The organism is Clostridium sp. HCS.1, assembly GCF_047900555.1.
GTDB lineage: Bacteria > Bacillota > Clostridia > Clostridiales > Clostridiaceae > Clostridium.
In genome coordinates this window covers 3,480,172-3,577,500 of the sequence record NZ_CP170704.1, presented here as the reverse complement: position 1 = coordinate 3,577,500, position 97,329 = coordinate 3,480,172, and the positions used below count along the sequence as shown (strand labels likewise).

72 protein-coding genes, 5 tRNA genes and 8 rRNA genes (1 of these 85 only partly in view) are annotated in these 97,329 nt (G+C 30.8%); 76 read left to right on the top strand and 9 right to left on the bottom strand.

Annotated features, from left to right (window positions below; genetic code table 11):
* From ACFYH6_RS17160 to ACFYH6_RS17090, 15 genes are all read left to right on the top strand, one after another.
* Positions 1–2,603 (top strand): 23S ribosomal RNA (locus tag ACFYH6_RS17160) (it extends 303 nt beyond the left edge of the window).
* Between the two features lie 162 nt (positions 2,604–2,765).
* A 5S ribosomal RNA gene (gene rrf, locus ACFYH6_RS17155) occupies positions 2,766–2,882 on the top strand.
* A gap of 1,594 nt (positions 2,883–4,476) precedes the next feature.
* Positions 4,477–5,992: ribosomal RNA gene (locus ACFYH6_RS17150) — 16S ribosomal RNA — on the top strand.
* 244 nt (positions 5,993–6,236) lie between these two features.
* Positions 6,237–9,142, top strand: a 23S ribosomal RNA gene (locus tag ACFYH6_RS17145).
* Positions 9,143–9,294: 152 nt separating this feature from the next.
* Positions 9,295–9,411, top strand: a 5S ribosomal RNA gene (gene rrf, locus ACFYH6_RS17140).
* Together the 16S, 23S and 5S rRNA genes with 2 tRNA genes alongside form the textbook arrangement of a ribosomal RNA operon.
* Before the next feature lie 6 nt (positions 9,412–9,417).
* A tRNA-Ile gene (locus ACFYH6_RS17135) sits at positions 9,418–9,494 on the top strand.
* A 5-nt stretch (positions 9,495–9,499) separates the two neighbouring features.
* Positions 9,500–9,575: transfer RNA gene (locus ACFYH6_RS17130), tRNA-Ala, on the top strand.
* Between the two features lie 247 nt (positions 9,576–9,822).
* Positions 9,823–9,969, top strand: coding sequence for a hypothetical protein (locus ACFYH6_RS17125; RefSeq protein ID WP_316345604.1), 147 nt, complete (start codon positions 9,823–9,825; stop codon positions 9,967–9,969).
* Positions 9,970–10,108: 139 nt separating this feature from the next.
* Positions 10,109–10,552, top strand: a complete 444-nt coding sequence (locus ACFYH6_RS17120) for a hypothetical protein (protein WP_416180539.1) — start codon at positions 10,109–10,111, stop codon at positions 10,550–10,552.
* Positions 10,553–10,575: 23 nt separating this feature from the next.
* Positions 10,576–11,028, top strand: a complete 453-nt coding sequence (locus ACFYH6_RS17115; RefSeq protein ID WP_416180538.1) for a VanZ family protein — start codon at positions 10,576–10,578, stop codon at positions 11,026–11,028.
* Between the two features lie 356 nt (positions 11,029–11,384).
* The gene (locus ACFYH6_RS17110; protein ID WP_416180537.1) at positions 11,385–12,926 is read left to right on the top strand and encodes an AbgT family transporter; all 1,542 of its coding nucleotides are present in this window, start codon (positions 11,385–11,387) and stop codon (positions 12,924–12,926) included.
* 559 nt (positions 12,927–13,485) lie between these two features.
* The gene (gene fusA, locus ACFYH6_RS17105) at positions 13,486–15,561 is read left to right on the top strand and encodes an elongation factor G (RefSeq protein WP_416180536.1); all 2,076 of its coding nucleotides are present in this window, start codon (positions 13,486–13,488) and stop codon (positions 15,559–15,561) included.
* Between the two features lie 87 nt (positions 15,562–15,648).
* Positions 15,649–15,885: a hypothetical protein gene (locus ACFYH6_RS17100; RefSeq protein WP_316345218.1), complete on the top strand. Its 237-nt coding sequence runs from the start codon at positions 15,649–15,651 to the stop codon at positions 15,883–15,885.
* A gap of 126 nt (positions 15,886–16,011) precedes the next feature.
* Positions 16,012–17,250, top strand: a complete 1,239-nt coding sequence (locus ACFYH6_RS17095; RefSeq protein ID WP_416180535.1) for a competence/damage-inducible protein A — start codon at positions 16,012–16,014, stop codon at positions 17,248–17,250.
* A gap of 208 nt (positions 17,251–17,458) precedes the next feature.
* Complete coding sequence (locus tag ACFYH6_RS17090; RefSeq protein ID WP_316345216.1) at positions 17,459–18,388, top strand: type II CAAX endopeptidase family protein; 930 nt, start codon at positions 17,459–17,461, stop codon at positions 18,386–18,388.
* A 31-nt stretch (positions 18,389–18,419) separates the two neighbouring features.
* Here ACFYH6_RS17090 and ACFYH6_RS17085 read toward each other — a convergent pair whose 3' ends face one another.
* A complete protein-coding gene (locus tag ACFYH6_RS17085) occupies positions 18,420–18,851 on the bottom strand; it encodes a hypothetical protein (protein ID WP_316345215.1) in 432 nt (143 codons plus the stop codon).
* A 125-nt stretch (positions 18,852–18,976) separates the two neighbouring features.
* Here ACFYH6_RS17085 and ACFYH6_RS17080 point away from each other — a divergent pair.
* The 3 genes from ACFYH6_RS17080 (at position 18,977) to ACFYH6_RS17070 (ending at position 21,031) form a co-directional block, all read left to right on the top strand.
* Positions 18,977–19,052 (top strand) — tRNA-Phe (locus ACFYH6_RS17080).
* A gap of 253 nt (positions 19,053–19,305) precedes the next feature.
* Positions 19,306–19,497, top strand: coding sequence for a hypothetical protein (locus tag ACFYH6_RS17075; protein ID WP_316345636.1), 192 nt, complete (start codon positions 19,306–19,308; stop codon positions 19,495–19,497).
* 124 nt (positions 19,498–19,621) lie between these two features.
* A complete protein-coding gene (locus tag ACFYH6_RS17070; protein WP_416180560.1) occupies positions 19,622–21,031 on the top strand; it encodes an IS1182 family transposase in 1,410 nt (469 codons plus the stop codon).
* Positions 21,032–21,113: 82 nt separating this feature from the next.
* On the opposite strand, the gene ACFYH6_RS17065 is transcribed toward ACFYH6_RS17070, so the two are convergent.
* Complete coding sequence (locus ACFYH6_RS17065; RefSeq protein WP_416180563.1) at positions 21,114–21,791, bottom strand: uracil-DNA glycosylase; 678 nt, start codon at positions 21,789–21,791, stop codon at positions 21,114–21,116.
* A 446-nt stretch (positions 21,792–22,237) separates the two neighbouring features.
* Here ACFYH6_RS17065 and ACFYH6_RS17060 point away from each other — a divergent pair.
* From ACFYH6_RS17060 to ACFYH6_RS17045, 4 genes are all read left to right on the top strand, one after another.
* Positions 22,238–23,753, top strand: a 16S ribosomal RNA gene (locus ACFYH6_RS17060).
* 244 nt (positions 23,754–23,997) lie between these two features.
* Positions 23,998–26,903: ribosomal RNA gene (locus tag ACFYH6_RS17055) — 23S ribosomal RNA — on the top strand.
* Positions 26,904–27,011: 108 nt separating this feature from the next.
* Positions 27,012–27,128, top strand: a 5S ribosomal RNA gene (rrf, locus tag ACFYH6_RS17050).
* A gap of 7 nt (positions 27,129–27,135) precedes the next feature.
* Positions 27,136–27,211: transfer RNA gene (locus ACFYH6_RS17045), tRNA-Phe, on the top strand.
* 50 nt (positions 27,212–27,261) lie between these two features.
* Here the strand turns inward: ACFYH6_RS17045 and bcp are convergent.
* Entirely contained in the window at positions 27,262–27,711 is a 450-nt protein-coding gene (gene bcp / locus ACFYH6_RS17040; protein ID WP_416179770.1) for a thioredoxin-dependent thiol peroxidase, read from the bottom strand.
* 168 nt (positions 27,712–27,879) lie between these two features.
* On the opposite strand from bcp, the gene ACFYH6_RS17035 reads away from it, so the two are divergent.
* The gene (locus ACFYH6_RS17035; RefSeq protein WP_416179769.1) at positions 27,880–28,626 is read left to right on the top strand and encodes a peptidylprolyl isomerase; all 747 of its coding nucleotides are present in this window, start codon (positions 27,880–27,882) and stop codon (positions 28,624–28,626) included.
* A gap of 39 nt (positions 28,627–28,665) precedes the next feature.
* Here ACFYH6_RS17035 and ACFYH6_RS17030 read toward each other — a convergent pair whose 3' ends face one another.
* Both ACFYH6_RS17030 and ACFYH6_RS17025 read right to left on the bottom strand, forming a co-directional pair.
* Positions 28,666–29,307, bottom strand: coding sequence for an HAD family phosphatase (locus tag ACFYH6_RS17030; protein ID WP_316344569.1), 642 nt, complete (start codon positions 29,305–29,307; stop codon positions 28,666–28,668).
* Between the two features lie 300 nt (positions 29,308–29,607).
* Positions 29,608–29,683: transfer RNA gene (locus ACFYH6_RS17025), tRNA-Pro, on the bottom strand.
* 158 nt (positions 29,684–29,841) lie between these two features.
* Here ACFYH6_RS17025 and ACFYH6_RS17020 point away from each other — a divergent pair.
* From ACFYH6_RS17020 to rsmI, 4 genes are all read left to right on the top strand, one after another.
* The gene (locus tag ACFYH6_RS17020) at positions 29,842–30,147 is read left to right on the top strand and encodes a hypothetical protein (RefSeq protein ID WP_416179768.1); all 306 of its coding nucleotides are present in this window, start codon (positions 29,842–29,844) and stop codon (positions 30,145–30,147) included.
* A 238-nt stretch (positions 30,148–30,385) separates the two neighbouring features.
* On the top strand, positions 30,386–31,594 hold the full coding sequence (locus ACFYH6_RS17015) for an NlpC/P60 family protein (RefSeq protein ID WP_416179767.1): 1,209 nt from the start codon (positions 30,386–30,388) through the stop codon (positions 31,592–31,594).
* Between the two features lie 154 nt (positions 31,595–31,748).
* Positions 31,749–32,498 carry a tRNA1(Val) (adenine(37)-N6)-methyltransferase gene (locus ACFYH6_RS17010; protein WP_316344564.1) on the top strand — a complete coding sequence of 250 codons (750 nt, stop codon included), beginning with the start codon at positions 31,749–31,751 and terminating at the stop codon, positions 32,496–32,498.
* A gap of 1 nt (position 32,499) precedes the next feature.
* Positions 32,500–33,345: a 16S rRNA (cytidine(1402)-2'-O)-methyltransferase gene (gene rsmI, locus ACFYH6_RS17005; RefSeq protein ID WP_416179766.1), complete on the top strand. Its 846-nt coding sequence runs from the start codon at positions 32,500–32,502 to the stop codon at positions 33,343–33,345.
* Positions 33,346–33,398: 53 nt separating this feature from the next.
* Here the strand turns inward: rsmI and ACFYH6_RS17000 are convergent, their stop codons facing one another.
* Positions 33,399–33,638, bottom strand: a complete 240-nt coding sequence (locus ACFYH6_RS17000) for an AbrB/MazE/SpoVT family DNA-binding domain-containing protein (RefSeq protein ID WP_008676225.1) — start codon at positions 33,636–33,638, stop codon at positions 33,399–33,401.
* A 401-nt stretch (positions 33,639–34,039) separates the two neighbouring features.
* Here ACFYH6_RS17000 and ACFYH6_RS16995 point away from each other — a divergent pair, with 401 nt between their 5' ends.
* The 4 genes from ACFYH6_RS16995 to ACFYH6_RS16980 all read left to right on the top strand — a co-directional run bounded on the left by ACFYH6_RS16995 (position 34,040) and on the right by ACFYH6_RS16980 (position 37,965).
* Positions 34,040–34,630: a DUF1836 domain-containing protein gene (locus ACFYH6_RS16995; RefSeq protein WP_316344562.1), complete on the top strand. Its 591-nt coding sequence runs from the start codon at positions 34,040–34,042 to the stop codon at positions 34,628–34,630.
* Positions 34,631–34,681: 51 nt separating this feature from the next.
* Positions 34,682–34,825, top strand: coding sequence for a YvrJ family protein (locus ACFYH6_RS16990; RefSeq protein ID WP_316344561.1), 144 nt, complete (start codon positions 34,682–34,684; stop codon positions 34,823–34,825).
* 112 nt (positions 34,826–34,937) lie between these two features.
* A complete protein-coding gene (locus ACFYH6_RS16985) occupies positions 34,938–37,226 on the top strand; it encodes a helicase C-terminal domain-containing protein (RefSeq protein ID WP_416179765.1) in 2,289 nt (762 codons plus the stop codon).
* Between the two features lie 61 nt (positions 37,227–37,287).
* Positions 37,288–37,965, top strand: coding sequence for a cyclase family protein (locus ACFYH6_RS16980; RefSeq protein WP_316344558.1), 678 nt, complete (start codon positions 37,288–37,290; stop codon positions 37,963–37,965).
* 90 nt (positions 37,966–38,055) lie between these two features.
* Here the strand turns inward: ACFYH6_RS16980 and ACFYH6_RS16975 are convergent, their stop codons facing one another.
* On the bottom strand, positions 38,056–38,934 hold the full coding sequence (locus tag ACFYH6_RS16975; protein ID WP_416179764.1) for an aldose 1-epimerase family protein: 879 nt from the start codon (positions 38,932–38,934) through the stop codon (positions 38,056–38,058).
* Positions 38,935–39,085: 151 nt separating this feature from the next.
* On the opposite strand from ACFYH6_RS16975, the gene ACFYH6_RS16970 reads away from it, so the two are divergent.
* Both ACFYH6_RS16970 and ACFYH6_RS16965 read left to right on the top strand, forming a co-directional pair.
* Entirely contained in the window at positions 39,086–39,922 is an 837-nt protein-coding gene (locus ACFYH6_RS16970) for a YihY/virulence factor BrkB family protein (RefSeq protein WP_316345369.1), read from the top strand.
* Positions 39,923–40,124: 202 nt separating this feature from the next.
* Entirely contained in the window at positions 40,125–40,502 is a 378-nt protein-coding gene (locus ACFYH6_RS16965) for a single-stranded DNA-binding protein (RefSeq protein ID WP_316345370.1), read from the top strand.
* Positions 40,503–40,569: 67 nt separating this feature from the next.
* Here the strand turns inward: ACFYH6_RS16965 and ACFYH6_RS16960 are convergent, their stop codons facing one another.
* The gene (locus tag ACFYH6_RS16960) at positions 40,570–43,215 is read right to left on the bottom strand and encodes an FAD-dependent oxidoreductase (RefSeq protein ID WP_416179763.1); all 2,646 of its coding nucleotides are present in this window, start codon (positions 43,213–43,215) and stop codon (positions 40,570–40,572) included.
* A 454-nt stretch (positions 43,216–43,669) separates the two neighbouring features.
* On the opposite strand from ACFYH6_RS16960, the gene ACFYH6_RS16955 reads away from it, so the two are divergent.
* From ACFYH6_RS16955 to ACFYH6_RS16755, 41 genes are all read left to right on the top strand, one after another.
* Complete coding sequence (locus ACFYH6_RS16955) at positions 43,670–43,975, top strand: DUF6514 family protein (RefSeq protein WP_316342724.1); 306 nt, start codon at positions 43,670–43,672, stop codon at positions 43,973–43,975.
* A 52-nt stretch (positions 43,976–44,027) separates the two neighbouring features.
* Complete coding sequence (gene acpS, locus ACFYH6_RS16950) at positions 44,028–44,396, top strand: holo-ACP synthase (protein ID WP_316342725.1); 369 nt, start codon at positions 44,028–44,030, stop codon at positions 44,394–44,396.
* A complete protein-coding gene (locus tag ACFYH6_RS16945) occupies positions 44,396–45,886 on the top strand; it encodes an NAD(P)H-hydrate dehydratase (protein WP_416179762.1) in 1,491 nt (496 codons plus the stop codon). The genes acpS and ACFYH6_RS16945 overlap by 1 nt, the downstream gene beginning before the upstream one ends.
* A 60-nt stretch (positions 45,887–45,946) precedes the next feature.
* Positions 45,947–46,558, top strand: a complete 612-nt coding sequence (locus tag ACFYH6_RS16940; RefSeq protein ID WP_316342727.1) for a germination lipoprotein GerS-related protein — start codon at positions 45,947–45,949, stop codon at positions 46,556–46,558.
* A gap of 230 nt (positions 46,559–46,788) precedes the next feature.
* On the top strand, positions 46,789–47,031 hold the full coding sequence (locus ACFYH6_RS16935; protein WP_416179761.1) for a hypothetical protein: 243 nt from the start codon (positions 46,789–46,791) through the stop codon (positions 47,029–47,031).
* Between the two features lie 8 nt (positions 47,032–47,039).
* Positions 47,040–47,393: a type II toxin-antitoxin system PemK/MazF family toxin gene (locus tag ACFYH6_RS16930; RefSeq protein ID WP_291629143.1), complete on the top strand. Its 354-nt coding sequence runs from the start codon at positions 47,040–47,042 to the stop codon at positions 47,391–47,393.
* 249 nt (positions 47,394–47,642) lie between these two features.
* Positions 47,643–48,467, top strand: a complete 825-nt coding sequence (locus ACFYH6_RS16925; RefSeq protein ID WP_416179760.1) for a transketolase — start codon at positions 47,643–47,645, stop codon at positions 48,465–48,467.
* Positions 48,467–49,411: a transketolase family protein gene (locus ACFYH6_RS16920; protein WP_416179759.1), complete on the top strand. Its 945-nt coding sequence runs from the start codon at positions 48,467–48,469 to the stop codon at positions 49,409–49,411. Before ACFYH6_RS16925 ends, ACFYH6_RS16920 begins: the two co-directional genes overlap by 1 nt.
* 226 nt (positions 49,412–49,637) lie before the next feature.
* Entirely contained in the window at positions 49,638–50,483 is an 846-nt protein-coding gene (locus ACFYH6_RS16915) for a YitT family protein (RefSeq protein ID WP_316342731.1), read from the top strand.
* 42 nt (positions 50,484–50,525) lie between these two features.
* Positions 50,526–51,362, top strand: a complete 837-nt coding sequence (locus ACFYH6_RS16910; protein ID WP_316342732.1) for a YitT family protein — start codon at positions 50,526–50,528, stop codon at positions 51,360–51,362.
* 145 nt (positions 51,363–51,507) lie between these two features.
* A complete protein-coding gene (ftsE, locus tag ACFYH6_RS16905; protein ID WP_316342733.1) occupies positions 51,508–52,194 on the top strand; it encodes a cell division ATP-binding protein FtsE in 687 nt (228 codons plus the stop codon).
* A complete protein-coding gene (gene ftsX / locus ACFYH6_RS16900; RefSeq protein WP_316342734.1) occupies positions 52,184–53,074 on the top strand; it encodes a permease-like cell division protein FtsX in 891 nt (296 codons plus the stop codon). Before ftsE ends, ftsX begins: the two co-directional genes overlap by 11 nt.
* A gap of 108 nt (positions 53,075–53,182) precedes the next feature.
* Entirely contained in the window at positions 53,183–54,433 is a 1,251-nt protein-coding gene (locus ACFYH6_RS16895) for a S41 family peptidase (protein ID WP_416179758.1), read from the top strand.
* A gap of 11 nt (positions 54,434–54,444) precedes the next feature.
* Complete coding sequence (locus tag ACFYH6_RS16890; RefSeq protein WP_416179757.1) at positions 54,445–55,713, top strand: PDZ domain-containing protein; 1,269 nt, start codon at positions 54,445–54,447, stop codon at positions 55,711–55,713.
* A gap of 151 nt (positions 55,714–55,864) precedes the next feature.
* Positions 55,865–56,659 carry an alpha/beta hydrolase gene (locus ACFYH6_RS16885; RefSeq protein ID WP_416179756.1) on the top strand — a complete coding sequence of 265 codons (795 nt, stop codon included), beginning with the start codon at positions 55,865–55,867 and terminating at the stop codon, positions 56,657–56,659.
* Between the two features lie 197 nt (positions 56,660–56,856).
* A complete protein-coding gene (gene uvrB, locus ACFYH6_RS16880; RefSeq protein ID WP_416179755.1) occupies positions 56,857–58,830 on the top strand; it encodes an excinuclease ABC subunit UvrB in 1,974 nt (657 codons plus the stop codon).
* 188 nt (positions 58,831–59,018) lie between these two features.
* Complete coding sequence (locus ACFYH6_RS16875) at positions 59,019–59,918, top strand: radical SAM protein (protein ID WP_416179773.1); 900 nt, start codon at positions 59,019–59,021, stop codon at positions 59,916–59,918.
* A 324-nt stretch (positions 59,919–60,242) separates the two neighbouring features.
* Positions 60,243–60,725: a sigma-70 family RNA polymerase sigma factor gene (locus ACFYH6_RS16870; protein ID WP_416179754.1), complete on the top strand. Its 483-nt coding sequence runs from the start codon at positions 60,243–60,245 to the stop codon at positions 60,723–60,725.
* Positions 60,726–60,727: 2 nt separating this feature from the next.
* The gene (locus tag ACFYH6_RS16865) at positions 60,728–61,954 is read left to right on the top strand and encodes a DUF4179 domain-containing protein (protein ID WP_416179753.1); all 1,227 of its coding nucleotides are present in this window, start codon (positions 60,728–60,730) and stop codon (positions 61,952–61,954) included.
* Between the two features lie 153 nt (positions 61,955–62,107).
* Entirely contained in the window at positions 62,108–64,933 is a 2,826-nt protein-coding gene (uvrA, locus tag ACFYH6_RS16860; protein WP_416179752.1) for an excinuclease ABC subunit UvrA, read from the top strand.
* A 76-nt stretch (positions 64,934–65,009) separates the two neighbouring features.
* Positions 65,010–65,462, top strand: coding sequence for an FHA domain-containing protein (locus tag ACFYH6_RS16855; RefSeq protein WP_416179751.1), 453 nt, complete (start codon positions 65,010–65,012; stop codon positions 65,460–65,462).
* Between the two features lie 10 nt (positions 65,463–65,472).
* Positions 65,473–66,708: an FtsW/RodA/SpoVE family cell cycle protein gene (locus ACFYH6_RS16850; protein WP_316342743.1), complete on the top strand. Its 1,236-nt coding sequence runs from the start codon at positions 65,473–65,475 to the stop codon at positions 66,706–66,708.
* A 128-nt stretch (positions 66,709–66,836) separates the two neighbouring features.
* Entirely contained in the window at positions 66,837–68,786 is a 1,950-nt protein-coding gene (locus tag ACFYH6_RS16845) for a methyl-accepting chemotaxis protein (protein ID WP_416179750.1), read from the top strand.
* A 99-nt stretch (positions 68,787–68,885) separates the two neighbouring features.
* The gene (locus ACFYH6_RS16840) at positions 68,886–70,352 is read left to right on the top strand and encodes a peptidoglycan D,D-transpeptidase FtsI family protein (RefSeq protein ID WP_416179749.1); all 1,467 of its coding nucleotides are present in this window, start codon (positions 68,886–68,888) and stop codon (positions 70,350–70,352) included.
* Between the two features lie 237 nt (positions 70,353–70,589).
* Complete coding sequence (locus tag ACFYH6_RS16835) at positions 70,590–71,138, top strand: dTDP-4-dehydrorhamnose 3,5-epimerase family protein (RefSeq protein WP_416179748.1); 549 nt, start codon at positions 70,590–70,592, stop codon at positions 71,136–71,138.
* A gap of 325 nt (positions 71,139–71,463) precedes the next feature.
* Positions 71,464–73,335, top strand: coding sequence for an excinuclease ABC subunit UvrC (gene uvrC, locus ACFYH6_RS16830; RefSeq protein WP_416179747.1), 1,872 nt, complete (start codon positions 71,464–71,466; stop codon positions 73,333–73,335).
* Positions 73,336–73,512: 177 nt separating this feature from the next.
* Positions 73,513–74,433: a UDP-N-acetylmuramate dehydrogenase gene (gene murB, locus ACFYH6_RS16825; protein ID WP_316342748.1), complete on the top strand. Its 921-nt coding sequence runs from the start codon at positions 73,513–73,515 to the stop codon at positions 74,431–74,433.
* Positions 74,434–74,572: 139 nt separating this feature from the next.
* Positions 74,573–75,055 (top strand): LURP-one-related/scramblase family protein, encoded by a 483-nt coding sequence (locus tag ACFYH6_RS16820; protein WP_416179746.1) that lies wholly within the window; start codon positions 74,573–74,575, stop codon positions 75,053–75,055.
* A 29-nt stretch (positions 75,056–75,084) separates the two neighbouring features.
* A complete protein-coding gene (locus tag ACFYH6_RS16815; protein WP_416179745.1) occupies positions 75,085–75,876 on the top strand; it encodes a TIGR00266 family protein in 792 nt (263 codons plus the stop codon).
* 216 nt (positions 75,877–76,092) lie between these two features.
* Entirely contained in the window at positions 76,093–77,196 is a 1,104-nt protein-coding gene (gene hisC, locus ACFYH6_RS16810; protein WP_416179744.1) for a histidinol-phosphate transaminase, read from the top strand.
* A 177-nt stretch (positions 77,197–77,373) separates the two neighbouring features.
* On the top strand, positions 77,374–78,258 hold the full coding sequence (rapZ, locus tag ACFYH6_RS16805; RefSeq protein ID WP_316342752.1) for an RNase adapter RapZ: 885 nt from the start codon (positions 77,374–77,376) through the stop codon (positions 78,256–78,258).
* Positions 78,255–79,610 carry a YvcK family protein gene (locus tag ACFYH6_RS16800; protein WP_316342753.1) on the top strand — a complete coding sequence of 452 codons (1,356 nt, stop codon included), beginning with the start codon at positions 78,255–78,257 and terminating at the stop codon, positions 79,608–79,610. Before rapZ ends, ACFYH6_RS16800 begins: the two co-directional genes overlap by 4 nt.
* 151 nt (positions 79,611–79,761) lie before the next feature.
* Positions 79,762–81,009 carry a sensor histidine kinase gene (locus tag ACFYH6_RS16795; RefSeq protein ID WP_416179743.1) on the top strand — a complete coding sequence of 416 codons (1,248 nt, stop codon included), beginning with the start codon at positions 79,762–79,764 and terminating at the stop codon, positions 81,007–81,009.
* A gap of 92 nt (positions 81,010–81,101) precedes the next feature.
* A complete protein-coding gene (whiA, locus tag ACFYH6_RS16790) occupies positions 81,102–82,052 on the top strand; it encodes a DNA-binding protein WhiA (RefSeq protein WP_416179742.1) in 951 nt (316 codons plus the stop codon).
* Positions 82,053–82,226: 174 nt separating this feature from the next.
* A complete protein-coding gene (locus tag ACFYH6_RS16785; protein ID WP_416179741.1) occupies positions 82,227–85,781 on the top strand; it encodes a DNA polymerase III subunit alpha in 3,555 nt (1,184 codons plus the stop codon).
* 438 nt (positions 85,782–86,219) lie between these two features.
* Complete coding sequence (gene pfkA / locus ACFYH6_RS16780; protein ID WP_316345509.1) at positions 86,220–87,179, top strand: 6-phosphofructokinase; 960 nt, start codon at positions 86,220–86,222, stop codon at positions 87,177–87,179.
* A 95-nt stretch (positions 87,180–87,274) separates the two neighbouring features.
* Complete coding sequence (pyk, locus tag ACFYH6_RS16775; RefSeq protein WP_316345508.1) at positions 87,275–88,693, top strand: pyruvate kinase; 1,419 nt, start codon at positions 87,275–87,277, stop codon at positions 88,691–88,693.
* A gap of 637 nt (positions 88,694–89,330) precedes the next feature.
* A complete protein-coding gene (rlmD, locus tag ACFYH6_RS16770) occupies positions 89,331–90,698 on the top strand; it encodes a 23S rRNA (uracil(1939)-C(5))-methyltransferase RlmD (RefSeq protein WP_416179740.1) in 1,368 nt (455 codons plus the stop codon).
* 465 nt (positions 90,699–91,163) lie between these two features.
* Positions 91,164–91,799 (top strand): TetR/AcrR family transcriptional regulator, encoded by a 636-nt coding sequence (locus ACFYH6_RS16765; RefSeq protein WP_416179739.1) that lies wholly within the window; start codon positions 91,164–91,166, stop codon positions 91,797–91,799.
* Between the two features lie 27 nt (positions 91,800–91,826).
* The gene (locus ACFYH6_RS16760; protein ID WP_416179738.1) at positions 91,827–92,483 is read left to right on the top strand and encodes an alpha/beta fold hydrolase; all 657 of its coding nucleotides are present in this window, start codon (positions 91,827–91,829) and stop codon (positions 92,481–92,483) included.
* 84 nt (positions 92,484–92,567) lie between these two features.
* Positions 92,568–93,431, top strand: a complete 864-nt coding sequence (locus ACFYH6_RS16755) for an aminoglycoside 6-adenylyltransferase (protein WP_416179737.1) — start codon at positions 92,568–92,570, stop codon at positions 93,429–93,431.
* Between the two features lie 100 nt (positions 93,432–93,531).
* Here the strand turns inward: ACFYH6_RS16755 and ACFYH6_RS16750 are convergent, their stop codons facing one another.
* A complete protein-coding gene (locus ACFYH6_RS16750) occupies positions 93,532–94,131 on the bottom strand; it encodes a hypothetical protein (RefSeq protein ID WP_416179736.1) in 600 nt (199 codons plus the stop codon).
* 678 nt (positions 94,132–94,809) lie between these two features.
* Between ACFYH6_RS16750 and ACFYH6_RS16745 the strand changes: the two genes are divergently transcribed.
* Together ACFYH6_RS16745 and ACFYH6_RS16740 are read left to right on the top strand one after the other, a co-directional pair.
* Positions 94,810–95,202, top strand: a complete 393-nt coding sequence (locus ACFYH6_RS16745; protein ID WP_316345128.1) for a hemerythrin family protein — start codon at positions 94,810–94,812, stop codon at positions 95,200–95,202.
* A 647-nt stretch (positions 95,203–95,849) separates the two neighbouring features.
* Positions 95,850–97,199, top strand: a complete 1,350-nt coding sequence (locus ACFYH6_RS16740) for a radical SAM protein (RefSeq protein WP_416179735.1) — start codon at positions 95,850–95,852, stop codon at positions 97,197–97,199.
* Positions 97,200–97,329: the final 130 nt, after the last annotated feature.

Here is a 97,329-nt window from a genome sequence, read left to right as displayed (position 1 = left end):
ACATTAACGGAAAATTATAATTAATCGAACACAACTGGAAAGTTGGGCCACAGAGTGTAATAGCCACGTAAGTGAAAATTATAATAACCAAGTTCTGATCCAGAGTACCACGAGACACGTGAAACCTTGTGGGAAGCAGGGAGGACCACCTCCCAAGGCTAAATACTACCTGATGACCGATAGTGAAGAAGTACCGTGAGGGAAAGGTGAAAAGAACCCCGGGAGGGGAGTGAAATAGAACCTGAAACCGTGTGCCTACAACCGGTCAAAGCCCCTTATGAGGGTGATGACGTGCTTTTTGTAGAACGAGCCAACGAGTTACGGTATGTAGCAAGGTTAAGTACTTAAGGTACGGAGCCGAAGGGAAACCGAGTCTTAATAGGGCGACTAGTTGCATGCCGTAGACCCGAAACCGGGTGACCTATCCATGGCCAGGTTGAAGCGGGGGTAAAACCCCGTGGAGGACCGAACCACGTTGCTGTTGAAAAAGCATGGGATGAGCTGTGGATAGCGGAGAAATTCCAATCGAACTCGGAGATAGCTGGTTCTCCTCGAAATAGCTTTAGGGCTAGCGTCGGATATGAGTAATGGAGGTAGAGCACTGAATGGGCTAGGGGGCATATCGCTTACCGAACCTTATCAAACTCCGAATGCCATATACTATTAGTCCGGCAGTCAGACTACGAATGATAAGATCCGTGGTCAAAAGGGAAAAAGCCCAGATCGTCAGCTAAGGTCCCAAAGTGTAAGTTAAGTGGTAAAGGATGTGGGATTTCTAAGACAACTAGGATGTTGGCTTAGAAGCAGCCACTCATTTAAAGAGTGCGTAATAGCTCACTAGTCGAGAGATCCTGCGCCGAAAATGTCCGGGGCTCAAACTTACCACCGAAGCTACGGGCTCAAGATTACTTGAGCGGTAGAGGAGCGTCGTAATCGGGCTGAAGTCGTACCGTAAGGAGCGGTGGACTGATTACGAGTGAGAATGTTGGCATTAGTAGCGAGATGTAAGTGAGAATCTTACAGGCCGAAAATCTAAGGTTTCCTGGGGAAGGCTCGTCCGCCCAGGGTTAGTCGGGACCTAAGCCGAGGCCGAAAGGCGTAGGTGATGGACAATTGGTTGATATTCCAATACCACTATTATCGTTATTATCGATGGTGTGACGGAGAAGGATAGGATGTGCTAGCGATTGGAAATGCTAGTCTAAGCATTTAGGGAGTTAAGATAGGCAAATCCGTCTTAACAATCCTGAGGTGTGATGGGGAAGGCCATTTAGGCTGAAGTATCTGATTCCCTGCTTCCAAGAAAAGCATCTAGAAAGAGAAATAGTGCCCGTACCGCAAACCGACACAGGTAGATGAGGAGAGAATCCTAAGGCCATCGGAAGAATTGCAGTTAAGGAACTAGGCAAATTGACCCCGTAAGTTAGCGAGAAGGGGTGCCTGCGAGAGCAGGCCGCAGAGAATAGGCCCAAGCAACTGTTTAGCAAAAACACAGGTCTCTGCTAAAGCGTAAGCTGATGTATAGGGGCTGACGCCTGCCCGGTGCTGGAAGGTTAAGGGGAACACTTAGCGCAAGCGAAGGTGTGAACTTAAGCCCCAGTAAACGGCGGCCGTAACTATAACGGTCCTAAGGTAGCGAAATTCCTTGTCAGGTAAGTTCTGACCCGCACGAATGGCGTAATGACTTGGGCACTGTCTCAACTGCAAATCCGGCGAAGTTGTAGTGCGAGTGAAGATGCTCGCTACCCGCGATTGGACGGAAAGACCCCGTAGAGCTTTACTGTAGCTTAGCATTGAGTTCCGATATTGTCTGTACAGGATAGGTGGGAGACTGAGAAACTAGGGCGTCAGCCTTGGTGGAGTCAACCTTGGGATACCACCCTGATAGTATTGGGATTCTAACTGGACGCCATGAATCTGGTGACAGGACATTGTTAGGTGGGCAGTTTGACTGGGGCGGTCGCCTCCTAAAATGTAACGGAGGCGCCCAAAGGTTCCCTCAGAACGGTCGGAAATCGTTCGTAGAGTGCAAAGGCAGAAGGGAGCCTGACTGCGACACCCACAAGTGGAGCAGGGACGAAAGTCGGGCTTAGTGATCCGGTGGTACCTCGTGGGAGGGCCATCGCTCAACGGATAAAAGCTACCTCGGGGATAACAGGCTGATCTCCCCCAAGAGTCCACATCGACGGGGAGGTTTGGCACCTCGATGTCGGCTCGTCGCATCCTGGGGCTGTAGTAGGTCCCAAGGGTTGGGCTGTTCGCCCATTAAAGCGGCACGCGAGCTGGGTTCAGAACGTCGTGAGACAGTTCGGTCCCTATCCGTCGCGGGCGTAGGAAATTTGAGAGGAGCTGTCCTTAGTACGAGAGGACCGGGATGGACTGACCTCTGGTGCACCAGTTGTTCCGCCAGGAGCATGGCTGGGTAGCTAAGTCGGGAAGGGATAAACGCTGAAAGCATCTAAGCGTGAAGCCCCCCTCAAGATGAGATTTCCCATAGCATAAGCTAGTAAGACCCCTTGAAGAACACAAGGTTGATAGGTCAGAGGTGTAAGTGTGGTAACATATTTAGCTGACTGATACTAATAGGTCGAGGGCTTGACCAATAAAATAATGTTATTAATTCATGTGCAATCTTCAGAGAACACTCTGAAAAGGAAACTCACTAAGCAAAGCTTAGGAGTACAAGATTCTTAAAAAGGAATACAAATTGCTAAGGCAATTTGCATAAGTTCCGGTAACCAAATTAAAATTTGGACCGTCACTTATCTGGTGATGATGGCGTAGAGGAAACACTCCTTTCCATTCCGAACAGGAAAGTTAAGCTCTACAGCGCCGATGGTACTGCATGGGAGACTGTGTGGGAGAGTAGGACGTTGCCAGGTTATAAAAGACTTAAGATTTATCTTAAGTCTTTTTTGTTATTAAAATATTTTAATTAGCTAAATTACATAACATATATATTAAGATCAAAGTGACTTTTATTATTTTAAATATAGTGAAAAGAGTAAATATTAGTAAAAAGAGATTATAGCAATGATTTTAGCTTGAAGTCGGAGATGGAGAGTCTAAGTATTAATAAAAAATTGCAAATCAGGTGTCTCATTCTAAAAAAATATGAAATAATTACATTTACCTTAAGTAACTGTTCAAATTTTGCTATATATCAAAATATAAAATATATAGATAGATATAAATAAGAATATATACTACTTTATCTATAGATAATATAGATAAAATAGATTGTTGTAAAAAGATAAAGCCTAATAGTGAAAAATATGCTGATGTATTCTTGTAGTAATAGATGTTCTTTTAGAAGGTAAATAAATTTGTAATTACTAATACAATAGAGTATGTGCTTATTTATAGTTCAGCAAAGTAAAAAAATAAAAGATATAAGGGAGTCATAAAATCATATGAATGTTAAAGAAAATATGAAATAATAAGCAAGAAAAACATACAATATACTTTATGAAAATAATATAAATATTTAAGTATATATTATAATAATATCTCTAGTTATTAATAGATTAGTAAATAGTATCGCCTTATATAAAAAAATATGAATATATAAAGTACAATTTTAAAATTTTATGGGGTGGAGAGATGAATTTAAATGATATCTTTTTTGAATAAATTCTTATTTTGATATAAACAATGAGATTTGAGGTATAAGTATAGGTAGTGAATTTTTTTATCATAATAGATTAATTTTTATAAATTAAAAAGGTAAATAACTAGTTTTTTATTAAAAAAATACTAGGCAAATAATTATATAATAGTAAATGTGTCATATATACAAGAATTAGTAAATTATATAATAGGTAGAAAGGTAATAATTAAAAGTGGCATAATATATAAGAAATATGTAATAAAGAATAATGTTATAGTATAAAAATATATAATTTAAAATACTTGGATAAGTAGTTTAAATTTTATTACAAAAAAGAATAAAATAATAAATAATTATATTATAAATTCTAAAATATTTTAAAAATAAATACCTAATAATTTTATTGTTAGGTACTTATTAACTAATATATTAACAACAACTAATCCACATGTATCAATATATAAAAAACATAGAATAATGTACATAATTATATATAATAAGGAGAAAAATATAATATATTAAGAATTAGTTTTAAAGTGAAAGGGTATTAATATGATATTATGTAAATCGTTCCTTACAGAACAAGTTTTCAAGTCAGCAAAGTTGAATGAAAAAATTCAATAAAAAATATGTTGACAAGGAAATTTGAAAGTGATAAGATAAGGAAGTCGCTTGAGGGCGACGAAGAAAATGGTCTTTGAAAATTGAACAGAATATAAGTTAAGTATAAAGTAAACCAGCAATTCTTTTAAGTCTTAAGTGAGAATCTAAATTTTAATTTAGTAATTCGAACTTACAACGCTGAGAACAGGAAGCGTTGTTACATTGATTAAGACTCAAAGTAATTTGAGCAACAGATTAAACTTTTTATTGAGAGTTTGATCCTGGCTCAGGACGAACGCTGGCGGCGTGCCTAACACATGCAAGTCGAGCGAGGAGAGTTCCTTCGGGAACAAACCTAGCGGCGGACGGGTGAGTAACACGTGGGCAACCTGCCTTATAGAGGGGAATAGCCTTCCGAAAGGAAGATTAATACCGCATAACATTGCACTTTCGCATGAAAGAGTAATTAAAGGAGCAATCCGCTATAAGATGGGCCCGCGGCGCATTAGCTAGTTGGTGAGGTAACGGCTCACCAAGGCGACGATGCGTAGCCGACCTGAGAGGGTGATCGGCCACATTGGGACTGAGACACGGCCCAGACTCCTACGGGAGGCAGCAGTGGGGAATATTGCACAATGGGGGAAACCCTGATGCAGCAACGCCGCGTGAGTGATGAAGGTCTTCGGATCGTAAAGCTCTGTCTTCAGGGACGATAATGACGGTACCTGAGGAGGAAGCCACGGCTAACTACGTGCCAGCAGCCGCGGTAATACGTAGGTGGCGAGCGTTGTCCGGATTTACTGGGCGTAAAGGGAGCGTAGGCGGACTTTTAAGTGAGATGTGAAATACCCAGGCTCAACCTGGGGGCTGCATTTCAAACTGGAAGTCTAGAGTGCAGGAGAGGAGAGTGGAATTCCTAGTGTAGCGGTGAAATGCGTAGAGATTAGGAAGAACACCAGTGGCGAAGGCGACTCTCTGGACTGTAACTGACGCTGAGGCTCGAAAGCGTGGGGAGCAAACAGGATTAGATACCCTGGTAGTCCACGCCGTAAACGATGAATACTAGGTGTAGGGGTTGTCATGACCTCTGTGCCGCCGCTAACGCATTAAGTATTCCGCCTGGGGAGTACGGTCGCAAGATTAAAACTCAAAGGAATTGACGGGGGCCCGCACAAGCAGCGGAGCATGTGGTTTAATTCGAAGCAACGCGAAGAACCTTACCTAGACTTGACATCTCCTGCATTACTCTTAATCGAGGAAGTCCTTTCGGGGACAGGATGACAGGTGGTGCATGGTTGTCGTCAGCTCGTGTCGTGAGATGTTGGGTTAAGTCCCGCAACGAGCGCAACCCTTATTGTTAGTTGCTACCATTTAGTTGAGCACTCTAGCGAGACTGCCCGGGTTAACCGGGAGGAAGGTGGGGATGACGTCAAATCATCATGCCCCTTATGTCTAGGGCTACACACGTGCTACAATGGCAAGTACAAAGAGATGCGATACCGCGAGGTGGAGCTAAACTATAAAACTTGTCTCAGTTCGGATTGTAGGCTGAAACTCGCCTACATGAAGCTGGAGTTGCTAGTAATCGCGAATCAGAATGTCGCGGTGAATACGTTCCCGGGCCTTGTACACACCGCCCGTCACACCATGAGAGTTGGCAATACCCAAAGTTCGTGAGCTAACCCGTAAGGGAGGCAGCGACCTAAGGTAGGGTCAGCGATTGGGGTGAAGTCGTAACAAGGTAGCCGTAGGAGAACCTGCGGCTGGATCACCTCCTTTCTATGGAGAAATCTAGTAAGCATGGCGCTTATCTAGTATAACTTAGAAGATGGTTTATCTTAACTTCTGTTCAATTTTGAAGGACTAAGTTCTTCAAGCTTCTCTAAAGAGAAGTAGCCGACCATATCAAAATCATAGATTTTGGATGTCTGGCCATGTTCTTTGAAAATTGCACATGAATAAAAATAACAACAAGCCAAAAATATTCTTTGTGAATAACTTTGTAATAAATTACTTTTTAAAAGGTCAAGCTACAAAGGGCGCATGGTGAATGCCTTGGCATCAGGAGCCGATGAAGGACGTGATAAGCTGCGATAAGCTTCGGGTAGGCGCACATAGCCAGTGATCCGAAGATTTCCGAATGAGGGAACTCACATGGGAAACCCCATGTATCCTGTGATGAATAAATAGTTACAGGAAGGTAAACCTAGGGAACTGAAACATCTAAGTACCTAGAGGAAGAGAAAGAAAAATCGATTTTCTTAGTAGCGGCGAGCGAAAGGGAAAGAGCCCAAACCAGAGATTTATCTCTGGGGTTGCGGACAGAACATTAACGGAAAATTATAATTAATCGAACACAACTGGAAAGTTGGGCCACAGAGTGTAATAGCCACGTAAGTGAAAATTATAATAACCAAGTTCTGATCCAGAGTACCACGAGACACGTGAAACCTTGTGGGAAGCAGGGAGGACCACCTCCCAAGGCTAAATACTACCTGATGACCGATAGTGAAGAAGTACCGTGAGGGAAAGGTGAAAAGAACCCCGGGAGGGGAGTGAAATAGAACCTGAAACCGTGTGCCTACAACCGGTCAAAGCCCCTTATGAGGGTGATGACGTGCTTTTTGTAGAACGAGCCAACGAGTTACGGTATGTAGCAAGGTTAAGTACTTAAGGTACGGAGCCGAAGGGAAACCGAGTCTTAATAGGGCGACTAGTTGCATGCCGTAGACCCGAAACCGGGTGACCTATCCATGGCCAGGTTGAAGCGGGGGTAAAACCCCGTGGAGGACCGAACCACGTTGCTGTTGAAAAAGCATGGGATGAGCTGTGGATAGCGGAGAAATTCCAATCGAACTCGGAGATAGCTGGTTCTCCTCGAAATAGCTTTAGGGCTAGCGTCGGATATGAGTAATGGAGGTAGAGCACTGAATGGGCTAGGGGGCATATCGCTTACCGAACCTTATCAAACTCCGAATGCCATATACTATTAGTCCGGCAGTCAGACTACGAATGATAAGATCCGTGGTCAAAAGGGAAAAAGCCCAGATCGTCAGCTAAGGTCCCAAAGTGTAAGTTAAGTGGTAAAGGATGTGGGATTTCTAAGACAACTAGGATGTTGGCTTAGAAGCAGCCACTCATTTAAAGAGTGCGTAATAGCTCACTAGTCGAGAGATCCTGCGCCGAAAATGTCCGGGGCTCAAACTTACCACCGAAGCTACGGGCTCAAGATTACTTGAGCGGTAGAGGAGCGTCGTAATCGGGCTGAAGTCGTACCGTAAGGAGCGGTGGACTGATTACGAGTGAGAATGTTGGCATTAGTAGCGAGATGTAAGTGAGAATCTTACAGGCCGAAAATCTAAGGTTTCCTGGGGAAGGCTCGTCCGCCCAGGGTTAGTCGGGACCTAAGCCGAGGCCGAAAGGCGTAGGTGATGGACAATTGGTTGATATTCCAATACCACTATTATCGTTATTATCGATGGTGTGACGGAGAAGGATAGGATGTGCTAGCGATTGGAAATGCTAGTCTAAGCATTTAGGGAGTTAAGATAGGCAAATCCGTCTTAACAATCCTGAGGTGTGATGGGGAAGGCCATTTAGGCTGAAGTATCTGATTCCCTGCTTCCAAGAAAAGCATCTAGAGAGAGAAATAGTGCCCGTACCGCAAACCGACACAGGTAGATGAGGAGAGAATCCTAAGGCCATCGGAAGAATTGCAGTTAAGGAACTAGGCAAATTGACCCCGTAAGTTAGCGAGAAGGGGTGCCTGCGAGAGCAGGCCGCAGAGAATAGGCCCAAGCAACTGTTTAGCAAAAACACAGGTCTCTGCTAAAGCGTAAGCTGATGTATAGGGGCTGACGCCTGCCCGGTGCTGGAAGGTTAAGGGGAACACTTAGCGCAAGCGAAGGTGTGAACTTAAGCCCCAGTAAACGGCGGCCGTAACTATAACGGTCCTAAGGTAGCGAAATTCCTTGTCAGGTAAGTTCTGACCCGCACGAATGGCGTAATGACTTGGGCACTGTCTCAACTGCAAATCCGGCGAAGTTGTAGTGCGAGTGAAGATGCTCGCTACCCGCGATTGGACGGAAAGACCCCGTAGAGCTTTACTGTAGCTTAGCATTGAGTTCCGATATTGTCTGTACAGGATAGGTGGGAGACTGAGAAACTAGGGCGTCAGCCTTGGTGGAGTCAACCTTGGGATACCACCCTGATAGTATTGGGATTCTAACTGGACGCCATGAATCTGGTGACAGGACATTGTTAGGTGGGCAGTTTGACTGGGGCGGTCGCCTCCTAAAATGTAACGGAGGCGCCCAAAGGTTCCCTCAGAACGGTCGGAAATCGTTCGTAGAGTGCAAAGGCAGAAGGGAGCCTGACTGCGACACCCACAAGTGGAGCAGGGACGAAAGTCGGGCTTAGTGATCCGGTGGTACCTCGTGGGAGGGCCATCGCTCAACGGATAAAAGCTACCTCGGGGATAACAGGCTGATCTCCCCCAAGAGTCCACATCGACGGGGAGGTTTGGCACCTCGATGTCGGCTCGTCGCATCCTGGGGCTGTAGTAGGTCCCAAGGGTTGGGCTGTTCGCCCATTAAAGCGGCACGCGAGCTGGGTTCAGAACGTCGTGAGACAGTTCGGTCCCTATCCGTCGCGGGCGTAGGAAATTTGAGAGGAGCTGTCCTTAGTACGAGAGGACCGGGATGGACTGACCTCTGGTGCACCAGTTGTTCCGCCAGGAGCATGGCTGGGTAGCTAAGTCGGGAAGGGATAAACGCTGAAAGCATCTAAGCGTGAAGCCCCCCTCAAGATGAGATTTCCCATAGCATAAGCTAGTAAGACCCCTTGAAGAACACAAGGTTGATAGGTCAGAGGTGTAAGTGTGGTAACATATTTAGCTGACTGATACTAATAGGTCGAGGGCTTGACCAATAAATATTCAAGAATGAAACTCAACAAGTTGAGTAAATTCGAGAAACAAAATCAAAGATTTTGGCTCTCATTCATGTGCAATTTTCAGAGAATAAAGTTCTCTAAAAAAGTAGTTGACAGTATATTTGATTTACAATATAATGTTAATGTGATCTGGTGATGATGGCGTAGAGGAAACACTCCTTTCCATTCCGAACAGGAAAGTTAAGCTCTACAGCGCCGATGGTACTGCATGGGAGACTGTGTGGGAGAGTAGGACGTTGCCAGGTGAATAAGGATCTTTAGCTCAGTTGGTTAGAGCAACCGGCTCATAACCGGTCGGCCCGGGGTTCGAGTCCCTGAAGGTCCACCATATTTGGGGGTATAGCTCAGTTGGGAGAGCACTTGCCTTGCACGCAAGGGGTCAAGGGTTCGAATCCCTTTACCTCCACCAAGAAGTTATAGTAATATAACTTCTTTTTTTTATCTTATTATATTTCAAATTGATATTACATAAATTATGTTAATATATATTGATTTTAAGTGATAAATGTAACTATTTGTTGATAAAGAGAGAAAAAATTTAAAAATTGCCTAAATTTTTAAATAGGAATAGGATAAAAAATAATATATAATTAATATAAGAATAAATTAATTATTATCAAAGGTTAAGGTCTTATCCTTAGATGGGAAGTGTTTGTATGGGCAAAAGGGATGACTTAGAGCGAAAATTAGTAGATTTAAAGTTAGAAAAAAGGAAATTAGTATTATCAGGAAAGAATACGAATACATTAGATGAATTAATAAAAGAAATAGAAGAAAAGTTAAAAGAGCTAAATAACGAATAGGCAAATACTTAATAGATCTAAATAATAAGTTTAGGTCTATTTTACTTTATGTGTATTTAATATTTAAGAATAAATTATTAGAATACAGCATATTAAATTGTAAAGAAGTAATCTTTCTATTTAATGAGGGGGAGTAAAAATGATAAGAACTGTTGTGTGTATTAAGGATGGGTGCAGTGGTAATAGATTTAATTTAGAAAGTAAAGAAGATAGCTTAAATTTAGTTTGCTCTGAATGTAAATCTAGATATAATATAGATGTGAGCAAAAATGAATATATAATAATGCCTAATTGCTGTAGTTGTAATAATGATACTTTTAAAGTTTATAGGGATATAGAAAAAAATAATATATATATGCAATGCGCAAAATGTGGAGATACACCTGAAAAGGTGTATGTTGACTTAGATGGTGTACAAGTATCTTATGAAGCAAAACTTTTAAATGATATAAAGCAAATAATGACTTTGGTAGAGCAAAGAATATGCAATTTAGAAGTTAATGTTAAGGGTTTAGAAGGCAGTCAAAGTATATTGGAACAATCGCTTGCATATATAAATAGGTACTTAGTTGAAAAAAATTAACTATATAAACAGAAGGAGAGTTTATGGATAAACATAAAAAGAGGATAGCATGGGTTTTATTAATTGCGTGGATGATATTAATCTTTTTAATGTCACACCAACCAGGAGAAATTTCAAGTAGCCAAAGTGATTTATTATTAAAAGTATTTAGTCTTATTGGAATAGAATTAAATGATTATTTTGGAGAACTTGCAACATTTATAGTAAGAAAAGCAGCTCATTTTTCAGAGTATATGATCTTATTCTTTCTAGCATATAATGTTTCAATAAAATATACTAGAGAAAAACAAGTAAGGTTATATTTAATTATTTTTGTATTTCTTTATGCATGTACAGATGAATTTCATCAAAATTTTATACCAGGAAGAAATATGGCATTTAAGGATGTGCTAATAGATACTATAGGTGGAATTGTCGGATATATTATAATAACTATAATTGATAAATTTAAATTAAGAAAAGGTAAGGGCAGCTGATAGCTGTCCTTATATTTTTATAACTTATATATAAGTCACTTAAATGAAATTATTACAAAGCAATCTTGCATTAAACCCTCAGGAATGAATAATCAAGTATTTATTAAATAATAAAATGAAATATATAATGACTTATCTAAGATTATATATTTTCAAGATAGTTTCATTTTAATACAATATTGATAAAATAATATTAATTTTATTAATAAATTTTAATAAAATTAATAAGAAAACTTGAAAAAAGTTTAATATGATTATATAATGAGTTTGTATTTAATCTAAAATTATACAAATTTGAATTAAATAAATAATGAAATTTTAACATAATTTAATATTCAATTTGAGGGGGACAGAATATGAAAACAAAAGAAAAAAGCGTTAAAAGTAATACGGGGATTTTAGGGGCAATCGAAAGTATTGGTAATAAGTTACCTCACCCAGGTACTATTTTTGTAATATTGTGTGCCATTATTGTATTTGTATCTGCTATAATGGCAAAAATGGGTGTTTCTGTAACTTATACTGGGCTAGATAGAAGTACAATGGAAATAAAGGAGATGTCAGCAAAGGTAATTAGCCTTTTAACTCCAGATGGAATTAGATATATGTTTACTTCCGCAGTTAAGAATTTTACTAGTTTTGCTCCATTAGGGACAGTTTTAGTGGCATTACTTGGAGTTGGTGTTGCAGAAGGAACAGGACTTATAGGAACTTTACTAACAAAATTAGTTACAAGTACACCAAAAAGATTAATTACAGTTGTGGTAGTATTTTCAGGTGTTATGTCAAGTATAGCATCTGATGCAGGTTATGTTGTACTTGTTCCTCTTGGTGCTATAATTTTTCTAAGCTTTGGAAGGCATCCAATGGCAGGGTTAGCTGCAGCTTTTGCAGGAGTATCTGGTGGATATAGTGCCAACTTATTAGCAGGTCCAACAGATGCACTATTAGCTGGTATATCTACAGAAGGAGCTAAATTGTTTTCTTCAGATGCTTTTGTAGGACCAGCAGATAACTGGTACTTTATTATCGCTTCTACTTTGATAATAACTATAGTGGGTACTATAATAACTGAGAAAGTTGTAGAACCTAAGCTTGGTAAATATGATGGAGACGAAAAGGCAAATTTAAATGATATTACAGCAGAAGAAAAAAGAGGATTAAAGTTTGCTGGAATATCAATGATTATATTTATAATTTTACTTATTATTTCTTTACTTCCAAATGGAGTACTAAGAAATCCAGAGACTAATGAAATATTAAATTCTCCATTTATGGATTCTATAGTTATGATAATTTCTTTATTTTTCTTTATTCCAGGAGTTGCATATGGAATTGGATGTAAGAGTATAAAAAGCGATAAAGATGTGATTGCTTTAATGGCTAAAAGTATGGCAACAATGGGAGGATATATTGTATTAGTTTTCTTTGCAGCTCAATTTGTTCAGTATTTTAATTATACAAACATTGGAATTGTAATAGCTGTTAATGGAGCTAATTTCTTAGAAGGAATAGGATTTACAGGAATTCCTCTAATAATATCATTTGTATTGTTAACAGCATTTATAAACTTATTTATGGGATCCGCTTCAGCAAAGTGGGCTATAATGGCACCAGTTTTTATACCTATGTTAATGAAATTAGGAACATCACCTGCATTGGTACAAATGGCTTATAGAATAGGGGATTCAACAACAAACATTATTTCACCACTTATGAGTTACTTTGCATTAATTGTTGCTTTTGCAGAGAGATATGATAAAAAGTCAGGTGTAGGTACATTAATTACTACTATGGTACCTTATTCAATAGCCTTTTTAGTTTCTTGGACAATTTTACTTATAATATGGTATATGTTTGGATTACAATTGGGACCTGGTGTTGGGGTAACAATATAGATAATAATTGATTCTTAAATAAAGTATAAAGTTAATATAAGTATTTTAGAAATAGATATATTTTTAGGAGTTGTTTTTACAACTCCTTTTTCTTTGAGAAAAGTTAATCCTTAAAGTTTAATGTGATAATAATATTTCATAATTAGATATTATTTAGAATAAATAATATTAATACAGTATTAATATTATTTTTTTATAAATGAAGTAAAAGATATTTTTTAACTATAAAGATGATTAACAATTATAGAAGATGTTAAAAATTTAGATAGAAAATCTTAGAATACTTAATATAATCTTTCCAAATAAAAATATATAAGGTATATTCCACATACACTAATAAACTGAATATTCTGGAAATTTTATTAAATTTATGTTATTCTATAATTACCATAAAACTTTAGTTAAAAATTACTTAAGATACTTACTATAAGTACCAATAATTTAAAATTTATGTACAGAAGAATAAATACAATTAAAAAACGAATTAATTCAAAAACTAATTAGATTTTAAATGAAAGGCAGGTGGAATCATAATATTTAGTAAATATTATGATAGAGTATGAAAAGTTATACCATAGAAAACTTAAGGAATATTGGATTAATAGGACATGGAGGATCAGGAAAAACATCATTAATAGAAGCTTTACTATATCATACAGGTAATACTGATAGGTTAGGTAAAGTAGAAGATGGAACAACAGTTTCAGACTTTGATCCAGAAGAAAAAAAGAGAGGAATATCACTTTCAGCATCTATAGCACCTATAGAATTTAATAATACTAAAATTAATTTAGTAGATATACCTGGATACTTTGATTTTTCAGGAGAACTTATTCAAGGAATGAGAGCTGTTGATGTTGCAACAATAGTTGTGTCAGGAGTATCTGGAGTAAAGGTTGGAACAGAAAAGGCTTGGGATTATTGTAATAAGATAAAATTACCAAGAACATTTTTTATAAATAAATTAGATAGAGAAAATTCAAGTTATGATAGAACGTTAGCACAATTAAAAGAGAAATTTGGAATAAGCGTTGTTCCTGTACAATATCCTATCGGAGTAGAAGATGAATTTAAAGGAGTTATAAATGTAATTTCTAAAAAAGCTAGAATTCATGATTCGAAAACAAAAGAAATAATAGAAGTAGATGTACCAGAAGAATTATTAGATAAGATAGATGAATGTAAGAGAATGATAATGGAGGCAGTTGCTGAAACTAACGAAGAATTATTAGACAAATATTTTAGTGAGGGCGAATTAAGTGATCAAGAAATATATAATGGATTAATAGAAGGTTGTGCATCTGGGGATATAGCACCTGTAATGTGTGGTAGTGCATTAAAAGTTATAGGAATGAGATGTTTCCTTGAAGATGTTGTAGAATGTTTCCCATCACCTAAATATTCAATTCCGCAAAAAGCAATAAATGTTAAAGAAGATGAAGAGGTTTTCATAAATCTTGATGAAGATAAGCCATTTTCTGCATTAGTCTTTAAAACAATAGCAGACCCATTCGTTGGAAAGATTTCTTTGTTTAGAGTAATTACAGGAAAATTAAATAATGAAATAACAGTAGTTAATAGTAATAAAGATAAAACAGAAAAATTAGCAAATATATTTTTCATGAGAGGAAAAAATCAAATACCTACGAAAGAAGTAATTGCTGGAGATATAGCTGCAGTGGCAAAGCTACAATATACTGAAACCGGAGATACATTATGTGACATTAATAATAAAATCATATATGATAAGATGAATTTTCCAAAACCAAATATTTCAATGTCCGTTCTTCCAAAGTCAAAGGGAGATGAAGATAAAATATCAGCATCACTTCAAAAATTATTAGAAGAAGATCCAACTTTCACAGTAACAAGAGATACTGAAAATGCAGAAACTATAATTTCAGGAATTGGAGAAACTCACTTAGAAGTAATAGCTAGTAAACTGAAAAATAAATTTGGAGCAGAGGTTATTTTAAGAATACCAAAAGTTCCATATAGAGAAACAATAAAAGGTGTAGCTGATGTTCAAGGTAAACATAAAAAACAATCAGGTGGACATGGACAATATGGAGATGTAAAAATTAAATTTGAACCAAGAAAAGATGGAGAAATAGAATTAGAATTTGTTGATAATGTTGTTGGAGGCGTTGTTCCGAGAAACTTTATACCAGCAGTTGAAAAAGGTCTAAGAGAATGCATGGATAAGGGCGTTTTAGCAGGATATCCTGTAGTAAGTTTAAGAGCAACATTACATGATGGTTCATATCATCCAGTTGATTCTTCAGAAATGGCATTTAAAATGGCAACCTCTATTGCATTTAAAAAAGGACTAGAACAGGCAAAACCTATATTATTAGAACCAATAATGAAGGTAGAAATTTATGTTCCAGATGAATATATGGGAGACATTATAGGAGATATTAACAAGAGACGTGGAAGAGTTTTAGGAATGGAGCAAGATGGCAACCTTCAAAAAGTTAATGCTGAGGTTCCTTTAGCAGAAATGTTTAAATATACAACTGATTTAAGATCAATGACACAAGCTAGAGGCAGCTTTACAAGTGAATTCGAAAGATATGAAGAAGTCCCAGAAGCGGAATCTAAGAAAATAATTGAGGAAAATGCTAAAAATTAACTATTTGTAAAATGTATAAATAGCATCATATGTGAAAACATATTAATATTATATTAAAAACAAATGATGAAGCTTAGGAGGAACGCTATGCCAGATTATAGAATGAATATAAATGGGCATTTGGGACTTAGCGAATATAGTAACATATTCGATTATATGAGTGTTGTAGATACTAATGATAATTTTACTATAACTTTAGATAATTCAGAAATAGAAAATATAAATATTATCACATCCATGCTAAAGGATAGTAAATTCTCCATATTGAAAGAAGGAATTGAAAATGATGGTAAATACCATATAAATGTAAATAAGATAGAGTAATAAGGGAGCTAATCAAGTTAGAAATGTGACCATAATAATTTTTGTATGGTCACATTTTATGAGATTAGTTGCCTTTTCTCATTTTATGGTAAAATATTTAATATAAGATATATTCAGGAGGATAAAATGAAAGCAGAATTAATATCAATAGGAACAGAATTATTATTAGGAGACATAGTGAACACTAATGCACAATTTTTAGCTAAGGAGTTAGCTACTTTAGGAATAGATGTATATCATCAATGTGTAATAGGCGATAATGAGGAAAGGGTTTTAGCTGCATTCGAAGAAGCTTTTAAAAGATGTGATATAATAATTACAACAGGTGGATTAGGACCAACTCAAGATGATTTAACTAAGGAGTTAGGAGCAAAATACTTTAATAAAAAAATGATATTTCATGAGCCATCATTAGATTGGATAAGAAAATACTTAAATATTGAGGATGAAGAAATACTAGAAGCAAATAAAAAGCAAGCATATTTTCCAGAAGGTTCAGTTATTTTACCAAATGAAAAAGGAACTGCACCAGGAGCGATAATCTCTGATAATAATAAAACTTTGATAATTCTACCTGGACCGCCAAAGGAAATGAGAGCAATGTTTACCGATCATGTAGTAAAATATCTTTCTAACTTAACAGGAGAAATTATTAAATCAAAAACCTTAAGGATGTTTGGTATTGGAGAAAGCCTAATGGCGAAAAAAGTAAATAATATAATTCAAGAAAGTACTAATCCTACAGTTGCACCATATGCTAAAGATTATGAAGTTACTTTAAGGGTTACTGCTAAGGAGAAAAGTGAAGATAAATGTGATGAATTAATTAATTCAAAATGTAATGAAATAAAGTACATTCTTGAAGAATATATATATGGAGAAGGAGAAAAATCATTAGATACAGTTGTTGCTGAACTTTTATGTGAAAAAAAAATGAGTATTTCTACAGCTGAATCTTGTACTGGAGGAATGATTGCATCTACTTTAATAGCTTATCCAGGAATATCAAAAGTCTTTAAAGAAGGAGCTGTTACTTATTCTAATGAAGCGAAAATAAAATTACTTGGGGTTAAAAAAGAAACTATAAATAAATTTGGAGTGGTAAGTAAAGAAGTTGCTAAAGAAATGTCTGAAGGAATGGCAAAGATGGCGAATACAGATATTGCAATATCTACAACTGGGCTAGCTGGACCAGATGGTGGAACAGATGAGAAACCAGTAGGACTAGTTTACGTTGGATTATTTATAAAGGGCAAAACTATAGTTAAAAAATTAAACCTTACTGGAGATAGAGAGTCTATAAGGAAAAAAGCTACTATGAATGCATTAAATATATTAAGAAAAGAGTTAATAAGGAATTATTAAAATTAAATAATCCCCTTATGTTATTCAAAACAAATAGGGGATTATTTTTGTATATAAATAAAATGGGGGAGAGGCGATTAACTGTGGAAACTTTCTCGCTTCATTATAATTATTTACAATAAACGAAATTATTATACATATACTATGGGGCAAGAATATATTTTAATATATTAATTGAATATTATGGATGTATATAAAAGGAGAAATTATGAAAAAAGTTTTGAAAGCAAATATATATTTTTTAATTATACTTATTTTAGAAATATTGGGTCCATATGCTTTAAGACCAATTTATGCTGTTTTAGGCATAAGAGATTTAAGATTTATTTTATTATTTAATCATGTAATTTTATTTTTAGTTCCAGCAATAATATATTTATTGGTTACTAAATCTTCATTTAAAATTAAATTAAGATTAAATAAGCTACATTGGCAAGATACATTATTAATAATTTTATTGGCATTTATTGTTCAACCAGTTATGACATTTTTATCTTTAATATCTACCTTCTTTTTTAATAATGAAGTTGGCTCATTTATTTATGAGATATCATCAACTCCTTATGTATTATTATTGGGATTAGTAGCTTTATTACCATCAATAACAGAGGAAATTACATTAAGAGGTATTGTACTTTCAGGTTATGAAAATAAAAATAAATATGTAGCGGCAGCAATAACTGGTTTATTTTTTGGAATATTTCACTTAGATGCACAACAATTTTTATATGCTGCAGTGCTAGGGTTTATATTTTCCTTAGTAGTTAGAATTACCAATAGTATTTATGCGTCAATGATAATGCACTTTATAATTAATGGTACTTCTGTAACACTTGCTAAAATATCTAAAATAATTACAGAGAATTTACCAATGGCTATGGAAAATACTGAGTTTAGCCTTAAGAATATCAGTTCAGAAGAAAAACTTTTACTTTTAATAACCTATGGAGTTATTGCTATTATTTTTTCAATATTTGTGTTTTTGATAATTTATGCTTTAGAAAAGATTAAAGCTAAGAGAAGTTTAATAGAAGGAAATTCATTGATAGAAACAGATAAGAGTAAAGAAAGTATATTAAATATCCCATTTATTTTAATTATTGTAATATATATATTTTTTATGATAAGTACTATATAAAAAGGTTAGGAGGTAACATTCTCCTAACCTTTTAGTTTGTTTTATATATAGAAGAGGTACTAAAGAATATAGATATATCTTTAGAATTTACCCAACCCCTATTATTTATATTATTTTTATTTGGTATGTTTATATAAAACCATGTTTCATTATTAAATTCAGCACAATCTAAAATTCCTATTTCAGTATCATTATCTATACGTGCCAATATATTTGAAGATACAATTGGTGATATATATAAAATAGAGTTTGCTTTTAATGTACCTCCTTTATATTTAGGAACAGAGAATTTAACTAATAAATTCTCTGGGTCTCTTTTATGCTCACTATATTTATTTCTTATTATTGAATATTGATTTCTTGTAATGAACAACTGCTTTTTTAGTAATTCTATTTTTTTATTATAATAAAAATAAATAAAGACTATGCTTAAAATTAATAAAATAAATATTATATATCTCATAGTACACTCCGAATAATGTTATAGTTTAGTATATTTTATATTAATAATAAAAATAACTAAATATTATAAATATAGAATAAAATGTTGACATATAAGTAAAAATTTAATAAAATAAATATCGTTAAGGCTCGATAGCTCAGTCGGTAGAGCAGAGGACTGAAAATCCTCGTGTCCCTGGTTCGATTCCTGGTCGAGCCACCAGGTAAAGCTAACTATTAATTTAGTTAGCTTTTTTATTTTTATTAAATAAATTTAAGAGGAATACTATTAGTGGCATTTTATTATTAAAACTAAAAAATATAAAAGTTAAAAATAATACTTAGAGAGTAACAAGAATTATTTATAATGGACGGATATGAATTAATTATACATTAAGCATTATTTAAGAATTACTTAAGAAGTATCAATTATAATAGAAGAATAGAGCATATTTTTATAAATAAGAGGGGTGTTTATGTTGGAAAAGTTATTTTTATCAGAAAGAGATTATGATTATTTAGCAAAGAGCATAATTCTAGGTGTAGTAATAGGAATATTTATAGGAATATTTATTGATAATATAATATTAGCATTTTCTGCATGCACCGCTATTGGAATATTCTTTTCGTTTTTATATTTATTATATAAGAAATTTAAACATCTATAAAAAAAGGCACATATCTGTGCCTTTTTTTATTCAGACTGCTGACAAAGTGTCAGCAGTCTTTAATTTTATACAAATATGTAATATAATTTTAAATATATTAATTTATTACATAGAGGTTTTACTAATGATAAACAAAAGAAAAGAATCACAAAATCAAATGGAAGTGGTTATGCTAGAGCAATTAGTTCCGCAAGACCATTTATTAAGAAAAATTGACAAATACATAGATTTTTCATTTATTAGAGAATTAACTAATGATTTGTATTGTCATACAAATGGTCGACCAGCAGTTGATCCAGTAGTACTATTTAAGATGTTATTTATAGGATATCTTTACGGCATACGCTCCGAAAGGCAACTAGTTAAAGACATAGAAGTTAATTTAGCTTATAGATGGTTTTTAGGATATTCAATTACTGAGAAAATTCCAGATGCATCAACAATAAGTCAAAATAGAATTAGAAGATTTAAAGGTACTGATATTCCACAAAAAATATTTGATAATATAGTTCTTCAAGCTATGGGAAAAGGGCTAGTTGGTGGTAAGATTCTTTACTCTGACTCAACACATATAAAAGCTAATGCTAATAAGCGTAAGTTTGAAAAAGTTGAAGTACAAATAACGCCTAAAGAGTACATAGAACAACTAGATATTGATGTAAATTTAGATAGAGAAAATCATAATAAAAAACCTTTAAAACCAAGAAAAGAAAAACAAGAAACAAAGCAAATTAAGAAAAGTACCACAGATCCTGATAGTGGATATATGATGAGAGATAATAAACCAGAAGGATTCTTTTATTTAGATCATAGAACCGTAGATAGTAAAAATAATATTATTATGGATGTACATGTTACCCCTGGTAACGTCAGCGATAGCGACCCAATATTAAATAGAATAGATAGAATTGAAGAAGTATTTAGTATAAAGCCAAAATATCTTGGTTTAGATGCAGGATATTCAACTAACCCTATTTTCAAGGGGATTGTAGATAGAGATATAACACCAGTAGTTGCATATAGACGTTCTCCTCATAAAAAAGGAATGTACACCAAAAATAAATATATTTATAACTATGATAAAGATATCTATATTTGCCCTAATAATGTTGCACTAATATATAAAACTACGACTCGCGAAGGCTATAGAGAATATCGATGTTTTGAAGAAATATGTATGTGTTGTCCTCATAAAGATAGATGTCTTGGAGAAAAAGCTAAATATAAAATAATTAGACGACATGTTTGGGAAAATCATAAAGATGATAATAAGAACTTTCTTAGAACTGAGAAGGGAAAGGCAATTTACGATAGAAGAAAAGAAACAGTTGAGCGAAGCTTCGCAGATTCAAAAAATCTGCATGGGCTTCGCTATGCTCGCTTCCGCGGATGCGAAAAAGTGTCCGAGCAATGCCTACTAACTGCAGCAGTGCAGAATATGAAAAAGATAGCAACAAGACTATCTTTGCTATTTTTAGATTATATTCATATTATTTTTGATGATATTTTATATATAAGTTTTATCCACAATTAATAATATAAAAACCCTCTGTTTTTTAACAGGGGGTTTTTCAACAAGCTGTATAAAAAAAGGCACATATCTGTGCCTTTTTTTATTAAATATTTTCTATTTGCCAATTTATTGGAACTTTATTAACTGATTTTAAAAAGTCATTTGTTTTAGAAAATGGATGACTTCCAAAAAATCCTCTAAAAGCAGATAAAGGACTTGGATGAGGAGAAGTTATGACAAAATGTCTTTTATTTGTTATAAGTTTCCCTTTTGCTATAGAAGGATTTCCCCAAAGAATAAATACAATTGGATCTTCCTTATCATTAAGTAGTGATATTATTTTATCTGTAAAGTGTTCCCATCCCATATTTCTATGAGAATTTGCTTCATGGGCTCTGACTGTTAAAACCGTATTAAGAAGTAACACACCTTGTTTTGCCCAATTTTCTAAGTAACCATTATTTGGGATATAACAACCGAGATCATCATTAAGTTCTTTATATATATTAAGTAATGAAGGTGGAACTTTAACACCTTTACTTACAGAGAAAGCTAATCCATGAGCTTGATTAGGACCATGATATGGATCTTGACCAAGAATAACTACTTTAACATCTTTATAAGGAGTAAGCTTAAGAGCTGTGAAAATACTATTCTTATCAGGATAAATAGTTTTACTTTGATATTCGGATATTAAAAAAAGTCTAAGATTTTGATAGTATTCCTTTTGAAATTCTTCTTCTAATAAATCTTGCCAGTCATTATCTAATATTTTCTTCAAAAAAAATCACCTCTTTATTATTTGTATATATATTTTCTTCACAAATCCTCTATTTAATAATAGTATATTTATCTAATTTAGGCAAAAACGTTGCCTAGAATATCTATATAAGAAATTTAAATAAAAATAAAGAAATATAGAGAAATATAATTATAATTATGAATAAAATATATATTTATAGAAATAATAAAATTTGAAAGATGATATTATGTAAATCGTTCCTTACAGAACAAGCTTTCAAGTCAGCAAAGTTGAATGAAAAAATTCAATAAAAAATATGTTGACAAGGAAATTTGAAAGTGATAAGATAAGGAAGTCGCTTGAGGGCGACGAAGAAAATGGTCTTTGAAAATTGAACAGAATATAAGTTAAGTATAAAGTAAACCAGCAATTCTTTTAAGTCTTAAAATTAAGACTCAAAGTAATTTGAGCAACAGATTAAACTTTTTATTGAGAGTTTGATCCTGGCTCAGGACGAACGCTGGCGGCGTGCCTAACACATGCAAGTCGAGCGAGGAGAGTTCCTTCGGGAACAAACCTAGCGGCGGACGGGTGAGTAACACGTGGGCAACCTGCCTTATAGAGGGGAATAGCCTTCCGAAAGGAAGATTAATACCGCATAACATTGCACTTTCGCATGAAAGAGTAATTAAAGGAGCAATCCGCTATAAGATGGGCCCGCGGCGCATTAGCTAGTTGGTGAGGTAACGGCTCACCAAGGCGACGATGCGTAGCCGACCTGAGAGGGTGATCGGCCACATTGGGACTGAGACACGGCCCAGACTCCTACGGGAGGCAGCAGTGGGGAATATTGCACAATGGGGGAAACCCTGATGCAGCAACGCCGCGTGAGTGATGAAGGTCTTCGGATCGTAAAGCTCTGTCTTCAGGGACGATAATGACGGTACCTGAGGAGGAAGCCACGGCTAACTACGTGCCAGCAGCCGCGGTAATACGTAGGTGGCGAGCGTTGTCCGGATTTACTGGGCGTAAAGGGAGCGTAGGCGGACTTTTAAGTGAGATGTGAAATACCCAGGCTCAACCTGGGGGCTGCATTTCAAACTGGAAGTCTAGAGTGCAGGAGAGGAGAGTGGAATTCCTAGTGTAGCGGTGAAATGCGTAGAGATTAGGAAGAACACCAGTGGCGAAGGCGACTCTCTGGACTGTAACTGACGCTGAGGCTCGAAAGCGTGGGGAGCAAACAGGATTAGATACCCTGGTAGTCCACGCCGTAAACGATGAATACTAGGTGTAGGGGTTGTCATGACCTCTGTGCCGCCGCTAACGCATTAAGTATTCCGCCTGGGGAGTACGGTCGCAAGATTAAAACTCAAAGGAATTGACGGGGGCCCGCACAAGCAGCGGAGCATGTGGTTTAATTCGAAGCAACGCGAAGAACCTTACCTAGACTTGACATCTCCTGCATTACTCTTAATCGAGGAAGTCCTTTCGGGGACAGGATGACAGGTGGTGCATGGTTGTCGTCAGCTCGTGTCGTGAGATGTTGGGTTAAGTCCCGCAACGAGCGCAACCCTTATTGTTAGTTGCTACCATTTAGTTGAGCACTCTAGCGAGACTGCCCGGGTTAACCGGGAGGAAGGTGGGGATGACGTCAAATCATCATGCCCCTTATGTCTAGGGCTACACACGTGCTACAATGGCAAGTACAAAGAGATGCGATACCGCGAGGTGGAGCTAAACTATAAAACTTGTCTCAGTTCGGATTGTAGGCTGAAACTCGCCTACATGAAGCTGGAGTTGCTAGTAATCGCGAATCAGAATGTCGCGGTGAATACGTTCCCGGGCCTTGTACACACCGCCCGTCACACCATGAGAGTTGGCAATACCCAAAGTTCGTGAGCTAACCCGTAAGGGAGGCAGCGACCTAAGGTAGGGTCAGCGATTGGGGTGAAGTCGTAACAAGGTAGCCGTAGGAGAACCTGCGGCTGGATCACCTCCTTTCTATGGAGAAATCTAGTAAGCATGGCGCTTATCTAGTATAACTTAGAAGATGGTTTATCTTAACTTCTGTTCAATTTTGAAGGACTAAGTTCTTCAAGCTTCTCTAAAGAGAAGTAGCCGACCATATCAAAATCATAGATTTTGGATGTCTGGCCATGTTCTTTGAAAATTGCACATGAATAAAAATAACAACAAGCCAAAAATATTCTTTGTGAATAACTTTGTAATAAATTACTTTTTAAAAGGTCAAGCTACAAAGGGCGCATGGTGAATGCCTTGGCATCAGGAGCCGATGAAGGACGTGATAAGCTGCGATAAGCTTCGGGTAGGCGCACATAGCCAGTGATCCGAAGATTTCCGAATGAGGAAACTCACATGGGAAACCCCATGTATCCTGTAATGAATAAATAGTTACAGGAAGGTAAACCTAGGGAACTGAAACATCTAAGTACCTAGAGGAAGAGAAAGAAAAATCGATTTTCTTAGTAGCGGCGAGCGAAAGGGAAAGAGCCCAAACCAGAGATTTATCTCTGGGGTTGCGGACAGAACATTAACGGAAAATTATAATTAATCGAACACAACTGGAAAGTTGGGCCACAGAGTGTAATAGCCACGTAAGTGAAAATTATAATAACCAAGTTCTGATCCAGAGTACCACGAGACACGTGAAACCTTGTGGGAAGCAGGGAGGACCACCTCCCAAGGCTAAATACTACCTGATGACCGATAGTGAAGAAGTACCGTGAGGGAAAGGTGAAAAGAACCCCGGGAGGGGAGTGAAATAGAACCTGAAACCGTGTGCCTACAACCGGTCAAAGCCCCTTATGAGGGTGATGACGTGCTTTTTGTAGAACGAGCCAACGAGTTACGGTATGTAGCAAGGTTAAGTACTTAAGGTACGGAGCCGAAGGGAAACCGAGTCTTAATAGGGCGACTAGTTGCATGCCGTAGACCCGAAACCGGGTGACCTATCCATGGCCAGGTTGAAGCGGGGGTAAAACCCCGTGGAGGACCGAACCACGTTGCTGTTGAAAAAGCATGGGATGAGCTGTGGATAGCGGAGAAATTCCAATCGAACTCGGAGATAGCTGGTTCTCCTCGAAATAGCTTTAGGGCTAGCGTCGGATATGAGTAATGGAGGTAGAGCACTGAATGGGCTAGGGGGCATATCGCTTACCGAACCTTATCAAACTCCGAATGCCATATACTATTAGTCCGGCAGTCAGACTACGAATGATAAGATCCGTGGTCAAAAGGGAAAAAGCCCAGATCGTCAGCTAAGGTCCCAAAGTGTAAGTTAAGTGGTAAAGGATGTGGGATTTCTAAGACAACTAGGATGTTGGCTTAGAAGCAGCCACTCATTTAAAGAGTGCGTAATAGCTCACTAGTCGAGAGATCCTGCGCCGAAAATGTCCGGGGCTCAAACTTACCACCGAAGCTACGGGCTCAAGATTACTTGAGCGGTAGAGGAGCGTCGTAATCGGGCTGAAGTCGTACCGTAAGGAGCGGTGGACTGATTACGAGTGAGAATGTTGGCATTAGTAGCGAGATGTAAGTGAGAATCTTACAGGCCGAAAATCTAAGGTTTCCTGGGGAAGGCTCGTCCGCCCAGGGTTAGTCGGGACCTAAGCCGAGGCCGAAAGGCGTAGGTGATGGACAATTGGTTGATATTCCAATACCACTATTATCGTTATTATCGATGGTGTGACGGAGAAGGATAGGATGTGCTAGCGATTGGAAATGCTAGTCTAAGCATTTAGGGAGTTAAGATAGGCAAATCCGTCTTAACAATCCTGAGGTGTGATGGGGAAGGCCATTTAGGCTGAAGTATCTGATTCCCTGCTTCCAAGAAAAGCATCTAGAGAGAGAAATAGTGCCCGTACCGCAAACCGACACAGGTAGATGAGGAGAGAATCCTAAGGCCATCGGAAGAATTGCAGTTAAGGAACTAGGCAAATTGACCCCGTAAGTTAGCGAGAAGGGGTGCCTGCGAGAGCAGGCCGCAGAGAATAGGCCCAAGCAACTGTTTAGCAAAAACACAGGTCTCTGCTAAAGCGTAAGCTGATGTATAGGGGCTGACGCCTGCCCGGTGCTGGAAGGTTAAGGGGAACACTTAGCGCAAGCGAAGGTGTGAACTTAAGCCCCAGTAAACGGCGGCCGTAACTATAACGGTCCTAAGGTAGCGAAATTCCTTGTCAGGTAAGTTCTGACCCGCACGAATGGCGTAATGACTTGGGCACTGTCTCAACTGCAAATCCGGCGAAGTTGTAGTGCGAGTGAAGATGCTCGCTACCCGCGATTGGACGGAAAGACCCCGTAGAGCTTTACTGTAGCTTAGCATTGAGTTCCGATATTGTCTGTACAGGATAGGTGGGAGACTGAGAAACTAGGGCGTCAGCCTTGGTGGAGTCAACCTTGGGATACCACCCTGATAGTATTGGGATTCTAACTGGACGCCATGAATCTGGTGACAGGACATTGTTAGGTGGGCAGTTTGACTGGGGCGGTCGCCTCCTAAAATGTAACGGAGGCGCCCAAAGGTTCCCTCAGAACGGTCGGAAATCGTTCGTAGAGTGCAAAGGCAGAAGGGAGCCTGACTGCGACACCCACAAGTGGAGCAGGGACGAAAGTCGGGCTTAGTGATCCGGTGGTACCTCGTGGGAGGGCCATCGCTCAACGGATAAAAGCTACCTCGGGGATAACAGGCTGATCTCCCCCAAGAGTCCACATCGACGGGGAGGTTTGGCACCTCGATGTCGGCTCGTCGCATCCTGGGGCTGTAGTAGGTCCCAAGGGTTGGGCTGTTCGCCCATTAAAGCGGCACGCGAGCTGGGTTCAGAACGTCGTGAGACAGTTCGGTCCCTATCCGTCGCGGGCGTAGGAAATTTGAGAGGAGCTGTCCTTAGTACGAGAGGACCGGGATGGACTGACCTCTGGTGCACCAGTTGTTCCGCCAGGAGCATGGCTGGGTAGCTAAGTCGGGAAGGGATAAACGCTGAAAGCATCTAAGCGTGAAGCCCCCCTCAAGATGAGATTTCCCATAGCGTAAGCTAGTAAGACCCCTTGAAGAACACAAGGTTGATAGGTCAGAGGTGTAAGTGTGGTAACATATTTAGCTGACTGATACTAATAGGTCGAGGGCTTGACCAATAAAATAATGTTATTAATTCATGTGCAATTTTCAGAGAACACTCTGAAAAACTCAGCAAGCTGAGTACAAGATTCTTAGCCAAATCAAGGATTTGGAGAATCATAGCATCTGGTGATGATGGCGTAGAGGAAACACTCCTTTCCATTCCGAACAGGAAAGTTAAGCTCTACAGCGCCGATGGTACTGCATGGGAGACTGTGTGGGAGAGTAGGACGTTGCCAGGTTATATATGGCTCGATAGCTCAGTCGGTAGAGCAGAGGACTGAAAATCCTCGTGTCCCTGGTTCGATTCCTGGTCGAGCCACCAGAAAAAAAGCACTAACTTTGTTAGTGCTTTTTTATTATTTAATTATTAAACTAAAGGCTACTTAAAACTTCTTCTATATGACCTTTGACTTTAACTTTTCTAAATTCCTTTATAAGTTTACCATTTTCATCAATTATAAAAGTGCTTCTTTCTATACCTAAAACCTTCTTACCATACATATTCTTTTCTTTAATTACATCATATAAATCACATACAACTTTATCTTCATCGCTTAAAAGTACAAATGGTAAATTAAATTTTTCAATAAATTTATTATGTGAACTTAAGTTATCCTTACTTATCCCAAGTACTACTGCATTTAAATTATTTATTTGATTTATATTATCTCTAAAATCACAAGCCTCTGTAGTACATCCAGGAGTATTGTCCTTAGGATAAAAGTATAATATTACTTTTTTACCTCTATAATCTGTTAATTTATGTTCTTTTCCATCAGACCCCATTAAAGCGAAATCTGGAGCTAAATTTCCTATTTCCATTTTAATACCTCCTTATGTTAAATATATTATATTACTAATAATAAGTATTATCAAGAAGTTATAATTGTAGCAAATTATTTGTATTTATTAAAAAAATTATAATATTTACATATAAACTCTGTTATAATTAATGATGTTAATAAAATTAAAATAAAAGGAGAATATATAATGGAAAATAAGGTTTTAGCAACTATTGCTGGTAACGAAATTAAGGAATCAGATTTACAAAATATAATAGCAAGATATCCTGAAGATAAAAGAGCATATTTTAATACTGATGAAGCAAAGAAACAACTATTAGAACAAATAGTATCATTTGAATTGTTAAATATTTTAGGAAAAGAATTAAAATTAGATGAAACTAAAGAATATGAAGATAATGTTAAACAAGCTCAAAAGGATATTTTAACTCAATTAACTTTAAATAAATTATTATTAGAAGTTACAGTTACAGACGAAGATGCTTTAAATTACTATAATAATAATAAAAACTTATTTACTCAACCTCCTACTATTACAGCTAAACATATTTTAGTAGATGATAAGGAGTTATGTGAGCAAATTAAGAAGGAATTAGATGAAAATAAATTGACTTTCGAAGAAGCTGCAGCAAAATATTCAACTTGTCCATCTAAAGAAGAAGGCGGAAATTTAGGATCATTTGGTAGAGGAATGATGGTTCCAGAATTTGAAGAAGCTGCATTCAATTTAGATTTAAATGTAGTTAGTGAACCAGTTCAAAGTCAGTTTGGATATCATTTAATAAAAGTGGAAGATAAAAATGAAGGAAAAGAAGCTAATTTTGATGAAATCAAGAGTCAAATTGTAAATAAGCTACTTCAAGAAGCTCAACAAAGAAAGTATTTAGATGTAGTTAAAGAATTAGAAGCTAAATATGGAGTAACTAGAGCGTAACATAAATAAAGGCATGAAATTTAAAATTTCATGCCTTTTTTATAGAAGTTCACCAAAGTTATAAATATATTTATCTGCTAAGTTTAGTAATTCAGTTTTTTGATTTTCTGCACTTTTATCATGTACTGCGTAAACTGTCATTCCTGCTAATTTAGCCCCTTTTACAGCTTGTACGATATCTTCAAATACTAAGCATTCTTTTGGATCTATATTAAGTTTTGCAGCTGTTAGTAAATATACATCGGGATTATCCTTTGATTTTTTTACTTCTTCTGTGGTGCTAATAGCATCAAAGTAATGATAAATTCCATTGTTTTTTAGTGTAGCTTCAAGTAATGGTATGGAATTGCTTGTAGCTAAAGCTATTTTTATGCCATTATTTTTAAGTTTATCTAAAAATGGAATTACATTATCTTTTAATTTAATATTATGTGAATAATGATTTAAAGCCATTGTATTCCAAGTTAAAATTATATCATCTATTTCATCATTTATTTTAAATTTATTCTTAAAATAAATTGCGGTTTCAGTAAAGGTAAGATGAGTAATTTCTTCTTGAAGATTCTCAGGTACTGTATATCCAAAAGAATCTAGATATTCTCTATCAATTTGTGCCCATAAGCCCATAGAATCTATTAATGTTCCATCTAAATCAAATATTACTGCTTTAATGTTATTCAATTATATTACCTCCAAATAAAAAAATTTCAAAAAAATATAGATATTATAAGAACTTTTTAATATAATGATTTTAAATAGAAATATTAAAGGGGATATGATTTATGTGGATATTATTATTGTGTATTTATATTTCTATAATTCCAATAGTATTAAATTCTTGTAAATCTATTGGATTCGATGATAAATTTCAAGAATTTCATGATTATATAGACTGTAAATAATCATGAGTAAAATTTATTTTAGAAAATTAAAATTACAATCAAATTAAAAAAATCCTCTCATAAACGAGAGGATTTTTTATGGTCGGGGTGACAGGGATTGAACCTGCGACCTCATGGTCCCAAACCACGCGCGCTCCCATCTGCGCCACACCCCGAAGTACATTATTATTATAGTAACTATATATAATTGTGTCAACACTTTTTATATAGATAAATAAAAAAATTTACAGAAGAAAATATAATTGATAAAATAGTATATCGATATGTTTAAAATTGTAAAAAGTAGGCAAATATTAAGATAGGAGGCAAATAAATGAAAAGTACAACTTTTATAATGCTGTTGGGAGGCTTTGGCTTTTTAATAATTGGACTAATATCTTTATTAAATAAAAAAATAAAAAAATATTTTAAGGAAAGTGGAGTTTATAAGGATACAGATAAATTCATGTACTATAATGGAATATTTAATTTATCTATAGGGTTAATAGGAATAATATTAGGATTATTAGATATAATCCTTACTGAAAAATCTAAGTACATAATAGTCATATATATAGCATTTATATTTATATTGTCAATAATTCAAAATAGAGTGCTTAAGCAATATAAGAATATATAGACTTATTTTAAGATATAAATAAGTTTTAGATATAAAAATTAAAGTAAATAAATATACTTTAATAAGAGTATTTGGTATTAATACTAAAAAATAATTTTAATGAATATGTATAGTATACATTTACACGCTCTATTTATCATAATTTTTAAAAATTACCATTGTCCAAGCTTACCATAAGTGTTATAATGGTTAAGTAACATGTAAGGGAGAGGGGGATGGTCATAAGAGACCAGCGCATATGAAAAAAAGGATCTTGTCAATTGTTATAGCTGGAGCTTTAACAATTACCTCAGTAACACCAGTATTTGCTACTCCAAATGAGGAAGTAATACAGAATCAACAAAAGTATGACGAATTAAATAAGAAGATAGACGACATTCAGGGTAAAATATATAATTTAAACGAGCAAATAGCTCCATTAGCGGAAAAAGACATAAATAATAGAAAACAAATAGAATCTATTAAGGAAGAAATAGTTAACACTAACAAAGAAATTGATGCTTCAAAAGTTGAAATTGAAGGTAAAGAAGAAGTGTTAGGAAAAAGATTAAGAGAACTATACAAATCAGGTGGCCAAGGAAGTTATATAACTTTATTATTTAGTGCCGAAAGTTTTGCTGATCTTATTTCAAAAATAGATTCTGCTAGTAGATTAGTTAATATTGATAAAAAGATAGTAAAGGATTTACTTGAAAAGAAAGAGAAATTAGATGAAAAGGTTGCTTCATTAGAAGAAAAGTCTAACGAAATAGCTAAGATTAATGAAGAAAATAAGAAAATATTATCTGAACTTCAAGATAAGAAAAAAGAGCAAGAAGTATTAATTGCTGAAGCGCAAGTAGAGCAAGAAAAATTTGATGCTCAATATTTATCAGTATCAGAAAGAAGTTTAGTAGAATATCAATTCGGTATTTTAGGATCATCTAGTGAAATTTCAGAATTACAAAGTGCAATAGCGCAATTAAGAAATATTAGGGATAATCAATTAAAGAGCCCTACAGTAGTTGAAGAAGTAAATAATGCAATAGAAGATGCAAAGGTTAAAATTGAAGATCTACAAGCACAACAAGCAGCAGCTGCAATGCCAAATAGAGGTCAATCATCTGCTACAGGAAATGCTATCGTAGATTATGCATATGGATTTATCGGTACTCCTTATGTATATGGAGCTACAGGACCAAATGCTTTTGACTGTTCAGGATTTACAAGCTACGTTTTTAGAAATGCAGCTGGAATAGAAATATCTAGAACAACTTACTCACAAATTAATGTTGGTACACCGGTTTCATATGGAGAATTACAACCAGGTGATTTAGTATTTACTTATGGATTAGACCACGTTGGAATATATGTTGGAGGCGGTCAGTATATACACGCTCCACAGCCAGGTCAAAGCGTTAAAGTTTCACCAGTAACATCATTCTATGCAGCTAGAAGAGTACTTTAATTAAAAAAGTTAATATTAATTAAATAAACTCCGTCTAAAGACGGAGTTTATTTTTTATGTATAGGGAATTATAAATTATGATATAATTTAGTAGATTAAAATATAGTAAATAAATAAAATGAAGTTATACATAAAAGTAGATAGAGGTAAATAGATGAATAAAGATATAAAGCTATTAGAAGATGAATCTATAGATGATTTACAATTAGATAATTTATATTTAATACAAAAAAAGCAAGGATTTAGATTTGGAGTAGATGCTGTTTTATTATCTAATTTTGCAAATGTAAAAAATAAGCATAGAGTTGTAGATTTATGTACAGGTACAGGGATAATTCCATTTTTAATACAAGGTAAATATAAGCCAAAAGAAATAATTGGTATTGAAATCCAAGATGATATGGTAGAAATGGCAAACAGAAGTAGCAAATATAATGAGTTAGAGAATGTTGTGAAATTTGTAAATGCTGATTTGAAAAATTTAGAACTATTAAAGACTTTAGGAAAATTTGATGTATTAACTGTTAATCCACCATATAAATTAAACAATTCAGGTATTATAAATCCACATGATAAGTTAGCCATTGCAAGGCATGAGATTTTATGTAATTTAGAAGATGTTATTATAGCTGCAAGACAACTTTTAAAAGATAATGGCAGAATCTTTATGGTACATAGGCCAGAGAGACTAATAGATATATTTGAACTTATGAGAAAACATAGAATAGAGCCAAAGAGGGTTCAAATGATACAACCTAATACAAAGAAGGCTCCCAATATAGTTTTAGTTGAAGGGCAACGTGATGGGGGAGCTTATTTAAAATGGGAGACACCAATATATGTATATAATGAAGATGGAACTTACACAAAAGAAATAAATAGAATATATGGTAGGGAGGATTAAAATGAAATCAGGGAAATTATATTTAGTTTCTACACCTATAGGAAACTTAAAGGATATAACCTTAAGAGCTTTAGAAGTTTTAGAAAGTGTTGATGAAATAGCAGCGGAAGATACAAGAACTAGCTTAAAGCTTTTAAATCATTTTCAGATAAAAAAGAGTTTGTTTAGTTATCACAAACATAATGAACAAGGCAAAAGTTTAGATATAATAAATAAATTAAAAAATGGAGTGAATATTGCATTAATAACTGATGCAGGTACACCAGGTATTTCTGATCCAGGAAGCATAATAGTTGAAAAATGTATAGAAGAAAATATAGAATTTGAAGTTTTACCAGGGGCGACTGCTATAACTACGGCTCTAGTGTACTCTGGATTAGATACTACAAAATTTATCTTTAGAGGTTTTTTACCAAGAGAAAACAAAGATAGAAATCCTATAATTGAAGAAATTAAAAGTGTTAGAGATACCCTAATATTTTATGAAGCACCGCATAGATTACTAAATACTCTTGAATATATAAAAGATAATTTAGGAGATAGAAAAATAGCAGTTTGTAGAGAACTTACTAAGTTGCATGAGGAGATTTATAGAGGGAAAATATCTGATGCTATAAATTATTTTAATGAAGTTAGACCAAGAGGAGAATTTGTTCTGGTTATTCAGGGGAAATCAGATGAAGATATTAAGGCAGAAAAAGAGGCTAAGTGGAATTCTTTAAGTATTGAAGAACATTTGATTAAAACTATAGAATCAGGAATAGATAAAAAAGAAGCTATAAAAATAGTAGCTAAAGAAAGAGGAATATCTAAAAAAGAAGTATATAGGTATTCAACTAATTTATAGGTATTAAAGGTTAATCCCCTATATGATATATCATATAGGGGATTTAATTAAGACTACTTTTTTAATTCAGTTAAGCAGTTTTTACAGATGTTTTTACCTTTATAGTTAACAACATCTCTAGCATCTCCACAGAATATACAAGCAGGCTCATATTTCTTTAAGATTATTTGCTCTCCATCTACATAGATTTCTAAAGCATCTTTTTCTGCTATGTCTAATGTTCTTCTTAATTCTATTGGGATGACTATTCTTCCAAGTTCATCTACTCTTCTTACAACTCCAGTTGATTTCATTAAAATCCCTCCTTAAACAAGTTTCGACATCTTGCAAAGTTAATATTACTAAAAATGTAATTAAAAGTCAATGAAAAAACAAAAATTTTTCTAAAACTACATTTTTTTTATATATTCTTCTCTCTAATTACAATATACTACCATAAATTAGAAAAGTCAATACAAATTAATCAAATTTCCAAAAAACAACAAAAAATGTAGAATGGCTTGTCTACTTGGTTTGTAGCAAGGAAATATACAAAAATAAAATCTTTATTAAAAAAATAATAATAAAAAAAGAAAAAAATGTAAATAATAATTTATAGTAGCTATTAAGTAAAATTAAGGAGATAGAAATAACTTGTAATAAGTTTATACATACTATATAATTATATTAATAATAAAACGTAGAGGTGAATATAATGGTAAAGAAAATTGATACTAATTATATAAAAGATGTTGCGGAAGATATGGCAAATGGTACGATGATCACCTATGAAGATTTACCAAAATACGATCTTTTTTTGTCTCAAGTTATCGATTTTTTAAATGATAAATTCATTGATGATAAATATACTAACAACATAGTTCAAAATTATATAAAGAGTGAAGTAATTAGTAAGCCGGAAGACGGTAAAAAAAGAGGATATACTAAAATACATTTAGTTCAATTAGTTTTATTAAGTTATATGAGACCAGTACTTACTACTGAAGAAATTAAAAAAGTATTCAGTCTAGCATTTAACGAAATCAATGATAGATCAGATGACATTATATCTTGGGAAGATGCTTATAAGATATTTTCAGAAACTCAAAGTGAAAGTTTTAAGGATTTCCTAAGTAAGCCTGCTGTAAATGAAGAAAAATTAGATAAGATAATTTCAGAAATGAATCTAAATGAAAAAGATGAGAATAGTATAAGAACCTTTGTAATAGTAATGTCTTTAATAGCTCAAGCAAGTGCAATTAAGAAGTTAGTTCAAAAGATGGTAAATGAATATCATTCAGAATAAAGAGATTAAAAATCCTCATATAGTTGCGTATATAATAGATGAGGTGATTTTATGGAGGAATTAGTTAATTTAGTTGCTAATATAGGGTTTCCAATGGCTATATCTATATATCTTTTAGTAAGGATTGAAAGAAAGCTAGAAGGACTTACTAATAGCATTAACAATTTGTCTCAAACTATAAATTCAATTAAGTAAGTTAAAAATAAGGTGCTGTTTTTATAGCTCCTTATTTTTTTATATATAAACTATAAATATATTACCATTAGGATTATAATATATTTAAAATATAAGAATAGGAAGAACTTTAATGAAGAATAAGATTATTATTAAGGATTCAGTTAGAGGAATTATTGAATATGTCTTAAAGCAGGGAAGTATAGATGATAGATATACAGGAAGTACACGTGCTTTAGAGGGAACATTAGCACATCAAAAACTTCAAAGCAATAATGAAAAAGTTTATAGTAATTATAAAAAGGAAGTTAAATTACAAGAAGAATTTCAAATAGATAATGTTACATTAATAGTAGATGGAAGAGCCGATGGAATTATAATTGAAGATAATGATATTTATATAGAAGAAATTAAATCTACAATGAAATCACTTATATTAATAGATGAAGATTATAATGAATTGCATTGGGCTCAAGCTAAATTTTATGCCTACATATATTCTAAACAAAATGGATTAAAAGATATTAAAATAAGATTGAGTTATTTTAATTTAGAGACAGAGGAAGTAAAGAGTTTTGATAAGGAATTTAAGATAGATGCTTTAAAAGACTTTGTTTTTGAAATTATTAATGAATATAAAAAATGGGTACTTTTAAAATCAGAATTACTTAAAGAAAGAAATGAAAGTATAAAGTCTTTAAAATTCCCTTTTGAGAATTATAGGAAGGGACAAAAGGAACTAGCTGTAGCTTGTTTTAATACAATAAAAGAAAAGGCTGTTTTATTTGCACAGGCCCCAACTGGTATAGGAAAAACTATATCTACTATTTTTCCAGCAGTAAAGTCCCTAGGAGAAGAACGAGGTAGTAGGATAGTTTATTTAACAGCTAAGACAATAACTAGGACAGTAGCAGAAGAATCTGTTAATAAGTTAAAGGCTAATTCTTTAAAATGTAAAAGTATTACTTTAACAGCAAAAGAAAAAATTTGCTTTAAAGAAAAGACAGCATGCAATCCAGAGAATTGTGAATATGCATTAAATTACTATGATAAAGTAAATGATGCTATTTTTAATATACTTAAAGAAGAAGATACATTTACTAGAGAGAAGATAGAGAAATATGCTAAAAGGGAAAAGCTATGTCCTTTTGAGCTATCTTTGGATTTAAGTATTTGGTGTGATTTAATTATTTGTGATTATAATTATGCCTTTGATCCAAGAGCAAGATTGAAAAGATTCTTTGAAGAGGATGTGAATAATAACATATTACTTGTGGATGAGGGACATAATCTTGTGGATAGATCTAGAAGTATGTTTAGTGCAGAAATATATAAAGATAAAATATTGAAAGCAAGTAAAGTTGTTAAGGGAAAAGTACCTAATTTATTTAAAGCACTGAATGCTATAAATAAATATTTAATTGAAATTAGAAAAGAAGTTGAAGAAATAGAAGTTAATAGTATATACAAAAAAGAAGAGTATAAGGATTTATATAAATTACTTAGAATTTTTATGAAGGAATGTGATGAGTATTTAATAAAGTCAGTTAACACAGAGGGATATGATGAGATAAAAGATCTTTATTTTGAAATTAGAGCATTCATATCAATATCTGAACTTTATAGTAAAGAATATGTAACTTTAGTAGAAAAGAATAAAAATGATGTAAAGGTAAAGTTGTTTTGTGTTAATCCATCTAAGAATTTATCAAGTATAGTTCAAGGAAGTTATTCAACTATAATATTTTCTGCCACACTATCACCAATTAATTATTATATTGAATTATTAGGAGGGGATGAGAAGAGCTATAGAATGAAATTGCCTTCTCCTTTTAAAAAAGAAAATTTAAAGATATATGGTAACCCATTAAATATGAGGTTTAAACAAAGAGAAAGTAATATAGATAAGGTCTGTGAATTAATATATAACTTTAAGGAAGAAGAAAAGGGAAATTATATGGCATTCTTACCTTCTTATCAATATTTGAATAAAATATTTGAAAGATATAAAGAGTTATATGGTGAAGAAAATATTATTTGTCAGGGAGAGATATTAACAGAAGCTGAGAGAGAAGAGTTTTTAAATAGTTTTAAAATTGATTCAAATATATTAGCTTTTTGTGTTATAGGTGGAGTATTTTCAGAGGGAATAGATTTACCAGGGAAAAGATTGATAGGTAGTATAATAGTAGGAGTTGGTTTTCCAAAGATATCTAATGAAGGAGATATAATAAGGGATTATTATGAGGATAAGGGATTTGATTATGCATATATTTACCCAGGAATAAATAAAATTATGCAAGCAGCAGGAAGAGTTATAAGAACTGAAAGTGATAAGGGTAGAATATTACTTATAGATGATAGATATTATACATTAAAATATAGAAGTTTATTGCCAAAGGAATGGGAATTAATAGATTAAAGGAGGTGAACTTTAGTAAGGGGGTGGTACTTATAATACACTCTCTTACTAAAGATAAGTTATGAAGGTTATTGATTTAAGTCATACTCTAAATAGTAGTATGAGTACTTATACAAAGGATGAAAAATTTGAAGCATATGATATAGCGTCTATAGAAAAGGATGGATATAATGAAAAATTGTTAAGATTATGCACTCATGCAGGGACGCATATTGATGCTCCAAGTCATATGATCAATAAAGGAAAGACAATAGATGAATTTAATATAAATGATTTTATAGGAATTGCTATTATTATAGATGTATCAGATTTAAAGAAGATAGATATAATGGATTTAATTAAATATAAGGAAAGAATTAATAATTGTGATTTTGTTATATTGAAAACTGGATGGGATAAGTATTGGGGAAATAGTAGTTATTTGAAAGGATTTCCAACACTTACAGAAGAGGCTGCAAGATGGCTATGTAGCTTTAATATTAGAGGGATAGGAACTGATACTATATCTATAGATGCTTTCGATAGCATAGACTTTGAAGTCCATAATACTATATTATCTAGAGGACGAATTATTATTGAAAACTTAACTAATTTAAATGAAGTAAGAGAAGAGGAATTTACCCTAGTAGCAACACCATTAAAGATAGAAAATGGAGATGCTTCACCAATAAGAGCAATTGCTATAACCAATGATATTTCAGATAAGAGATTATATAAGAATATAGAATTGTTAATGTAATACCAAAAACATATTTAATAAGGGGCTGAAGCATTAAAAGATGTTTATATATAGTATGTGTTAGTTTTTTATTGCCATAGCCCCTTTAAATTAATTTATAAATAATTTATATTCAGCATTAAATTCTTCATTAATAGCTAATTTTTCAATTCCTGGCTTATCTTTTAATTCACCATTAAAGTTATCATAATCTGCATGACCATACCAAGGTTCTATGCAAATAAAAGGTGCACCAGTAGGCTTAGTCCATAGAGCTAAATAAGGGAAGCCTGTAAAGTCCATTGTTAATTCTTTATTATTTTTATTAGATTTTAGTGTTATTAGATTTGAAGTTAAGTTACTAAATACTAAAGCATCATATTTAAATAATTCTAAGTTAAGATTAATTATATTAGAATTATTTAAGAATTTTTTTGTTTTTCCAGTAAAGTAGCCCTTATCAGTATCTAACTCCATAATACTAGTATTTTCCTTTTTATTAAATTCAAAATAATAATCTTCAAATTTTTCATCTTTAAATAAAGGACACATAAAGGCTGGATGACCACCTATAGAAAAATAAATTTCTTTGTCATCAAGGTTTTTAACAGTATATCCAACTTTTATACCATTTTCTAACAATTCATAAGTAAGTCTTAGAGAAAATTTATAAGGATATATTTTTAATGTATCTTCGGACCATAAAAGTTCAAATACAATATGAGAATCATCCTTTTCTATCATTGTAAATTCTCTTGTTCTAGCAAGTCCATGTTGAGGAAGTTCGTATTCATTTCCCTCAGCTCTATATTTATTGTTTAAAACTTTACCTACTATTGGGAATAATATAGGAGAATGATATTTCCAATACTTTTCGTCACCATTCCATAAGTATTCTGTATTATCTTTTTTAGAGATTAAGCTATTAAGCTCACCACCCAAAGTACTTGCTGATATTTTAATATTTCCATTTTCTAATATAAATTTCATAAAAAACCCCCCTTAAATTATAAAAATATATATAAATTATACTATAATATATTTTCTTTAGAAAGAATTAACTTTTTGGACTTATAAATTTGAGGATTATGTAGTATTATATATAGATATAACAAATAATAATTATTAATGGGGTGATAATATGAGAAATGAAGATGAAAATAAAAAATCATTCTTAACTGGATTGGTGTATTTTATTGTAAAAATAAAAGACGATGACATCTTTGCATTAGCTGCTCAACTAGCATATTATTTAATGTTATCATTTTTCCCACTATTAATATTTTTAATGACAGTAATTGGTTTTATTAGGTTAGATGCTGCAGATATATTAGATGGCCTAAAAACCATTTTACCTAATAATGTTTATATGTTAGTAGATTCAACAGTAGTTGAAATAATAGATACTCAATATGTAGGACTATTAGGGGCATCTATTGCCGCAACTGTTTGGTCAGCTTCATCAGGATTTAGAGCTGTTATTAAGGGATTGAATAAGGCATATGACATTAAAGATACTAGGTCTTTTATTAAAAGGGCTTTTGTAGCTATTATTTTTACTTTGGCATTAGTACTAGTTATAGTAGTAACATTAGCAATGTTAGTATTTGGAGAACTCATTGGAAAGTATCTTTTAGCAATATTTCCGTTTAAAGAGTTCATAACTAATTTATGGAATATAAGTAGATACATAATAGTTGTGTTAGTTATGATAATGGCATTTGCTAGTATGTATAGATATGGTCCAGCAAAGAAAATTCCATGGAGAGAAGTATATCTAGGGGCAATAATAACTACCTTTGGATGGATAATAGTATCACTAGGATTTTCCTACTATATTAATAATATAGCTAATTATTCAAGACTTTATGGAAGTATAGGGGCAGTATTTGTACTTATGACATGGTTATATATTACATCTATAATGCTAATTGTTGGTGCAGAGTTTAATTCAGTTCTAAATGCAATAAGGGAATAGATTTTATGATTTAAAGGATAGAAAATTATAAAATTCATACATAAGAGGATAGTTATTATATTATGAGAAATTAAAAGTTATAATTTCTTAAAGAATATAATAACTATCCTCTTTTTTATAGTAAACAATAAACATTATAAATTCTGAATAGAAAAATATTAAGTGGATATAATCAAAGAAGAAATATTCAGGAGGTGTAAAAATGAATAAAATTGTATTACTAGGAAAATTAATAAAGGACCCTGAACTTAGAACCTTGGAAGAGGGCAATAAAGTATTTACAAGGTTTATTATTGCAGTAGATAGAAACTTCAAGGCTCAAGATGGAACAAGAAAGTCAGATTTAATTCCAGTTACTTTCTGGGGAAGAAAAGCAGAAGTGGTATGTCAGTATTTAAAAAAAGGAAGCTATATAAGCTTAAGCGGTAGGCTAAGAACAGGAAGCTATGAAGACAAGGATGGCAATAAAAAATATATTGCTGAAGTTGTAGCAGAGGATTTCAAATTTGTTGGTAATAGAAGAAATGAAAAGGAAAATAATTCATCAGAAAATAATTTTGATGAATTAGCTAGTAACTAAAGAATTAGAATAACATAAATAAATTAAGGAGCTATATTTAATATAAATATAACTCCTTAGAAATTATCTAAATAGCGCCTTTACTTAAAACGGTAGCTTTGTCTTCTCCCTTTTGAATTCCTTCCATAATTTTAACTGAAGTTGAAACATCCCCCATTAAAATACCACCAACTAATTTATTGTTTTGGAAGAATAATTTAGAATATTTATTGTTTATTTCATCTACATATCCAACCTTTTCTAGTATTGGATCATCAAAATTAATAGTTCCAGCAGAGAATACTTGAGTATTCATAGCTTGGAAGATTGTTGATGAAACGAACTTTTCAAATTTAATTTTATCTCCAGTGGCATTAGCACCAGCTACTTTACCCATTTCTATAGCAGCAGGCCAGTTTCCGTAATAAATTCCGTCACACTCTGCAACATCACCACAGGCATAAATATCACTAATATTTGTTTCCATGTAGTCATTAACAATAATACCTCTATTACATAGGATACCAGAAGGTTGAGCTAAGAAGATATTAGATCTAACCCCTACAGAGAATATAACTGAATCAGCAGCTATAACTTCACCACTCTTTAGTTGAAGTGATTTAACACCAGTTTCATCAGTGTTTATAAAATCAACAGAAGCTCCTAAAAGAACTTTAACTGGAGTTTTATTAACTAGGCTTTCAAATAATTTAGAGCCATCTTTGTCTAATTGACGAGGTAGCATTCTATCTGCTAATTCAATAACAGTAACATTAATATTACGTTTTTGAATTTCCCAAGCAGCTTCTAAACCTAATAATCCACCGCCGATTATTACAACATTTTTAGCTTCAGGTAATTCTTCTTTAAGAATATTAACATCTGCAATTTTCTTAATAGTATGAATACCTTTTACAGTATTGTAAGTCCAAGAATTAATCTCAACTTCTGAATCACTTAATTTTACCTTAGTAGGTGGCACGAAGTTATAACTACCATTAGCTAAAATTAACTTATCATAGCGAACTCCTTGTTTATTATCTAATCTTACTAGTTTATTTTTTCTATCAATACTATCAACATTTACACCAAGTATTTCTATAATATTATTTTCCTTATACCAGCTAGCTTTAGCAAGATAGAATGAGTCATCAATTTTTTCAGTGATTAAGTCAGATAATTGAGTTCTTACATATGAATGAACTGGCTCATTTGAAATTATTTTAATAATAGCACTTTCGTTTCTTTCCTTAATAGCATTAGCAGCATAGAACCCAGCAGCACCATTACCTATAATGACGTAGGTTTCTTCCTTATCTATCTTATAAGTTGATACCTCCCTTTGAACTTCTATAAAGGCATCACTTCCAGCTCCACATACAGGACAGTATTCAGGAACTGTTTCTGATTCAATTATCTCACCACAAATTACACACTTCCAAAGTTTTAATCCACCTTTTGATTCAGTAGATGTATTATTTTCTTTATTTTCAGTTACTGTATTATTATTTTCAGCTGGAAGTTCTTTTTCTCCAAGTAAAACTTTTCCGAAATTTAATCCAAATTCAAAGGTATCATTTAATTCATCATCTGATGGTTTAAAGTTAATCTTAAGGCTTGGATAAAGTTTCATGTTTAACTCCTTCAGTCTAGTTTCCATTCTAGGCACAGCTTCGCCACTCCATCCATAAGATCCGAAGGCTGCAGCTAATTTTCCACCATGAATTATTGGATTTAATTTTGAAAGAATATCACGAATTGGTTCAAGTAATTCGCCTACTATAGTTGGAGAACCACATAAGAATCCATCAGATTCATTAATACTAGCAACTATGTCAGTTAATTCATGTTCAATAGCATTAAATAATCTAACTTCTATATTTCCAGCAGCTTCTATACCCTCTGCAATTTTCTTTGCTAAAGAAGCTGTATAACCATAAGCTGAAACGTAAGGTATAGTTACAATCTTCTTTTCATTTGCAGATGGAATTTTTGGTGTACTCCAAGCCCTATAATATTCTACAATTTCCATTGGGTTTTCTACTAATACAGGACCATGACCTGGTAAAATCATATCTATTTTTAAGTTTTCTATCTTTTTAATAGCTTTTAAAACAAATGACTTATATGGTCCAAAAATACAATCGAAGTAATATTTTAATGCATCCATATAATTTTCTTTATTTTCAACATTGCTATTTATTACTGCTTCAGATGAATAGTGAGATCCAAATGAGTCGCAAGTAATTAAAACTTCATCTTCTGGGATATAAGTATAAATTGAATCTGGCCAATGTAGGAATGGAGCAGATATAAATTGTAATGTTTTATTACCTAGCCCTATAGTATCTCCATCACCAACTACAATTGCTTCAAACTCTCTGTTAGCAATTTCTTTCATAAATTTTATAGCAGGAGCTGATCCTACAACTTTTGCATTTGGTGAAAATTCTAACAATTTAGCAACTGATCCAGCGTGATCTGGCTCTGTATGATCCACTACTATATAATCAATTTTACTAATATCGATATCTAAATCTTGAAGTCTTTCAATATATTGGTCAAAAAATTCTGCCTTTACTGTTTCGAAAACAGCTACTTTTTCGCTTCCTTTTACTACATATGAGTTATAGCTTGTTCCATAAGGTGTGTACATAATAATATCGAAAACTCTTAAGTTTGGGTCTAAGGCTCCAACCCAGTGTATATCTTTCTTTAACTCTAATGATTTCAAGTTAACACCTTCCTTTAAATAAATATTAATTAATAACTACTATTATAAAATTATTATATGTCTAATTATTAACAATATCAACAAGAAATTATTTTATTTTTCTTAAATTTGTATTTAATAGTCAATTTTATAGTATAAAATATGCATTTAATATTGAAAAAATAATACACAAAAAAATACAAAAAAATTAAATTTATTTTATAACTTTTAAATTTTTATGGATAAATATGTTAAATAATCTTATTTACATTCTATATTTTTACAATTACATTACAAATTTTTATATATATTAAATAAAAATTAAAAAAAATATAATGAAAGGTGAATTTTGTTGAAATATCGAGAAATATTTTGTGCAAGTTATAAACACAGTTTGACATTGTTTTAATAAAAACTGTGATAATGTAATATTGTGTTAGGCAGCAAATAAATATTTATGGGAGTGGATAAGTGTATGTATATTGTTAATAGCCTATATAGTAATTTCAAGAATGATAATAAAGAAAGTCAATATTATTTTAGGATGACAAAAAAGGACTTTGATTTTGGACATGCTTTTGGGATAGAGATAGAAAGACAAGACTTAATAGAAGGCGAAGTTGTTAGAATTGAAAGAGATTCAATAAATAAAATTTCTAACAAAGAAGAAAAGGTTAAGGAACTTCTAGATTTAGTTTATAGGAATAAAGTGTCACCTATACATCTTGTTGACATATTAGGTGAATATGTTGACAGATACGTTTCGGATTTTAATATATAATTTATGGAAAATAAAATCGCATATATAGTAAACTATATAAAGAGGTGATTTTGTGATTATTGGAATAGGAACAGATATAATAGAAATAGACAGAGTCGAAATGGCTATTAAGAATAACAAAAATTTTATAAAGAAGGTATTTACTGAAAAAGAAATTGAAATGTTTAATAAGAGGAATATGAGATCAGAGGTTATAGCGGGGAATTTTGCGGCTAAAGAAGCTATAAGCAAAGCTTTAGGAACTGGAATTAGAGGATTTTCATTAATAGATATGGAAATTTTAAGAGATGACTTTGGAAAACCTGTAGCATATTTAAATAAGGTTATGGAAAATATTATAAATAGGAAATATAAATTAAATATATCCATATCACATAATAAAACATCTGCAATAGCTTTTGCTATATTGGAGGAAGTGTAATGGAAATAATGTCTAGAGAGGGATGCAAGGCATTAGATAAATATACTATTGATGAGATTGGAATACCAAGCCTTGTATTAATGGAGAATGCTGCTAATGAGGTTTTCAAAAAAATAGTCAATTCAGATGATAAATTTATAATCTTTTGTGGGAATGGAAATAATGGTGGAGACGGTTTAGCTATTGCAAGAAAGTTAATTCTAGAAGAAAAAGATGTTTATATTGTTATAGTAAGTAAAAATGAAAAATATTCAGGAGATTTTATAACAAATCTTAATATTTTAAATAAGCTTACTAATAACTTTATATATATAAGAAATATAGATGACATAAATCTTTTAAAGGAATTATCAAATAAATATAGAACTGCAATAGACTGCATATTTGGAGTTGGGTTAAATAGGGTTTTAGATGGCTTCTATACAAAACTTATAAGCTATATAAATGAGAAATGGAAAAATATAATTAGTATAGATGTTCCATCGGGGTTAAATTGTGATAGTGGGGAAATAATGGGTGCTTCAATAGTTGCAAGTAAAACTTATACTTTTGAAGTTATTAAAAAGGGATTTATTAAATATAAAGCTTTAAGGTATTTAGGGGATACAGAGGTATTAAAAATAGGGATTCCACAGTATGTAAAGGAAATAAATTCGGAAAAAATTTATATATTGAGTAGAGATGAATATAGGAAGCTATTGAGGAAGAGGAAAAAATATGGTCATAAGGGGAGTTACGGAAAGGTTGCTATTTTAGCAGGTAGTAAAGGATATACAGGAGCAGCATATATATCAACTCAATCCTGTGTAGTTGCAGGGGCTGGCTTAACTACTTTAGTGACGACAAAATATGTGCAAGATAAATTAAGTAGTAGATTAATTGAAGCGATGACAGCTAATATTGATTCTATGGAAGATTTAAAGGGATTATTTAAGAATGTTAATGTTATTGCTATCGGTCCTGGTATTGATAAGGAAGATAAATATAAGGATATTTTTGCTGATTTAATTAAATATAAAGATAAGAAATTTGTCATAGATGCAGGAGCATTTAATTTATTAAAAGATAATAGTGAAATAATGATGGGAATAAAGGAAAAGGCTATACTAACACCACATCCAGGGGAAATGGCAAGGCTTATTGATAAGAGTATAGAATATGTTGAAGAAAATAGGGTAGAAGTAGCAAAAAAATTTGCTAAAGAAAATAAAGTTGTGGTTTTATTAAAGGGTTATAATACCATAATTACTGATGGGGAATTTGTTTACATAAATAGTAGTGGTAATAGTAAGATGGCTTCTGGAGGAATGGGGGATTGCTTAACTGGAATTATATCAGCTCTTTTAGCTCAAGGACATACTGAAATAGAGTCTGCTTTAATTGGAGCTTATGTTCATGGGATAGCAGGAGAGCTTGCATCAGAGGGGAAATATTCAACAATAGCATCTGAAGTAATTGAAAATATATCAAGAGCTATGAATTATATATGAATAAATCTTAATTAAATTTAATATTAGTAATAATAAGTAACAACATCCAAGGAGGATATAATGAAGAAAAAATTATTACTAATATTTTTGGTATCTATACCTATAATCTTAATTACTCTAGTTGTTTTATTTAGAATGACTGCAGAACCAACTAATGAAGAAATAATTAAATCATTGAAAGATATTAAAGCATACAAAACAGAAGTTGAATTCCTAATTAAAAATTCAAGAGATGAAGAGAGACAAAATTCTATTCAATATTATAAAAAAGATGTTGGTGGCAAAATAGATTTTGGTGAAGATAGGACTAAGATTTATAAAGATAATATGGTTTTAGTTAAGGACAATGTAGCTAATAAGGAATATATAATAGAGAATAATATGAATGATTTATATTCTATAAGTTTTTTAAATAAATTATTATATTATCCTATTAATAATGAGGGGTTACAAGAAGGTCAAGAAGAATGGGGAGATACTGAATATATTGTTTTTACAAGTGAATTATTTTTAAAAAATGATAATTTAGATAAAGTTAAGGTCTTTATAGATAAGCAGAACAAAATTCCTATAGGGGCAATTATATATGATAAAAATAATAAAGATAGAGTAAGAATAGTGTATAGAAATTTTGAGAAGTTAAAAGAATTAGATGAAGAATTATTAAAATAAAAAATAAATGAATACCAGTTCAATATTTAAAAATTATATTATAACAAGTTGAGAAATTAGATAAAAAAAGAGTACATATGGTGAAATTAGTTGAAGGAACTAATAAAATTAAATCTTATTTATAAAGATATAAAAAAATTTAAAAAAAATGAACATAATTTTTGACAAAAGGACATAATTTGCAATATAATTTATTTATACATAGATCCTTTACTACCTGGAGGCAAATTATGTCTAAAAAAATTAATAAACCAAAATTTTTGAAAAATGTAGTTAAAATTAAAAAAAATAGTCAATTTATTGGGTATTCCCTAATAGAATATAATAAAGATAAATTAAATATGGATATTTTTGAAATTATGAAAGAAGGATATCAGGAAATGGCAAAGATTAATTTAGAGCTTTCAGAGCTTTCTTTCGAATGCGAAAATGCGGTTATTGATGAATATGAGAACTGGCTTTGCGGAGTGTGAGATTTCTAATGACGACTATGGTAGTAAAAAGAGGGGATATTTTTTATGCTGATTTAAGCCCTGTAATTGGATCAGAACAAGGTGGAATCAGACCTGTAATAATAATTCAAAATGATATAGGTAATAAGTATAGCCCAACAGTTATTGTTGCAGCTATAACATCACAGATTAATAAAGCTAAGTTACCAACTCATGTTGAAATTTCTTCAGAAGAATATGGATTAAATAGAGATTCTGTTGTTTTGTTAGAACAGTTAAGAACTTTAGATAAGAAAAGATTGAAAGAAAAGATAGGTCATATGACTGATTCTGATATGAGAAAGGTAAATAAAGCCCTATTAATTAGTTTGAATTTAGCATAAATATTATTCGAAAAGGTTTTATTTAAATAAGTGAATATATTAAATACTTAGAAACCCTTAAGGGTTTCTTTTTATTTTTCTTTTAAAATATATAACAGTTAAAGTGATATACTATTTATAATAATATATACTATTTTCTTAAAAACAGAAAGAAATAGTGTATACAAAATCATATTTGTATGCTAAAATAATTTTGTCAAATATAGCACAATATATTTACAGGCAAATAAAATCTTAGGAGGAAAATAGATGATTAAAAACGTTGAGGAATTGAAATCATTAGCAAAAATAGTTCGTAAGGATATAATTTCTATGTTAACTGAATCTCGTTCAGGACATCCAGGTGGTTCATTATCAGCAGCAGATATACTAACTACATTATATTTTGGAGAAATGAACATAGACCCAAAAAATCCTAAGGATGAAAATAGAGATAGATTTGTACTATCAAAAGGTCATGCTGCCCCTGTATTATATAGTGTGTTAGCTAGAAGAGGATATTTTCCAGTAGAAGAATTAAATACATTAAGAAAAATTAATTCTAGATTACAAGGTCACCCAAGTATGAAGTGCTTGCCAGGAGTTGATATGTCAACAGGTTCTCTAGGGCAAGGAATTTCAGTATCAGTTGGAATGGCTTTAGCTGGTAAAATGGATAAAAAGGATTATAGAGTATATACTCTTTTAGGCGATGGTGAATTAGAAGAAGGTCAAGTTTGGGAAGCTGCAATGTCAGCAGCTCATTATAAATTAGATAATTTAACTGCTTTTGTTGATTTTAATGGATTGCAAATAGATGGAGATATAACAAAGGTAATGAATCCATCACCAATTGATAAAAAGTTTGAGGATTTTGGATGGAATGTTTTAGTTATAGATGGTCATAATATAGAAGAAATTCAAGATGCAATAGAACAAGGAAGAAATGTTAAGGGCAAACCAACAGTAATAGTTTGTAAGACTGTAAAAGGTAAGGGCGTTTCCTTCATGGAAAATCAAGCAGGATGGCATGGAACAGCACCAAGTAAAGAACAATGTGAACAAGCATTGTCAGAAATTGGAGGTAACAACTAATGAGTAATAAGATTGCAACAAGAGAAGCTTATGGAAAAGCATTAGCTGAACTAGCTAATTCAAATGAAAATATTGTGGTTTTAGATGCTGATCTTTCAAAATCTACAAAAACTGCAGATTTTAAAGCTGTTTGCGAAGAAAGATTCTTTAATATGGGTATAGCAGAAGCTAATATGATGGGAGTTGCTGCAGGATTATCTACTTGTGGTAAGATTCCATATGTAAGTACATTTGCTATGTTTGCAGCTGGAAGAGCTTTTGAGCAAATTAGAAACTCAATTTGTTATCCTAAATTAAATGTAAAAATATGCGCAACTCATGCTGGATTAACTGTTGGAGAAGATGGAGCTTCTCACCAAGCCATAGAAGACTTATCTTTAATGAGAAGTATTCCTAATATGACAGTAATATGCCCAGCAGATGCAGTAGAAACTACAGCTGCAATAAAAGCTATTTCAGAATATGAAGGCCCTTGCTATGTAAGATTAGGAAGAGCAGCAGTAAATATAATAAATGATGAAAGTACATATAAATTTGAAATTGGTAAAGGAGTTACTTTAGCTGATGGAAATGATGTAACTATAATTGCAACTGGAATTATGGTGGATGTTGCTTTAGAAGCTAAAGAAGAATTAAAAAAAGATGGAATTAATGCAAGAGTTATTAATATACATACATTAAAGCCGATAGATAAAGAAATTTTAATTAAAGCTGCTAAAGCAACTGGAGCTATTGTAACAGTTGAAGAGCATAATGTAATTGGAGGATTAGGTTCAGCAGTTTCAGAAGTTTTATCAGAAGAAATTCCAGTTCCAGTATTAAAGGTTGGGGTTCAAGATACTTTTGGAGAAAGTGGATTACCAGATCAATTATTAAAAGCATATGGATTAACAACTAATAATGTTATTGAAAAAGTAAAAAAAGCAATTACATTGAAAAAATAATAAGTTTACTATAATAATTTAAATAAATTACTAAAAAATAGCTATATTTACCACTAAGCTGTAGAAAAATCTACAGCTTTTTATTTTTTAATTACTTTTAATATAAAACATAATATAATATTTAAGTGGAACTATTAAAATTACGAATTAAATTCAAAGTATAATTGGATAGAAACATATATATTGAGGGAAAATAATAAAAATTATTTAGAAAAGGAGGATTTATATGAGAGGAAGAATAAAAGAATATATATTAATATTTATAGGGGTATCTTTAGTTGCGTTTTCATTAGAATATTTTTTCATACCTAATAATATAGCAGCAGGGGGATTAACTGGTTTAGCTATAGTAATCAATCACTATATCCCAGCTATTTCAACAGGACCATTAGTATTTATAATGGATTTATTTTTATTTATAATTGGATTCATTTTTTTAGGGAAAAATTTTGGAGTTAAGACAATAGTATCAAGCTTTAGTTTAGCCGGAATGATGACTATTATTGAAACATATTTTAATCCAAAGGCAATAACTAATGATTTAATGTTAGCAGCTATTTTTGGAACTTTTATTACTGCAATAGGAATGGCTATAGTATTTAATGCAAATGCATCCACAGGAGGAACAGACACTATAGCAAAGATACTAAATAAGTTTTTTCATATTGACATAGGAAAGTCTTTATTAGCAGTTGATTTTATAGTAACCTTATTAGGGGCAGTTACTTTTGGTATAAATATAGGGTTATATGGATTGCTTTCTGTTATAATTAACGGGATTGCTATTGATAAAGTTATAGAAGGTTTCCAAGTGTGTAAGGAAGTAACAGTTATAAGTACAAAAAGTGATGAAATTGGCAAATTCATAATGGATGAATTAGAGAGAGGATGCACATTTTTAAAGGGTGTTGGAGGTTTTTCAGGAAAAGATACTTATATATTATATGCAGTTTTAGGAAGAAGTGAATTTATAAAACTAAAGCAATATATAAGTAAAGTAGATCCAAAAGCCTTTATAACAGTGGGAGAAGTACATGAAGTTATGGGAGAAGGATTTAAAAATTTACAATAACCTTTTAATTGTAATATGTATTAGAAGGAGAATAGAACAGAGATGAAAAAATTAAAAGAATATTTTTTAGCTACTGTAGGGGTAGCAATAGTTGCATTTGGATTAGAGTATTTTTTCTTTCCACTAGATATAGCAGCTGGTGGAGTTTCAGGATTGGCTCTAGCAATTAATCAATTAATAGATATTAATCCAAGTATATTAGTTTTTGTATTCAATATTATATTATTTGCTCTTGCTTTCTTTGTAATAGGAAGTTCATTTGGAGCAAAGAGTATTTATGCTACAATAATGTTATCAGTAATAATGTGGATTTTTGAAAACTTTTTAAATCCTAGGGCTATTACTGATAACTTAGTATTAGCTTGTGTATTTGGTTCAGCGGTATTAGCTTTTGGTACTGCAATAACTTTTTACCAAGATGCATCAACAGGTGGAACTAGCATACTTGCAAAGATTATTAATAAATATTTTCACCTACCAATAGGGCAAGGGTTATTATTAGCAGATTGTACTGTAACATTGTTAGCTATCTATTCTTTTGGTGTTGAAAAAGGCCTTTTTGGACTTTTAAGTGCTATCTTAATAGGAAATTTGGTAGATAAATTTATAGCAGGTATAAATCCTGTAAAACAAGTATTTATAATTACTAACAAGGAAAAGTTAGTTGTAGATTTTATTAATAATGATATAAATAGAGGGTGTACAATATTAACAGGTAAAGGCGGATATTCAAAGGCTAATATGACTGTAGTATATACTGTTTTAAGCTCTAAACAATTTATAACGTTAAAACAATTTATAAAAACAAATAACCCAGAAGCATTTTTAACTGTAAGTGAATCTACAGAAGCATTAGGTGAGGGATTTAAAGATTATTAAAATTTAATGAAAATTTCATAGAAATAGGGAATAATATAGTTTTTATTAAGTATAAAAGCATAAAAAAAGTTTTTACTTAAGCTTGGTTATGCTATAATAACGCTATAGGTTTTAAAATACGCTTATGTGCGAGGTGTTAGAGAGAATGATAGAATTTAAGAATGTGTCTAAACTATATGATAATAATGTTAAGGCGTTATCAGATGTAAATATAAAAATAGAATCAGGAGAGTTTGTATTTTTAGTTGGGCCTTCAGGAGCAGGTAAATCAACTTTTATAAAAATGTTAATAAAGGAAGTAGATCCTACTGTTGGAGAAATAATTGTAGCTGGTAAAAAGCTTTCTGATATTTCTAGAAGGCAAACACCTTATTACAGAAGAAAGATAGGGATGGTTTATCAAGACTTTAGATTAATTCCAACATTAAATGTATATGAAAATGTTGCTTTCGCTATGAGAGTAGTTGAAGCTTCTCAAAAGGATATTAGAAAAAGAGTTCCTATGGTACTTTCTTTAGTAGGACTTTCTCATAAATATAAGATGTTTCCAAATGAATTATCTGGTGGTGAACAACAAAGAGTTGCATTAGCAAGAGCTATAGTTAATAATCCATCAGTTTTAATTTGTGATGAGCCTACAGGTAACTTAGATCCAGAAACTTCAAAGGAAATAATGGAACTTTTAGAAGATATAAATAGAGCTGGTACTACAATTTTAATGGCTACTCACGCAAAGGAAATAGTAGATAACATGAAGAAAAGAGTTATTGCTATAGAAAAAGGTTGTGTAGCAAGAGATACAGCAAGGGGGATGTACGAAAATGAAGCTTAATACATTAAAGTACTTTTTTATAGATGCTTTTAAGAGTTTAAAGAGAAATAGAACTTTAAGTATAGCAGCTATGATTACTGTACTAATTACATTCTTTATATTTGGTACTTTTATATTACTAGGATTGAATTTTAATAAGGCCATAGAAGATGTGGCATCAAAGCTTGAAATTAAAGTTTACTTAGAAGATGATATCAAGTTAATAGATCAAAGAGAAATAGAAATAAAGCTTAATGAATTAGAGGGTGTTAAGGAAGTTGTCTATGAATCTAAAGAAGAAGCCTTTGTTAACTTAAAGGAAATGTTAAAAGATAATCAAGGCTTATTAGAAGGATATGATTTAAAAGACAACCCACTTCCAAGTTCATTTATAGTAAAATTGCGAAATCCTGAAGATGCTTCAAATATTACTGCAGCAGTCCAAGATATGACTGGAGTAGAAAATATATCAAATCAGCAGGATATGATTGATACGATAAGCTCTTTTATAGGTGGAGTTAGAATAGCAGGGCTAATACTATTTGTTGTATTTATTGGAGTATCTATATTCTTAATTACTAATACAACTAAAATTACAGTATATTCTAGAAGAAGAGAAATAGGAATAATGAAGTATGTAGGAGCTACTGACTGGTTCATAAGATGGCCATTTATAATTGAAGGTATGATAATAGGTATAGTTGGATCTTTACTTTCAAGTATACTATTATTTGCACTATATAGATGGATATTTGGATACATAGTATCGAATATGTTCTTAGTTTCTTTAGTTTCACCATCCTTTGTTCTAGGAACATTAAGCTGGATATTCCTATTAGGTGGAGCAATAATAGGTGCTTTAGGAAGTATAGTAGCACTAAGAAAATTCTTAGATGTATAAATAGATTAATAAAATGAAAGAATAAATAATATAATTTAAGTGGAGTTTATCTCCACTTAAATTATATTATTAAGATATTTATAGTTTTATGAAAGGAAGTATTAGAATATGGAGGAGAATAAGGAGTATAAGGGGAAACGTAAAAAGCCCTTGATAATAGCAGGATTAATTATAGTTTTTATACTATCAAATTTTATGTTTTTTTATCTAGGAAATATATTTGCTTTTAACGGATTAAGCTTAGTAAGTGTTAGTGAAGATGTAGCAAAAGATATTACTGAAGTCAAAGATGTTAAAAAATATGAATTATTATTTCAAGTGAGAGATGCATTATTAACCAAGTATGATGGGGAATTAGATGATAATGCTTTACTTGAAGCTGCTATTAAGGGAATGACTCAATCAGTAAATGATCCATATACAGTATTTATGAATGCTAGTGAATATAAATCTTTTGAAGATCAAATAGAGGGTCACTTTGTAGGAATTGGAGCACAATTAGGAATAAAAGATAATAAAATAACAGTTGTATCACCAATTGAAGGTTCACCGGCAGAGAAAGCAGGATTAAAAGCTGGAGATATAATTTTAAAGGTTAATGGAAAGGAAATAACAGAACCTAATTTAGATAAAACTATAGCAGAAATTAGAGGCGAAAAGGGCCAAGAAGTAACTTTAACTGTATCAAGAGAAGGTTCTGAATATCTTGATATTGCAATAGTGAGAGATGAAATAAAAGTTGTTTCTGTTAAGGGAGAAATTATAGACGGAAACATTGGATATATACAAATATCTTCTTTTGATGAAGGTGTAGCAAAAGATTTTAAAAATAAGATAGTTGAATTAAAGTCTCAAGGTATGAAGGGAATGATATTAGATTTAAGAGGAAATCCAGGTGGGTCTCTTAATGAGGCAGTAAATGTAGCCTCTCAATTTATACCTAAAGGTGAAATAGTAACTTATACAATAGATAAGTATGAAAATAGACAAGAAGCAAAATCAGTAGGTGGAGAAGCTGAAGGAATGCCACTAGTAATACTAATTGATGGTGGAAGTGCATCAGCATCAGAAGTAGTAACTGGAGCATTAAGAGATTATGAAGCAGGAACTATAGTAGGAACTACAAGTTTTGGTAAGGGAATCGTTCAACAATTAATAGAATTTAAAGATGGAAATGGTGGATTAAAAGTAACAACTTCTAAATATTATACTCCTAATGGAGAAAATATACATAAAATAGGAATTAAACCTGATATAGAAGTAGAAATTCCAAAGGATATTTTAGAGAAGGAATATGATAGAAATATAGATCCTCAATTTATTAAAGGATTAGAAGTTATAAAAGAAAAGATAAAATAGGAGGCTCACAAATGGAATTAATACTATATACATTAAGGACTGTAGCTTATGCTATTGTTGAGCCTATGCATATATTTATGCTAGTAATTTTAGGTGTAATGTTTTACTCAAAAAACAAAAGAATATCAATGATGCAGAAAATGACTATTGGGGAGAGTATTAACTCCCCTTTAGAACTTACATTATCTCAAATAGCTATAGGAATAATTGCCGGAGCTGTAGTAAGTGTAATATTAAGTATATTAGGAATAATTTTCAATGAGAATTCTGGAATAGAAATTATGTTTATGATTTCTATATTATTACTTTTTATAAAGAAAAGATTTATTTGTTTTTCTTACTCAGGAGCAGTATTAGGAGCTATAAGTATTATAGCTAGCTTTTTAGCAAGAAGTACAAATACTGAGTCATACATAAATTTAAATATACTAAGTCTTATGACCTTTGTTGGAGTTATGCATGTAATAGAAGGAATTTTAGTAATGTTAGATGGTGGAAGAGGAGCTATTCCTGTTTTTTCAAATAGAGATGAAAAAATAGTGGGTGGATTTGCATACAATAGGTATTGGGCTTTACCAGTGGCAATATATATTGCTATAACAAGCAATATATCTACTGCAGTTACAACTTCCGTATCAACACCAAATTGGTGGCCTATAATAAATAGGTCCCAAGCTTTATTGATGTTAAGTTCAATGATTATTTCGGCTATACCTTTATATGGTGTAGTAGCATATAATTCTGTTTCCTTCACAAAAAGAAAAACTATAAAACCTATTTATTCTGGTATTGGAATATTAGTATATGGCATTATATTAACATTAATAGCTCAACTAGCCCAATTTGGAATTATTGGACAAATTGTTGTTGTTATATTTGCTCCTTTAGGACATGAACTTATGATTAAGATACAACACAAAATTGAAAAAAGTGGACAATATATTTATGTTACAGATGATAATGGGGTGTCAGTTTTAGAGGTAGCACCTAGCTCTCCAGCTTATAAGTCAGGAATAAGAAGAGGAGATAAAATATTAGCAGTTAATGGACATGAAGTTTTGTCAGAAATTGAAATTTTTAAAGTTGTAAGAGAGAATCTTAATGAAATTCCTTTTAGAGTGAAAAAAATTTCCGGGGAAATAGTCGATTTAAGAATATTGCCAAAGGATAAAAAGGTAGGAATGCTTTTAGTTCCAAGAATGGTAAAAGCAGATAGTGCAATTAGTGTTGATAATGACGATTTTAAGAAAGTATTAGATGAAATGAAAAGAAAGCATTAAGCTTTCTTTTTTTTGTTAATATAAATGATAAAAAGAATATAAATATGTGAATTATTATTAAAAATATGAATTTCATATACGCAATAAGAAGGGAAATGGTATAATCAAAAAAAATAAATGGGTTGAGAATTAAAAGCATGGAGGTATAAATATGGCATTTAGTCAATTTGAGTTTTTTTCAGAGAGTTTAAGAAGAGTTGTATCATTTAATATTTTACTACCTAATGATTCTCCTTTAGAATTTATAAAGGACAATGAAAATTATGAAAGAGGAGTAAAAACATTATTTTTATTACATGGTTATTCAGGTAATAATAGAGATTGGATTTTAGAAAGTAAAATTAATGAATTTGCAATAAAATATAATATTGCAGTTATATTTCCAAATGGAGATAATAGTTTTTATTTAGACGGAAAAGGAATCGGAAGCAAATATGGAACATATGTGGGGGAAGAGTTAGTAAATTACACAAGAAGGGTATTTGGACTTTCTAATAAAAAAGAAGACACATATATTGGTGGTTTTTCTATGGGGGGATTTGGAGCAATTCATACTGCATTAAAGTATAATGAGACTTTTTCAAAGGCATTTGCTCTTTCATCAGCATTGATAATAAATGAAATTAAAAATAAGGATGAAAATTTTAGTACTCCAATAGCTGATTACTATTATTATGAAAGCACCTTTGGAAATTTAAATGAATTAGAAAGTAGTGAAAATAATCCAGAAGAATTAATTAGAAGATTAAAAAGCGAAAATAAATTAATTCCATCAATATTTATGGCTTGTGGAAAAGAAGATTTTCTAATTGAGCCAAATAGAGCTTTTCATAAATTTTTAGTAGATAATGATGTAAATGTTTATTACCAAGAGGATGATGGAAATCATAATTGGGAATTCTGGAATAAGTATTTAGAACCATCTATACAATGGTTAATAAATTAGAATAGATGATTTATAATAATGCTGAAGATATTTTTTTCTTAATATATCTTTAGCATTTTAATTTGGAAAAAATAGAGGTATATATACTTTTAAATTTCTATTTGATATAATTTTTAATAGATTATTAAAAGTAATATTGTCTAGAATTAGTTTTGATTTCTAGACAATATTTTTATTAATAAAAGGAGGTAATAAATATGCCTGAGTTTAAAATAGAATCAAAATTTAAACCAACTGGAGATCAACCTCAAGCTATAGAGAGTTTAGTTAATTCAATAAATAATGGTGATAGATGTCAAACTTTATTAGGTGTAACTGGTTCAGGAAAAACTTACACCATGGCAAATATTATTCAGAAAGTACAAAAACCTACATTGGTTTTAGCTCACAATAAAACTTTAGCAGCTCAATTATGTTCAGAATTTAAAGAATTCTTTCCTAATAATATTGTAGAATATTTTGTATCTTATTATGATTATTATCAACCTGAAGCATATGTACCACAAACAGATACATTTATAGAGAAGGATGCAGCAATAAATGATGAAATAGATAAATTAAGGCACTCTGCAACTTCTGCATTATTAGAAAGAAGAGATGTTATAATAGTTGCATCAGTTTCATGCATTTATGGACTAGGTAATCCAGAGGAGTATAAAAAGTTAACTATTTCATTAAGAACTGGAATGATAAAAGATAGAGATGAAATAATTAGAAAGCTTATAGAAATTCAATACGAAAGAAACGATATTGATTTTGCTAGAGGAAGCTTTAGGGTAAGAGGAGATTCCTTAGATATAATTCCTGCATCATCATCTAATAAAGGAATAAGAGTTGAATTCTTTGGTGATGAAATAGATAGAATAAGAGAATTTGACGTATTAACTGGAAATATTTTAGGTGAAAGAAATCATGTTTCTATTTCACCAGCATCTCACTTTGCTACATCACATGAGGTTTTAGAAAAGGCTATAAGTCAAATTGAAGGTGAACTTGAAGATAGACTTAGAGAACTTAATAGCCAGGAGAAATTATTAGAAGCTCAAAGACTAAGACAAAGAACAAATTTTGATATAGAAATGATTAGAGAAATGGGATATTGTAGTGGAATAGAAAACTACTCAAGAATCTTAGATGGAAGAGCACCAGGAACACCACCACAAACCTTATTAGACTATTTTCCAGATGACTTTTTAATGTTTATAGATGAAAGTCATGTTACATTACCACAATGTAGAGCCATGTATGCTGGTGATAGATCTAGAAAGAACACTTTAGTTGAATATGGTTTTAGATTACCTTGTGCTTATGATAATAGACCATTAAAATTTGAAGAGTTTGAGAAAAAAATAAACCAAGTAGTATTTGTTAGTGCTACACCTGCACAATATGAATTAGATCATTCAACTAATATAGCAGAGCAAGTTATAAGACCTACAGGATTATTAGATCCAGTTATAGAAATAAGGCCAGTAAAGGGGCAAATAGATGATTTATATGCTGAAATTCAAAAGACTATTGAAAAGGGATTTAGAGTTCTTATAACTACTTTAACTAAGAGAATGGCAGAGGATTTAACTAAATACTTAAAGGATTTAGGTGTAAAGACTACATATATGCATTCAGATATAGAAACTATAGAAAGAATGAAAATTATAAGAGAATTAAGACTTGGAGAACATGATGTATTAGTAGGTATAAACTTACTTAGAGAAGGATTAGATATTCCTGAAGTAGCTTTAGTTGCAATTTTAGATGCTGATAAGGAAGGCTTCCTACGTTCAGAAACATCATTAGTTCAAACTATAGGTAGGGCAGCTAGAAATTCTGAAAGTAGAGTAATAATGTATGCAGACAACATTACTAAATCTATGGATAAAGCCATTAAGGAAACTGAAAGAAGAAGAAAAATCCAAATGGAGTACAATGAGAAAAATGGAATTGTTCCTCAAACTATAATTAAAGAAGTTAGAGATGTAATAGAAGCTACTAAGATAGCTGAAGACAAGATTGAATATAGTGCTGAAAATAGTAAGGTGATTTCAGAAAAAGATAAGAAGAAATTAATTAAGAAGTATACTGAAGAAATGATGGAAGCTGCTAAGAACTTACAATTTGAAAGAGCAGCAGAGTTGCGTGATATAATTAATGATTTAAAAGGGAAAAAGTAAATAATACCTTAATTGCATTGGAGATAGATATAATATTATAGTTACGTGGAATTTTGCCATAGAACAAGGGATATTATATCTATCCATTTTTTATTGTTACTTATAAGAGTATATGGAATAATATAACTAATAATAAAGATTAAGAGAATAACTAAGGTTAAAAGTTTTTGAAATATCTGGAGTGATGAATAGTGGAAATATTAGAAAGTTGTAATTTATGTCCAAGGAATTGCGGAGCCAATAGATTAAATGGAAAAAGAGGTTTTTGTGGAGCAGGAGATAAAATAAGGGTGGCTAGGGCTTCCCTTCATTATTGGGAAGAGCCATGTATTTCAGGAGAAATAGGTTCAGGAACAGTTTTCTTTTCTTATTGCACTTTAAAATGTGTTTTTTGTCAAAATTATAATATAAGTCAATGTCAGTGGGGAAAGGAAATAACTATAGAAAGATTATCAGAAATTTTTATTGAGCTTCAAGAGAAGGGAGCATTAAATATAAATTTAGTTACTCCAACTCATTATGTTCCTCAAATAATAGAAGCTATAAAAATATCTAGGAATAAGGGGCTAAAACTCCCTATTATTTATAACAGTAGTGGATATGAGAAAGTAGAAACAATAAGGTTACTTAAAGGATATATAGATGTGTACTTACCAGATATGAAGTATTTTGATACTAAATATTCAAGTAAGTATTCAAAAGCTAAGGATTATTTTAATTATGCTAAAGCTGCAATTAATGAAATGATAAATCAAGTTGGAGAAGTTAAGTTTGATGAAAATGGAATTGTTCAGAAGGGGGTAATAATAAGGCATCTTATGTTACCAGGGCTTCTATTTGATTCTAAAAAGATAATAGATTATATATATAATACATATGGAGATAAAGTTTATATTAGTATTATGAATCAATATACTCCATTAGAGCATGTGAAGGATTATCCAGAAATAAATAAACCTTTAAATCAAAAGCACTATCAGGCTCTTATTGATTATGCTTTAAATATAGGGGTTAAAAATGGATTCATTCAAGAAGAGGGAACTGATAGTGAAAGTTTTATACCATTGTTTAACTTTGAAGGCGTATAGGTGCTAACGCACAATTAATAATGCGTAATGCATAATGAATAATTAAGGAAAAAACTCCTTAGGGAGTTTAGGGTGCTAGCGCATAATGTAAAATGAATAATGAAGAATGGAAAATTAATGTAAAAACTCCTTTTGGAGTTTTTTTAATTAAAATAAATTCAGCAATTTGGAACAAATTACTTCAATAATTCTACATTTTACATTTTAATTTTGAGCTATGAGCGATATTTACTAAATTTTTATTTTTAGTTTAAACAAATAGAAGGATTTAATCGTCTATAAGATATAGATAGTAAATTAGAGCTTTAGTTAGGGGGGAGAAGGGTGCTGAAAAGGGTAAGGGAAAAGATTTTCGAGGAATATATTAAGGGCAATAAGGAAAAACTATACAAGATATCTTATATCTATTTAAAAAATAAAGATGACGCTATGGATGTAATACATGAAAGTATAGTTAAAGCTTATAGGAAACTTGATAATATAAAAGACTTAAGTAATATTGATAAGTGGTTTATAAGACTTTTAATAAATACTTCAATAGATTATATAAGAAAAAATTCAAAGATGATATTAATGGAAGATAAAGACATGGAAGTATTAATTAATAAATCAAAGGAACAAGAAGACGGGTTTAGTTTATTAATTGAAAACTTAAATGAGGAATTGAGATTAATAATAATACTAAAGTATTTTCATGGTTATAAAATAAGTGAAATATCAGAGATATTAACGTTAAAGGAATCTCAAGTGAAGAATAAGATTCATAAAGCCTTAAATTTACTAAGAAAAGAAATTGAGGAGGAATAGTTATGAAGAATATATTTGAAAAAGAAAAAATAGCATATAAAAATATAGAGATTCCTGAAGAATTAGAGTTTATAGTTATTAAGTCTATAAATGAAGGTAAGAAGAAAAATAGTAATCATATAAAATTGATAAGTAAAGTTCTTGTAGCTTCATTAATAATATTCTTTATATTATTAAATACATCTCCAAGGTTTTCTACAATAGCTAAGAATTTACCTATAGTAGGAAAGCTAGCAGAACTTTTAATTATAGATAAAGGGTTTAATAATGCAGTAGAAGAGGGATTTATACAAAATATAGGATATGAAAATGAGATAAATGGAATTAAATTAAAGGTAAATAACTTAGTTGGGGATTACAAATCTATGTGGATAGAATACGAGCTAGAAGAAGGATATATTGTAGAAGTAGATTTATCTGATTTAAAAGAAGAAGATAAAATAAGTGCTTTTTATAGTTATAACCCGCAAACTCATAGGGAAAATGAAAATTATATTGAAGTTAATTTTGAAAAATTTGAAAAAGACTTTTTGATGAAATTTAATGTTTATAATAAAGATAAATCAGAAGTTTTAGCCATATTTAAGGTTCCAATAGAGTTAGATAATAAATTTGGAGAAAATAATTCTTCTATTAATAAAAAAATAATTAGTACAAAAATTGGAGAATTTGAAATAAAAGGAGTAAACACTTCTAAAACAAGAACAAGTATTACTTTTAAATTAAATAGTGATGAATATAATTTTGTTAAATTTGAAAATCCAGTATTAATAGATAGTAAGGGAAATGAATATAAAAGTTCACGTTTGTTATCATATTTAAATGGTGACAAAATGATAGAATTTGAAGGTGAAGTTAAAGATACTAATATTACATTTAAAGTGGATAATATTTTTTATGATAAGAAGTATGATAAAAAAGTAATAGTAGATTTAAATAAGAAACTTGTTCAAGATAATCAATATAATACAACTTTTGAAAGTTATGAAAATAATATTTTAGAGTTAAAAACTTCAAATGTTGAAGGAATAGAATTTAAGAAGGAAAATAATGAATATAAATTTAACAGCCAATCTGCACATGGTGTTGAAGTGCCTGAAAATATATATAAAATATATGAAGTAATTACTAGATTTGATATATTTGATGAAGGTGATGGAACTATAGAAATTAATATAGATTCAATTACAAAAGATAAAGTAAAAGGTTTCAAAGTGAATATAAATTAATATAAAAATGAGTGTGATAAAAAGTGTCTGTTTATTACACTCTTTTTTTGCAAATACTTTAATATATAATTGACAATAAATATAATAAAAATTAGAATAGAATAAAGAACGCTTGTTCGAGCGAATGTAAATATAAGGAGAAAGGCAAATAATATGAAGGATAAAATAATAATAAGAGGTGCTAAGGTACATAACTTAAAAAATGTATCTTTAGAGATACCTAGAGATAAGTTAGTAGTATTTACAGGTTTATCAGGATCTGGAAAGTCTTCATTAGCATTTGACACTTTATATGCAGAAGGACAAAGGAGATATGTTGAATCTCTTTCATCCTATGCAAGACAATTTTTAGGGCAAATGGATAAGCCTGATGTAGAATATATTGAAGGATTATCACCAGCTATATCTATAGATCAAAAGACAACTAGTAAGAATCCACGTTCAACAGTTGGAACTATTACTGAAATATATGATTATTTAAGACTGTTATACGCAAGAGTAGGAAAACCGTACTGTCCAAAATGTAAGATTCCAATAGAACAACAATCTGTTGATCAAATTGTGGATAGTGTAATGGAACTTGGGGATAGAACTAAAATTCAAGTTTTAGCTCCAGTTATTAGAGGTAAAAAGGGAACTCACGAAAAAGTTTTAGATAATATAAAAAGAAGTGGATTTGTCAGAGCTAGAATTGATGGCTCAATTTACGAACTTACAGAAGAAGAAGTAAAACTAGAAAAGAATATAAAGCATAATATTGAAGCTGTTGTAGATAGAATAATAATTAAAGAAGGCATAGAAGGCAGACTATCAGATTCTATTGAAACTGCACTTAAGCTTGCAGAAGGATTAGTATTAATTAACATTATTGATGGCGAAGATATACTATTTAGTGAAAAGTTCGCATGCCCAGAGTGCGGATTAAGTATAGATGAACTTGCACCTAGACTATTTTCTTTTAACTCTCCATTTGGTAAATGTGATTGTTGTGATGGATTAGGAACTTTAATGGAAATAGATGAAAACCTAGTTATACCAAATAAGGAGTTAAGTATATTAGAAGGAGCTATAGCTACTTGGGGAGAAGGAAGATTAAAGGAAGATTCCTGGACCTTTGCTATTTTAAAGGCTTTAAGTGAAGAATATGATGTTGACTTAAGCAGACCTGTAAAGGAATTAAGTAGAAAAGAACTAGATTTAATTCTTTATGGAACTAATGGAAAGAGAATGAAGGTTACTTATACTAAAGATGGAGTGAAATCTCAATATAATTATGCTTATGATGGAGAAATAAACTCTTTAAAGAGAAGATATAGAGAGACTAATTCAGATATTATAAAGAATGATATTGAACAATATATGAGTGATAATCCTTGTCCAAAGTGTAATGGAGCAAGACTTAAAAGAGAGGCTTTAGCTGTTTTAGTAGGAGATAAAAATATATATGAATTTACTAAACTATCTATAAAGGAAGAATTAGATTACATTAATTCATTAGAATTCTCTGAAAAGGACACAATAATAAGTGATCAAATAATAAGAGAAATAAGAAATAGGCTTAATTTCTTAATAGATGTAGGTTTAGATTACTTAAATCTATCAAGAAATTCTGGAACTTTATCAGGAGGAGAAGCTCAAAGAATAAGACTTGCAACTCAAATTGGTTCTGCACTTATGGGAGTATTATACATATTAGATGAGCCTAGTATAGGACTTCATCAAAGAGATAATGATAAACTTATAGCAACTCTTAAGCATTTAAGAGATGTTGGTAATACTGTAATAGTGGTTGAACATGATGAAGATACTATGAAGGAAGCAGATTATATTGTAGATATTGGACCAAGAGCTGGTGAACATGGTGGAGAAATAGTAGCTACTGGTACTGTAGAAGATATTAAAAAGTGTAAGAATTCAATAACAGGACAATACTTATTAGGGGAAAAGAAAATAGAAACTCCAAAAGAAAGAAGAAAAGGAAATGGAAACTTTATAACTGTTAAAGGAGCTAAGGAAAATAATTTAAAGAATGTTAATATAAAAATTCCACTAGGAACTTTAACTATGGTAACAGGAGTTTCAGGTTCTGGTAAAAGTACCTTAGTAAATGAAATATTATATAAAGGATTAAATAGATTAGTAAATAGAAGTAAAAATCCAGTAGGTGCTCATAAGGAAATTTTAGGACATGAAAATATTGATAAAATTATAGATATAGACCAAAGTCCAATTGGGAGAACACCTAGATCAAATCCAGCAACTTACACAGGGGTATTTGATATAATAAGAGAATTATTCTCTAATACACCTGAAGCTAAGATGAGAGGATATAAGCCAGGCAGATTTAGCTTTAATGTTAAGGGTGGAAGATGTGAAGCATGTACAGGTGATGGTATTATTAAGATAGAAATGCAATTTTTATCTGATGTATATGTACCTTGTGAAGTATGTAAAGGAAAGAGATATAATAGAGAAACATTAGAAGTTAAGTATAAAGGAAAAACTATAGACGATATATTAAATATGACAGTTGAAGAAGCTTTAACATTCTTTGAAAATATTCCAAGAATAAAAAATAAAATAGAAACCCTATATGATGTAGGTCTTGGATATATAAGATTAGGTCAGCCATCAACACAATTATCAGGTGGTGAAGCTCAAAGAATAAAATTAGCTTATGAACTTTCAAAGAGAAGCACAGGAAAAACTTTATATATATTAGATGAGCCAACTACAGGTCTTCATATAGATGATGTAAGTAGATTAGTAGATATACTTCAAAGGTTAGTAGAAGCAGGAAATACAGTAGTAGTTATAGAACATAATTTAGATATGATAAAGTGTGCTGATTATATTATTGATTTAGGACCTGAAGGTGGAGATAAGGGTGGAACAATAGTTGCAACTGGAACACCTGAAAATATAATAAAAGTTGAAGAATCCTATACAGGTAAATATCTTAAAAAGATGTTAAGATAATTAAAGAATACTTGTTATTTTTATATATAAGATTTAATATATAATGGTAATATAATACTAATTTTGAGGTGAAACTATGGGTTTTTCAAAGCTAATGACTATTGTTTTTGGTGTAGCTTTTATAATAATACTTTATTTTATTATTTATTATGCACTAAAAATAATGTACAAGGACGTAAAGGGCGGTGGAAGAAGAAGAAGACCTTCTGCTATAAAGAATTATGGAATAGAAGTACTAAGTGTAGGAGAAAACTCAAACTTAGAAGAAGGATCTATTTTATTGCTAAATGGAATAATAACCATAGGAAGAAAAGATGGAAATACAATAAGATTAACAGATCAATATGCATCTGGTAATCATGCTAAAATAGTAGTGAAAAATAATGAAATTTTAATAGAGGACTTAAACAGTACTAATGGTGTATTTATTAATGATGAAAAGGTTACTAAATACGCTAAGTTAAGAGCTAATGATAAAATTAGAATAGGTAGTGCCACCTTTAAGGTTATAAGAGCAGAAAAAAATTAGAGGTGAAGGAATGAATCAGGCACTAAGGTTAGAAAAAAGAGTCCTTAAATTAATTTATTTATTATGTTTACTTCTATTTACAAATCTAGCTTTATTACAAAAACCATTTGATAAAAAAGCATTGATTATTGGAGTTATATTGTGTTTCATTATAGGATTAGCACATTTTATTTTAAGAAGGTATTATCCTGATGGAGATAAGTTTATGTTTATCTTCTCAAGTATACTAGCTGTTGTTGGAATTGCAGTACTTTACAGAATAGATCCTGGTTTTGCATTTAGACAATTAGTTTGGACTATACTTGGAATAATTGGATATATGACTATAGTAATAGCTTTACCAGATTTAAAAAGCTTTGCTAAGTATAAAAAAATATATATGATTATAACTTTAGTATTTATGCCTATGGCATTAATATATGGACTAATATTTAATACAGAAACATATGGTGCTATGAACTGGGTTTATATAGGACCAATAAGCTTTCAACCATCTGAGTTTGGGAAGATAGCTTTAGTTTTATACTTATCTTCATCACTTATGAAGTATGAAGGAAAGAATTCTTTAAAAGAAGATTTTAAACAATTAATTGAACCAGCATTAGTAGTAATGTTCTCATTAGCATGTATGGTTCTTCAAACAGACCTTGGATCCACTTTAATTTTCTTTGGTATATCTGTAACTATGTTATATATAGCAACTTCAAAGAAAAAATATGTTTTTACATGTTTAGGACTTTCAGCAGTTGGTGCTCTAGGAGCATATGGAGTTTTTGGGCATGTTCAAAGAAGAGTTAAAATTTGGCTTGATCCATGGAAATATGCTAGTAATGAAGGTTATCAAATAGTTCAAGGATTATATGCTATAGCTTCAGGTGGATTGTTTGGTGTAGGACTTGGAAATGGATATCCAGATTTAATATTTGCTAGTGAAAGTGATTTTATATTTGCAGTTATTTGTGAAGAATTTGGAATGATATTTGCAGTAGGATTAATGATAATATACTTTTTATTATTCTATAGAGGTATAAGAATAGCTTTTTTAACTAAAGATAGATTTAGTCTTTTGACTGCTGTAGGATTTAGTACTATGATAGCTTGTCAAACTTTAGTTATAGTAGGAGGAATTTTCACAGTAATACCATTAACGGGAATAACTTTACCTCTTATAAGTTATGGTGGAAGTTCAATGCTAACTATGTTTTTCGCTTTGGGGATTCTACAAAAAATTTCGGAAGAATACTAAAATAGTTATATAAAATATATAAAATTGGGATTTGTTGTTATATAATAGAGGAAAAAGTAATTTATTTACTTTTTCTTTTATTTTTTTTTATTGTAAAGGGTTTATATTGAGTTTAGGAGGATGGAGTTTTGAGTAAAAAAAATATTAAAAAGAAGTTTAAAGAAAAGGGTGTTAGAAGAATTACAATTACTCAAAAAGTACTTTTATTTATTACTGCAATTATTTTAATTACAAGTTTATCTTTAGCAACATATTCTTCATATATAACATACAAAAATGAAACTACTAGAGTAAATGCGTTTTTAAAACAAACAAGAGATTTAGGAACAAGTTTAACTGAAGAGGGAATAATGGAATTAGAGGAATTAATAACTTCAGTTGAAGTAGCAATAAGTGACAGGGATAGAGCAAATAACTTTGTTTATTCTCTTGCAAAAAGTAATACTAATATTACTTCAGTTGCAGTTAAAGGCAAAAATAATGAATTTATATCATATTCAGGAACTTTAAGCAAGGCGTATATTGATAATTTAACATTTGCAGAGGGAATAGAAGAAGGTGTCTTCTGGTCAAATATTATAAAGGCTGGTGGCGGAAATCAAATTGTAATAAAATCATCCAAAAATGGAGTTGATTCCTTTATGCAGTTATCTATGGATTTTTTCCAGCATAAAATAGAGTCAGCTAAAGTTCCAGGAATAGAGCTAGATTTAACTGATAGTTTCGGAACAATAATGGCCAGTAATAATGCTGATAAAATAAACACTAAAATAAATGAAGACTTTAATAAAATTATAAGTGAAGAAGAGGGAAATGGAGAAGTTAATATAGGAAGAGAGAAAAAAATAATTACATATCATAAATTTGCAAATAACTTTAGGGTAGTAGCAATATATGATAAAGGAGATTTAAATTCTGAAATAATAAATGATATAATGTTTAATTTACTTATCACTATTTCAATAGCTTTAGTTATAGGATGTGGAGCATACTTTATAATTAAAAAATATTTAAGTGCAATACTTGATATAAAAAATATGAGTAAGTCTATGGGGGAAAGAGACTTTACGTATAAATCAAATATTAAATTAAATAATGAAATAGGAGATGCACTAGTTGAATTGAATAATTCTTTTGAAATATTAAGAAAATCCTTTAAGGATAGTATTTCACTTTCAGAAAGTTTGAATGAGAAGACAATTATTATAGATGAATCAACAAATAGTATATATGAATCCTCAAAACAAGTATCTCTATCAATAGAAAATATATCATCAGTTACTCAGCAACAAGCAGAGAGTATGGTTGATATTTCTAATAATATTAATGTTTTAGGTGAATCTATTAAAGCTGTAGGTGAATCTATAAAAATATTAAGAGGACTATATGGAGTACTTAGGGATAATGCAGGGAAGAATAATGATGATATGAAGAAGCTATTAGAGGATAATATTGATTTGCAAAATTCCATTGAAGATTTATCAAGAGATATTTTAGATATATCTGTAAGTACTAAAAAAATTAATGAATTTATAAATATAATAGATGATATTACAAATAGTATTAACTTAATATCTATTAATGCATCTATAGAAGCAGCCCATGCTGGAGAATTTGGAAAGGGATTTGCAGTAGTAGCTAAAGAAATAAATAAGCTAGCAGAAAACTCAAAGGAAGCTACAGAGTTGATAAAGGGAACTACAAAAGATATTCATAATAAGATAAAGAAAACAGAAGGTATATTGACTGAAACTAAAAATGTATCAATAAAGGAAAGCAATAGTGTTAAAAATACAGTAACTTCCTTAAATATAATTATAGATAAAATTAATGTAATGAAGGGCGCTATAGACTCTATAGTAACTTCAAATGAAGTAGTTAATTCTAAAAAAGAGGAAATATCAATAGTAGTAGAGAATAGTGCCGCTGCAATGGAGGAAGTTGCTGCATCCACTGAGGAAATAACTGCATTAAAAGAAGAAGAATTAAGGTCAATAGAGAAAATAAAAAATATGACCTCTGACCTTAGAGATCTAACAGAAAAGATGAAAGAAAATATTAGAGAATTTAAGGTATAGGTAATAATTTTAGTGTATAATATAAAAGGAGTATTGAAGATAAAATCAATACTCCTTTTATATTAATTGTATGCAGCTTTTATGAGCAAGGAGGATTTTATGAACGAATTATCTAAAAGTGTAAGAAATATTATGGTTATATTTCTTTTTTGTTTTATAGCCTTGATATCATATATAGCCTATTTCCAAGTTTTTAAGGGACCAGATATTGCAAGTGATTCAGGTAATAAAAGACTTTGGGCAAAGAGGAATGAAGTTTTAAGAGGAACAATTTATGATAGAAATGGAGAGCCATTAACTAATAGCATAAGAATAGATAAATTTAATCAAAGCAGAGAGTATATTAATGGAGATTTATATGTTCATGCTTTAGGATACATAGATGAAAGGTTTGGAATTACAGGCTTAGAAGATGAATTTGACAGTGAATTATCTAAATATAATGGTTTTTCTAATGGAATAAGAAATTTTATTAAAAATTTTAATTTGAAAAGTGCATTGGAAAATAGGGATGAAGAAAAAGTTGGTAATGGAATTGTAACAACTTTAGATTACAATATACAAAAGGCTGCTTATGACGCAATGGGAGATTTAAAGGGTGCAGTGGTGGCTATAAACCCTAAAACAGGGGAAATACTTGCAATGGTATCTAAGCCAACATATGACCCAAACAATTTAGAGCAAGTTATAGAAGATGCAAATTCAGGCGCAGATGAAGAAAGTAAACTATTAAATAGAGCAATTGATGGAAGATATCCACCAGGTTCTGTATTTAAGACAGTAACTTTAGCAGCTGCTTTAGAAAATAACCCAGATGTTGTTAATGAGACTTTTCATGATACTGGGAAAATAGTTTTTCCAGATGGAACATCATTAAGTAATTATATGAATCAAGCTCATGGAGATTTAAGTTTACAAATGGCATATAGAGTTTCAAGTAACTTTGTTTTTGGTACTTTAGCTATGGAGATGGGAAATGCTAAACTTAAAGAAGTGGCAGAAAGATTTGGATTTAATTCAAGAATTAATGGCGTGGGACTTTCTATACCACAAAGTAGTTTTCCTACTTTAAATGAAGAAGAAATAGGTAATATAGCACAAAGTGGAATAGGTCAAGGTAGTGTATTATCTACTCCTATACAAATAGCTATAGTTGCTGGAACTGTTGCAAATGATGGAGTTTTAATGCAACCTAAGTTAGTAAATAAAATTGTTGATAAAGATGGAAATACTGTAAAGGAAATATCTAATAAGGCTTTAAAGGAAGATGTAATATCATCAGATGTTGCAAGTACTATAAAGGAATATATGGGATATTTAGTTTCAAATAATATTTATAGATGGCCAGCTTTTGAAGGAACTAATGCTGGTGGAAAAACAGGTACAGCAGATTATATGAAAGAAGATGGATCAGAAGGAATACCTCATGGTTGGTTTATATCAGTAGCACCTTTAGATGATCCAGAGATTGCAGTAGCAGTTATCGTGGAAGAAGGAGAAAATGGAGCAGGATCAGCTGCTAATATAGCTTCAAAAGTAGTAAGAACTGCTGTATTAGGACAATAGTAAATTTAAAAATACTATGATTTAAATAGTTTTCATAATTCTTAATTAAATAAGGAATTATAGCATTCAACATAGAAGGAGATAGATATTATATAACTTCCACTTGGAGTAAATTAGAGGTGGCAAGGAATATAACATCTATTTCCTTTTCTTTTCGACATTCACTCTTTAAATAGTAATTCATATATTAAAATATGACTATTATTTCATAACTTTTAAGATAAAAGGAGATTAATTATGTTTAGGGTAAAAAAATTAGAAGTGGAAGGATGTTACTTAATAACTCCAACTGTACTTATGGAAAGTACTTGTGATTTAATTAAGGTTTTTAATGATGCTCAATTTAATATATATGGATTAAGTACAGAATTTAAGGAAGAATATTATGCTATTGCAAAGCCAGGTGTAGTAAGGGGAATTCATTTTCAATTGCCACCTGAAGAACATGATAAGCTTGTTACTTGCATAATAGGAGAAATTCAAGATGTAGTAGTAGATTTAAGAAAGGAATCTAAAACCTTTGGTAAATATACAGTATTAGATTTAAATGAAGATAATAAAAATTTAATATATATTCCTTCAGGATGTGCCCATGGATATTATATCAAAGGTGATAAACATGCATTAGTTTATTATAAAGTAACAAAACCATTTGTTAAAGATTTACGAGGAGGAATACACTGGAACTCATTAGATATTCCTTGGGAGTTTGATTATAATAATATTGAAGTAGAAAAAGAAGATGAAAATTGGCCAAAATTTCATGACTTTAATTCACCATTTTAATAATAATATTTAAAGTATATATAAGAAGGTATAAAAAGTTTAACATTTCAATAACTTTAAGTGATACCCTAAATCTTCGATTTAGTTTGGTAAAATTTACACCTTTGAATGAATATGACATTTATCTTTTTTCATAATTCCGAATGAAATGAGGAATTATTACCTTCCGCATAGAGGGGAATAAATAGTATATGAGGGCGACTTGGAGTTTACGACGGAGCAACGAATATACTATTTATTCCCCATTTTTCTCTATTGCTAATTGCAAATATTTTTACTAGTGATAAAATTTATATTACATAGTGAAAGTTAAGGAGAATAATAAATGTTTGACTTTGAATATCATTTAAAAAATTTGCCGGAAAAGCCTGGTGTTTATATAATGAAAAATTCTCTTGGCGAAGTTATATATGTAGGAAAAGCCAAGATATTAAAAAATAGAGTAAGGAGTTATTTTCAAAACTCCAAAAATCATTCTGAGAAAGTTAGGGTAATGGTTAAGAATATTTCTGAATTTGAATACATAGTAACAGATTCAGAAATGGAAGCCTTAATCTTAGAATGTAATTTAATTAAAAAGTATAGTCCAAGATATAATATAGCTTTAAAGGATGATAAATTTTATCCATTTATAAAGATTACAACAAATGATGATTTCCCAAGGGTATTTGTAACTAGGAAGTATGCAAAGGATGGAGCAAGATATTTTGGACCGTATACTAATGCTACTGCAGTTTATGAAACTATAAATTTGATTAATAAAATTTTTCCAATAAGAACTTGTAAGTTATTAATTAAGGAAAATGGTGAGAAGGTAAGACCTTGTCTAAATTATCATATTAAAAAATGTGTTGCACCTTGTGCTGGATATGTAAAAAAAGAAGAATATGCTGAAATGATTAATGAAATTGTGGATATACTTAATGGTAGAGATAAGACTATCGTTAACTCTTTAAAAGCTGAAATGGAAGAAGCATCTAAGAATTTAGAATTTGAATTGGCAGCAAAAATTAGAGATAAGATTCTTGCTATAGATTCAATAGTTGAAAAGCAAAAGATATTTAAAACTATGGAAGGTGACGAAGACTTTATAAATATATATCAGGATGAAATAGATAGTTGTATTCAAGTGTTTTTCTCAAGGGATGGAAAAATAATTGGGCGCGAACACTTTATTTTTAACAATACTGCAGATGATAAAGTAAGTGAGATTTTCGAAGATTTTATCACCTCATTTTATGGAGGCACTGCTAAAATTCCTAAAACTATATATTTACCAGAGATAGAGGATTCTGAACTTATAGAAGATTTTCTTACTATTAAAAGAGGTGCAAAGGCTTGGGTAAAGGTACCTCAAAAGGGACAAAAGAAAGATATGCTAGAAATGGTGAAAAATAATGCTAAAATCACCTTAGAGCAATTTAAAGATAAGTTTTTCAAGGAAAAGGAAATTAATAGAATTACTCTAGAAGAATTAAGAGATTTACTTGATTTAGAAGAACCGCCTTTTAGAATTGAATCCTATGATATTTCTAATATTCAAGGAGTAGATTCTGTTGGAACAATGGTGGTCTTTGAAGAGGGAAGAGCAAAGAACAGTGATTATAGAAGATTTAAGATAAAATCAGTAAAGGGTGCTAATGATTATGATAGTATGAGAGAGATACTAGAGAGAAGATTTAAGCATGGACTTGAGGAAATAAAAAAAATACAAGAGAAACAACTTACTTTTTCTAATGGAAAATTTTCAAGCTTTCCTGATCTAATAATGATGGATGGAGGAAAAGGTCAGGTAAATGTGGCTCTTGAAGTTTTAAATAAGCTTAATATAAGTATTCCTGTTTGTGGCTTAGTTAAAGATGATAAGCATCAAACAAGGGGAATTATATATAATAATGAAGAGCTTATAATTAATAGAAATTCTAATTTAATGCAAATGATTAGAAGAATTCAAGATGAGGTTCATAGATTTGCAATTACTTATCATAGAACTCTTAGAGATAAAAGAACATTACATTCAATATTAGAGGATATACCAAATGTTGGAGAAAAAAGAAGAAGAAATTTGTTAATGAGGTTTGGAAGTGTAGAAAATATAAGAAATGCTACATATAATGAATTACTAGAAACTGAAAGTATAGACAAAAAAGCTGCCAATAGTATAGTTGATTACTTTAATAAACAAGATAAAAAGTAACAAAATGGTTACAAATAGATTAATATATAGAAATATACTAGTAATGGGTTGTTTATTGATTATTTTTAATTTATACTAATTTAAGGTATAAATTACTAGATATAAAGAAATGCAGAAATGTAAGTGCTACTTAAGCTATATGGAGATAATTAGTAGGTTATTTGTAAGGAGTTAGGTATGAATCAATATAAAATATTTGAGGGATTATTTAAAGAATTTTATAAAAGTGAAGATGTTATCCTTGATGCTGAAATGAAAAATTATGTTCATTTTAGAGTTGGAGGACCTGCAGACATTCTTTTGATTCCTGAAAATAAAGAACAGGTTATAAAAACTATAAAGATATGTAAAGAAAATAGCATACCTTATTTTATTGTTGGAAATGGATCTAATTTATTAGTAAAAGATGGCGGAATCAAAGGTGTCGTTATAAAATTAAATGAAGTTAAAAATATTAGAGTAGTAGGCGAAACAATAGAGGCTGAATGTGGAGCTATGTTAAAGGATGTATCTAGTGAAGCTGTAAAAAATTCTTTAACAGGATTTGAATTTGCATGTGGTATACCTGGAACTGTAGGTGGTGCTGTATTTATGAATGCAGGAGCTTATGATGGAGAGGTTTCACATGTTATTGAGAGTGCAGAAGTTATTGATAGCGATGGAGAAATTAAGACTTTATCAAGAGAAGAATTAGAACTGGGTTATAGATCTTCTATAATTATGAAAAAGAATTATATAGTTTTATCAGCAAAATTTAAATTAACCCATGGAGAGATAAGAAGAATTAGGGAAGTGGTAGATGACCTTACATGCAAAAGAGAATCTAAACAACCCCTTGAATATCCTTCAGCAGGAAGTACATTTAAAAGACCAACAGGTTATTACGCTGGAAAACTCATCCAGGATGCTGGATTAAAAGGTTACGCTATAGGTGGGGCAGCTGTATCAGAAAAACATTCAGGTTTTGTTATAAACAAAAATAATGCTACAGCAAAAGATATATTAGATTTAATTGCCCATATACAATATGAAGTAAAGCAAAAATTTGGTGTTGATTTACATCCAGAAGTTAGAATAATAGGTGAAGATAAAAAGTAAAAACTAAGAAAAAAGGAAATTTAATCAGAATTAAATTTCCTTTTTTTTATAAAAAATAAAAGTAAATAATTGACAAAGAATAAATGGTATAATATACTTTATTTAATGTTATTAAAAACTGCGAAAGGGTGTATGATTTATGAGAAAGTTTTATATTAAAGAAAGGTTATTTGCAATAGGGGCTAAATTTGATGTATATGATGAAGAAGGTAATAATATCTTTATATCAGAGGCGGATAAGTTTGACATAGGGAAAAATATAAATATTTATGACTGTAATAATAGAAAAGTATTATATATGAGACAACAGATTAGAATAGGAAGCCATAAGTATATAGCTTATGATGAAAATATGAGAGAAATAGCAACTATAAAGAAAGAGTTTATGACTCCTGAATATAATATAACAGGCTCTGTGGGGATAATGAGTATGAGTAGCTCTAGTATTCTAGGCAGAAATTATGAAATAAAAAAAGATGGAATAACTTTAGGAAGAATAGGTAAGGAGTTTACCTTTGGGAGAGATAGGTATTTTCTTGAAGTTATAGATGAAAACTATACTTTATTTTTTATTGGATTATTAATCATGATTGATATGGTTAGATTTCACAATAATAATTAAATTTTAAATTTAGTAGGAGGAATGTAAAAATGGTTCATGAAATTGATTATGAGATTCATGGTAATGAAATGCAATTTGTAGAAATTGAATTAGATCCAAGAGAAACAGTAGTAGCAGAATCTGGAGCAATGATGATGATGGACAATAATATAACTATGGATGCCATATTTGGAGATGGAAGCGAAAAATCTAAAGGTGGGGGTTTTTTTGGAATATTAGGCAGTGCAGCTAAAAGAGTCATAACAGGTGAAAGTCTTTTTATGACTGCATTCACTAACACAGGAATGTTAAAACAAAAGGTTGCTTTTGCAGCTCCATACCCAGGGAAAATATTACCTATGGATTTAAGAAATTATAGAGGAAAGCTTATATGCCAAAAGGATGCTTTTCTATGCTGCGCTAAAGGAATAAGCATAGGAATAGAATTTACAAAGAAGCTAGGAACAGGATTCTTTGGAGGTGAAGGATTTATACTACAAAAGTTAGAAGGTGAAGGATTAGCATTTATTCATGCTGGTGGAACTATTATTAAGAAAACTTTAATGCAAGGAGAAACTATAAAAATAGATACAGGATGTTTAGTTGCTATGACAGAAAGTATTAAATATGATATACAATTTATTGGTGGAATTAAAAATGCTGTATTTGGAGGAGAGGGATTATTCTTTGCAACTTTAACAGGACCTGGAGAAGTATGGATCCAAAGTTTACCTTTTAGCAAATTAGCATCAAGAATATATGCATCAGCGCCACAAAATATGGGAAGATCAGTTGATGAAGGAAGTATACTTGGAAGCATTGGAAATATATTTGAAAAGTAGTGGTGGAAACTTATTTTTAACTTATATATAATAAAATAAAGCAATAAATAATTAATAAGGGGGGAGAACTAAAGATAAATGAAAAATGAATAATGAAGAATGTAGAATTAATGTGGAAACTCCTTACGGAGTTTCTAATAAAATATATGTTTAATAATTCATATTTAATTACATGAAAGTTATTCGTTTAATATTTATGCAGTAGTTCGATTTAATATGGAATATAAAGTTAGAAAAGAAGTAAAAAACTTAGAAAAGTATGTAGCAGGCAAGCCAATAGATGAGGTTAAGAGGGAGTATGGTATAGATCATGTAGTTAAACTAGCTTCTAATGAGAATCCCTTAGGCACATCAGAAAGGGTTAAGAAGCTTATGGCTAATTTAGTAAATGAATTGAATATGTATCCAGATGCATCTTCATTTGATTTTAAAGAAGCATTAAGTAAAAAGCTAAATATAGATAAGAATATGATATTCTGTGGGGCAGGATCAGATTCTTTAATAAATGTAATTTGCGAAGTATTTTTAGACAAAGAAGATGAAAGTATAATGGCGGAAATAACTTTTCCAAGATATGAAAGTAATACAAAGCTAATGGGAGCTAAAGCAATAAAGATTCCTTTAAAAAATTATGGCTTAGATTTAGAAGCTATGGTAGAAGCTATAACTGAAAAAACTAAAATAATTTGGCTTTGTAATCCTAATAATCCAACAGGTGGAATATTTACAAAGGAAGAGTTAGATAGGGTATTAAATAGAATACCTAAAGATGTAATAATAGTTATGGATGAAGCCTATGGAGAATATGTTACCTCAAAAGACTATCCAGACTCATTAGAGTTAATAAAATCATATCCAAATATGATTATTTTAAAAACCTTATCTAAGGCTTATGGATTAGCTGCCTTAAGATTTGGTTATGGAATAGCTAATGAAGAAATAGTAGATTATATGAATAGAGTTATAAACTCCTTTGATGTAAATTTATTTGCTCAAAAGGCAGCAATTGTTGCAATAGAAGATGAGGAATTTATAGATAAAGTTAAAACCTTCAATGAGGAACAAAGAGAATTATTAGCTTTAGAGTTTGAAAAAATGGGCCTTAAATATATAAAGTCAGAAGCTAATTTTATAATGGTTAATGTTAATGGAGATGATAGGCCAATACATGAATATCTATTAAGACATGGATATATAATAAGACCAGGATATTTATTAGATATGCCAGGTTGGTTAAGAGTAAGTTTAGGAACTAAGGAACAAAATATAGAATTTTGTAAACTATTAAGATTAGCAATAGAAAAACGAGATAATAAATAGAGTAAAGGGAGATAAGTACAAACTTTTCTCCTTTTTTATAGTATAAATTATAAAGGCCATTATATTTTAATGTTTTATACTAGATAAACAGAAGTCTATTTAAAGCATTATTATTATATTTAAAGGTCTAATATGATATAATCTTATTAAGAAATATAATCAAAGGGAGGTAGCATAATGAGATTTATAATAGTTACAGGATTATCAGGAGCAGGTAAGACAGAAGCAACAAGAAGCCTTGAAGATATGGGATACTTTTGCGTAGATAACCTTCCACCAAAGCTAATACCTAAATTTGCAGAAGCTTGTGTTCAAAGCCAAGGGAAAATAAGCAAGGTAGCTTTAGTAATAGACATTAGAGGAGGAATATTCTTTGATGATTTATTTGAAAGCTTAAATTATTTGAAAAAGCAAGATTTTAAATATGAGATATTGTTTTTAGATGCCTCTGATGAAGTATTAGTTAAGAGGTTTAAAGAAAGTAGGAGAAGCCATCCATTAGCACCTGGAAGCAGAATAATAACAGGTATTAATGAAGAAAGAAATAGGCTAAGAGAAGTAAAAGATAGAGCAGATATAATAATAGATACATCAAAATATGCTATTAAAGATTTAAGAGAAGAAATGACAAAGAATTATGGTGATATAGAACAGCCTAAAAAGCAACTGTCTGTAACTATACTAAGCTTTGGATTTAAATATGGAATACCAGTAGATTCAGATTTAGTTTTTGATGTAAGATTTATACCAAATCCATTTTATATAGCTGAACTTAAACCACATTCAGGTAATGATGAACCAGTTAAGAACTATGTTTTAGAACAAGAGGAAACAAAGGAATTTATTGAAAAAGTTGAGGACTTATTAGAATTTTTAATACCTAAATATAAAAAAGAAGGAAAAAGACAACTTATAATATCAATAGGATGTACTGGGGGAAGACATAGGTCTGTTGCAATTGCCAATGAGATATATAATGGTTTATTAAATAAGGAGTATAATATTTCTATAGAACATAGAGATATAAAAGAGGATGTGCATCAAGGAGCAAAGAAACTATGAGTATAAAGGAATGGCTGAAGCCTGGAGTTAAAGTGAAAAGATGGCTCTTCTTTGGGGTTTTTGGGATTTTACTAATAGCTTTTGGTTTTACGGAATTAGCAGTAAGAAGAGTTTATGATATTTACTATAAAATATTTTATATATTTCTAAATATAACAGGGGTTTTAGTAATATATATTTCTGTGGTTGAAAGTATGAAGTCAATAATTGCTTTAACTAATAAAGGTTACATTCATCTATCATTAGATAGTAGAAAAATGGAAAATTTAATATATGAAAAAAGATTATTAGTAAAAGGACCTAAAATTGTAGTTGTAGGTGGAGGAACAGGTCTATCTACAATGCTTAGAGGACTAAAATATTATACATCAAATATCACTGCTATAGTTACTGTTGCAGATGATGGTGGAGGTTCAGGTGCCTTAAGAGAGGATTTGGGAATGTTACCCCCAGGGGATATAAGAAACTGTATATTAGCATTAGCTGATACAGAACCCTTAATGGAAGAATTACTTCAATATAGATTTACAGATGGAAGGCTTAAAAATCAAAGCTTTGGTAATTTATTTTTAGCAGCTATGGATGGAGTAAGTGAAAACTTTGAGGATGCAGTCCAAAAAATGAGTTCAGTTCTTGCAGTTACAGGAAAGGTTTTACCTGTAACTTTAGAAGATATGAAGCTTGTAGCTGAATTGGAAAATGGAAATGTAATAGAGGGAGAGTCTCAAATTCCAGAAGAAGCAATAAGGCAAAACTCAAGAATTAAAAAATTAATGGTAGAACCTAAAAATGCTAAGCCACTAGAAGATGCTATTAAATCTATAGAAGAGGCTGATGCAATAGTTCTTGGCCCAGGAAGTCTTTATACAAGTATTATTCCAAATTTATTAGTTAAAGATATTGCAGACAGTATTAGAAAAAGTGATGCCATTAAAATATATATTTCAAATATAATGACTCAACCAGGCGAAACCCATGGATTTAAAGCTTCTGATCATATAAAGGTTTTGAAGAAGTATGGTGGAAGAGGCATTGTTGATTATGTAATAGCTAATAGAGGAGATATTCCATTAGATATAAAAGAGAGATATTCAAAGGATAACTCTCAATTAGTTGAATTAGATAATAAGGAACTTAAGAAACTAGGCGTAGAAGTTATAGAAGCTTCCTTAGCCAAAATAGAAAAGGGCTATGTTAAGCATGATTCAGAATATCTTGCTGAAGTTCTTGTAGATACAATAATGGAGAAAAAGCTATTATATGATAGAAAGAGAATAATAGAATATATGTATGTTTCTCAAAAGATAAAGCAAAGAGAAAGAGAAAATAGAGCTAATAAAGACAATAATTAATATTAATAGACTAATAAGATTAATTCTTTTAGTCTATTTTTTATTATAAAATTTGACGAATATATAAGAAATATAGAAAAAAATACAATTATTTGTTAAAATATGTTTATGTAGTATATAAAATAAACATTTTCTGTTAGGGAGGACATATATGAAACTATTAATTGCATTTATTGAAATGATGGTAACCGTACTATTATATAATAGTTTATTTAATAAAGGAAAGACAGATAATCTTTTAAATTATAGTTTAATAGTTGTGATATGTAGTGGGGTATTTATTAACGTTAACATAAATAATAGAATTTATGCTTATGTGATTTTACATATAATACAAATAATATCTATAGCTTATATTGATAAAAAGAATAATAATTTAGTTTTAGTAGAAATGCTAATAAGTATAATAATTACATTTATAATACAAAGTAGTTTAATAATAATAGTTTTTTTATTAACAGGAAAAACAAATGAATATAGAAATATACATTTCTTATTATTTTGCCTTATTATATTTTTAATAGTGATATTAATGAAATATAACAACAAGCTTAAAAAAATCAATTTTGAAGGTTATATTGAAGAAAATATTTTGTTATCAAATATAATTTTAAATATCTCTATGTTTTTTATGATATTAAAACTAATTTATGATAGTGGAAATATAGGCAATAATATACTTATTCAAATTATATTAATTATATTTATTATTATTTTCTTTAATATAAGTTTTTATAAAAGTATACATAAGACAATAATAAAGAATAAGAATAAGGAAGTTAAGAATGCTTATAATCCACTATTAGATGAGATAATTAGCAATATAAAGTCAAATGAGCATGAGTATAAGAATCATATAGGAATGTTATTTTCCATGATTCAGGTATCTAATAATATACCAGAACTTAAGGAAAGAGCGAAAAAATACATTGGTAAGATACAAGAAACTAATGTTTCAAGTGATGTTTTAGATATTGAAAGTACAATAATAAAGGCTATTTTATATAGTAAGTTAGTAGAATGTGATCAACTAGGAATTAATTTAAATTATGAAATAAAAACTAATTTGGAAAACTCACTTCTTGATGATTCTGAAATAACTATTATACTTAGTAATTTATTAAATAATGCTATTGAGGCTACTAAGAATAACAGTAAGAAAGATATAAAAGTAAATATAAGAAAATTAGAAAGATACAAGATAGAAGTTAAAAATAGTATTGATGAATTAAATATTGATGAAAGTAAAATTCAGAGTTTTTTCGAAAAAGGTATTTCAAGTAAGGGAACTGGAAGAGGATATGGATTATATAATGTTAAGAAAATAGTAAAAAAGTATAAAGGTTCAATATATGCTAGAATAGTTGAAGACTATTTAGTAATAGAAATATATGTTTAGCTTATAATAAGCTAGAATTTACATCTAAATTTTTATTGCTATTTATGGTATAATAACTTGATAAGAATAGTAAATAAGGAGAAATAGGCAATATGTCATTTTCATCAAAAGTCAAAGGAGAAATATGCAGATATTCAGAGTTAACTAAAGAGGAAGCATTAGCTGAAATTTCAGCAATAATGAAGGTAAGTGGAACAATATCCTTTAGTGGATTGGGTCTATCATTTAGAATTACTACTGAAAATCCTGCATCTGCAAGGCATATATTTAGTTTGCTAAAAGAGCATTTTAATATACATTCAAAATTAATGGTTAAAAAGAGTAACTCTTTAAAGAAAAATAATATATACATGGTTCTAATAGAAGAAGATATGGGTGTTAGAGATCTTTTAAGAGATACAGGAATACTTGCAGAAATAGAAGGAGTATTAACCTTAAATTATAGAATAGATAAAGATATGGTTAGCTCAGAGGAGTTAAAAAGAGCCTATGTAAGAGGAGCTTTTATTGGTGGAGGTAGTATAAGTAATCCAGAAAAAACCTATCATTTAGAGTTTGTAACTCATAGTGAAGAATATGCAAGAGATTTATGTGCCTTAATCAATACATTTGGATTAAATTCAAAAGTAATACAAAGAAAAAATAGCTTTATAATATACTTAAAAGAAGGAGAACAAATTTCAAACCTATTAGGAATTATAGGAGCACATACTTCATTATTAGAATTAGAAAATATAAGAATAATGAAGGAAATGAGGAATAATGTTAATAGGCTTGTAAATTGTGAAACTGCAAACTTAAGCAAAACAGTTAATGCAGCTGTTAGACAAGTTGAAAGTATTAAGCTTATACAAAAAGAAATAGGTCTGCAAAGACTACCACAAAATTTAAGAGAAGTGGCAGAACTTAGATTAAGTTACCCAGATGAATCCCTAAAAGAACTTGGAGAAATGCTAGATCCTCCAGTTGGAAAGTCTGGAATTAATCATAGATTAAGAAAAATAGAAAAAATAGCAGAAGAAATAAGATCAGGAACGTACTAAAAGAATGTAAAATGAAGAATGTAAAATGAAGAATTAATGGGAAAACTCCATTAGGAGTTTTTTTATTAGATTCTTTTTAGTAATTTTGAACAAATTACTTCCTTAATTATTCATTATTCATTTTTCATTATTCATTAGAAGCTGACTGGTTCAGCTTCTCTAGGGGGTGTTTATTTGGAAAAGAAATTTACGCACTTGCATCTTCATACTGAATATAGTTTACTTGATGGTTCTGGTAAAATAGAGAATTTAATAAGTAGGGCTAAAGAATTAGGGATGGATAGTATTGCTATAACTGATCATGGTGTTATGTATGGTTGTGTAGCTTTTTATAAGGAGGCTATAGAACAGGGAATTAAGCCTATACTTGGATGTGAAGTGTATGTAGCTGCGAAATCCATGGATATAAAGTTAAATGATAAAGAAAATAGCACACATCATCTAGTTTTATTGGTAAAAAATGAAGAGGGATATAAAAATCTTATGGAAATAGTATCTGAAGCTTCTATTAGGGGCTTTTACTATAAGCCAAGAGTTGACCATGATTTTTTAAGAGAACATAGTGAAGGACTTATAGCTCTAAGTGCATGTTTAGGTGGGGAAGTTCAGTACTGGCATATTAAAGATAATTATGAAAAGGCTAAGGAAGTAGCACTTTTATATAATGACATCTTTAAAGAGGGTTTCTATTTAGAAATACAAAATCATGGTATGGATGAACAAAGGAAGGTTACAGAAGCTAATATTAAGTTATCTAAGGAAACAGGAATTCCATTAGTGGCAACTAATGATGTTCATTACATAAATCAAAAGGATTCAGCTTCTCATGATATTCTAATGTGTATACAAACAGGGAAAACACTAGATGATCCAAATAGAAGAAGATATCCATCAGATCAATTTTATTTAAAATCTCCAGAAGAAATGTGGGATATGTTTTCATATATTCCAGAGGCATTAGAGAATACTACAAAGATAGCTGAAGAATGTAATTTCAATTATGAATTTCATGTATCAAAGTTACCTAAATTCCCAGTTCCTGAAGGAATGGAGCCCTTTGAGTACTTAAAGAATCTTTGTTATTCAGGATTAATTGAAAGATATGATATATTTGATGAATTTAAAAATAAACCACTAAATGTTAAAGAATTTGTGGATTATTATAAAGAAAATGAAGAAGCTTGTGGATATATTGATAGATTAGAATATGAATTATCAGTAATTAAGCAAATGGGATATGTAGATTATTTCTTAATTACTTGGGACTTTATAAGGTTCTCTAATGAAAATGGTATACCAACTGGTCCAGGGCGTGGATCTGCTGCAGGTTCTATAGTAGCTTATACACTAGGAATTACTAAGATAGATCCAATAAAATATAGTTTGCTTTTTGAAAGATTTTTAAATCCAGAAAGAGTAAGTATGCCTGATATAGATTCTGATTTCTGTTATGAAAGAAGACAGGAAGTTATTGATTATGTTGTTGATAAATATGGAGTTAACAATGTATCTCAAATTATAACTTTTGGAACTATGGCACCTAGAGTTTGTATAAGAGATGTAGGAAGAGCTATGAATTATTCCTATGCAGAAGTAGATAGAATAGCAAAAATGATCCCTACTATGCTTGGAATTACAATAGATAAGGCTTTAGAAATAAACCCAGAACTTAAAGCAGCATATAATAATGAAGAGAGAGTAAAGAACTTAATTGATATTAGTAAAGATTTAGAAGGAATACCTAGACATTCATCTACTCATGCAGCTGGAGTAGTAATAGCATCTAAACCACTAGTTGAATATGTACCTCTGCAAAAAAATGAAGAATCTATAGTTGCACAGTTTGATATGACAACATTAGAGGAACTTGGACTATTAAAGATGGATTTCCTTGGGCTTAGAACTTTAACTGTTATGAATGATGCAGTTAAAATGATAAAGGAAAACCAAGGAATAGAAGTAAATTTAGATAAGATAGGCTTTGAAGATGAAAAAGTCTATAAGATGCTAGGTGAAGGAAAGACAGCAGGTGTATTCCAATTAGAATCACCAGGAATGACTTCATTTATGAAGGAGTTGAAACCAGACTGTTTAGAAGATATTATAGCAGGAATATCACTTTATAGACCAGGTCCTATGGCTGAAATTCCTCGATATATAGAATGTAAGCAAAATCCTGATAAAGTTAAATATGAAACCCCAGAACTTGAGGATATACTTAATGTAACTTATGGGGTAATGGTATATCAAGAGCAGGTTATGGAAATAGTAAGAAAACTTGCTGGATATTCTATGGGAAGAAGTGACCTTGTTAGAAGAGCTATGTCTAAGAAAAAACACAAGGTTATGGAGGAAGAGAGAAAAAACTTTATATTTGGTGTTGTAGATAAAGATGGAAATATAGAAGTTCCAGGATGTAAGAGAAATGGAATTTCTGAAGAAGCTGCAAATAAAATTTTTGATCAAATGATGGACTTTGCATCATATGCTTTCAACAAATCTCATGCAGCAGCCTATGCAGTTATAGGATATCAAACTGCATATTTAATGAAGTATTATCCAGCTGAAACCATAGCAGCTATGCTTAATTCAGTTATGGGAACAAGTGAAAAGGTAGCCCATTATATTGCCTTTGCTGAAAGCTTAGGAATTCAAGTGCTACCACCTGATATAAATGAAAGTTACTCAAAGTTTACTGTTAAAGGTGATAAAATTAGATTTGGATTAGCAGCTATAAAGAATGTAGGCTTTAATGTAGTTGAAACAATAGTAGAATCTAGAAATAAAAAAGGTTCTTTTGAATCTTTAATGGACTTTATCAATAAAATAGATTTATCATCAGTTAATAAAAGAGCCATTGAAAGCTTAATAAAAGCAGGGGCTTTAGATGGTTTTAATATATATAGATCAAAATTGTTAGCTGTATATGAAAAGTTAATGGATGGAGTAGCTAATGAGAAAAAGAGAAATATAGATGGGCAAATAAGTTTATTTGGAATTGAGGAAGAAGTTGAGCTTCCAGAAATAAATTATCCAAATATAAAGGAGTTTGCAAAGAAAAATTTATTATCTATGGAAAAAGAAATGACAGGATTATATTTGTCAGGGCATCCTTTAGATGAATATGTAGATAGTCTTAAGGTACAGACATCTACTAGTATTGAAAAAATAAATAAGTCCTATGAAATAATAAAGGAAAACTTTAATCCTAATGACTTACCAGAAGATATAATTCATGATGAAGAAAGGGTCATACTTGGAGGAATAATAGCTGAGTATAATCAAAAGATAACTAGAAATAATACCATGATGGCATTCTTAAAATTAGAAGATTTAACTGGTGTAATAGAAGTTATAGTTTTCCCAAAAACTTTAGATAAGGTTAGAGAAAGTCTAAAAGAAGATGCTTTAGTTGTTATTAAAGGAAGAATAAGTATTAAGGAAGATGAACTTCCAAAGTTAATATGTGAAACTATTGAGCCTTTAGAAAAAATAAATACATCAAAAGTATATCTAAGAACTAAAGATTTAACAGAAGGAAAGGCTTTAATTCAAGAATTAAAAAAGATGCCTGATTATTACAAAGGCGATACTACTGTATATTTATTTACTGAAAATGATAGAAAAAGTTATAGGATGTCAAAGGACATTTGGATAAACCTAGAGTCAGATGCAGTAATTTATTTTAAAGAAATAATTGGAGATGAAAATGTTAAGGTAGTAGAATAATTTAGATGAAGTTTACATTTACTAATTGATAATTTTTATAAAGAATTTAGTATTTGTAAACTTCATTAATTTATATAAAATTTGAAAAATTTTCAATACTATTAATTATTTGTCTTTAAATTTAATATAAATTAATAAAATATGTAATTTTAAAAAGTTATAAATAATAAATAAGAAAATATTATTATTTAATATATAAATGCAATGATTTTAGGTTATAATATAACATATAAAGAATAAAAAAGTAGATAAAAATCAATTATTGTATTTATTTTAGTTGCATAAACTTAATTAAGCAAGTAAAATAAAAAAAGATGATAAAAAATAGTAAAAACTTATTAATGTGGTAACAATAAAATTATTATAGTAAATAAAAAATGGATAATTCCACATAAAGTGGGACAACCTTTGTCCCGGTGGTGTTAAGGAGGAAACAACATGAAAAAAATAGCTATTTTAACTAGTGGTGGAGATGCTCCAGGAATGAACGCAGCAATAAGAGCCGTTGTAAGAACCGCTTTACATCATGGTATTGAAGTAATGGGCGTTCAAAGAGGATATAGTGGCTTAATTAATGGAGAATTATTTCCAATGAATAGATCATCAGTTTCTGATATCATTCATAGAGGTGGTACTATATTAAGAACAGCTAGATGCCTTGAATTTAAAAAGGAAGAAGTAAGAGTAAGAGCTACTAAGATATTAAAGGCTTATGGTGTTGATGCATTAGTAGTAATTGGTGGAGATGGATCATTTACAGGAGCTAAGCTTTTATCAAAGCTAGGTGTTAAAACTGTAGGGTTACCAGGAACTATAGATAATGACTTAACTTACACTGATTTTACAATTGGATTTGATACAGCTTTAAATACAGTTATTGATGCAATAGATAAGATTAGAGATACATCAACTTCTCATGAAAGAGTATCAATAGTTGAAGTAATGGGAAGAGATTGTGGAGATATAGCTTTATATTCTGGTATTGCAGGTGGAGCTGAATATATAATTACACCAGAAAAAGGCTTTGATAAAGATGAACTTTGCAGAGTAATATTAGAAGGAAAACAAAATGGAAAAATACACAACTTAGTATTACTTGCAGAAGGTGTTGGTGGAGCTCAAGAATTAGCTAAATATGTTGAGGGAGTTACAGGAATTGAAACAAGAGCAACAGTATTAGGTCATATTCAAAGAGGCGGTAGCCCAACAGCTGCAGATAGAGTATTAGCTTCTAGAATGGGATCTAGAGCAGTTGAAGTTCTTCTAGAAGGAAAAACTTCAAGAGTAATAGGTATAAAAAATAATGAGATAATTGATCAAGATATAGATGAAGCATTAGCTTTAGATAGAAAGTTTGATGAAAAATTATTTGAAATAGCAAATGAAATATCATCTTAGGTTATAAATACTTGATTTGTTACTCAGAATATTAATATAAATTATTTAATGTGAACCCAAAAATTATTATATACTTAATCGAAGGAGTGTTATTAATGAGAAAAACTAAGATGATTTGTACTATAGGGCCAGCTAGTGAAAACCCAGAAATATTATCACAAATAATTGAAGCTGGAATGAATGCATCAAGACATAACTTTTCACATGGAGATCATGCAGAGCATGCAATTAGAATAAACTTAGTAAAAGACTTAGCTAAAAAACATAATAAAGAGATAGCTATAATGTTAGATACTAAGGGACCAGAAATCAGAACTGGAAAGTTTGAACCTAAAAAAGTTGAATTAAAAACTGGTGATAACTTTATAATATATGCTGGTGGAGATGTTGTAGGAGATACAACACAATGTACAGTAACTTATGAAGGCTTAGCTAATGATGTTAAATCTGGAGATACTATATTAATAGATGATGGTTTAGTTGGATTAAGAGTTGAATCTGTTGAAGGTAATAAAATTAACTGTAAAGTTATGAATACAGGTTTTGTAGGAACTCATAAGGGAGTTAATGTTCCTGGAGTTTCAATAAAATTACCTGCTTTAACAGAAAAAGATATAGCAGATTTAAAATTTGGTTGTGAAATAGGAGTAAACTTAGTTGCAGCATCATTTATAAGAAAGGCAGCTGACGTTGAAGCTATAAGAAAAGTTTTAGTTGAAAATGGTGGAGAAGACATTCAAATATTCTCAAAGATAGAAAACCAAGAAGGTGTTGATAATATAGATGCTATATTAGAAGCTTCTGATGGTATAATGGTTGCTAGAGGAGACCTAGGTGTTGAAATACCAATGGAAAAACTTCCAGCAGTTCAAAAAATGATAATACAAAAATGTAATGCTGCAGGAAAGCCAGTTATAACTGCTACTCAAATGTTAGATTCTATGATAAGAAATCCAAGACCAACAAGAGCAGAAGTATCAGACGTAGCAAATGCTATATATGATGGAACTGACGCAATTATGTTATCAGGAGAATCAGCAAATGGAGATTGGCCAGTAGAAGCTGTTCAAACTATGGCGAAAATAGCTATAGAAGCTGAAAAGCAATTAGATTATGAAATAGCTACTTCAAAAGCAAAAAGACATATACCTGCTATAGCAGGAGTTATTTCAAGAGCTGCTGCAAATGCTGCTTACGAATTACAAGCTTCAGCAATAATTTCATCAACACAAAGTGGAGCTACTGCAGGAAGATTATCTCAATGCAGACCAGATTGCCCAATAGTTGCTGTAACTCCAGATGAAAGAGTAGCTAAGAAGTTAGCATTATACTTTGGAGTTTATCCAGTTGTTTCAGGAAAAATGGAATCAACAGATCATATGATGGAAGAATCAGTGAAGGTTGCAGAAGAGCATGGATTTGTTGCAAAGGGAGATACAGTAGTAATTGCTGCAGGTGTTCCAGTAGATAAGATTGGTGCAACAAACTTATTAAAGATAAGTGTAGTAGAATAACTAGTAGTTAATAAGTAAGAGTTAATAGTTAAAATTTAGAGAATTGTGGTGCTAATTGATTAGCACCACAATTCTATTTTTATAAATAAGTATAAAACTTTAAACTTGTTAATTTAAAAAAATTATATTTCTTTGTCTAATAAATTTAAAATAAAAACAAATAATTGAAAATGATTATCATATAAATTCTAAAAAGTTATAATATAGTTAAAATATTGTATAATTATAGTATAAATAAAATATAAAAACAGATAATTAACAAAATGTTCACATTTATATTGATATATATTAAGTTATAATGTATATTATGTATTAAATAATGTAATAATATTATTATGGAATTAAATGGCAACTTAATTCTGGCTTTGGGCATCATATGATGCCTATTTTTTTATAATAAAATATAATTACTAATTTAAAATAAAGTAAGAGGATGTATCTTAACTAATAAAAACTTCATTAGTCATAAATCTTTTTATATATTGAAACTCCGAAAGGAGTTTTTACATTAATTTTACATTTTACATTCTTCATTTTACATTGTGCGACAGTACTTTGTTTTTTATATATTTTTATGCTATTATAAGATGAAACTTTAGAAATCATTAAATTTGCAAGGTTTTAAGAGGTGGATAATTTGGTTGAAAAGAACAATGAATATATATTAGATATAACAAGTATAGGATATGAAGGAGAAGGTATAGCTAAGATAGATGGATATCCTATATTTATAGAAGGCGCTATTTTAGGAGAAAAAGTAAAAGTTTTAATAGTTAAAGTTAAGAAAAATTATGCTTATGGAAAGCTACTAGAAGTAATTGAGGCTTCTAATGAAAGAGTAGAACCAAGTTGTAAGGTTTATAAAAGATGTGGTGGATGTACTGTTCAGCATATGAATTATAAAAAGCAATTAGATTATAAATTTGAAAGAGTTAAAGATTGCATATCAAAAATAGGTGGATTAGATAACTCATTAGTGAAATATCCTATAGGAATGGAAAATCCAGAAAGATATAGAAATAAGGTTCAATTACCAGTTGGAATTGTAAAGGGAGAACTAAGCATAGGGTTTTATGCACCAAGAAGTCATAATATTATAAACTTAGATACTTGCTTAATTCAAGATAAGATAGCTGATAAAGTTGCTGATCTTACTAGAAAGTGGATGAAGGAATATAATATATCTGCTGCTAGCATTGATGGAGTTTTTAATAAGAATGGTTTAATAAGACATATAATGATACGTAAAGGCTTTACTACTAATGAAGTTATGGTGGTTTTAGTATCAACAAGGGAAAAAATTGAACATATAGATAAATTTATAGAATTAATAAAAGATAATGTAGAAGGTATAAAGAGTATTATCTTAAATGTAAATAAGGAAAATACTAATGTTATCTTAGGACAAAAGTGTATAACCTTATGGGGAGAAGACACAATAACAGACTACATAGATAATTTTAAATTTAATATATCACCACTATCCTTCTTCCAAGTAAATCCTGTTCAAACAGAAAAGTTATATTCAAAGGCTTTAGAATATGCAAAATTAACAGGAGAAGAAACTGTTTTTGATGCATATTGTGGAACTGGAACAATAACACTTTTCCTTTCACAAAAAGCAAAAAAAGTTTATGGAGTTGAAATTATAGAGCCAGCTATTATTAATGCTAGAGAAAATGCAAGAATTAATAATATAGATAATGTAGAATTCTTTGTGGGAAAATCAGAAGAAATAATACCTGAATTGATAGATAAGGGTATAGTACCAGAGGTGATTGTTGTTGATCCACCGAGAAAAGGTTGTGATATTAAACTTCTAGATTCCATAGAAAAAGCTAAACCTAAAAGGTTAGTTTATGTTTCATGTGATCCGAGTACTTTAGCAAGAGATTTAAAAGTATTAGAAGAAAAAGGCTATAAGACTGAAATTGTTCAGCCTGTTGATATGTTCCCACATACAAGTCATATTGAAACAGTGGCATTGCTGGAAAAAGGAAGATAATTGAGTACTATCAAATAAAGTTCTTCATTAGATAAAAAGTTCTTCATAGCCAGAGAAATTCTTGAATCATTTCAAGATTTCTCTGGCTTTTTTTATGTCTTTTTTCCTAACTTTTTTCTATTTCAATTTCTCCAATTAATGGATTTTATAACTTTGTTAGTGAATTAGTTATTCTAAGAATATCTTAACACTGAGAAAAAAATATGAATTTTGAATATCATATTGACAGGTGAACGATTGATAACTTACAATTAAGGTGAACGATTGATAACTATAATAAAGGTAAAGAATAGATAAGATTATAACTTATTATTCAAGGTAGGATGTATTTACATATTTAATTGGAGAGGTAATACAAACATTATTTTTTATTTTATCTGATAGAGCCTTTCTAAAATATTTGTGATTTAGATTTTAAAAATTGTCCTTTTTTACAGGATACATAAAAACTACGAGGTGAATTATATGCAAAAGATAGATAGAAAAAAACAGATACTTACAGAGTGCCTTGCACTTTTCTCAAAACACGGTTATGACGGAGTTTCCATGAGAGATATTGCAAAGGCAGTGGGTTTTCGTGAGAGTGCATTGTATAAGCACTATAAAAGTAAGCAGGAAATCTTGGATTCAATTTTTATTGAAATGAAAACTCATTTTGAAGAAGCATCAAAAGCAATTAAATTACCAGAGGGTAATGATTTTTCTACGCTTGCCATGGAGTATAAAAATCAGGGATTAAATGAACTAAAAAAACAATGTTCCTCTTTATTCTTATACTGGCTTAAAGACCATCAGGCAGTACAGTTCCGTAGATTGTTGATGCTAGAACAGTTTCGTCACTCAGAAGCAGAAAACATACTGAGGGAGTTTTTGATAGACGGCGCATTACAATATCAAACTGCTTTATTTGAAAAAATGATTGATATAGACTATTTTAAAGAGGTTGACTCGGAAGTGTTGGCTCTGCAATTTTACTCTCCCATCTTTTTGCTTCTATGTAAATATGATGGTAAGCCTGAAAAAGAAAAAGAAGCGTTATCCATTTTAGAAAGACATGTGGATACATTTGATTCAACCTATAGGAATAATGAATTAAAATGAAAAAATATAAAAAAGGAGATGTAGGTAATGATATGCCGTGTTAACAATACTAATCTTTATTATGAAAAGTCTGGTACAGGAAGACCACTAATTCTAATACATGGAAATGGGCAAACTCATAAGATTTTTGATAAGGCAATACCCTTATTGGCAGAAAGATTTACAGTATACGCAATAGACAGTCGTGGGCATGGGCAGAGTGAAGCTGTTATGGAATATCACTATGATGATTTTGCAGAGGATATAAGGTGTTTTATTGAAGAGCTTAAACTTCAGGGAACCATTCTTTATGGATTCAGTGATGGTGGAATTATTGGATTGCTACTTGCAGCAAGATATCCACAACTATTATCTCAAATTATTATTAGTGGGGCAAACTTATCACCAGATGGTATTAGAACAGGGTGGCTCAAACTTTTTAAGTTCATAAATGCAATTGTGAAAGATCCAAAGATGACCATGATGCTAACTGAGCCCAATATTACAGAGGAAATGCTTAGTAGTATTATAATCCCTACTACTATACTGGCAGGAAGTCATGATATGGTGAAACAAAATCATACGAAGTATATTGCTGATAGCATTCCAAATAGTAAGCTTCACATTTTGAAGGGAGAAGGACATGGAAGCTATGTCTTACACAGCACAAAAATTGTAAAGCTAATTTTGGAGGCAATAAAGTAAAAGAAGTAATAAGAAAACCAGGTATAAACATAAGAAAAATCTAATTGAAAATAGAGAGTACTGTTAATACGGAGGCGTTTATTAATGATAACTTCAAAAATATTTTATGAAAACATGGAAAGAGATTTTGTTTCTTGGGCGCAAACAGTTGAAGATATAAGAGCAGCATTTATAGTGGGCTCTAGGGCACGTAATGATCATCCTGCAGACCAGTGGTCAGATATGGATATTATTTTCTTTACATCAAGACAGAATTATTATCTTTCAAATAACCAATGGCTTAACAATATGGGGGAAATCTGTACTTCATTTGTCTCTCAGACAGAAGGGGGCGACCATGAATGTCTTACACTATTTAATGGTGGATGGCAAGTTGATTTTGTTATTCATTCATTAGATGACTTAAGGTATATTGTAAATAAAAAAATTACGCCAGATAATTTTTATCGAGGAGTAAAAGTACTTATTGATAAAGATAATGTTGCAAATTATATTATGCCTCAATATAGTATGGCTCCTAAAGGGAATATTTTATCAGAAGAAAAGTTCTTACAATCTATAAATATGTTTTGGTTTATAGCCCTATATACAGCTAAACAAATACTAAGAAATGAATTATGGGTTGTAAAAGTGAGAGATAACAATATGAAAGAACTCCTTCTTCAGATGATAGAATGGCATGAAAAGACAGTAAATGGAAGTGGTTATGATACCTGGCATGCAGGTCGTTTCTTATGTGAATGGGCAAGTAAAGAAACTCAAATTGAGTTACAGAACTCATTTGGTCATTTTGAGAGGATTGACAGTTGGAAGGCTCTAATGGCTACGATAAACTTATTTAAACGCTTATCACATGATATATCCCAAAAAAAGAAATTTTCTTATCCATATGCTGTAGAAAAAAGTATTTGTGATTGGATTAATAAAAATAGAGAATATTTGGGCTAGAAGCAGTGGGAATATATCAAAGATAAAAAACGAATATAATTATTTCTTTTAAAGTTAGGAATGTAAATTACTTTACATTCCTAACTTATTTTTAATGTTATTAATTTTTACACTTCTTCTTAAATAAAATAGCTTGGTCCCAAATGACATTATAAGGGGCTGGACCAACTAATGTTTTTTGATTTAAATACAATCTAAATCCTATAAATGCTTCTTGACAATTATCCACTCCATAGCAGCATCCTTTTGGATTTCCTGTACTATAAGGGATAACAGCTACACAATCTCCGCAGCCTCTTCTAGCCATTTTATACACATAATAGTCATCGGATACTTCACAACCCTTAGGGAAAAACTCATTTGCTGATCCTTCACAATCTGGTGAGTAAATTACACTGACACCATTAATTTTTTCAGCACCATAGAAACTTGCATTATAGTAAACTGCTTCCCCAGTTTTAGTGTGATTAACTCCGTAGACAATTAAAAAATCCTCATCAGAGGTTAATTGGAAATTATTTGTTTTCAAGTACAAGGCATCTCTACTTTCTCCTAGCACATTTACATCCATTAGAATTGCCTCGAAACTTTCCATAACCCAAAGATTAGTGTTTAGATCTATAGCTTCATATTCATTACTATCATATTTTTCAAGAATTTTATATCTTAAATAATTTAAATCGAATCGAGCATCAGGCAAAAGATTAAATTCTTTTTTTCTCCTTCTTGAACTGTATAGCCTTGATTTTCTAATGAATTAATAAATTCTTTTACTTTTTTCTCGTTGTTCTCTTCACAATTACAATAATCATAAGTTTGATCCATTTTTTTACTCCTTTTTTACTTTTATGCATAGTGTACAAATTAAGAAGTAAACTACTGAGGGATATTTTATTAACTTTATGATTGCATTTTGCCCAAACAGTATTTATCCTTAGGCGTAACAACCCCACTTGGATAGGGGAACTTCTATCTGTATTATACATATTATTTATTCTTTATAGTTATTATTATATGCTGAAGGCATAGAGGAGGTGCTTCTCTAAATTTAGAGAAGAAATAGTTTAATATGAAATACCTTGAAGGATTTTAAGTGAATATTATAGCGTGGCTTAGTTCTCCTCAATTGTAGTATGAGGGGATTTTTAGGATACTGAATATTAATACTAAAGAAGTCAATATAATATATTGAAGTAGATTATAGTATTATTCTATAATTAGAAAGTAATTAATTCTGAGGAATATCAAGGGGAGATATTAATTTAAAACATTGGGGGAATTTATAAAAATATTATTTTGAATTAGGTATTGCAGGTGCAAATTTAATTAATAAAAAGATAAGAGTAAAAAATTCTACTTTTGAGAGAGGTATTGTAAAATGATTGAATGGAGTGACAAATATAAAACAGGCATAGAACTAGTAGATGAACAGCATAAGGAGTTATTTAGATTATTTAATAAAATATATGATTTATATTTAAATGAGTTCTTAATGGATAAATATGATCAAATAATTACAGCTGTTGAAGAATTAAAAGAGTATACTAAACACCATTTTAAAGCTGAAGAAGAATATATGGTTTCAATTAGATACAATAAATTTTTTGAACATAAATTAAAGCATGAAGACTTTATAAGAAAAATAGATACTATAGACTACAATATTATTGATAATAACCAACAAAGTGAATTACTTGATATATTAAAATTTGTTTCTAATTGGTTGATTGAGCATGTTATAACAGTAGACAAGCAAATACCTGTAAAGTAAAATTAAAATCAAAATAATACATAAAATGTGAGTTTAAAATACCATTTATATTAATCCATGACTTCCTCAGATTAATAAATAAAATTTATAAAGTAAGTATTATTTTTAATCTTTATTAAATTAAGCTATATTTAAGAAATAATTCTTATTTATTGTTCCGTAATTTTTTTATTAAATTATCTTAGATAAATTGGTTTCTAATGGAAGCTTAATATAATATAAATTTTCCTTATTTAGAAGTTGAATCTAATAATGAATAAATGCAATATCATGAATTGTGATTTCTAGAACAAATAATTGATATAAATACTCTTCTTTAATAATTTCAATTCAAGTAAGCTCTTTCTTAATTCTTTAATATAATCTTAAAGTAATCTATGAATAATACCCAAACAAACTACAAGTTGATTTTTATATTATACATTAAATTTTTCTTTAGAAAGTTAATGTATAAATTAATAATAAATACTTTTCATGTAATTATTTATTATTAAAAAAATATAAAATATTATAAATTTGTAATAAATAAGTATCAATATAAATAATGTTAAAAATATGTAAAGTATGGATATTGAGTAAAATTTAGTGATAAATATGTTATAATATAGGTGGAATTTAATTTTTTGCTTAAGTAAGGAGGGAAATATATGGGATTAACTCATACGGCAGCAAGGAAGGCATTAGGTGTAACTATAGATGGTATATTGAAATATGTAAATAAAGATAAAGAAAAAAATTTATTGAAATTAGTAGATATATCAGAACAATTTCTAGATGGGACTTTTAGTAAGGAAGCTTTTGATGGAGCTAGAAATCTTATAAAAGATCCTAATGGAAAGTGGATGAAATATTTAGACAGAGCACTAAATGAATTAAATCCGCATGTTATAAAAATGACAGCTTTAAATTTAGGATTTGAAGCAGGTTTTAGTGGATACAAAAAAACACTAGAATTGCAAAAAAAGTATAACTGTAATATACCGTGGATTATACTTATGGATCCAACTAGCGCTTGTAACTTAAAATGCACAGGATGTTGGGCAGCAGAATATGGACATAAACTAAACTTAAGCTTTAAGAATTTAGATAGTATTATAACTCAAGGAAAAGAGCTTGGAATTTATTTTTACATGCTTACTGGAGGTGAGGCATTAGTTAGAAAAAAAGATTTAATTAAGTTATGTGAAAAACATAATGATTGTGCTTTTCATGCTTTCACTAATGGTACTTTAGTAGATAGAGAACTTTGTGAAGAGATGGTCAGAGTTGGAAACTTATCATTATCTATTAGCCTTGAAGGATTTGAGGAAGTTAATGATGATAGAAGAGGAAATGGAATTTTCAATAAAGTAATGGATACTATGGATTTATTAAAAGAATATGGATTAATCTTTGGTACTTCTATATGCTATACCAGAAAAAATATAGATGTAGTAACATCTGATGAATTTTTAGATTTAATTATTGAAAAAGGATGTAGATTTACTTGGTATTTCCACTATATGCCTGTTGGAAATGAGGCTGATATAGACTTATTACCAACAAGTGAGCAAAGAAAGTATATGTACAAGAGAGTAAGAGAAATTCGTTCAATGGAAGGTGGAAAACCTATATTTGCAATGGATTTCCAAAATGATGGAGAATTCGTAGGTGGATGTATAGCAGGGGGAAGATGTTATTGCCATATAAATCCTAATGGAGATGTGGAACCATGTGTATTTATTCATTATTCTAATGCTAATATACATGATAAGAGTCTTTTAGAATGCTTAAAGCAACCTATTTTTATGGCTTATAGAGAAGGACAACCTTTTAATGAAAATCATTTAAGACCTTGTCCTATGCTAGAGAATCCAGAGTGTTTACAAGAAATTGTTAAGAAGACAGGAGCTAAATCAACAGATCTTATATCCCCAGAATCAGTAGAGCACCTATGTGGAAAGTGTATAGAATACTCAGAGAATTGGGGAAAAGTTGCAGATAAGCTGTGGAAATAAATTATAAAAATATAGATAAAAGAGGGGACTGACCAACTAAAAATTAGTGGCCAGTCCCTTTTTGTATATATAGCTTAGTTGAAACATAACAATTACTAGTTTTCATTAATTTATTTAAATTTTCATTCAT

Coding starts and splice junctions, on each gene's coding strand:
- uvrC (WP_416179747.1), top strand. CDS start 71,464: ATGTTTGACTTTGAATATCATTTAAAAAATTTGCCGGAAAAGCCTGGT.
- ACFYH6_RS17020 (WP_416179768.1), top strand. CDS start 29,842: ATGAAAAGTACAACTTTTATAATGCTGTTGGGAGGCTTTGGCTTTTTA.
- ACFYH6_RS16885 (WP_416179756.1), top strand. CDS start 55,865: ATGGCATTTAGTCAATTTGAGTTTTTTTCAGAGAGTTTAAGAAGAGTT.
- ACFYH6_RS17100 (WP_316345218.1), top strand. CDS start 15,649: ATGCCAGATTATAGAATGAATATAAATGGGCATTTGGGACTTAGCGAA.
- ACFYH6_RS16910 (WP_316342732.1), top strand. CDS start 50,526: ATGAAAAAATTAAAAGAATATTTTTTAGCTACTGTAGGGGTAGCAATA.
- bcp (WP_416179770.1), bottom strand. CDS start 27,711: ATGGAAATAGGAAATTTAGCTCCAGATTTCGCTTTAATGGGGTCTGAT.
- ACFYH6_RS17095 (WP_416180535.1), top strand. CDS start 16,012: ATGAAAGCAGAATTAATATCAATAGGAACAGAATTATTATTAGGAGAC.
- ACFYH6_RS16930 (WP_291629143.1), top strand. CDS start 47,040: ATGACGACTATGGTAGTAAAAAGAGGGGATATTTTTTATGCTGATTTA.
- pyk (WP_316345508.1), top strand. CDS start 87,275: ATGAGAAAAACTAAGATGATTTGTACTATAGGGCCAGCTAGTGAAAAC.
- uvrB (WP_416179755.1), top strand. CDS start 56,857: ATGCCTGAGTTTAAAATAGAATCAAAATTTAAACCAACTGGAGATCAA.
- fusA (WP_416180536.1), top strand. CDS start 13,486: ATGAAAAGTTATACCATAGAAAACTTAAGGAATATTGGATTAATAGGA.
- ACFYH6_RS17085 (WP_316345215.1), bottom strand. CDS start 18,851: ATGAGATATATAATATTTATTTTATTAATTTTAAGCATAGTCTTTATT.
- ACFYH6_RS16800 (WP_316342753.1), top strand. CDS start 78,255: ATGAGTATAAAGGAATGGCTGAAGCCTGGAGTTAAAGTGAAAAGATGG.
- ACFYH6_RS16890 (WP_416179757.1), top strand. CDS start 54,445: ATGGAATTAATACTATATACATTAAGGACTGTAGCTTATGCTATTGTT.
- rapZ (WP_316342752.1), top strand. CDS start 77,374: ATGAGATTTATAATAGTTACAGGATTATCAGGAGCAGGTAAGACAGAA.
- ACFYH6_RS17070 (WP_416180560.1), top strand. CDS start 19,622: ATGATAAACAAAAGAAAAGAATCACAAAATCAAATGGAAGTGGTTATG.
- ACFYH6_RS16920 (WP_416179759.1), top strand. CDS start 48,467: ATGAGTAATAAGATTGCAACAAGAGAAGCTTATGGAAAAGCATTAGCT.
- ACFYH6_RS16940 (WP_316342727.1), top strand. CDS start 45,947: ATGAAGAAAAAATTATTACTAATATTTTTGGTATCTATACCTATAATC.
- ACFYH6_RS17010 (WP_316344564.1), top strand. CDS start 31,749: ATGAATAAAGATATAAAGCTATTAGAAGATGAATCTATAGATGATTTA.
- ACFYH6_RS17115 (WP_416180538.1), top strand. CDS start 10,576: ATGGATAAACATAAAAAGAGGATAGCATGGGTTTTATTAATTGCGTGG.
- ACFYH6_RS16840 (WP_416179749.1), top strand. CDS start 68,886: ATGAACGAATTATCTAAAAGTGTAAGAAATATTATGGTTATATTTCTT.
- uvrA (WP_416179752.1), top strand. CDS start 62,108: ATGAAGGATAAAATAATAATAAGAGGTGCTAAGGTACATAACTTAAAA.
- ACFYH6_RS17120 (WP_416180539.1), top strand. CDS start 10,109: ATGATAAGAACTGTTGTGTGTATTAAGGATGGGTGCAGTGGTAATAGA.
- ACFYH6_RS16895 (WP_416179758.1), top strand. CDS start 53,183: ATGGAGGAGAATAAGGAGTATAAGGGGAAACGTAAAAAGCCCTTGATA.
- hisC (WP_416179744.1), top strand. CDS start 76,093: ATGGAATATAAAGTTAGAAAAGAAGTAAAAAACTTAGAAAAGTATGTA.
- pfkA (WP_316345509.1), top strand. CDS start 86,220: ATGAAAAAAATAGCTATTTTAACTAGTGGTGGAGATGCTCCAGGAATG.
- ACFYH6_RS16765 (WP_416179739.1), top strand. CDS start 91,164: ATGCAAAAGATAGATAGAAAAAAACAGATACTTACAGAGTGCCTTGCA.
- ACFYH6_RS16865 (WP_416179753.1), top strand. CDS start 60,728: ATGAAGAATATATTTGAAAAAGAAAAAATAGCATATAAAAATATAGAG.
- ACFYH6_RS17035 (WP_416179769.1), top strand. CDS start 27,880: ATGGAAAATAAGGTTTTAGCAACTATTGCTGGTAACGAAATTAAGGAA.
- ACFYH6_RS16980 (WP_316344558.1), top strand. CDS start 37,288: ATGAAGGTTATTGATTTAAGTCATACTCTAAATAGTAGTATGAGTACT.
- ACFYH6_RS16955 (WP_316342724.1), top strand. CDS start 43,670: ATGTATATTGTTAATAGCCTATATAGTAATTTCAAGAATGATAATAAA.
- ACFYH6_RS16850 (WP_316342743.1), top strand. CDS start 65,473: ATGAATCAGGCACTAAGGTTAGAAAAAAGAGTCCTTAAATTAATTTAT.
- ACFYH6_RS16915 (WP_316342731.1), top strand. CDS start 49,638: ATGAGAGGAAGAATAAAAGAATATATATTAATATTTATAGGGGTATCT.
- ACFYH6_RS16795 (WP_416179743.1), top strand. CDS start 79,762: ATGAAACTATTAATTGCATTTATTGAAATGATGGTAACCGTACTATTA.
- ACFYH6_RS16995 (WP_316344562.1), top strand. CDS start 34,040: ATGGTAAAGAAAATTGATACTAATTATATAAAAGATGTTGCGGAAGAT.
- ACFYH6_RS16985 (WP_416179765.1), top strand. CDS start 34,938: ATGAAGAATAAGATTATTATTAAGGATTCAGTTAGAGGAATTATTGAA.
- ACFYH6_RS17015 (WP_416179767.1), top strand. CDS start 30,386: ATGAAAAAAAGGATCTTGTCAATTGTTATAGCTGGAGCTTTAACAATT.
- ACFYH6_RS17125 (WP_316345604.1), top strand. CDS start 9,823: ATGGGCAAAAGGGATGACTTAGAGCGAAAATTAGTAGATTTAAAGTTA.
- ACFYH6_RS17090 (WP_316345216.1), top strand. CDS start 17,459: ATGAAAAAAGTTTTGAAAGCAAATATATATTTTTTAATTATACTTATT.
- ACFYH6_RS16965 (WP_316345370.1), top strand. CDS start 40,125: ATGAATAAAATTGTATTACTAGGAAAATTAATAAAGGACCCTGAACTT.
- ftsX (WP_316342734.1), top strand. CDS start 52,184: ATGAAGCTTAATACATTAAAGTACTTTTTTATAGATGCTTTTAAGAGT.
- ACFYH6_RS17075 (WP_316345636.1), top strand. CDS start 19,306: ATGTTGGAAAAGTTATTTTTATCAGAAAGAGATTATGATTATTTAGCA.
- ACFYH6_RS16755 (WP_416179737.1), top strand. CDS start 92,568: ATGATAACTTCAAAAATATTTTATGAAAACATGGAAAGAGATTTTGTT.
- ACFYH6_RS16975 (WP_416179764.1), bottom strand. CDS start 38,934: ATGAAATTTATATTAGAAAATGGAAATATTAAAATATCAGCAAGTACT.
- ACFYH6_RS16935 (WP_416179761.1), top strand. CDS start 46,789: ATGTCTAAAAAAATTAATAAACCAAAATTTTTGAAAAATGTAGTTAAA.
- rsmI (WP_416179766.1), top strand. CDS start 32,500: ATGAAATCAGGGAAATTATATTTAGTTTCTACACCTATAGGAAACTTA.
- ACFYH6_RS16990 (WP_316344561.1), top strand. CDS start 34,682: ATGGAGGAATTAGTTAATTTAGTTGCTAATATAGGGTTTCCAATGGCT.
- ACFYH6_RS16945 (WP_416179762.1), top strand. CDS start 44,396: ATGGAAATAATGTCTAGAGAGGGATGCAAGGCATTAGATAAATATACT.
- ACFYH6_RS16925 (WP_416179760.1), top strand. CDS start 47,643: ATGATTAAAAACGTTGAGGAATTGAAATCATTAGCAAAAATAGTTCGT.
- whiA (WP_416179742.1), top strand. CDS start 81,102: ATGTCATTTTCATCAAAAGTCAAAGGAGAAATATGCAGATATTCAGAG.
- ACFYH6_RS16835 (WP_416179748.1), top strand. CDS start 70,590: ATGTTTAGGGTAAAAAAATTAGAAGTGGAAGGATGTTACTTAATAACT.
- ACFYH6_RS16855 (WP_416179751.1), top strand. CDS start 65,010: ATGGGTTTTTCAAAGCTAATGACTATTGTTTTTGGTGTAGCTTTTATA.
- murB (WP_316342748.1), top strand. CDS start 73,513: ATGAATCAATATAAAATATTTGAGGGATTATTTAAAGAATTTTATAAA.
- ACFYH6_RS17110 (WP_416180537.1), top strand. CDS start 11,385: ATGAAAACAAAAGAAAAAAGCGTTAAAAGTAATACGGGGATTTTAGGG.
- ftsE (WP_316342733.1), top strand. CDS start 51,508: ATGATAGAATTTAAGAATGTGTCTAAACTATATGATAATAATGTTAAG.
- ACFYH6_RS16970 (WP_316345369.1), top strand. CDS start 39,086: ATGAGAAATGAAGATGAAAATAAAAAATCATTCTTAACTGGATTGGTG.
- ACFYH6_RS16740 (WP_416179735.1), top strand. CDS start 95,850: ATGGGATTAACTCATACGGCAGCAAGGAAGGCATTAGGTGTAACTATA.
- ACFYH6_RS16760 (WP_416179738.1), top strand. CDS start 91,827: ATGATATGCCGTGTTAACAATACTAATCTTTATTATGAAAAGTCTGGT.
- ACFYH6_RS16815 (WP_416179745.1), top strand. CDS start 75,085: ATGGTTCATGAAATTGATTATGAGATTCATGGTAATGAAATGCAATTT.
- ACFYH6_RS16745 (WP_316345128.1), top strand. CDS start 94,810: ATGATTGAATGGAGTGACAAATATAAAACAGGCATAGAACTAGTAGAT.
- ACFYH6_RS17000 (WP_008676225.1), bottom strand. CDS start 33,638: ATGAAATCAACTGGAGTTGTAAGAAGAGTAGATGAACTTGGAAGAATA.
- ACFYH6_RS16820 (WP_416179746.1), top strand. CDS start 74,573: ATGAGAAAGTTTTATATTAAAGAAAGGTTATTTGCAATAGGGGCTAAA.